The sequence below is a fragment of the Micromonospora chaiyaphumensis genome, assembly GCF_900091435.1.
Taxonomy (GTDB): Bacteria; Actinomycetota; Actinomycetes; order Mycobacteriales; family Micromonosporaceae; genus Micromonospora; species Micromonospora chaiyaphumensis.
Genome location: NZ_FMCS01000007.1, coordinates 113,654 through 225,680 on the forward strand (window position 1 = coordinate 113,654; position 112,027 = coordinate 225,680).

At 74.2% G+C, this 112,027-nt stretch carries 104 protein-coding genes and 1 pseudogene (2 of these 105 cut by a window edge); 47 read left to right on the forward strand and 58 right to left on the reverse strand.

Features of this window, described 5'->3' with window-relative positions; all coding sequences use genetic code 11:
* Both GA0070214_RS19850 and GA0070214_RS19855 read left to right on the forward strand, forming a co-directional pair.
* Window positions 1-731, forward strand: the end of a protein-coding gene (locus GA0070214_RS19850) for an ABC transporter permease (RefSeq protein ID WP_091265898.1). The gene continues 1,819 nt to the left of window position 1, outside the view; only the last 731 of its 2,550 coding nucleotides appear in the window; the start codon falls outside the window, past its left edge; it ends in the stop codon at window positions 729-731.
* 101 nt (window positions 732-832) lie between these two features.
* On the forward strand, window positions 833-1,207 hold the full coding sequence (locus GA0070214_RS19855; RefSeq protein WP_091265901.1) for a carboxymuconolactone decarboxylase family protein: 375 nt from the start codon (window positions 833-835) through the stop codon (window positions 1,205-1,207).
* Between the two features lie 4 nt (window positions 1,208-1,211).
* Here GA0070214_RS19855 and GA0070214_RS19860 read toward each other — a convergent pair whose 3' ends face one another.
* The 3 genes from GA0070214_RS19860 to GA0070214_RS19870 form a co-directional block, all read right to left on the reverse strand.
* Complete coding sequence (locus GA0070214_RS19860) at window positions 1,212-1,859, reverse strand: HAD family hydrolase (RefSeq protein WP_091265904.1); 648 nt, start codon at window positions 1,857-1,859, stop codon at window positions 1,212-1,214.
* 114 nt (window positions 1,860-1,973) lie between these two features.
* Entirely contained in the window at window positions 1,974-2,723 is a 750-nt protein-coding gene (locus GA0070214_RS19865) for a neutral zinc metallopeptidase (RefSeq protein WP_091265910.1), read from the reverse strand.
* A gap of 119 nt (window positions 2,724-2,842) precedes the next feature.
* Entirely contained in the window at window positions 2,843-3,058 is a 216-nt protein-coding gene (locus GA0070214_RS19870) for a hypothetical protein (protein WP_091265912.1), read from the reverse strand.
* Between the two features lie 149 nt (window positions 3,059-3,207).
* Between GA0070214_RS19870 and GA0070214_RS19875 the strand changes: the two genes are divergently transcribed.
* Together GA0070214_RS19875 and GA0070214_RS19880 are read left to right on the forward strand one after the other, a co-directional pair.
* Window positions 3,208-3,609 carry a YciI family protein gene (locus GA0070214_RS19875; protein WP_091265915.1) on the forward strand — a complete coding sequence of 134 codons (402 nt, stop codon included), beginning with the start codon at window positions 3,208-3,210 and terminating at the stop codon, window positions 3,607-3,609.
* 3 nt (window positions 3,610-3,612) lie between these two features.
* Complete coding sequence (locus GA0070214_RS19880) at window positions 3,613-4,848, forward strand: RNA polymerase sigma factor (protein WP_091265919.1); 1,236 nt, start codon at window positions 3,613-3,615, stop codon at window positions 4,846-4,848.
* A gap of 90 nt (window positions 4,849-4,938) precedes the next feature.
* On the opposite strand, the gene GA0070214_RS19885 is transcribed toward GA0070214_RS19880, so the two are convergent.
* Window positions 4,939-5,118, reverse strand: a complete 180-nt coding sequence (locus GA0070214_RS19885) for a hypothetical protein (protein ID WP_091265922.1) — start codon at window positions 5,116-5,118, stop codon at window positions 4,939-4,941.
* Window positions 5,119-5,308: 190 nt separating this feature from the next.
* Window positions 5,309-7,138, reverse strand: coding sequence for a glycoside hydrolase family 15 protein (locus GA0070214_RS19890; protein WP_091265927.1), 1,830 nt, complete (start codon window positions 7,136-7,138; stop codon window positions 5,309-5,311).
* Between the two features lie 213 nt (window positions 7,139-7,351).
* On the opposite strand from GA0070214_RS19890, the gene GA0070214_RS19895 reads away from it, so the two are divergent.
* The gene (locus GA0070214_RS19895) at window positions 7,352-8,011 is read left to right on the forward strand and encodes an HNH endonuclease family protein (protein ID WP_091265931.1); all 660 of its coding nucleotides are present in this window, start codon (window positions 7,352-7,354) and stop codon (window positions 8,009-8,011) included.
* 100 nt (window positions 8,012-8,111) lie between these two features.
* A complete protein-coding gene (locus GA0070214_RS19900; protein WP_208602832.1) occupies window positions 8,112-8,813 on the forward strand; it encodes a maleylpyruvate isomerase mycothiol-dependent enzyme family protein in 702 nt (233 codons plus the stop codon).
* Here the strand turns inward: GA0070214_RS19900 and GA0070214_RS19905 are convergent.
* From GA0070214_RS19905 to metH, 4 genes and pseudogenes are all read right to left on the reverse strand, one after another.
* Window positions 8,733-9,470 (reverse strand): annotated as a pseudogene (locus tag GA0070214_RS19905) (class I SAM-dependent methyltransferase); the annotation flags it as partial. The gene GA0070214_RS19900 and the pseudogene GA0070214_RS19905 sit on opposite strands and share 81 nt — an antisense overlap.
* A gap of 118 nt (window positions 9,471-9,588) precedes the next feature.
* Window positions 9,589-10,185 carry a hypothetical protein gene (locus tag GA0070214_RS19910; protein ID WP_091265934.1) on the reverse strand — a complete coding sequence of 199 codons (597 nt, stop codon included), beginning with the start codon at window positions 10,183-10,185 and terminating at the stop codon, window positions 9,589-9,591.
* Between the two features lie 207 nt (window positions 10,186-10,392).
* Window positions 10,393-10,956, reverse strand: coding sequence for a dihydrofolate reductase family protein (locus GA0070214_RS19915; RefSeq protein ID WP_091265938.1), 564 nt, complete (start codon window positions 10,954-10,956; stop codon window positions 10,393-10,395).
* A gap of 76 nt (window positions 10,957-11,032) precedes the next feature.
* Window positions 11,033-14,548, reverse strand: a complete 3,516-nt coding sequence (metH, locus tag GA0070214_RS19920) for a methionine synthase (protein WP_208602833.1) — start codon at window positions 14,546-14,548, stop codon at window positions 11,033-11,035.
* 297 nt (window positions 14,549-14,845) lie between these two features.
* Here metH and GA0070214_RS19925 point away from each other — a divergent pair, with 297 nt between their 5' ends.
* The 4 genes from GA0070214_RS19925 to GA0070214_RS19940 all read left to right on the forward strand — a co-directional run bounded on the left by GA0070214_RS19925 (window position 14,846) and on the right by GA0070214_RS19940 (window position 18,882).
* Window positions 14,846-15,715, forward strand: coding sequence for a PAC2 family protein (locus tag GA0070214_RS19925; protein ID WP_030504102.1), 870 nt, complete (start codon window positions 14,846-14,848; stop codon window positions 15,713-15,715).
* A gap of 114 nt (window positions 15,716-15,829) precedes the next feature.
* Entirely contained in the window at window positions 15,830-16,621 is a 792-nt protein-coding gene (locus GA0070214_RS19930; protein WP_091265943.1) for a GntR family transcriptional regulator, read from the forward strand.
* 66 nt (window positions 16,622-16,687) lie between these two features.
* Window positions 16,688-18,118 (forward strand): serine hydrolase domain-containing protein, encoded by a 1,431-nt coding sequence (locus GA0070214_RS19935; protein ID WP_091265946.1) that lies wholly within the window; start codon window positions 16,688-16,690, stop codon window positions 18,116-18,118.
* Between the two features lie 44 nt (window positions 18,119-18,162).
* A complete protein-coding gene (locus GA0070214_RS19940; RefSeq protein ID WP_167364298.1) occupies window positions 18,163-18,882 on the forward strand; it encodes a MerR family transcriptional regulator in 720 nt (239 codons plus the stop codon).
* A gap of 129 nt (window positions 18,883-19,011) precedes the next feature.
* Here the strand turns inward: GA0070214_RS19940 and mshC are convergent, their stop codons facing one another.
* The 4 genes from mshC to GA0070214_RS19960 form a co-directional block, all read right to left on the reverse strand.
* A complete protein-coding gene (mshC, locus tag GA0070214_RS19945) occupies window positions 19,012-20,250 on the reverse strand; it encodes a cysteine--1-D-myo-inosityl 2-amino-2-deoxy-alpha-D-glucopyranoside ligase (protein ID WP_091265953.1) in 1,239 nt (412 codons plus the stop codon).
* A 67-nt stretch (window positions 20,251-20,317) separates the two neighbouring features.
* A complete protein-coding gene (locus GA0070214_RS19950; protein ID WP_091265957.1) occupies window positions 20,318-21,136 on the reverse strand; it encodes an SCO1664 family protein in 819 nt (272 codons plus the stop codon).
* The gene (locus GA0070214_RS19955) at window positions 21,133-21,711 is read right to left on the reverse strand and encodes a DUF3090 domain-containing protein (RefSeq protein ID WP_091265960.1); all 579 of its coding nucleotides are present in this window, start codon (window positions 21,709-21,711) and stop codon (window positions 21,133-21,135) included. The genes GA0070214_RS19950 and GA0070214_RS19955 overlap by 4 nt, the downstream gene beginning before the upstream one ends.
* 112 nt (window positions 21,712-21,823) lie before the next feature.
* Window positions 21,824-22,537, reverse strand: coding sequence for a histidine phosphatase family protein (locus GA0070214_RS19960; protein WP_091265963.1), 714 nt, complete (start codon window positions 22,535-22,537; stop codon window positions 21,824-21,826).
* A gap of 1,039 nt (window positions 22,538-23,576) precedes the next feature.
* Between GA0070214_RS19960 and GA0070214_RS19965 the strand changes: the two genes are divergently transcribed.
* Window positions 23,577-24,125 (forward strand): hypothetical protein, encoded by a 549-nt coding sequence (locus GA0070214_RS19965; protein ID WP_091265966.1) that lies wholly within the window; start codon window positions 23,577-23,579, stop codon window positions 24,123-24,125.
* Window positions 24,126-24,195: 70 nt separating this feature from the next.
* On the opposite strand, the gene GA0070214_RS19970 is transcribed toward GA0070214_RS19965, so the two are convergent.
* Both GA0070214_RS19970 and GA0070214_RS19975 read right to left on the reverse strand, forming a co-directional pair.
* Window positions 24,196-25,032: an undecaprenyl-diphosphate phosphatase gene (locus tag GA0070214_RS19970; protein WP_091265969.1), complete on the reverse strand. Its 837-nt coding sequence runs from the start codon at window positions 25,030-25,032 to the stop codon at window positions 24,196-24,198.
* Window positions 25,029-26,081 (reverse strand): LLM class F420-dependent oxidoreductase, encoded by a 1,053-nt coding sequence (locus GA0070214_RS19975; protein WP_091265972.1) that lies wholly within the window; start codon window positions 26,079-26,081, stop codon window positions 25,029-25,031. The genes GA0070214_RS19970 and GA0070214_RS19975 overlap by 4 nt, the downstream gene beginning before the upstream one ends.
* Before the next feature lie 164 nt (window positions 26,082-26,245).
* On the opposite strand from GA0070214_RS19975, the gene GA0070214_RS19980 reads away from it, so the two are divergent.
* A complete protein-coding gene (locus tag GA0070214_RS19980) occupies window positions 26,246-27,217 on the forward strand; it encodes an aldo/keto reductase (protein ID WP_091265975.1) in 972 nt (323 codons plus the stop codon).
* A gap of 93 nt (window positions 27,218-27,310) precedes the next feature.
* Window positions 27,311-27,502: a DUF5703 family protein gene (locus GA0070214_RS19985; protein WP_091265978.1), complete on the forward strand. Its 192-nt coding sequence runs from the start codon at window positions 27,311-27,313 to the stop codon at window positions 27,500-27,502.
* Between the two features lie 62 nt (window positions 27,503-27,564).
* Here GA0070214_RS19985 and GA0070214_RS19990 read toward each other — a convergent pair whose 3' ends face one another.
* Both GA0070214_RS19990 and GA0070214_RS19995 read right to left on the reverse strand, forming a co-directional pair.
* Window positions 27,565-28,218: a hypothetical protein gene (locus GA0070214_RS19990; RefSeq protein WP_091265982.1), complete on the reverse strand. Its 654-nt coding sequence runs from the start codon at window positions 28,216-28,218 to the stop codon at window positions 27,565-27,567.
* Window positions 28,219-28,277: 59 nt separating this feature from the next.
* A complete protein-coding gene (locus tag GA0070214_RS19995; RefSeq protein ID WP_091265985.1) occupies window positions 28,278-29,606 on the reverse strand; it encodes a M20/M25/M40 family metallo-hydrolase in 1,329 nt (442 codons plus the stop codon).
* A 116-nt stretch (window positions 29,607-29,722) separates the two neighbouring features.
* On the opposite strand from GA0070214_RS19995, the gene GA0070214_RS20000 reads away from it, so the two are divergent.
* From GA0070214_RS20000 to GA0070214_RS20010, 3 genes are all read left to right on the forward strand, one after another.
* Window positions 29,723-30,340 (forward strand): hemerythrin domain-containing protein, encoded by a 618-nt coding sequence (locus tag GA0070214_RS20000; protein WP_091265988.1) that lies wholly within the window; start codon window positions 29,723-29,725, stop codon window positions 30,338-30,340.
* 74 nt (window positions 30,341-30,414) lie between these two features.
* The gene (locus GA0070214_RS20005; RefSeq protein WP_091265990.1) at window positions 30,415-31,401 is read left to right on the forward strand and encodes a LysR family transcriptional regulator; all 987 of its coding nucleotides are present in this window, start codon (window positions 30,415-30,417) and stop codon (window positions 31,399-31,401) included.
* Window positions 31,402-31,420: 19 nt separating this feature from the next.
* Window positions 31,421-31,657, forward strand: a complete 237-nt coding sequence (locus GA0070214_RS20010; protein ID WP_091265994.1) for a hypothetical protein — start codon at window positions 31,421-31,423, stop codon at window positions 31,655-31,657.
* 53 nt (window positions 31,658-31,710) lie between these two features.
* Here GA0070214_RS20010 and GA0070214_RS20015 read toward each other — a convergent pair whose 3' ends face one another.
* From GA0070214_RS20015 to GA0070214_RS20020, 3 genes are read right to left on the reverse strand one after another with little or no spacing between them, the layout of a single operon-like run.
* Window positions 31,711-32,061, reverse strand: a complete 351-nt coding sequence (locus tag GA0070214_RS20015; RefSeq protein ID WP_091265998.1) for a DUF3140 domain-containing protein — start codon at window positions 32,059-32,061, stop codon at window positions 31,711-31,713.
* Window positions 32,061-32,234, reverse strand: a complete 174-nt coding sequence (locus GA0070214_RS31900; RefSeq protein WP_167364299.1) for a hypothetical protein — start codon at window positions 32,232-32,234, stop codon at window positions 32,061-32,063. Before GA0070214_RS31900 ends, GA0070214_RS20015 begins: the two co-directional genes overlap by 1 nt.
* Window positions 32,235-32,272: 38 nt before the next feature.
* On the reverse strand, window positions 32,273-34,819 hold the full coding sequence (locus GA0070214_RS20020) for an ATP-dependent Clp protease ATP-binding subunit (protein WP_208602834.1): 2,547 nt from the start codon (window positions 34,817-34,819) through the stop codon (window positions 32,273-32,275).
* A 117-nt stretch (window positions 34,820-34,936) separates the two neighbouring features.
* Here GA0070214_RS20020 and GA0070214_RS20025 point away from each other — a divergent pair, with 117 nt between their 5' ends.
* From GA0070214_RS20025 to GA0070214_RS20045, 5 genes are all read left to right on the forward strand, one after another.
* Window positions 34,937-35,314 (forward strand): hypothetical protein, encoded by a 378-nt coding sequence (locus GA0070214_RS20025; protein WP_091266001.1) that lies wholly within the window; start codon window positions 34,937-34,939, stop codon window positions 35,312-35,314.
* 196 nt (window positions 35,315-35,510) lie between these two features.
* Window positions 35,511-35,771 carry a hypothetical protein gene (locus GA0070214_RS20030; RefSeq protein ID WP_091266635.1) on the forward strand — a complete coding sequence of 87 codons (261 nt, stop codon included), beginning with the start codon at window positions 35,511-35,513 and terminating at the stop codon, window positions 35,769-35,771.
* A 9-nt stretch (window positions 35,772-35,780) separates the two neighbouring features.
* A complete protein-coding gene (locus GA0070214_RS20035) occupies window positions 35,781-36,662 on the forward strand; it encodes a hypothetical protein (protein ID WP_091266004.1) in 882 nt (293 codons plus the stop codon).
* Window positions 36,655-39,327: an FtsK/SpoIIIE domain-containing protein gene (locus tag GA0070214_RS20040; protein WP_091266007.1), complete on the forward strand. Its 2,673-nt coding sequence runs from the start codon at window positions 36,655-36,657 to the stop codon at window positions 39,325-39,327. Before GA0070214_RS20035 ends, GA0070214_RS20040 begins: the two co-directional genes overlap by 8 nt.
* A complete protein-coding gene (locus GA0070214_RS20045) occupies window positions 39,324-39,995 on the forward strand; it encodes a hypothetical protein (RefSeq protein WP_091266010.1) in 672 nt (223 codons plus the stop codon). The genes GA0070214_RS20040 and GA0070214_RS20045 overlap by 4 nt, the downstream gene beginning before the upstream one ends.
* 138 nt (window positions 39,996-40,133) lie before the next feature.
* Here the strand turns inward: GA0070214_RS20045 and GA0070214_RS20050 are convergent, their stop codons facing one another.
* Entirely contained in the window at window positions 40,134-41,405 is a 1,272-nt protein-coding gene (locus tag GA0070214_RS20050; RefSeq protein WP_208602846.1) for a cupin domain-containing protein, read from the reverse strand.
* Window positions 41,406-41,414: 9 nt separating this feature from the next.
* Window positions 41,415-41,702, reverse strand: coding sequence for a hypothetical protein (locus GA0070214_RS20055; protein ID WP_091266016.1), 288 nt, complete (start codon window positions 41,700-41,702; stop codon window positions 41,415-41,417).
* Window positions 41,703-41,902: 200 nt separating this feature from the next.
* Between GA0070214_RS20055 and GA0070214_RS20060 the strand changes: the two genes are divergently transcribed.
* Both GA0070214_RS20060 and GA0070214_RS20065 read left to right on the forward strand, forming a co-directional pair.
* A complete protein-coding gene (locus GA0070214_RS20060) occupies window positions 41,903-42,646 on the forward strand; it encodes a PIG-L deacetylase family protein (RefSeq protein WP_091266638.1) in 744 nt (247 codons plus the stop codon).
* Window positions 42,647-42,655: 9 nt separating this feature from the next.
* Window positions 42,656-43,492, forward strand: coding sequence for a DUF72 domain-containing protein (locus GA0070214_RS20065; protein WP_091266019.1), 837 nt, complete (start codon window positions 42,656-42,658; stop codon window positions 43,490-43,492).
* Here GA0070214_RS20065 and GA0070214_RS20070 read toward each other — a convergent pair.
* The 9 genes from GA0070214_RS20070 to GA0070214_RS20115 all read right to left on the reverse strand — a co-directional run bounded on the left by GA0070214_RS20070 (window position 43,449) and on the right by GA0070214_RS20115 (window position 49,546).
* Complete coding sequence (locus GA0070214_RS20070; protein ID WP_091266023.1) at window positions 43,449-43,877, reverse strand: DUF2267 domain-containing protein; 429 nt, start codon at window positions 43,875-43,877, stop codon at window positions 43,449-43,451. The two genes, GA0070214_RS20065 and GA0070214_RS20070, sit on opposite strands and share 44 nt — an antisense overlap.
* A 297-nt stretch (window positions 43,878-44,174) precedes the next feature.
* Window positions 44,175-45,047 carry a DUF72 domain-containing protein gene (locus GA0070214_RS20080; RefSeq protein ID WP_091266029.1) on the reverse strand — a complete coding sequence of 291 codons (873 nt, stop codon included), beginning with the start codon at window positions 45,045-45,047 and terminating at the stop codon, window positions 44,175-44,177.
* A gap of 47 nt (window positions 45,048-45,094) precedes the next feature.
* Window positions 45,095-45,493 (reverse strand): TraR/DksA family transcriptional regulator, encoded by a 399-nt coding sequence (locus GA0070214_RS20085; protein WP_091266032.1) that lies wholly within the window; start codon window positions 45,491-45,493, stop codon window positions 45,095-45,097.
* A gap of 245 nt (window positions 45,494-45,738) precedes the next feature.
* A complete protein-coding gene (locus tag GA0070214_RS20090; RefSeq protein WP_091266034.1) occupies window positions 45,739-46,368 on the reverse strand; it encodes a nucleoside/nucleotide kinase family protein in 630 nt (209 codons plus the stop codon).
* A gap of 146 nt (window positions 46,369-46,514) precedes the next feature.
* The gene (locus GA0070214_RS20095; protein ID WP_091266036.1) at window positions 46,515-47,123 is read right to left on the reverse strand and encodes a winged helix-turn-helix domain-containing protein; all 609 of its coding nucleotides are present in this window, start codon (window positions 47,121-47,123) and stop codon (window positions 46,515-46,517) included.
* A 291-nt stretch (window positions 47,124-47,414) separates the two neighbouring features.
* Window positions 47,415-48,002, reverse strand: a complete 588-nt coding sequence (locus GA0070214_RS20100; RefSeq protein ID WP_091266039.1) for a winged helix-turn-helix domain-containing protein — start codon at window positions 48,000-48,002, stop codon at window positions 47,415-47,417.
* Window positions 48,003-48,057: 55 nt separating this feature from the next.
* Window positions 48,058-48,549, reverse strand: coding sequence for a rhodanese-like domain-containing protein (locus tag GA0070214_RS20105; RefSeq protein WP_091266042.1), 492 nt, complete (start codon window positions 48,547-48,549; stop codon window positions 48,058-48,060).
* Between the two features lie 50 nt (window positions 48,550-48,599).
* Window positions 48,600-49,052, reverse strand: a complete 453-nt coding sequence (locus GA0070214_RS20110) for a cysteine dioxygenase (RefSeq protein ID WP_091266044.1) — start codon at window positions 49,050-49,052, stop codon at window positions 48,600-48,602.
* Between the two features lie 116 nt (window positions 49,053-49,168).
* The gene (locus tag GA0070214_RS20115; RefSeq protein WP_091266047.1) at window positions 49,169-49,546 is read right to left on the reverse strand and encodes a cupin domain-containing protein; all 378 of its coding nucleotides are present in this window, start codon (window positions 49,544-49,546) and stop codon (window positions 49,169-49,171) included.
* A gap of 67 nt (window positions 49,547-49,613) precedes the next feature.
* On the opposite strand from GA0070214_RS20115, the gene GA0070214_RS20120 reads away from it, so the two are divergent.
* Together GA0070214_RS20120 and GA0070214_RS20125 are read left to right on the forward strand one after the other, a co-directional pair.
* A complete protein-coding gene (locus GA0070214_RS20120) occupies window positions 49,614-50,009 on the forward strand; it encodes an ankyrin repeat domain-containing protein (RefSeq protein WP_091266050.1) in 396 nt (131 codons plus the stop codon).
* A gap of 77 nt (window positions 50,010-50,086) precedes the next feature.
* On the forward strand, window positions 50,087-51,010 hold the full coding sequence (locus tag GA0070214_RS20125) for a DUF3500 domain-containing protein (RefSeq protein ID WP_091266054.1): 924 nt from the start codon (window positions 50,087-50,089) through the stop codon (window positions 51,008-51,010).
* A 12-nt stretch (window positions 51,011-51,022) separates the two neighbouring features.
* Here GA0070214_RS20125 and GA0070214_RS20130 read toward each other — a convergent pair whose 3' ends face one another.
* From GA0070214_RS20130 to GA0070214_RS20160, 7 genes are all read right to left on the reverse strand, one after another.
* Window positions 51,023-51,781, reverse strand: coding sequence for a class I SAM-dependent methyltransferase (locus GA0070214_RS20130; protein WP_091266057.1), 759 nt, complete (start codon window positions 51,779-51,781; stop codon window positions 51,023-51,025).
* A 43-nt stretch (window positions 51,782-51,824) separates the two neighbouring features.
* The gene (locus GA0070214_RS20135) at window positions 51,825-52,322 is read right to left on the reverse strand and encodes a DUF2231 domain-containing protein (protein ID WP_091266060.1); all 498 of its coding nucleotides are present in this window, start codon (window positions 52,320-52,322) and stop codon (window positions 51,825-51,827) included.
* 76 nt (window positions 52,323-52,398) lie between these two features.
* On the reverse strand, window positions 52,399-53,139 hold the full coding sequence (locus GA0070214_RS20140; RefSeq protein WP_091266064.1) for a GAF and ANTAR domain-containing protein: 741 nt from the start codon (window positions 53,137-53,139) through the stop codon (window positions 52,399-52,401).
* A gap of 190 nt (window positions 53,140-53,329) precedes the next feature.
* Window positions 53,330-55,624, reverse strand: a complete 2,295-nt coding sequence (gene secA2, locus GA0070214_RS20145; RefSeq protein WP_091266067.1) for an accessory Sec system translocase SecA2 — start codon at window positions 55,622-55,624, stop codon at window positions 53,330-53,332.
* 109 nt (window positions 55,625-55,733) lie between these two features.
* A complete protein-coding gene (locus GA0070214_RS20150; protein ID WP_091266070.1) occupies window positions 55,734-57,482 on the reverse strand; it encodes an ABC transporter ATP-binding protein in 1,749 nt (582 codons plus the stop codon).
* 29 nt (window positions 57,483-57,511) lie between these two features.
* Window positions 57,512-58,600, reverse strand: a complete 1,089-nt coding sequence (locus tag GA0070214_RS20155; protein ID WP_091266074.1) for a zinc-binding dehydrogenase — start codon at window positions 58,598-58,600, stop codon at window positions 57,512-57,514.
* Entirely contained in the window at window positions 58,593-59,633 is a 1,041-nt protein-coding gene (locus GA0070214_RS20160) for a Gfo/Idh/MocA family protein (protein WP_091266077.1), read from the reverse strand. Before GA0070214_RS20160 ends, GA0070214_RS20155 begins: the two co-directional genes overlap by 8 nt.
* A gap of 245 nt (window positions 59,634-59,878) precedes the next feature.
* On the opposite strand from GA0070214_RS20160, the gene GA0070214_RS20165 reads away from it, so the two are divergent.
* From GA0070214_RS20165 to ctaD, 5 genes are all read left to right on the forward strand, one after another.
* Entirely contained in the window at window positions 59,879-60,859 is a 981-nt protein-coding gene (locus GA0070214_RS20165; protein ID WP_244167789.1) for a glucosyl-3-phosphoglycerate synthase, read from the forward strand.
* Window positions 60,860-61,007: 148 nt separating this feature from the next.
* Complete coding sequence (locus GA0070214_RS20170; protein WP_091266084.1) at window positions 61,008-62,162, forward strand: glycosyltransferase; 1,155 nt, start codon at window positions 61,008-61,010, stop codon at window positions 62,160-62,162.
* An 83-nt stretch (window positions 62,163-62,245) separates the two neighbouring features.
* Window positions 62,246-62,710: a DUF4383 domain-containing protein gene (locus GA0070214_RS20175; RefSeq protein WP_091266088.1), complete on the forward strand. Its 465-nt coding sequence runs from the start codon at window positions 62,246-62,248 to the stop codon at window positions 62,708-62,710.
* 92 nt (window positions 62,711-62,802) lie between these two features.
* Window positions 62,803-63,534: an ATP-binding protein gene (locus GA0070214_RS20180; protein ID WP_091266092.1), complete on the forward strand. Its 732-nt coding sequence runs from the start codon at window positions 62,803-62,805 to the stop codon at window positions 63,532-63,534.
* An 87-nt stretch (window positions 63,535-63,621) separates the two neighbouring features.
* Window positions 63,622-65,625 carry an aa3-type cytochrome oxidase subunit I gene (gene ctaD / locus GA0070214_RS20185; RefSeq protein WP_091266095.1) on the forward strand — a complete coding sequence of 668 codons (2,004 nt, stop codon included), beginning with the start codon at window positions 63,622-63,624 and terminating at the stop codon, window positions 65,623-65,625.
* A 120-nt stretch (window positions 65,626-65,745) separates the two neighbouring features.
* Here the strand turns inward: ctaD and GA0070214_RS20190 are convergent, their stop codons facing one another.
* From GA0070214_RS20190 to GA0070214_RS20205, 4 genes are all read right to left on the reverse strand, one after another.
* Window positions 65,746-66,882, reverse strand: coding sequence for a SigB/SigF/SigG family RNA polymerase sigma factor (locus tag GA0070214_RS20190; protein ID WP_091266099.1), 1,137 nt, complete (start codon window positions 66,880-66,882; stop codon window positions 65,746-65,748).
* A 242-nt stretch (window positions 66,883-67,124) separates the two neighbouring features.
* Complete coding sequence (locus tag GA0070214_RS20195; RefSeq protein WP_091266103.1) at window positions 67,125-68,537, reverse strand: hypothetical protein; 1,413 nt, start codon at window positions 68,535-68,537, stop codon at window positions 67,125-67,127.
* Between the two features lie 267 nt (window positions 68,538-68,804).
* Window positions 68,805-70,565, reverse strand: a complete 1,761-nt coding sequence (locus GA0070214_RS20200; RefSeq protein ID WP_091266107.1) for a thiamine pyrophosphate-binding protein — start codon at window positions 70,563-70,565, stop codon at window positions 68,805-68,807.
* Window positions 70,558-71,685, reverse strand: coding sequence for a baeRF2 domain-containing protein (locus GA0070214_RS20205; protein WP_091266111.1), 1,128 nt, complete (start codon window positions 71,683-71,685; stop codon window positions 70,558-70,560). The genes GA0070214_RS20200 and GA0070214_RS20205 overlap by 8 nt, the downstream gene beginning before the upstream one ends.
* Before the next feature lie 140 nt (window positions 71,686-71,825).
* Between GA0070214_RS20205 and GA0070214_RS20210 the strand changes: the two genes are divergently transcribed.
* Both GA0070214_RS20210 and GA0070214_RS20215 read left to right on the forward strand, forming a co-directional pair.
* Window positions 71,826-72,374 (forward strand): hypothetical protein, encoded by a 549-nt coding sequence (locus GA0070214_RS20210; RefSeq protein WP_208602847.1) that lies wholly within the window; start codon window positions 71,826-71,828, stop codon window positions 72,372-72,374.
* Between the two features lie 37 nt (window positions 72,375-72,411).
* Complete coding sequence (locus GA0070214_RS20215; protein WP_091266115.1) at window positions 72,412-73,275, forward strand: alpha/beta fold hydrolase; 864 nt, start codon at window positions 72,412-72,414, stop codon at window positions 73,273-73,275.
* A gap of 10 nt (window positions 73,276-73,285) precedes the next feature.
* Here GA0070214_RS20215 and GA0070214_RS20220 read toward each other — a convergent pair whose 3' ends face one another.
* Window positions 73,286-73,624, reverse strand: a complete 339-nt coding sequence (locus GA0070214_RS20220) for a DUF3817 domain-containing protein (RefSeq protein WP_091266117.1) — start codon at window positions 73,622-73,624, stop codon at window positions 73,286-73,288.
* A gap of 165 nt (window positions 73,625-73,789) precedes the next feature.
* Between GA0070214_RS20220 and GA0070214_RS20225 the strand changes: the two genes are divergently transcribed.
* Entirely contained in the window at window positions 73,790-75,268 is a 1,479-nt protein-coding gene (locus GA0070214_RS20225) for a glutamate-cysteine ligase family protein (protein WP_091266644.1), read from the forward strand.
* Window positions 75,269-75,278: 10 nt separating this feature from the next.
* Here GA0070214_RS20225 and GA0070214_RS20230 read toward each other — a convergent pair whose 3' ends face one another.
* Entirely contained in the window at window positions 75,279-75,848 is a 570-nt protein-coding gene (locus tag GA0070214_RS20230; protein WP_091266121.1) for a GNAT family N-acetyltransferase, read from the reverse strand.
* A gap of 150 nt (window positions 75,849-75,998) precedes the next feature.
* Here GA0070214_RS20230 and GA0070214_RS20235 point away from each other — a divergent pair, with 150 nt between their 5' ends.
* Complete coding sequence (locus tag GA0070214_RS20235) at window positions 75,999-76,637, forward strand: calcium-binding protein (RefSeq protein WP_091266124.1); 639 nt, start codon at window positions 75,999-76,001, stop codon at window positions 76,635-76,637.
* A 119-nt stretch (window positions 76,638-76,756) separates the two neighbouring features.
* The gene (locus GA0070214_RS20240; RefSeq protein ID WP_091266127.1) at window positions 76,757-79,606 is read left to right on the forward strand and encodes an AfsR/SARP family transcriptional regulator; all 2,850 of its coding nucleotides are present in this window, start codon (window positions 76,757-76,759) and stop codon (window positions 79,604-79,606) included.
* A gap of 5 nt (window positions 79,607-79,611) precedes the next feature.
* Here GA0070214_RS20240 and treZ read toward each other — a convergent pair whose 3' ends face one another.
* The 3 genes from treZ to glgX are packed head-to-tail and all read right to left on the reverse strand — an operon-like array spanning window position 79,612 to window position 85,810.
* Complete coding sequence (gene treZ / locus GA0070214_RS20245; RefSeq protein ID WP_091266130.1) at window positions 79,612-81,345, reverse strand: malto-oligosyltrehalose trehalohydrolase; 1,734 nt, start codon at window positions 81,343-81,345, stop codon at window positions 79,612-79,614.
* Window positions 81,342-83,687 carry a malto-oligosyltrehalose synthase gene (gene treY, locus GA0070214_RS20250; RefSeq protein WP_091266132.1) on the reverse strand — a complete coding sequence of 782 codons (2,346 nt, stop codon included), beginning with the start codon at window positions 83,685-83,687 and terminating at the stop codon, window positions 81,342-81,344. The genes treZ and treY overlap by 4 nt, the downstream gene beginning before the upstream one ends.
* 2 nt (window positions 83,688-83,689) lie before the next feature.
* The gene (gene glgX, locus GA0070214_RS20255) at window positions 83,690-85,810 is read right to left on the reverse strand and encodes a glycogen debranching protein GlgX (protein WP_091266135.1); all 2,121 of its coding nucleotides are present in this window, start codon (window positions 85,808-85,810) and stop codon (window positions 83,690-83,692) included.
* Between the two features lie 319 nt (window positions 85,811-86,129).
* On the opposite strand from glgX, the gene GA0070214_RS20260 reads away from it, so the two are divergent.
* The 6 genes from GA0070214_RS20260 (at window position 86,130) to GA0070214_RS20285 (ending at window position 94,795) form a co-directional block, all read left to right on the forward strand.
* Complete coding sequence (locus GA0070214_RS20260; protein WP_091266138.1) at window positions 86,130-87,527, forward strand: glycosyltransferase family 4 protein; 1,398 nt, start codon at window positions 86,130-86,132, stop codon at window positions 87,525-87,527.
* A gap of 148 nt (window positions 87,528-87,675) precedes the next feature.
* Complete coding sequence (locus tag GA0070214_RS20265) at window positions 87,676-88,095, forward strand: NUDIX hydrolase (RefSeq protein WP_091266141.1); 420 nt, start codon at window positions 87,676-87,678, stop codon at window positions 88,093-88,095.
* Window positions 88,096-88,255: 160 nt separating this feature from the next.
* Window positions 88,256-88,912 carry a response regulator transcription factor gene (locus tag GA0070214_RS20270; RefSeq protein WP_091266144.1) on the forward strand — a complete coding sequence of 219 codons (657 nt, stop codon included), beginning with the start codon at window positions 88,256-88,258 and terminating at the stop codon, window positions 88,910-88,912.
* A 109-nt stretch (window positions 88,913-89,021) separates the two neighbouring features.
* Complete coding sequence (locus GA0070214_RS20275; protein WP_091266145.1) at window positions 89,022-91,124, forward strand: M14 family zinc carboxypeptidase; 2,103 nt, start codon at window positions 89,022-89,024, stop codon at window positions 91,122-91,124.
* A 260-nt stretch (window positions 91,125-91,384) separates the two neighbouring features.
* Complete coding sequence (locus GA0070214_RS20280; RefSeq protein WP_167364300.1) at window positions 91,385-91,900, forward strand: fasciclin domain-containing protein; 516 nt, start codon at window positions 91,385-91,387, stop codon at window positions 91,898-91,900.
* Between the two features lie 78 nt (window positions 91,901-91,978).
* On the forward strand, window positions 91,979-94,795 hold the full coding sequence (locus tag GA0070214_RS20285) for a M14 family zinc carboxypeptidase (protein WP_091266151.1): 2,817 nt from the start codon (window positions 91,979-91,981) through the stop codon (window positions 94,793-94,795).
* Between the two features lie 72 nt (window positions 94,796-94,867).
* On the opposite strand, the gene GA0070214_RS20290 is transcribed toward GA0070214_RS20285, so the two are convergent.
* The 4 genes from GA0070214_RS20290 to GA0070214_RS31905 all read right to left on the reverse strand — a co-directional run bounded on the left by GA0070214_RS20290 (window position 94,868) and on the right by GA0070214_RS31905 (window position 99,957).
* A complete protein-coding gene (locus GA0070214_RS20290; RefSeq protein ID WP_091266154.1) occupies window positions 94,868-96,151 on the reverse strand; it encodes a citrate synthase in 1,284 nt (427 codons plus the stop codon).
* A 194-nt stretch (window positions 96,152-96,345) separates the two neighbouring features.
* Window positions 96,346-98,391: a sulfatase-like hydrolase/transferase gene (locus tag GA0070214_RS20295; RefSeq protein WP_091266157.1), complete on the reverse strand. Its 2,046-nt coding sequence runs from the start codon at window positions 98,389-98,391 to the stop codon at window positions 96,346-96,348.
* Entirely contained in the window at window positions 98,384-99,802 is a 1,419-nt protein-coding gene (locus GA0070214_RS20300) for a class I SAM-dependent methyltransferase (protein ID WP_091266161.1), read from the reverse strand. The genes GA0070214_RS20295 and GA0070214_RS20300 overlap by 8 nt, the downstream gene beginning before the upstream one ends.
* Before the next feature lie 5 nt (window positions 99,803-99,807).
* Window positions 99,808-99,957 (reverse strand): hypothetical protein, encoded by a 150-nt coding sequence (locus GA0070214_RS31905; protein ID WP_167364301.1) that lies wholly within the window; start codon window positions 99,955-99,957, stop codon window positions 99,808-99,810.
* A 179-nt stretch (window positions 99,958-100,136) separates the two neighbouring features.
* Between GA0070214_RS31905 and GA0070214_RS20305 the strand changes: the two genes are divergently transcribed.
* A complete protein-coding gene (locus tag GA0070214_RS20305; RefSeq protein WP_091266164.1) occupies window positions 100,137-100,535 on the forward strand; it encodes a VOC family protein in 399 nt (132 codons plus the stop codon).
* An 18-nt stretch (window positions 100,536-100,553) separates the two neighbouring features.
* Here the strand turns inward: GA0070214_RS20305 and GA0070214_RS20310 are convergent, their stop codons facing one another.
* The 5 genes from GA0070214_RS20310 to GA0070214_RS20330 form a co-directional block, all read right to left on the reverse strand.
* A complete protein-coding gene (locus GA0070214_RS20310) occupies window positions 100,554-101,255 on the reverse strand; it encodes a helix-turn-helix domain-containing protein (protein WP_091266167.1) in 702 nt (233 codons plus the stop codon).
* Window positions 101,256-101,317: 62 nt separating this feature from the next.
* Window positions 101,318-102,544, reverse strand: coding sequence for a bifunctional glycosyltransferase family 2/GtrA family protein (locus GA0070214_RS20315; RefSeq protein WP_091266170.1), 1,227 nt, complete (start codon window positions 102,542-102,544; stop codon window positions 101,318-101,320).
* A 3-nt stretch (window positions 102,545-102,547) separates the two neighbouring features.
* On the reverse strand, window positions 102,548-104,749 hold the full coding sequence (locus GA0070214_RS20320) for a mannosyltransferase YkcB-related protein (RefSeq protein ID WP_091266175.1): 2,202 nt from the start codon (window positions 104,747-104,749) through the stop codon (window positions 102,548-102,550).
* A 45-nt stretch (window positions 104,750-104,794) separates the two neighbouring features.
* Window positions 104,795-106,303, reverse strand: a complete 1,509-nt coding sequence (locus tag GA0070214_RS20325; RefSeq protein WP_091266181.1) for a HAMP domain-containing sensor histidine kinase — start codon at window positions 106,301-106,303, stop codon at window positions 104,795-104,797.
* A complete protein-coding gene (locus tag GA0070214_RS20330; protein ID WP_091266647.1) occupies window positions 106,281-107,021 on the reverse strand; it encodes a response regulator transcription factor in 741 nt (246 codons plus the stop codon). Before GA0070214_RS20330 ends, GA0070214_RS20325 begins: the two co-directional genes overlap by 23 nt.
* Before the next feature lie 283 nt (window positions 107,022-107,304).
* Here GA0070214_RS20330 and GA0070214_RS20335 point away from each other — a divergent pair, with 283 nt between their 5' ends.
* Window positions 107,305-107,631, forward strand: coding sequence for a hypothetical protein (locus GA0070214_RS20335; protein ID WP_091266184.1), 327 nt, complete (start codon window positions 107,305-107,307; stop codon window positions 107,629-107,631).
* 94 nt (window positions 107,632-107,725) lie between these two features.
* Complete coding sequence (locus GA0070214_RS20340) at window positions 107,726-108,523, forward strand: alpha/beta fold hydrolase (protein WP_091266187.1); 798 nt, start codon at window positions 107,726-107,728, stop codon at window positions 108,521-108,523.
* A 7-nt stretch (window positions 108,524-108,530) separates the two neighbouring features.
* Here the strand turns inward: GA0070214_RS20340 and GA0070214_RS20345 are convergent, their stop codons facing one another.
* On the reverse strand, window positions 108,531-108,755 hold the full coding sequence (locus GA0070214_RS20345; RefSeq protein WP_091266651.1) for a hypothetical protein: 225 nt from the start codon (window positions 108,753-108,755) through the stop codon (window positions 108,531-108,533).
* Between the two features lie 139 nt (window positions 108,756-108,894).
* Between GA0070214_RS20345 and GA0070214_RS20350 the strand changes: the two genes are divergently transcribed.
* Both GA0070214_RS20350 and GA0070214_RS20355 read left to right on the forward strand, forming a co-directional pair.
* Window positions 108,895-109,842, forward strand: a complete 948-nt coding sequence (locus tag GA0070214_RS20350; RefSeq protein WP_091266189.1) for a serine/threonine-protein kinase — start codon at window positions 108,895-108,897, stop codon at window positions 109,840-109,842.
* A gap of 72 nt (window positions 109,843-109,914) precedes the next feature.
* A complete protein-coding gene (locus GA0070214_RS20355) occupies window positions 109,915-110,343 on the forward strand; it encodes an OsmC family protein (protein WP_091266193.1) in 429 nt (142 codons plus the stop codon).
* 4 nt (window positions 110,344-110,347) lie between these two features.
* Here GA0070214_RS20355 and GA0070214_RS20360 read toward each other — a convergent pair whose 3' ends face one another.
* On the reverse strand, window positions 110,348-111,298 hold the full coding sequence (locus tag GA0070214_RS20360) for an endonuclease/exonuclease/phosphatase family protein (RefSeq protein ID WP_244167775.1): 951 nt from the start codon (window positions 111,296-111,298) through the stop codon (window positions 110,348-110,350).
* A gap of 331 nt (window positions 111,299-111,629) precedes the next feature.
* On the opposite strand from GA0070214_RS20360, the gene GA0070214_RS20365 reads away from it, so the two are divergent.
* A protein-coding gene (locus tag GA0070214_RS20365) for a hypothetical protein (RefSeq protein WP_244167776.1) crosses the window boundary here: on the forward strand, window positions 111,630-112,027 show its 5' portion. Its footprint extends 439 nt past the window's final position; the window shows 398 of its 837 coding nt (coding positions 1-398); the start codon lies at window positions 111,630-111,632; the stop codon falls past the right edge of the window.

A 112,027-nucleotide genomic window follows, 5' to 3' on the forward strand; every position in this document is an offset into this window, starting at 1 on the left:
CGGACCAGATGCTGGTCAGCTCGGACACCGCGGAGTCCCGCAAGCTGTCGGTCGGCTCGACGGTCACCGTGCAGCTGTCCCGGGGCGAGGCCCACACCTACACGGTCAGCGGCATCTACGAGAGCTCGCAGCTGACCAACCCGGTGGTGCTGCCGCCGCAGGCGGCCGCCGACTTCGCCATCCCGCAGCCCATCCAGGGCTTCGTGCAGCTCGCCCCGGGCACCTCGGTCGCCGCGGTGCAGCCGCAGATCGAGCGGCTGCTCGCGGACAGCCCCGAGGTGTCGGTGGCCGACCGGGCCGCGTTCATCAAGCAGCAGACCAGCCAGCTGGACACCCCGCTGCGGATGATCCAGATCCTGCTGGCGCTGGCCATCGTGATCGCGGTACTGGGCATCATCAACACCCTGGCCCTGTCGGTGCTGGAGCGGACCCGGGAGCTGGGCCTGCTGCGGGCCATCGGCCTGCGCCGGGCCCAGACCATGCGGATGATCACCGTGGAGGCGGTGGTGATCTCGATCTTCGGCGCGCTGCTCGGCGTCGTGGTCGGCACCGGTCTCGGCGCGGCCGTGGTCCGGGCGCTCAAGGACGAGGGCATCACCGACCTGGTCCTGCCCTGGAGCCAGATGGTGACCTTCCTGGTCCTGGCGGCGATCATCGGCGTGGTCGCGGCGGTGCTGCCCGCGATCCGCGCCGCGCGGATCAACGTGCTGGGCGCCATCGCCCACGACTGACGCACGCGCAACGGCCCCCACCACCGGAGGGTGGCGGGGGCCGTTTCCGTTCCCGCCGGCATCCCATCCGCTGCCAGACTCGGGCCACGGGGGTGAGGGACGTGACGGATGACGCCTACGCGCGGGCGCTGGTGAACGCCGAGGGGCTGCTCGGCCAGCCGCTCACCCTGCCGCTCGGCCCCGGCGAACCGGCGGTCGGCGCGGACTTCCGCCGGCTGGCCACCCTGCACACCTTCGGCGACGTGTGGCCCCGCGAGGGCCTGGACCTGCGCTCCCGGTGCCTGGTGTCGGTGGCGGTCGCCGCGGCGCTGGGCACCCACGAGCCGCTGCGCGGGCAGCTGCGGATCGCCCTGCACTCCGGGGTGACCCGGGAGGAGATCGTCGAGCTGTTCATCCACCTGGCCGCCTACGCCGGCGCGGCCCGGGCGTTCGACAGCTACCAGATCGCCGTGGCGGTGTTCGGCGAGGCCCGCTGACCGGTCAGGCGGGGCGTTCGCCGAGCAGGGCGGACAGCAGCTCCAGGTCCGCCGCGGTCAGGCTCTCCAGCTGGTGTACGCCGTCGACCGGCGCCAGCGGCACCTCGGCGGGTACGGCCAGCACGGCGGCCCCGGCCGCGAGGGCGCTGGCCACCCCGGTCGGCGAGTCCTCGATGGCGACGCACCGCTCGATCGGCACACCGAGCAGCCGCGCCGCGGTCAGGTACGGCTCCGGGTGCGGCTTGGCCGCGCCCACCTCGTCGCCGCAGACCACCGCGTCGAAGCTGTCCCGGCCCAGGGTGTCGAGGGCGACCTCGACCAGCGGCCGGGTGCTGGAGGTGACCAGGGCGGTGGGAATGCCCGCGGCGCGAACCGCGCGCAGCAGGGCCAGCGCCCCCGGCCGCCAGCGCAGCCCGTCGCGGAACAGCTCCAGGATCCGGGCGTTGATCCAGTCGGCGCTGGCCTGCGGATCCCGCTCCGGCTGGCCCAGGTCCTCGTGCACGATCCGCATCGAGACGGCCATGCTGGTGCCGATGATCGCCCGGCGCGCGGCCTCGGAGAGGCTGCCGCCGTAGACCGCCGCGAGCTCCTGCAACGCGACGTCCCAGAGCTTCTCGCTGTCGACCAGGGTGCCGTCCATGTCGAAGAGCACGGCGGCGGGGTGTCTGCTGCTCAGCGGGGGCCTCCCTCGGTGCGGGTACCCACCGATCCTCTCAGCCGGGCCTCGCCGGGCGGCCACCGTCCCCGGCGAGGGTGACCTGCGGCATCACCCGAGCCCGCAGGCGTCCAGCGACTTCTCGTAGCCGCGGAAGAACGATTCGCTGCGCTGCTCGGCGGTGCCGTGCGAGCCCTCGGCGAACCAGGGCTGGTCCGGGTCGTCGCCGACCGCCAGCAGCCCCTCCCGGAATTCGTCCAGGTCGCCCTCGGCCAGGGTCAGCGTCCCCGAGCGCACGTTGTCACCGATGTACGCCCCGGCCATGCAGTCCGCCTGCAGCTCCTGCTGGATGGTGAAGTTGTAGCGGATGCCGAGGCGGACCTGGACGCCGTGGGCGTACTCGTGGCCGAGCAGGTAGAACAGGAAGGCGTCGCCGACCTGGCGGAAGGCCGCCACCGACCAGTTCACGTCGTAGGCGATGAAGTCGCCGGCCGAGCAGTAGACCGCGTTGTTGCGGGGCAGCCCCTCGCCGCCGCAGGACACCTCGCCGGACCTCGTGTACGGCACGACCCGCCGGATGGGCTGGAACTGCTCGCCGGAGCCGCGGAACTGCGCCGTCCAGTAGCTCTCGGCGATGCCGACGGCGTCGGAGAAGTCCTGCTTGAACTCGGCCACGCTGGTGGTGCCGTCGGCCCGGGTCGCGTCCGCGCCCGGGGAGGCCGGCTCGCCGCTCTGCCGGGGACGGGGCTGCTCCGGCTCGCCCTGGTCCAGCCCGCCACCCATGCAGCCGGCCGCCACGACCACGGCCACCAGCAGCCCGGCGAGTGGTCCCGGTCGCCGACGTACCGCCTTCTCCCCCACCGTTGCCTCCCGGCTGAGTCGCTGTGTGAGCGCAGTACCCCGACGGTGCGCCGTTGATGCCCACCGCAGATCACGTGTGCGCGCCGGCCTGCGTTCAGTCGGGGGCGGCGAACGGCGGATCAGAAGCCGCCGCTGCCGGGCTGCCCGCGCCGCACCGTGTCGGACTGCGAGGCGTGCCGCGACGCCTCGTAGCGGTGCCGCCGCGACTCCGCGTCGCGCTCCGCCCCCCGCTCCTCGTCCGGGGTGGACCGTCGCCGGTCCCGCCAGGAGACGAATCCCACCGCCACGGCCACGACCGCGGCCACCACCGCCAGCGTCACCAGCACCGTCGTCATGCCCGCCACGGTAGGACGTCCGCGCACCCCGGCCGGCGCCGACGGCGCGGGCCGCCGCCGATTCCCCCTAGGCTTTGTCCGGTGCGGCGCCGCGGCTCCGACGTCCCGGGTGAGCGGCGCCGCGGGGCGCCGGCCGAGAGGAGACACCCGTGAAGTACCTGATCATGCTCTACGGCAGCCAGCGGGACTACGACGTCATGGCCGGACGGCCCGGCGACCAGCCACCGATGAGCCCGGAGCAGCTCGCCGCCATGCACGCCCACATGGAGGCGATCCACAAGGAGCTGGCCGAGACCGGGGAACTCGTCGACGCGCAGGGCCTGTCCGCGCCGGTGCACGCCCGCCGGGTCCGGCTGCGCGGCGGCGCGCCCGTGGTCACCGACGGCCCGTACGCGGAGACGCAGGAGGTGCTGGCCGGCTACACGATGGTCGAGTGCGCCGGCTTCGACCGGGCCACCGAGATCGCCGCCCGGTTCGTCAACCCGGACGCCGAGGGCGAGTACGTCGACGTGCGACCGGTCGTGGACGGCATCGAGGAACTCCAGGGCTGACCGGTGCCCGCCGGGAGCGTCGAGGACCTGTTGCGCGCCCTGGCGCCGCAGGTCCTCGGCGCGCTCGTCCGCCGGTACGGGCACTTCGACACCGCCGAGGACGCCACCCAGGAGGCGCTGCTCACGGCGGCCACCCGCTGGCCCGCCGACGGGCTGCCGGACGACCCGAAGGCGTGGCTGATCACCGTGGCGTCCCGCCGGCTCACCGACCTGCTCCGCGCCGAGCAGGCCCGGCGCCGGCGGGAGGACGGCGTGGCCCGGGAGGCGCCGGCGGACCGCTGGGTGTCGCCGCCCGCGGACAGCGCGCCGGACGACGCCGACGACAGCCTCGTCCTGCTGTTCCTCTGCTGCCATCCGTCGCTGCCACCGGCCGGGCAGATCGCGCTGACCCTGCGCGCGGTCGGCGGGTTGGGCACCGCCGAGGTGGCCCGGGCGTTCCTCGTGCCGGAGGCCACCATGACGCGGCGGATCACCCGGGCCAAGCAGCGCATCCGCGCCAGCGCGCTGCCGTTCGCCCCGCCGGCCGGCCCGGAGCGGGCCGCCCGGCTCGACGCCGTCCTGCACGTGCTCTACCTGATCTTCAACGAGGGGTACGCGAGCACCGCCGGGGAGCGGCTGCACCGGCCCGACCTGTGCGCCGAGGCCATCCGGCTGGCCCGGTTGCTGCACCGGCTCACCGACGATGCGGAGGTCGCCGGGCTGCTGGCGCTGATGCTGCTGACCGACGCGCGTACCCCGGCGCGGACCGGTCCGGACGGGACGCTCGTGCCGATGGCGGAGCAGGATCGGCGGTGCTGGCGAGCCGACCGGATCGCCGAGGGGACGGCGCTGGTCGCCGCGACGCTGCCCCGGGGTTCGGTCGGGCCGTACCAGCTCCAGGCGGCGATCGCCGCGTTGCACGACGAGGCGCCCAGCGTCGAGGCGACGGACTGGCCGCAGATCGTCGCGCTCTACGAGATGCTGCTGGCCCTGCACGACAACCCGGTGGTCCGGCTGAACCACGCCGTGGCGGTGGCCATGACGCGCGGTCCGCGGGCCGGTCTGGCGCTGCTCGACGCGCTGGGCGCCGACCGCCGGGTCGCCGAGGACCACCGCCGCCACGCGGCCCGGGCGCACCTGCTGGAGCTGGCCGGAGAGCCGCACGCGGCCCGGCAGGCGTACCTGGCGGCGGCCCGCCGGTCGATGAACCTGGCCCAGCAGCGCTACCTGCACGCCCGGGCGGCCCGGCTGGGCGGCTGAAACGGGCGGCCGGTCCCGTCCACTGTCCGTCCCCCCGGGTCGCCGACGCACGGGCGCTCCGGGTGGGCCGCCCAGCGGTGTGGCGGGGCCTCAGTCCAGGCCGCGCATGATGTGCGGTTCGCCGTCGTCGTCGCCGAAGCAGCGGTGCAGCGTCTGCGCCCGGGCCCACAGGTCCAGGCTGCTCGGCGGGCCGACGGGCGGTGGACCGGCCGGCGTGTTCAGCACGGGGGCCGGGTCCGGCGGAACCTTCGAAGCGATGTCGTCGGTCATCTCCGCCCCTTTCGTCGTACCCCCATGCTCGTCCTCGGACGTCACAGCCGCATCTCCCGGGCTGCGCCGCCATGGACGGCGGCCGGGGTCGGCGCTGCTGGTCGGGGGCGCTTACCCGCCGGGGCCGGGCCGGTAACCCGTACTCCGGTCACCGTAGCGGGCGGGACCTCGCCGCACAGCGGGTTTCCGGTCAGCCCTGGGCGTCGAGGAGCCGGTCGAGGTTCGCCGCGGTGCTGATGAGGGAGAGGTGGCTGAACGCCTGCGGGAAGTTGCCGGCCTGTTCCCCGGCCGGGGTGATCTCCTCCGAGTAGAGGCCGAGCCGGCTGCTGTAGGTCAGCATCTTCTCGAAGGTGAGCTGCGCGTCGTCGAGCCGGCCGGCCTCCGCCAGGGCCTGGACGTACCAGAAGGTGCACATGGTGAACGTGCTCTCCCCGCCGGCGAGGCCGTCGGCGGTGGCGCCCGGGTCGTACCGGTAGACCAGGCTGTCGGAGACCAGCTCGCCGTCGATGGCCCGCAGCGTCGACTGCCACATCGGATCGGTGGGCGCCACGAAGCCGAGAGAGGGCATGGCGAGCAGCGACGCGTCGAGCGTGTCCGTGGCGTAGTGCTGCACGAAGGCCCGGCGTCCGGGGTGGTAGCCGCACGCCATGATCTGCTCGTAGATCCGGTCCCGGGCCTGCGTCCACCGGCCGACGTCGGCCGGCCGCCCGTGCCGGTGGGCCAGCCGGACGGCCCGGTCGAGGGCCACCCAGGACATCAGGCGCCCGTAGGTGAAGTCGCGGCGGCCGGCGCGGGTCTCCCAGATCCCGTCCTCGGGCTGGTCCCAGTGCGCGCAGAGCCAGTCCACCGTCCGGACGAGGTGCTGCCAGCCCTCGTGGGACCCCTTGAGGCCGTGGTCGTTGGCGAGGTGGAGGGCATTAAGCACCTCGCCGTAGATGTCGAGTTGCAGTTGCGTCGCCGCGGCGTTGCCGATCCGCACCGGCGCGGACCCGCGGTAGCCCTCGAGGTGGTCGAGCACCTCCTCGGTGATGTCCGGTGAGCCGTCCACCCGGTACATGATCTGCAGCGGCACGCCCCCCACCTCGGCTTCCCGGATCCGCTCGTCGACCCAGTGCTGGTACTGCCAGGCCTCGTCGGTGAAACCCAGGCTCAGCAGGGCGTGCACCGAGAAGGACGCGTCCCGGATCCAGGTGTAGCGGTAGTCCCAGTTGCGTTCGCCGCCCACCCGTTCGGGCAGCCCCGCGGTGGGGGCGGCGATCAGCGCGCCGGTCGGCGCGTAGGTCATGAGCTTGAGCGTCATGGCCGACCGCTCCACCATCTCCCGCCACCGTCCGGTGTAGCAGGAGCGGCCGAGCCAGCCCCGCCAGTAGTCGCGGGTCTGTTCGAGCAGCTCGCGCGTCTCCTCCGGCGAATAGGGACGCGGCCGCTCCGGGGACTCCGTCTCCAGGACCACGCCGCCGGCCTCGCCCTCGCGGAGGCTGGCGATGACGCAGATGCCCTCCTCGCTCTCGCGACGCTCGGGCATCTCGCCGAGCTGGTCGGCGTAGCGGACCGCGTTCACCGTGAGGGCGAGCCCGGGACTGCGGAAGACCATTCCGTCCGGGTGCACCTCCAGCTCGTGCCGGTCCCGCCCGTAGTTGAACCGGGGGCGGCAGTCCACCCGGAACCGCATGGCGCCGCGCACCACCCGCAGCATCCGGACCAGGCGGTGATGGTCGGTGGCCCGGTCGCCCGCGACCGGCATGAAGTCCACCAGTTCGCCCACCCCGTCCGCGCTGAGGAAACGGGTGATGAGGATCGGGGTTCCCGGCAGATAGAGCTGCTTGGTCGTGTAGTCGACGCCCTCCGGCGAGACCTGGAAGTAGCCGCCGCGACACCGGTCCAGCAGGCCCCCGAAGACGCTCGGCGAGTCGAACCGGGGTGCGCAGAACCAGTCCAGCGTGCCGTCCTTGCTGATCAGCGCCGCCGTCTGCAGGTCGCCGATCAGGCCGTGGTCCTCCACCGCGGGGTACGAGTCCACCGGACCTCCCACCTCGTCTCTCCGCTGCCCCCGGCGACTACCCCCGCCCTGGCGGCACACACCTGACGGGCCGCCTGTTCGCCCGGTTCGGCGTTCGTCGCGGTGTTCGTCCGTTCCGGTCATCCACTGTTCACGCAACTTGATCTAGACCGTTACTTCCATCTCTGTCTATATGGGTGCCAACACCTGGCAATCCCATCCGGATGGAGTCCCATGACCCGCACGCTGCGCGCCACGGCCATCAGCCTCGCCGCGATCCTGGCCGCCACCCTCGGCCTCACCCAGCCCGCCTCGGCCGCCGGCTACTCCGCCTCCCTCACCACCGCCGTCGCCGGCCTCCCCGTCGCCACCGAGGTCCGCACCGGCTACAGCCGCGACCTCTTCCCACACTGGATCGACGCCGACGGCGACGGCTGCAACACCCGCAACGAGGTCCTCTACGCCGAGGCCACCACCAAGCCCACGATCAGCGGCACCTGCACGCTCTCCGGCGGCCGCTGGTACTCCTACTACGACAACGCCTACTGGACGCTCACCGGCGACCTCGACATCGACCACATGGTCCCGCTCGCCGAGGCCTGGGACTCCGGCGCCCGCTCCTGGACCACCAGCCGCCGGCAGGCGTACGCCAACGACCTCGGTGACTCCCGCGCGCTGGCCGCGGTCACCGACAACGTCAACCAGGCCAAGGGCGACCAGGACCCGGCCACCTGGCTGCCGTCGTACGCCTCCGCCCGCTGCCGCTACGTCCGCGAGTGGGTCGCGGTGAAGGTGCGGTGGCGGCTCACCGTGGACAGCGCGGAGAAGAGCGCCCTGACCAGCTGGGCGAACAACTGCCCCGCCACCACCATCTCCGTGACGTACGCGTACTGATTCCCGGGTCCTGGCGGGTTGCCGTGCGCACCGGGACGGCAACTCGCCACGACCGCGGGCGGCGAGATCGTCATACCCGTCGGGCAGGGTGGTGGGGCCGGTGCGTGCCGGCCCCGCGAGCCTGGAGGAAACCGTGGCCGTCACCGCCGACGATCTCGACGCGGCACTGTCCGGTGTCGTCACCGCCCTACGACCGGCGACCGGCCTGGACTGGTCCGTGCGGGCGGGCAGCGTGGAGTGGGACTGCTGGCACACCGCCGAGCACGTCGGCGACTGCCTGCTGTCGTTCGCCGCCCAGCTCGTGGCCCGGCCCGACGAGCGGTACGTGCGCTTCATGGCGAGCGCCGACAAGGACGCGTCCGCCGCCGAGATACTGGAGTTCGCCGAGGCGGGCGGCCGCATCCTGGCCGCGACGGTCCGCACGTCCGGACCGGAGGTGCGGGCTTACCACCCCAGCGGCCGGGCCGACCCGGAGGGCTTCGCCGCGATGGGCTGCGCCGAGACCCTGCTGCACGGCGACGACATCGCCCAGGGCCTCGGTCTCGCCATCGATCCACCACGGGACGTGTGCAGCCGCGTGCTGGCCCGGCTGTTTCCCGAAGCGGCGCGCGACCTGGCCGGGGTGGACCCGTGGGCGGCACTGCGGTGGTCCACCGGCCGGATCGAGCTGCCCGGACGCCCCCGGCTGGACGAGTGGCACTGGCGCGGCGCCCCGCTCGGCTCAGACGATGAGCAGGCGAAGACCGAGCTCGGCCGCGTCGACACCGACGAGGTCGCGGTTGCGGTCCGCCCAGCGACCTGAAGCCAGGTCGTCCCGGAGGCTGTCCACCGCCCGCTGCTCGGCGTCCGGCCCGACCCGGGCCCACACCGACACCCCGCGACGCACGTTCTCGTCCAGGTACGCCTCGGGCCGGCGCCAGTAGGCCTCGAAGAAGCCGTCCACGCAGTCCCACGGAACGAGCACCGGCTCCACACGGCCACCGATCGCGCCGGCCAGCTCGCCCAGCGACGGCCGGCCGGCAACAAGATCCGCGGCCTCAGGAAGGTAGTCGCGGGTGAGCCAGAACCGGTGAAGCCAACCGGCGTCGCTGGTGTCGTGGGTGAACACCACCACCCGGCGGGCGACGCGCCGCATCTCGCGCAGACCCGCGATCGGGTCCCGCCAGTGATGGATGGTGGCGAACGCCATCGCCGCATCGAAGGACTGGTCCTCGAACGGGAGGCTCTCCGCAGCGGCAGCCACGCACGGCGCCGCGCCCGCGGGACGCTGCGCACGCATGAGCGCCGACGGCTCCACCGCGGTGACGTCACGGTCGGCGGGCTCGTAGGAGCCGGTGCCCGCCCCGACGTTCACCACGGTCCGCGCATCACCGAGCGCGGCCCAGAGCTGCTCCGCGATCCGCGGCTCGGTACGCCGCGTCACGGTGTAGTTGGCGCCGATGGTGTCGTACAACTGCGCGCTGGCCATGTCGCTGTCTCCCCGGGCTGTCGGACAGGGCGTGATCGTCCGTCAGCCTATGCGCCCGGCAGCCGAAGCCGATCGGCTCGGGCGCTGAATACACCTGGGGCCGGAGTCCTCATTGGTCGATGGCGGCCCAGCTCTGCCGGCGTGGCCACGCTCCTTCCGCGGTGGGCGCCTCCACCACTCCCGTCGCGGCCACGTATCCGGGAGATCGGACCGCCGGCCCGAGCCAGCCCCGGACGGTGGCCGCCACCGCGGCACGTGGCGGTCTGGCCGGCACCATGTGGCGGCCCTTCGACCAGACCAGCAGCATTCCTTCGGTGGTGCTGATCCTGGTGGTGACCATGGTGATCGGTCGACCCTTCCGGTCCCACGTGTGCCACAACGCCCACCCCTGCGGCCGTGCCGCAACGCCCAGCCGCTCGCAGATGTCGACGTACTCCTGCTCGCTCAGGACAGTCGTGGGACGCACCAGAAGGGCCCCGGCCAGGCCGACCAGCGGGGCGTCCGGATCGACGCAGCCGTCATCCTCGAAGTGGTAGTGCCGCAGCTGGCGCCCCAGCGCGTTGACGGCACGCTGGAGGGGCGTCGCCTCGTCAGGATCGGGATCGAAGCTCAGCCAGCCCTCATCCAGCGCCCGATCGACGACATCGTTGGCGAGCAGCTCTATCTCGCGGAGGTACTCCGCCTCGGTGGGATCGTCATCCGGCACGAACTCACCCTGCCAGGCAGGCCCACCGTCGTCCTCTCCATTAAGCGCACCTCAACGCGCTGGAGGCGCCGTGACGCGAGGACTGCCGGTTGACGGCTGTTTCCCCTGGACGCCGGGATGCGCGGTCTTCGAACGCGCGCCTCGCGCTGGTCGGGCGAGGAATGGGCATGCTGCCACTGCCTCCGACAAGCAGCACAGCAATCGCGCTCACCGCCTCGTCTCATACCTGGCCAGCACCACCCCGCCGGGAAACGTCCGCGTCTCCACCAGATTCAGGTTCACCCAGCTGTCCACCGCGGTGAAGAACCGTTTACCCCCGCCCACCAGCACCGGATGGGTCACGATCTCGTACTCGTCGACCAGCCCGGCCCGCATGGCCGCGCCGGCGAGCGCCGCGCCACCAACCCTCATCGGCTCGCCGTCCTCGGCCTTGAGCCGGGTGATCTCCTCGACCGCGTCGCCGGCGACCACACGGGTGTTCCAGTCAACCTTGTCGACCGTCGAAGAGAACACCACCTTCGGCGTATCCCGCCAGTTCCGCGCGAACTCGACCTGCGCCGGGGTGGCGCCCGGCTGCTGATCGCCGGTCGGCCAGTAGGAACTCATGGTCTCCCACAGCTTGCGCCCATACAGCAACAGACCAATAGCCCGCTCCTGGTCGAGCCACCACTGAAACAGCTCGTCGCTCGGTACGCCCCAGCCGATGTCGTCGCCCGGCGCGGCGACGAAGCCGTCCAGGGACAGGTTCATGCCGTAGACCAGCTTCCGCATGGCGCCATGCCTTTCTGTCAGTCGGTCTCGGGAGATGGTGACCAGACTCAGGAACCGAGCGGACCGCCTGCGGTGATCACTTGGCGTTGAAGTAGTTGGCCTCGGGGTGGTGGACGACGATCGCGTCGGTGGCCTGCTCGGGGACGAGCTGGAACTCCTCGGAGAGCTGGACACCGATCCGCTCGGCGCCGAGCAGCTCCACGATCTTCGCCCGGTCCTCCAGGTCCGGGCAGGCCGGGTAGCCGAACGCGTACCGGCAGCCCCGGTAGTCGGTGCGCAGCAGACCGGCCACGTCCGCCGGATCCTCGTCGGCGACCGTACGCCCGCCCGGCAGGACCAGCTCCGCGCGGATCCGCCGGTGCCAGTACTCGGCCAGCGCCTCGGTGAGCTGCACCGACAGGCCGTGCACCTCCAGGTAGTCGCGGTACTCGTTGCCGGCGAACATCTTCGCCGTGTACTCGCTGATCGGCTGCCCGACGGTGACCAGCTGCAACGCCACCACGTCCAGCTGCTCGCCCTTGGGACGGAAGAAGTCGGCCAGGCACAGCCGGCGCTCCTGCCGCTGCCGCGGGAACGAGAACCGGGCCCGCTCGGAGTGCCCGTTCTCGTCCAGCACCACCAGGTCGTTGCCCTCGGAGTAGGCCGGGAAGTAGCCGTAGACCACGGCGGCCTCGAGGATCTTGTCGGCGATCAGCCGGTCCAGCCAGTAGCGCAGCCGCGGCCGGCCCTCGGTCTCCACCAGCTCCTCGTAGGACGGACCCGTGCCGCCCCGGGCGCCGCGCAGCCCCCACTGGCCCAGGAAGGTGGCCCGCTCGTCGAGCAGCGCCGCGTAGTCGGCCAACGGCACGCCCTTGACCACCCGGGTGCCGAAGAACGGCGGCGTGGGCACCTCCACGTCGGCAGCCACGTCGGAGCGGACCGAGGCGTCGTCCAGCTCCGGCAGCGCCTCGCGGACCAGGGCCCGCTGCCGCTCGCGCCGCTCCCGACGGGCCGCCAGGGCGGCCTCGCGCTCCGGGTCGACCACCGGCGCGCCGCCCCGCTTCGCCGTCATCACCCGGTCCATGAGGGACAGACCCTCGAACGCGTCCCGGGCGTAGTGCACCTGCCCGGGGAACACCGAACGCAGGTCGTCCTCCACGTACGCCCGGGTGAGCGCCGCACCGCCCAGCAGCACCGGCCAGCGCTCGGCGACCCCGCGCGCGGCCATCTCGGCCAGGTTCTCCTTCATGATGACCGTGCTCTTGACCAGCAGGCCGGACATGCCGATCGCGTCGGCCCGGTGCTCCTCGGCGGCGTCGAGGATCGCGTTGATCGGCTGCTTGATGCCGATGTTGACGACGTCGTAGCCGTTGTTGGACAGGATGATGTCGACCAGGTTCTTGCCGATGTCGTGGACGTCGCCCTTGACGGTGGCGAGCACGATCCGCCCCTTGCCGTCGTCGTCGGTCTTCTCCATGTGCGGCTCCAGGTAGGCCACCGCGGTCTTCATCACCTCGGCGGACTGGAGCACGAACGGCAGCTGCATCTGGCCCGAGCCGAACAACTCGCCGACCACCTTCATGCCGTCGAGCAGCAGGTCGTTGATGATGGACAGCGGCGTGCGGCCCTCGGCCATCGCCGTGTCCAGGTCGGCCTCCAGGCCGTTGCGCTCGCCGTCGATGATCCGCCGCTTGAGCCGCTCGTCCAGCGGCAGCGCGGCCAGCTCCTCGGCCCGGGTGGCCCGCGCCGAGGCGGCGTCGACGCCCTCGAAGACCTCGATGAACCGCTGCACCGGGTCGTAGCCCTCGCGGCGCCGGTCGTAGACCAGGTCGAGTGCGATCTCGCGCTGCTCGTCGGGGATCTTCGACATCGGCAGGATCTTGCTGGCGTGCACGATGGCCGAGGTGAGGCCGGCCTGCGCGCACTCGTGCAGGAACACCGAGTTGAGCACCTGCCGGGCCGCCGGGTTCAGGCCGAAGGAGACGTTGGAGATGCCCAGGGTGAAGTTGACCCCCGGGTAACGGGCGGCGATCTCCCGGATCGCCTCGATCGTCTCGATCCCGTCGCGGCGGGTCTCCTCCTGCCCGGTGGCGATCGGGAAGGTCAGCGCGTCGATGAGGATGTCCTCCCGGCGCAGCCCCCACCGGCCGGTCAGGTCGTCGATGAGCCGGCACGCCACGCGTACCTTCCAGTCGCGGGTGCGGGCCTGGCCCTCCTCGTCGATGAGCAGCGCCACCACGGCGGCGCCGTGCTCCCGGACCACCGGCATGACCCGGGCGTAGCGGGACTCGGGGCCGTCGCCGTCCTCGAAGTTGACCGAGTTGACCACGCAGCGGCCGCCGAGCATCTCCAGCCCCGCCTCGACCACCGCCGGCTCCGTGGAGTCCAGCATGATCGGCAGGGTGGAGGCGGTGGCGAACCGGCCGGCCAGCTCGCGCATGTCCTGCGTGCCGTCCCGGCCCACGTAGTCGACGCAGAGATCCAGCAGGTGCGAACCGTCCCGGGCCTGGCCGCGGGCGATCTCGACGCAGGCCTGCCAGTCGGCCGCGAGCATCGCCTCACGGAACGCCTTGGAGCCGTTGGCGTTGGTCCGCTCCCCCACCATCAGGATGCTGGCGTCCTGGGCGAACGGCACGTGGTGGTAGATCGACGAGACACCCGCCTCGGGGCGCGGCTCCCGGGCCACCGGCCGCCGCCCGCCCAGCCGCTCGACCAGCACCCGGATGTGCTCCGGGGTGGTGCCGCAGCAGCCGCCGACCAGGGCCACGCCGTAGTCGGTCACGAACTGGTCCAGCGCGTCGGCCAGCTCGGCCGGGCTCAGCGGGAAGTAGGCGCCGTCGGCGGTCAGCACCGGCAGGCCGGCGTTCGGCATCACCGAGACCGGGATGCGCGAGTGCTGGGACAGGTAGCGCAGGTGCTCGCCCATCTCGGCCGGGCCGGTCGAACAGTTGAGGCCGATCAGGTCGACGCCGAGCGGCTCGATCGCGGTCAGCGCCGCGCCGATCTCGCTGCCCAGCAGCATGGTGCCGGTGGTCTCGACGGCCACCTGGCAGATGATCGGCACGTCCCGCCCGAGCTCCGTGCGGGCCCGCTTCGCGCCGACCACGGCGGCCTTGACCTGGAGCAGGTCCTGGCAGGTCTCGATGATCAGCGCGTCCGCCCCGCCGGCGATGAGACCCGCGGCGTTCTCCTGGTACGCGTCCCGCAGCGTCGCGTACGCGGCGTGCCCGAGGGTGGGCAGCTTCGTGCCGGGTCCCATCGAGCCGAGCACGAACCGCGGCTGCTCCGGCGTCGCGTGCGCGTCGGCGGCCTCCCGGGCGAGCCGCGCGCCGGCCTCGGACAGCTCGCGGATCCGCTCCGCGATGCCGTACTCGGCCAGGTTGGGCAGGTTGGCGCCGAAGGTGTTGGTCTCCACGCAGTCGGCGCCGGCCGCCAGGTAGGCCTCGTGCACGCCCCGGACCACGTCCGGCCGCGTGACGTTGAGGATCTCGTTGCAGCCCTCGAGGCCGTCGAAGTCGTCAAGGGTCAGGTCGGCCGCCTGCAGCATCGTCCCCATCGCCCCGTCGGCGATCAAAATCCGGTCCGCCAGCGCATCGAGCAACGAAGTCCGCACAGGGCCAGGTTAGTGCGGCGCGGCGCGGACGGGTCACCGCAACCGCGCCTTCCCACATACTGTCAGCGGGATCACCGCGTACCTTTCATCCGGTTCGCCCGACTGGTCGGGCCGGCCGACCGGCGCGGCCGACGGGCCGCGTCCCGCGGCGGCACGTAGGCTGGCGGACGTGAGGGACATCAGCGACGCGACCGTACGACGGCTTCAGGTCGCGGCGCGGCGCCAGACGCGCCGAGCTGGAGTGGTCGTAGGCCGGCGGCGCCCGGGTGCCGCCGGCGAGCAGGGTGAGGTGACGGCGTGACCGAGTTCGACGGACTGCCGGTGCTGCGGTCCCCGGTCGCCATCGCGGCCTTCGAGGGGTGGAACGACGCCGCCGACGCCTCGACCGCCGCCGTGGAGCACCTGGAGCAGGTCTGGCAGGCCCGGCAGGTGACCGAGCTGGACCCGGAGGACTTCTACGACTTCCAGGTGAGCCGGCCGACCATCACGATGGCCGACGGCGAGACGCGCCGGGTCGAGTGGCCGACCACCCGCTTCATGGTGGCCAGCCCCGAGGGCACCGAGCGGGACGTGGTGCTGATCCGGGGCATCGAGCCGAGCATGCGCTGGCGCACCTTCTGCGAGCAGGTGCTGGAGATCTGCCACAGCCTGGAGGTCGAGCGGGTCGTGCTGCTCGGCGCGCTGCTGGCCGACGTGCCCTACACCCGGCCCCTGCCGATCAGCGGCAGCGCCTCGGACGCCGACGCCGCCAAGCGCTACCAGCTCACCCCCACCCGCTACGACGGGCCGACCGGCATCGTCGGGGTGCTGCACGACGCGTGCACCCGCGCCGAGGTCGACGCCGTGTCGTTCTGGGTGCACGTGCCGCACTACGCCAACAACCCGCCCTGCCCCAAGGCCACCCTGGCGCTGCTGCACCGCGTCGAGGAGGTGCTCGACCTGCCGGTGCCGATGGCCGACCTGGCCGAGGAGGCCGCCGAGTGGGAGCAGCGGGTGCGCAGCGCCGCCGAGCAGGACGCGGAGCTCGGCGAATACGTCCGTGAGCTGGAGGAGCGGGTCGGCGACGCCGGCATCACCCCGCTGACCGGGGACGAGATCGCCCAGGAGTTCGAGAAGTACCTGCGCCGCCGGGGCGGTTCCGCCGGCCCCACCGCCGGCTCCTGGTAGCCGCACCTCTCCGAAGGCCGGGTCCCCCGAGGGCCCGGCCTTCGGCGTGTCCGGGGTGGCGAGGTCACCCCCGCTAGGGCATCCTAGGAACCTAGCTGTCAGGAGGAGGCGGGCATGCAGATCAATCCCGGCGCGGCCGAGTTCCCGCACCGGCAGATCGCCGCGCAGCTCAAGGCCCAGGTCCGCCGCGGCGACTGGGGGCCGGGCGAGCGGCTGCCGTCCATCCCCGCCATCGCCGAGATGTTCGGCGTCGCCAAGCAGACCGTGCAGCGCGCCGTCGACCAGCTGCGGGTCGAGGGCATCCTGATCACCAAGCCCGGCTCGGGTACGTACGTCCGGGGCACCCGGCGCCGGCTCAACCGGCTCTCCCGGGGCCGGTACGGCGGCTTCCGCGGCTACCACACCGACCTGGCCGCCCGGTATCGACAGCAGCTCGTCTCGGTGGGCCGCGCGCCCGCCCCGCCCGAGGTGGCCGACGCGTTCGGGGTGGCCGACGGCACCGAACTGCTCTGCCGGCGGCACCTGGTCCGCACCGAGGACTCACCCGTCGAGGTGGGCGCCTCCTGGTTCCTGCCCGCCGACACCGCCGGCACCTCGCTGGAACGGGCCGAGGCGTTCGGCCGCCCGCTCTACCAGGAGGCCGAGGAGGCCACCGGCCGCCGGTACGTCACCGCAACCGACACGATCAGTGCCCGCCAGCCCAGCCGGGAGGAGGCGGAGATCCTCCAGATCCGCCCGGACACCCCGGTGCTGCACCTGCTGCACGTCGCCTACGACGCCCAGCGCAAGCCGATCGAGGTCGCCCACGCCACCTGGCCCGGCCCGATGACCACGCTCACCGAGGAGTACCGGATTCCCGCCCCGCAGGCGGAGCCGGACCCGGACCCCGGCCTCGTCCTCGGCTGACCGGGGCCGATCTCCTGGCCGTCGGGCTTGACCCTGCCCCAGGGTCAGGGTTCGACGATCGTCGGCATGAACAACAACGACAGCGCCTTGCACGTCGTCGGAGCCCAGATCCGTGATCAGGCTGCCGCCTACTGCGAGTCCCAGAGCGTCCCCGGGGTCGTCGCCGGCGTCTACCACGCCGGCGAGCAGATCGTCGTCGCCCACGGCACCGCGAACGTCGCCACCGGCGCGCCGATGCGCGAGGACACCGGATTCCTCTTCGGCTCCGTCACCAAGGTTCTCACCACCACGCTGGTCCTGCAGCAGGTCGACCGGGGACTGCTGGACCTCGAGGCGCCGGTGGCGCACTACCTCCCCGAATTCGCCCTGACCGCACCGGGCGCGGCGGCGAAGATCCTCGTCCGTCACCTGGTCTCGCACACCAACGGCATCGACGCCGACCTGTTCTTTCCCGACGCCCGGGGCCGCGACGCCCTGAAGACCTACGTCGACGGCCTCGCCGGGAGCTGCGGCGCCCTGTTCGAGGCCGGTGAGCGGCTCAGCTACTCCAACGGCGGCATGATCGTCGCGGGCCGGCTGCTGGAGGTGGTGACCGGGCTGCCCTTCCCCGACCTGCTCGCGCGCGACGTCTTCGGACCGGTCGGCATGACCGACTCCAGCACCTCGGCCGAACAGGCCATCCTGCGCAGCACGGCCGTCGGCCACTTCCCCGACCCGGTGACCATGGCGGCCCGGCCCACCGGCATGTTCATGCTGCCCGACACCTGGGGGCCGGCCGGGGGCACGCCGATCGGCACCGTCGCCGACCTGCTCGCCTTCGGGCGCACTCACCTGGCCGGCGGAGTCTCCCCCGCCGGCACGCGGGTGCTGGCGCCCGCGTCGACCGCGCTGATGCAGCAGACCGCGTACGACATGGCGACCCCGAACGTCCCGCCGATGGGCCTGGGCTGGGTGCGGTACCCGTTCGGCGACACCACCGTCCTCGCCATGTCCGGTGCGTCGCCCGGCGGCGTCTCCATCCTCTGCGTCGTCCCCGAGCACGACCTGGTCTTCACCGCCTTCGGCAACACCCCGGGCGCGATCGTCCTGCACGACCAGCTCCTCCAGGGGCTCCTGCGGGACCTTCTCGGCGTCGAGATCCCCGCTCTCGTCACCGCGCCGGCGTCGGACGTGGACCTCAGCCCGTACGTGGGCACCTACCGCTCGAACCAGCTCCGCATCGACGTCAGCGCCGTCGACGGTCAGCTCGAGGAGCGGATGACCTACGAGCCGGCGGACGAATCGCAGGAGCGGATCTTCACCGCGTTCGCGGGCGGCGCGACCTCCGCCCCGCCGCAGCGCTACGTGCCGGTCGGACCGGGTCTCTTCGCCCCGGCTGGGTACCCGTGGGAGACGTTCGACGGGTACCTGCGACTCCTGCTCGTCTCGTACCACGACGGGGTCGACGGCCGCGCGCGCTTCCGCAACGGCGGCGGCCGGCTGGCCCGGCGGGCCTGACCGCCGCGTCCCCGACCGAACCTCCGGGTGGGAGGATGTCCGCCATGATCACGATTGGGCAGCTCGCGGAGTACGCCGGCGTGACCGTCAAGGCCGTCCGCCACTACCACCAGCGTGGTCTGCTCGCCGAGCCGGAGCGCGACTCGTCCGGCTACCGGCGATACACCGCGGAGGACGCCATCACCCTCGTCAAGATCAGGACCTTGGCCGAGGCCGGGGTGCCGCTGGCCCGCATCGCGGACCTGCTCGACGCCGACCCGGACGCGCTCACGGCGGCCATCGCCGAGATCGACCACGGCCTCCAGGAGCGCATGGCGCAGCTGCGGCGGACCCGCGACCACCTCGCCCAGCTGCGCGGCGGCGACCGGCTCTTCCTCTCCCCGGAGGCCGCCGACCTCCTCGGCGAGCTGCGCGAACTCGGCGTCAGCGAACGCCAGATCCGCCTGGAGCGCGATGGCTGGATCCTCATGCGGACCGCCTCGCCCGAGGACGCCTCCCGGTGGACCGCCGAGAAGCGCGAGCTGCTGACCGACCCGGATTTCCGCGCCCTCTACCTCGACCACGACGCCGCCTACGACTGGTCGCCCGACGACCCCCGTCTACCCGCCCTCGCGGAGCGGACGCGGACCTGGTTCAGCGACCATCACCCGCGATCGGAGACGCGTCCCGTCCACAACCCGACCATCGCCCGGCTGGCGGCGCGGTCCCAGCCCGAGGCCTCGTCCCCGGCGTGGGACCGCCTGGCCCGGCTCATGCGGGCCTGAGCGGCCACGTCCCGGCGCAGCACGGCGCACGGCCCGCTGCGGGGCTGAGCGGCCGACGGCCCGGCGTGGCACCGCCCTCGCTCGGCCCGCTGCACCGGCGCCGCCCGCCGGTGCGGAACGGAGCCCGCGTCAGAGGCGGATGCCGAGGAGGGCGTCGACCGTGTCGGCGAAGAGCTTCGGGGCCTCGGCGTCGTCGGCCACACCGGCGAGCGTCTGCCCCACCCAGTCGTCCACGAGCGCCAGGGCGCCGGGAGTGTCCAGGTCGTCGGCGAGGCGGGCGCGTACCCCGGCCAGGAGCTCGTGGCCGGACGGGCCGGCCGGCGCGGCGGCGGCCCGGCGCCAGCGGGCCAGCCGCTCCTGCGCCTCGGTGAGCAGTTCGTCGGTCCACGAGCGGTCGCTGCGGTAGTGGCCGCTGAGCAGGGCCAGCCGGACGGCCATCGGGTCGACCTGGTCGGCCCGCAGCCGGGAGACGAAGACCAGGTTGCCCCGGGACTTCGACATCTTCTCGCCGTCCAGGCCGATCATGCCGGCGTGCACGTAGTGGTCGGCGAACGGCGCCTGGCCGGTCAGCCGCTCGGCGTGCGCCGCCGAGCACTCGTGGTGCGGGAAGAGCAGGTCGTTGCCGCCGCCCTGCACGGCGATCCGGTCGCCGAGCAGGTTGAGCGCGATGACCGCGCACTCGATGTGCCAGCCGGGGCGGCCGGCGCCCAGCTCGCCACCCGGCCAGGACGGCTCGCCCTCGCGGGCGCCGCGCCACAGCAGCGGGTCGAGCGGGTCGCGCTTGCCGGCCCGGTCCGGGTCGCCGCCGCGCTCCGGGAAGATCTCCAGCATCTGCTCGCGGCTCAGGTTGGACTCGTAGCCGAACGCGGGGGCGGCGGCCACGTCGAAGTAGACGTCGCCGGTGCCGTCGTCGAGCCGGTAGGCCGCGCCGTCCTTGAGCAGGACGAGGACCTTCTCGGCGATGTCCGGGATCGACTCGACCGCGCCCACGTAGTGCGCCGGCGGGATGATCCGCAGCGCCTCCATGTCCTCGCGGAACAGCGCGGTCTCCCGCATGGCCAGGACCTTCCAGTCCTCGCCGTCGCGCTCGGCCCGCTCCAGCAGCGGGTCGTCGATGTCGGTGACGTTCTGCACGTAGCGCACGGTCAGGCCGGCGTCCCGCCACATCCGCTGCACCAGGTCGAACGTGATCATGGTGGCGGCGTGCCCCAGGTGGGTTGCGTCGTACGGGGTGATGCCGCAGACGTACATGCTGGCCGCGCCGTCGGGCTGACTGGGGTGGAGGCCTTGCCGCGCCGAGTCGTACAACCTCAGTGGCGTGCCCTCACCCGGCAGCCGTGGCACCTCGTGTCCCGCCCAAGACTCCATGATTGCCAGCCTAACGAGCCGTCAGGCGCTCAGGTGGCACGCCTCGGGTGATCAACGCGACAACGGCTCACATGGGCGGCCAGGGCATGGCCGGCCACTCCTCCGGGGGCAGCGGGAACCGCCCGGTCTCCCGCAGCCGGTCCACCCGGGCCGCCACCTCGGCGACCTCGCTGATGGTGAGATGGTCGGCCAGCTCGTCGCCGAGCGCCCCGGTGAGCTGCCCGGCCAGCCCGTCGAGCATCGCCACGGCGTCCGGCGGGAGCTGCCGGCCGGCCCAGCCCCAGAGCACGGTGCGCAGCTTCTCCTCGACGTGGAAGCAGACCCCGTGGTCCACCCCGTAGATCCGGTCGTCGGGGCCGACGAGCACGTGGCCGCCCTTGCGGTCGGCGTTGTTGATCACGGCGTCGAGGACCGCCAGCCGGGCCAGGCGGGGATCGTCGGCGTGCGCCAGCGCGTAGGCGGCCCCGTCGTCGTCGCGCGCCGCGGCGACCGGAAACCAGCGCGGCGGCACCGCCTCGGCCGGCACGAAGCCGACGAGCGGCTCGGCGTCCTCCGGCTCGTCGATCCAGAGCTGGCAGGAGCCGGGACCGAACGGCCCGTCCCGCAGCACGGTCGGCGGCACCAGGTCCCAGCCGGTGGCCCGGGAGACCAGGTAGGCCGAGACCTCGCGCCCGGCGAGCGTCCCGTCCGGGAAGTCCCAGAGCGGGCGCTCGCCGCGGACCGGCTTGTAGACGCAGCGCGCGCTCGCCCCGTCGAGGGTGAGGATGCCGCGCAGGGTGGCGTTGGAGGCGTCGACCAACCGCCCCTCCAGGGTGAGCTCACCGTCGCTGAGCAGTCGCAACGAGGCGGCGCCGTCCTGTCGGGGCTGAAGTTCGGACGAGGTCACCGGTGATAACCGTTGTGCCGGGGGCAGAGGTGACCGGCCGGGTCGAGCGGCTGGCCGCAGAGCGGGCAGGGCGGACGGCCCGCGTTGACCACCCGACGGGCCCGCTCGATGAACGCGCGGGTCGCCTCGGGGGTCAACCGGACCCGGAGCCGGTCGAGGTCGTCGTCCGGCTCGTCCGGGTCCTCGTCGGCGTCGTCGTCCGCGTCGCCCAGCTCGACCTCGACCTCCGCCTCACCGGCGGCGATCGCCTCGATCACCACCGTCGCGGAGTCGACGTCGAAGGCCAGGCCCAGGGTGCCGACCCGGAACTCCTCGTCGACCGGGGTGTCGAGCGGGTCGTTGTCGCCGGTCACCGGGGCCGCCTCGGGAAGCTCGACGCCGAACCGGCGCTGCGCCTCGGAGAGCAGCTCCTCCAGCTTCTCGGCGAGCAGGGACACCTGGACCTTCTCCAGCGCGACGCTGACCAGCCGGCCCCCGCCGCGCGCCTGGAGGAAGAACGTGCGCTCCCCCGGCGGGCCGACGGTTCCGGCGACGAACCGCTCCGGCGGCTCGAAGGCGTGCACCTGGTGGGTCATACCCACGACCCTATCCGGCGGGCGGAACCGTCGCGCAGCCCACCGACGCCGAATCCGCCCAGGGCGAAACGCCAGGGCCGACCCCCGTCGCTCCCGGGCGTGGCGCGACGGCTCACCGGGTCGCCCCCGCGCCGCCGCCCACCGCCGCGTCCGAGTCGGTCGCCCGGGTGGCCCGCCGGCGCCGCTTGCGCGGCGGCGGTACCAGCCCGGCGAGGTCGCCGCCGGTGTCGTTGAGCCGGACCAGGAAGGGCCGCAGCGGCGTGTAGCGGATCGCGGTCACCGACGCCGGGTCGGCCACGATCCGCTGGAAAAGATCCAGGTGTACGCCCAGCGCGTCGGCCACGATCGCCTTGATCACGTCGCCGTGGCTGCACGCCAGCCAGACCGCCTCGGGCCCGTGCTCGGCGCTGACCCGGGCGTCCCAGGCCCGCACGGCGGCGACCGCCCGCGCCGACATGGCCGCCATCGACTCGCCCTCGGGGAAGACGGCGGCGCTCGGGTGCTGCTGCACCACCGGCCAGAGCGGCTCCTTGGCCAGCTTCTTCAGCGGCTGCCCCTCCCAGGCGCCGTAGCCGCACTCGATCAGCCCCTCCTCGACCACCGGCTCGGCGGAGGGCAGGGCCAGCTCCAGGGTCTGCCGGCAGCGGATCAGCGGGCTGGTCACTACCGCCGCGAGAGGCAGCCCCTTGAGCCGGTCGCCGACCGCCGCGGCCTGGGCGCGCCCGGTCTCATCCAGCTCGACCGGTTGCCGGCCGGCGAGGCCACCGTCGGCGTTCGCGGTGGTCCGGCCGTGTCGCAGAAGCAGGAGGGTCGCCACGCAGACCACCCTAGGCGCTCCCCGCCCCTTGATCGACTGCACCACGGGATGTGGCGGTATCGGGGCAAGGTTGTGACGGCGGACACGCTTCCGCCCGGAACACCGGACCCGGTCGGGCCGTTGTGCAGAGCGTCGGTGTGTCCAGTGTCCCCGGGCCTCACCTCATTGCCTTCGCGGAATACCGTTCGGCTGGAGCCGCGTCGCGCCACTCGCCGAGAGGCGACCTGCACACCGACACCCACGGCGCCGTCCGTCCCTTTAGGGGCGGGCGGCGCTGTTTGTTCACCCTGCGCCCGTGTATCCCGGTGCGGTGGTGGTCGCCCGGCGTGGCTGCCCTGCTTGCTCATCCACCGCCTTGCTCTGCAGCCGCCCACGCAACGCCTGCGGCATGGGGGTGTTGCGTCCGTGGCTGCAGAGCAAGGGGCGAGGGGTGGGCGGGCGACGGGGCTGGGTGGGCGTTTCCTCTCCCGCGCTCGCCGGTGAGTCGTTCTCGACATCAGCTCGACAGGCACCGGCGAGGAGACCGTCCACGCCGCGCCGATCCGTTCGCGTCATCACGTTCGTAGCCGCCGGGCCGGGCCACCTCACGCCTGGGCCGGATGTCCGGTTCGCGCCAGGCGGCTTCCGGCCCGCTCGGCCGCGATCTTGGACAGTTGTTGTTCGCAGCGAACGGTAGTTGTCCAAGATCGGCGGCCGTGCGACGATCAACGCGCGGCTTGGGGTGAATGTCCGGATCGCGGCTGTGGTCGGCGGCATCCCGGCGGTGGAATGGCCGGTGGGCGGGGGTCGTTATACCCGGTGCACGGCCGAGGAAGGCGCCCCCGCGAGTCGGGGTGGCCGGCCCCCCGGGGCCGCCCGCCGAGGTGGGCGTGGCGATCCCGGAATGATGGTGGGCCGCCGGTCGTTGTACATGGTCCCGGCGCGACGAAGTGGCTCAGCCCCGCGCGCTGGATGATCCCCCAAGACTCTCTTTGAGCGCCTGACGTGGTGCTTGCGCACGGCCGACCCCCATCGGCGTGTGCGCCAACCCCCGAATGGAGCTATCCCCATGAACTCGATGCTGCGCAAGAGCGTGCTGGGTATTGCTGGTCTGGCTTTCACCGGTGGCGTGTTCGCCGGTCCGGTCGCCGCTCACGCCGACGCCCGTCCGGTCGAGGGCAAGCCGGTCGCGGTCGCGACGGTGCAGGGCGCCCAGTCGAAGATCGACCTGAACGGTGAGCAGACCGCGAACGCCAAGGCGATCATCGCGGCGACGAAGAAGGCCGGTCTCCCGGAGCGGGCCGCAGTGATCTCGATCGCCACGTCGTTGCAGGAGTCGAAGCTGGAGAACCTCGGCCACCTCGGCGACCGCAACGACCACGACTCGCTGGGCCTGTTCCAGCAGCGCCCGAGCTCGGGTTGGGGCACGCCGGAGCAGATCACCGACCCCGAGTACTCCACCCTCGCCTTCCTCAAGGGCCTGAAGCAGGTCGACGGCTGGCAGGACATGCCGCTGACCGAGGCCGCCCAGACCGTGCAGGTCTCGGCCTACCCCGACGCCTACGCCCACTGGGAGCAGCAGGCCACCGACATCGTCGCCCACAACTGGAACAGCTGACACACGCAACAAAACCGCTGGCCGGCACCCCGAACATAGGGGTGCCGGCCAGCGGCGTATCAGGACCAGCTCAGGTGGCGTCGATCGTGCCGGTGAGGAGCAGGCACAGGACCAGGGAACCGAGCGCCACCCGGTAGAGGACGAACAGGTACAGGGTGTGGTGCGCGACGTAGCGCAGCAGCCAGGCGATGGCCGCGTACCCGATGGCGAAGGCGATCGCCGTGGCGACGACCATCTGCGCGACGCTCGGCGCGGCGGTGCCCGGCGCGGACGGCTCGAACACGTCCGGGATGCTGAACACGCCGGAGATCACCACGGCCGGGATGGCCAGCAGGAACGAGTACCGGGCCGCCGTCTCGCGGGTGAGGTTGAGCAGCAGGCCGGCGGTGAGCGTGCCGCCGGAGCGGGAGACACCGGGGATGAGCGCCGCGGCCTGGGCGAAGCCCATGATGACGCCGTCGCGCATCCGGAAGTTCTCCAGCGTGCGGGTCTGCCGCCCCCAGTACTCGGCGAAGGCCAGCACCAGGCCGAAGAAGATCAGCGTGAAGGAGATCAGCCACAGGTTCCGGCCGGCGGTGCGGATCTGGTCCTTGAACAGCAGCCCGAAGATGCCGATCGGGATGGTGCCGACGATGACGTACCAGCCCATGCGGTAGTCGAGGCTCGATCGGACCGAGCGGTCGACCAGACCCAGGCACCAGGTGCGGATGATCCGCCAGATGTCCTTGAAGAAGAAGATGAGCACGGCCGCCTCGGTGCCCAGCTGGGTCACCGCGGTGAACGACGCCCCCGCGTCCCGGCCGAAGAAGATCGCCGAGGTGATCCGCAGGTGCCCGGAGGACGACACCGGCAGGAATTCCGTGAGCCCCTGGACGATGCCCAGGACGATGGCCTCGACCCAGGTCACTCGCCGACTCCGGAGAGGTCCAGCGCCTCGGCGACGGTCCGCAGGGTCTGCACGCCGCTGTCCCGGTCCGCCACGAACAGGGTCACCGACAGGGTGGTCACGCCCGCGGCCGCGTACTCCCGCATCCGCTCGGCGATGCGCTCCTTCGGGCCGAGCAGCGAGGTGCGGTCGATGAACTCCATGGGCACGGCGGCGGCCGCGTCGCGCTGCCGCTTGGCCAGGTAGAGATCCTGCACCTCGCGGGCGGCGTCGCCGTAGCCCATCCGGGTGGCGAGCTGGTTGTAGAAGTTCTGCTGCCGGCTGCCCATGCCGCCGACGTAGAGGGCGGCGTACCAGCGGACCAGCTCGGCGCAGGTCGCGATGTCGTCGCCGACCACCACCGGCACCGACGGGACGACGTCGAAGCCGGCCAGCTCCTTGCCGGCCTTCGCGCGACCGGCGCGGACCGAGGCGAGCTGCTCCTCGGCGAACTCGGGGGCGTAGAACACGGCGAGCCAGCCGTCGGCGATCTCGCCGGCCAGCTCCAGGTTCTTCGGGCCGACGGCGGCCAGGTAGATCGGGATGTGCTCGCGCGGCGGGTGGAAGCCCAGCCGCAGCGCCTTGCCGGGGCCGTCCGGCAGCGGCAGCGTGTAGTGCTCGCCGTCGTACGCGACCTCCTTGCGGGCCACGGCCAGCTTCACGATGTCGACGTACTCCCGGGTGCGGGCCAGGGGCTTGGCGAAGCGGACGCCGTGCCAGCCCTCGGAGACCTGCGGGCCGGAGACGCCCAGGCCGAGCCGGAACCGGCCGCCGGAGAGGGCGTCGATGGTCGCCGCGGTCATCGCGGTCATGGCCGGGGTGCGGGCGGGGATCTGCATCACCGCGGCGCCCACGTCGATCCGCTCGGTCTGGCCGGCCATCCAGGCCAGCATGCTCGGCGAGTCGGAGCCGTAGGCCTCCGCGGCCCACACCACCGAGTAGCCGAGCCGATCCGCCTCCTGGGCCAGCGCCAGGTGGTCGGCCGGCGTGCTCCACGCCGTCTGGTATCCGAGGCTGAGCCCGAGTCGCACTGGTCCTCCCACCATCCGCACCACAGGTCGCATCAGGTTACGCAATGGGGGTGGTGGCGCGGACCACCGGCTCACCTCGAACACGTCACACCCGCGGGAGGTCGCGCGGGAAGTTGACTGCGGCGAGGATATCCGTGAAGCCGGGTTCGAAATAAGGTTCACCCATGCAACAGCGACCGCTCGGCCGAAGCGGGCTGGCGGTTTCGCGGCTCGCGCTCGGCACCATGACCTGGGGACGGGACACCGATGCCGACGACGCGGCCGCCCAGCTGAAGAGTTACCTCGACGCGGGCGGCAACCTCGTGGACACCGCCGACGTGTACGCCGACGGCGACGCGGAGTCGGTGATCGGCTCCCTGCTGGGCAGCCTGGTGCCCCGCGACGACCTGCTCATCGCCACGAAGGCGGGGCTGCGGCCGGGCAGCGGCCGCCGCCGGGACGGCTCCCGGGGGCACCTGCTGCGCACCCTGGAGGCGTCGCTGCGCCGGCTCGGCACCGACCACGTCGACCTGTGGCAGGTGCACGGGTACGACCCGCACACCCCGCTGGAGGAGACGCTCTCCGCGCTCGACCACGCGGTGTCCAGCGGCAAGGCCCGGTACGTCGGGGTGTCGAACTTCTCCGGCTGGCAGACCGCCCGCGCCGCCGCCTGGCAGGCCGCCTGGCCGGGGCGGGCCCCCGTGGTGGCCGCCCAGGTCGAATACTCGCTGCTGGAGCGGGGCGTGGAGCGCGAGGTGCTGCCCGCGGCCGAGGCCATGGGGCTGGGCGTGCTGCCCTGGTCGCCGCTGGGTCGCGGGGTGCTCACCGGCAAGTACCGCAACGGCCGCCCGGCGGACTCCCGGGCCGTGTCGCCGCACTTCGAGCGCTTCGTCGCCACCTACCTGGAGCCGCGCTGCTCGAGCATCGTGGAGGCGGTGGCCATCGCGGCCGGCGGCCTGGGCGTGTCGCCGCTGGAGGTGGCGCTGGCCTGGATCCGGGACCGGCCCGGCGTGACCGCGCCGATCCTCGGCGCCCGCACCGTGGGGCAGCTCCTCGGCGCGCTCCAGGTGGAGCGGATGACCCTGCCGGAGGAGATCGTCACCGCGCTGGACGACGTCTCGGCGGTGCCGGTCGGCTACCCGGAACGGGACGGCTGAGCCCGACCGGCCGGGCGCCGGCCGGCGAACAGGGCGACGCGGGTCACCGTCAGGGGGTGGCGGCGGGCTGCCGGGCTGGGCAGCATAGAGGCCATGGACTACGAATACGCGCCGCTGCGGTTGCCCTCGAATGTCGATCGGTTGACCGCCGCGGCGCAGCTGGCGATCCAGGCGGAGTTCTCCGGCTGGGAGTTGGCCCGGGTGCGGCTGTACCGGGACGGCACGCGGCAGGTCATGCTGCGCCGTCGCCGGGTCAACCAGCCGCAGCCGGGCCTCTCGTACTGACGGCGGCCGGACGGAAACGTCCCGGGGCGCCACCGCACGGGTGGGCCCCGGGGCGTCACTGCCTAGTGGGCGTGGTCGTGCTCCTCGTCGAGCTCCAGGAACGGGTGCTCGTCGAGCCGGCCCACGAGCCGGTCGTCGGCGGCCGGTTGGAACGGCCCGACCGGGTCGTCGTCGTCGAAGGACTCCAGGTCGACCGGGGTGCCGACCTCGCTGACCATGACCACGCCGTCGAGCGGCTCCAGCTCCGGCACGTCCAGCGCGGAGAGCGAGCCGTCGCCGCTCTGCAGCAGCTCCAGCACGGCCTCGCCGACCCCCTCGACCGCGGCCGGCTCGTCCTCCTCCGGGGTGCCCTCGCGGCGGGCCGCCTCGGCCGCCCGGATCAGCGCGGAGACGCTGGGCACCCGGTAGTCCCGCCGCTGCCGCACCGAGATCACCCGCGGGTGCGGGTCGGTCGCCTCGACGCCCTCGGCCCCGCCGAAGCGCTCGTCGGCCTCGTCCGGGTCGATCGACTCGACGTCCCACGGCGTCACCTCGCCGAACGCGTCGAGCAGCTGCTCGTCGTAGGCGAACGAGGCGTTGTTCAAATTGACGTACGCCTGCCAGACGGCGTCGTCGTCGATCCGGCCCTGGGCGGCGCGGACGGCGGCCAGGTGCGCGCGGGCGGCGTCGATCACCCGCTCGAGGGCGGCGTCCAGCTCACCGTGCTGGTCGGTCATGTGAGGCAGTCCCTTCGCGATGGGGAGGTTCCGCGCCGGCGGCGGCGCGGCGGGCACCGTCAGCAGCTGCGGAGAAAGCGGTCGAGAACCCGCACGCCGAACTGTAGTCCGTCCACGGGAACCCGCTCGTCGATGCCATGGAACAGGCCGGAGAAATTGAGGTCGGCGGGCAGTCGCAGCGGCGCGAAGCCGAAGCACCGGATGCCGAGCTGGGAGAACGCCTTGGCGTCGGTGCCGCCGGAGAGCATGTAGGGCACCGGCCGGGCCCCCGGGTCCTCCGCGCGCAGCGCGGCGGACATGGCCTCGACGAGGTCGCCGTCGAAGGTGGTCTCCAGGGCGGGCTGGCGCTGGACGTACTCGATGGCGATGTCCGGCCCGACCAGCTCGCGCAGCTGCCGCTCCAGCACCTCGCTCTGCCCGGGCAGGCTCCGGCAGTCGATGGTGGCGGTGGCCCGGCCCGGGATGACGTTGTCCTTGTAGCCGGCGGTCAGCCGGGTCGGATTGGCGGTGTTGCGGATGGTCGCGCCGATGATGTTGGCGATCGGCCCGAGCTTGGCGATCGCGGTCTCCGGGTCGTCCGGGTCGATGTCGATGCCGAGGACGTCGGACACCTCGGCCAGGAACGCGCGCACGGTGTCGGTCATGACCACCGGGAAGCGGTGCCCGCCGATCCGGGCGACGGCCTCGGCGAGCGCGGTGACGGCGTTGTCGTCGTGCACCATCGAGCCGTGGCCGGGGCGGCCCTTGGCGTGCAGGCGCAGCCAGTCGATGCCCTTCTCGGCGGTCTCGATGAGGTAGAGCCGCCGGGACTCGTCGACCGAGTAGGAGAAGCCGCCGACCTCGCCGATCGCCTCGGTGCAGCCGTCGAAGAGGTGCCGGTGCCGCTGGGCGAGGAAGTGCGCGCCGTAGTCGCTGCCGGCCTCCTCGTCGGCGGTGAAGGCGAGCACCACGTCCCGGGTCGGGCGGATCCCGGCGCGCTGCCAGCCGCGGACCACGGCCAGCACCATGGCGTCGAAGTCCTTCATGTCGATGGCGCCGCGGCCCCACAGGTAGCCGTCGCGGATCTCGCCGGAGAACGGGTGCACCGACCACTCGTCGGGGTCGGCGGGCACCACGTCGAGGTGGCCGTGCACGAGCAGCGCGTCCCGGCCCGGGTCGGTGCCGGGGATCCGGGCGACCAGGTTGGCGCGGCCCGGCGCCGACTCGATGAGTTCCGCGTCGACGCCGACCTCGGCGAGCTTCTCCGCCACGTACTCGGCGGCCCGGCGCTCCCCCACGCTCGTGTCGTTGTCCCCGGTGTTGGTGGTGTCGATGCGCAGCAGGTCGCGGCAGAGGTCCACGACCTCGTCGGTGGGGTCGGGTCGGGCGGAGGCGGGGTCGCTCGTCATCGCTTCTTCATACCAGCCGGCCCGGGCGGCCGGTCGCCCCCGGTCGGGGTGCGGTTTCGCGGATCGCGCGCGCGGGTACCGCCGGACCGCCACACCCGTCGATCCCGGAGGGCACCATGACCGTCCCCCTGCCGCCGTTGCCGCCCACCGCCGACGACGCGTACCGGCCGGGCGGCCGGAGCCTGGCCGACCTCGTGGACCGGGAGCACCGGGCGCTGCTCGGGCTGGCCGCGCAGGTCACCGACGCGGGCCTGGAGCCGGCACGCCGCCGCGAAGTGCTGGACGTGCTGACGGCCGCGGTGTCCCGGCACCTCTCCGCCGAGGAGCAGTACCTCTTCCCGGCCGCCCGGGCCGCCGTCCCGGAGAGCGCCGAGCTGGTAGACCGGGAGATCGAGGCCGACGCGGCCCTGCTGACCGCGCTGAAGGGACTGTCCGGACCGGACGACCCGGGGCTGGCCGACGTCGCCGAACGGGTACGCCGGCACGTGGGCCGGGTCGCCGCGCTGGTGACCCCGCTGCGCGAGGTGGCCAGCGACGCCGAGCTGATCCGGCTGGGCAACCGCTGGGAGATCGCCGAGGAGGCCGCGCCCACCCGCCCGCACCCGGGCACTCCGGCCACCCCGCCCTGGAACAAGATCGTCGAGCCGGCGGTGGGTGTGCTGGACAAGGTGCGCGACGTGGTCACCGGCCGGCGGACCCGCCTGGCGGACCTGGAGCGCCCCCGCGACCTCTGACCGTTGCGCCATACAGATATACCGATGCCGTAAGACCCTTCCGCCCGGCCGCTGAGTGGTCCTACCGTCACCGTATGAATCTGGAGCTGCGACACCTGCGGGTGGTGTGCGCGATCGCGGAGACGGGAAGCGTCACCAAGGCGGCCTCGACGCTCGGCCTGGCCCAGCCGGCGCTGACCGCCCAGCTCCAGCGCATCGAGCGGGCCCTGGGCGGGCCGCTGTTCGAGCGGGACCGCCGGGGCGCCCGGCCCACCGCCCTCGGTGAGCTGGTGCTCGACCGGGCCCGGGTGCTGCTGCCCGCCATGAAAGGCCTGCAGGACGAGGCGGCCCGGCTGGCCGGTGCGGGCGACCCGCTGAGCCGCTACCGGTTCGGCGGGGTGAACAGCCCGATCCTCGGCCGGCTGGTGCACCGGCTCGCCGCCGAGCGCCCCGAGGTGCAGATCACCACGTACGCGTCGTGGTCGGTGGACGAACTGGCCCAGCTCGTGGCCGGCGGGCGGCTCGACTTCGCCCTCAGCGGGGTGTGCGGCGACGCCACCCCGTCGGCGGAGTCCGGGCTGAGCTGGCGGGAGGTGGCCGTCGACCCGGTCTTCGTGCTGCTGCCGCAGACCCACCCGATGGCCGGCCGGGACGAGGTGCGCCTCGTCGACCTGCGCCGCGAGCAGTGGGTGGCCGCACCCGGGGACGGCTGCTTCGGCGACTGCTTCGCGGCGGCCTGCGCCCGCGCCGGCTTCACCCCGCGCAAGCTCTACGAGGCCGACGTGCGGGGCTGCCTCGACCTCGTGGACGCGGGCGAGGCGGTGGCGCTGTGCCAGGCCACCTTCCGCCCGGTGGCCGGTCTGGTGACCCGCCGGCTCGCCGGGACGCCGCTGCGCTGGCGGCTGCTGCTCGGCTGGCACCCGGACGCCCCGGCGGCCCGGGTCGCCGAGCCGGTGCTGGAGACGGCGGTGGCGGCGTACACCGACGCGCTGGCGAACCACCCGGACTATCTGGCCTGGCTGCTGGCCCACCCCGACTTCGGCGCGCAGCCGACCACCGCGGGCGGGGTGCGAACCGCCTGAGCGCGGGTATCTGGGCGGCATGACTGATCTGTACCCGGCCGCCGACCAGCGGGAGCTGCTGCGCCAGGCGGCCGCCGCGCACACCGCCGCCTCCGCCGACCTGGAGGCGTTCCTGCGCCGGTTGCCGGAGGTGCCCGAGCCGGCCGACATCACCGAGTTCGCCAACCTGCTCAGCCGCGAGGAACGGGCCCGCGGCGAACGGCAGGACGCGGCCGACGCGGCCGGGCTGCAACTGCCCAGCATGGAATCGGAGTAGACCGACGGCGGCGGCACCCGGGACCGCGTCCCGGGTGCCGCCGTACCGGACCGTCAGCGTTCGATCAGGACGTCGTGGCCGAGGTCGAGCAGGGAGTGGCGCCACTCGTCGTCAGCGTTGCCCCGGCTCGGTTTCGCCGCGCTGAGCTCCCGGATCCGCTCGATGGCGTTCCGCATCACCTCGATGTCGTCCGGGGTCAGGTCCACCTTGCGCTTGGTGAGCACCTGGAGGATCCGCCGCCCCGGCTCGGGCAGGTCGAGGTCCGGGTTCGGGCCGAACGCCTCCTCGCCCGAGCCGCGGGTGAGCAGCCACCGTCGCAGCTGCTCGGAGGGGACGTTCACCTCGGCGTGGAAGTCGTCCCAGATCACCTCGACCTCCGGATCGAGTCGTGCCTCGCGTACCATCACGCCTCCTCTCCCGACGGCGACCCGGACGGCGTCGGGTCGCCCTCGCCCTTGTCGGTGTGCTGCTTCAAGCCCTCCGGCGGCACCTTGACCCGGGCCGGGTTGGCCGTCGGGGGCGCGACGATGGGTTCGGTGCGCTCGGTGTCCTCCCGGTTCTCCTCCGGTTCGGTCATGTCCGCCCTCCGATCCGTCGGGGCTGGGGCGTCTTCCCTCATCGCGGATGGGACGTCGCGGCGGCGCTGTAGCCGCGCTCGCCGGCGGCCACGTCGAAGGCGAGCTGGCCCTCCCGGGCGTCGACCGTGATCCTCTGGCCGGGCGAGATCTGGTTCTCCAGCAGCATCCGGGACAGCCGGTTGTCGACCTCGCGCTGGATGACCCGGCGCAGCGGCCGGGCGCCGAACTCGGGCTGGTAGCCGTGTTCGGCCAGCCAGTCCACGCCGGCGGTGGTGAAGTCGACCTGGATGTCCTGGGCGTGCAGCCGGCGGCGGGTCTCCTCCAGCAGCAGCCCGGTGATCTCGCGCAGCTGCTCGGCCTCCAGCCGCTGGAAGATGATCACCTCGTCGATGCGGTTGATGAACTCGGGCCGGAAGTTCTCCTGCAGGCGGCGCATCAGCCGCTCGCGCAGCTCGCTGGTCTGCTGCTCGCCCGGCTCGCCGGCCCCGAAGCCGACGGTGCGCTGGGTGCCGGTGATCAGCTCCGAACCGAGGTTGCTCGTCATGATCAGCACGGTGTTCTTGAAGTTCACCGTGCGCCCCTGGCTGTCGGTGAGCCGGCCGTCGTCCAGCACCTGGAGCAGGATGTTGAACACGTCCGGGTGGGCCTTCTCGATCTCGTCGAGCAGCACCACGGCGTACGGGCGGCGGCGCACCGCCTCGGTGAGCTGGCCGGCCTCCTCGTAGCCGACGTACCCGGGAGGCGCGCCGACCAGGCGGCTGACCGTGTGCCGCTCCTGGAACTCGCTCATGTCCACCCGGACCATCCGGTCGGCCTCGCCGAACAGCGCCTCGGCGAGCGCCCGGGCCAGCTCGGTCTTGCCGACGCCGGTGGGGCCGAGGAAGAGGAAACTGCCCATGGGCCGGTCGGGGTCGGCCAGCCCGGTACGCGAGCGGCGTACCGCCTCGGCCACCGCGCTGACCGCCTCGTCCTGGCCGACGACCTTCTCGTGCAGGTGCCCCTCCAGGCGCAGCAGCCGGTCCCGTTCCTCCTCGGTGAGCTGGTTGACCGGGATGCCGGTGGCCCGGGAGACCACCTCGGCGATCTCCCGCGGCCCGACCTCGGGCACGTGGTTGGGGCCCTCGTCGCCGCGGGCGCGGCGGACCTGGTCCTCCAGTTCGGCAATCCGGTCGCGCAGGGTGGACGCCCTCTCGTACTGCTCGTCGGAGACGGCCTGCTCCTTGTCCCGGCGTACCTCGTCGAGCTGCTGCTCCAGGTCCCGCACGTCGGCGGCGGGCGTGCGGGTGCGCAGCCGCACCCGGGCGCCGGCCTGGTCGATGAGGTCGATCGCCTTGTCCGGCAGATACCGGTCGGTGACGTACCGGTCGGAGAGCTCGGCCGCGGCGACGAGCGCCTCGTCGGTGAAGCGGACCTGGTGGTGGGCCTCGTACCGGTCACGGAGGCCGCGCAGGATGGCGACGGTGTCCTCGACGCTGGGCTCGGGAACCAGCACCGGCTGGAACCGGCGGGCCAGGGCGGCGTCCTTCTCGATGCTCTTGCGGTACTCGTCCAGCGTCGTCGCGCCGATCACCCGCAGCTCGCCGCGGGCCAGGGCGGGCTTGAGCATGTTGGACGCGTCCATGCCGCCCTCGCTGCCGGCGCCGCCCGCGCCGACCAGGGTGTGGATCTCGTCCAGGAAGATGATCAGCTCCTCGCGGTGCGCGCGGATCTCGTCGATCACCTTCTTGAGGCGTTCCTCGAAGTCGCCCCGGTAGCGGGTGCCGGCGACCAGGCCGGCCAGGTCGAGCTGGATGACCCGCTTGCCGATCAGGGTCTGCGGGACGTCGCCGTCGCAGATCCGCTCGGCGAGCCCCTCCACGATGGCGGTCTTGCCGACGCCGGCCTCGCCGATGAGCACCGGGTTGTTCTTGGTGCGCCGGGACAGGATCTCCACGGCCTGCTCGATCTCGTCGGCCCGGCCGATCACCGGGTCGATCTGGTCCATCCGCGCCAGGTCGGTGAGGTCCTGGCCGTACTGGTCGAGGGTGGGGGTGCCGCGGTCCGGCTTCGGGCCGGTCATGGGGCCGCGCTCGGCGCTGGCCGCCTGCAGCGACTCGGGCTGGATACGCCCGGCGGCGAGCATCCGGCCGGCCGGCGACTCCGGGTTGAGCGGCAGGGCCATGAGGATGTGCTCGGGACCGATGTAGTTGGCGCCCATGGCCCGGGAGAGCTGGTGCGCGTCGAGCAGCGCGCGCTTGGCCGCCGGGGTGAGCGACAGGTTGGGCGGGACCTCGCCCCGGGGAGCGCCGTCGCCGCGCCCGCCGAGGGCGTTGACCAGCGCGTCCGGGTCGGCACCGGCCCGCCGGACCAGGTCCCGCAGCGGCTCGCGCTGCAACGCCGCCCACAACAGGTGGTCGGTGTCCAGGTCGTTGCTGTGCTTCTGGGCCGCCCGCCGGGCGGCGTCGGCCAGCATCTCCCGCGCGTCGGCGGTCATCAGCCGGGTGATGTCGACCCGGTGCGCCGGCCGGCGTCCTCCCTCGCCCCGCCCGAAGTACCGGGCCAGGAACTCGTCCCACGGGTCGTTGCCGAAGTCACCGGGTCCCATCAGTTCTCCTCCGCAGTCGGTCGGCACGGCCGCCGGGGCGCGACGTGGCGCGGCACGGTCGGCGGTGGCTACCCGGCGGTCGGCGCGACAAACGCGGACGGGTGGCACGCTGGGGGCATGGAGACCATCCCGCTGCTGATCGTCGACGGCGCGAACGTGGTCGGTTCGCGGCCGGACGGCTGGTGGCGGGACCGGGCCGGGGCGGCCGCCCGGCTGCGCGACGCGCTGGTGCCCGTCGCCGCGGCGGGGGTGCCGCCGGAGCTGCCGCCGCCGGTGGAGGTGGTGCTCGTGGTGGAGGGCGCGGCCCGGGACGTCCCGGCGGTGCCCGGGGTCGCCGTGGTCTCCGCGCCGGGTTCCGGCGACGACACCATCGTCGCGCTGGTCGCGGCCGCGCCGGAGCGCCGCCGGGTGGTGGTCACCGCCGACCGGGAGCTACGGGCCCGGGTGGGCGCGCTCGGCGCCGAGGTGTACGGCCCGCGCCGCGTGCCCCGCTGAGGGGGCGACGAGGCTGCGTCCCGTGAACGGGACCGGAGCGTTCGCGGACGGGACCGACGGAACCCGCCGCAGAGCGCCTTTCCGCACGTCAGGGCCGTAATCGGACAGCCGGGCAGGAACGCCGCGAGGGCGGATGTTCGCCCACCCCTCGGGATGGGTTGTAATGGAGATCTCCCCCGCCCCCAGGAGGTCCCCCGTGGCGAGCGTCGCCGAGCTGAAGGCAGCGATCGATGTCGCTCTCCAGCAGATAGGAGACGGGCAGACAGCGGTGCAGGCGGCCGGCGAGAAGCTGGCCGAGGCGCAGCAGACCCTGGCCGGCGCGCTGGAGGGCAGCGGCCACGAGACCGTCGAGGCGGCCCAGGCCTCGCTGACCCAGGCCAGCCAGGAGCTGGAGGAGTGTCTCGCCGCCACGCTGGTGGCGGTCGAGCAGGCGCAGCTCTACGCCGCCGCCCTCTGAGGACCGGTCGTGTCCATCGTCGAGGACATCGGCGCGCAGGTCCGCGCCGCCGCCGAGGAACTGCCCCTGGCCCAGCTCGCCGCCGCGCTGGAGAAGTTCGGCCAGGCCACCGAGCGGCTGCGCTGGGTGCGCCAGGAGTCCGCCAACCCCATGGGGGTGCCGGAGCTCTCCGCCGCGACCGAGCACGCCGAGACCGCCGGGTACGCGCTGCGGGTGGCGCAGGAGCAGTTGTCGGCGTACCTGGCGGCGATCGGGCTGGCCGCCGACGGTGCGCCCGCACCGAAGGCCACGGACCGCCGGCCGCGCCACGACGGGCCCCGCGGCGAGGTCGCGCCGCCGGCGCCGGGCGCCGCTCCGGATCGCGACGAGCAGCCGGCCGTGCGGCGCTGGTGGGCGGTGCGGGTGGCGGAGCTGACCGGCGGCCGGGAGGGCGCGCCCGACGAGCCGGACGACCGGGTCGAGGACTCCCGGGAGCTGCTGCGCCGGGTGGTGACCGGGGTCCGCGCGGGCGACCGGGACCGGCTGCACCGCGAGCTGCGCCGCGCCCACGCCGACGTCGGGCTGGGGCTGGCCGCGATCGCCCCGCCGATGCTGCGCGGCCTGGCCGGCGAGCTGCTCGGCCACCCGCCGCGCGCCGACGACCTGGGCCGGCTGCGCCGGGAGCTGGACGGGCGGGTCCGCGACCTGCTGCCCGGCCTGCCGCCACCCGTGCTGGACACCCTGCTCACCCGGGTCTGCCGGATGCCCCCGCCGCGCCGCGGCGACGACCAGGAGCAGCCGCACGCCGCCGACCCGGCCGTCACCGCCGGCGTGGTCACCGGGGTGCTGCTCGACCGGCTCGGCCGCGACCTGCCCAAGGACACCGACGACCGGGAGCCGTCCCGTGGCTGACGTCCGCGCGCAACTGGTGACGCGGGTCCGGGGGATGCTCTCCGAGGCTCTGGGCGCCACCCGCAACCGCCTCGCCGACGCCGAAGCCGACCTGGCCGCCGGCCGTGACCGGCTGACCCGGGTACGGCGGGCCGCCGCGGCCGTACCCGAGCGGGTGGGCGCGCAGCGGGACCGCCGGCTGGCCGAGATCGACGCCCGGCACGCCGCCCGGATCGCCGAGCTGGCCCGCCGGGCCGCCGCCGCGGCCGGGCGGGAGGCGCCGGGCGCGGCGTCCGCGCCGTGGGACCGCTGGCAGGCCACCCCCGCCGGGCGGTCCGAGCCACCCGGCGCGGTCCGGATCGGCACGGTACGCATCACCGGCGCCGAGCCGGTCCCCGCCCTGGTCCCGCTGCTCGACGCCGGGCACGTGCACCTCGCCGGCAGCGACCGGGAGGGCGTCGCCGCGGTCGTACCCGCGCTGCTGCTGCGCTCGGTCGGCCGCGCCGACCCCGGCGCGGTCCGGCTCTTCGGGTACGACCCGGAGCACCTGGGCGGCGGGCTGGCCGGGTTCGCCCCGCTCGGCACCGCCGGGCTGCTCACCTTCGTCGGCCCCGGCGGCCTGGGCCGGCTGCTCGACGACCTGGTGGAGCAGATCCGCCGGATCAACGAGACCGTGCTGGCCGGCGAGTACGCGACGCTGCGCGAGCTGGCCGCCGCGACCGGCCGGCGCCCGGAGCCGTGGCGGGTGGCGGTGCTGCTCGGCGGCGACGAGCTGTCCCGGCACGAGCGCGGCCAACTGGACCGGGTCGTGCGCACCGGGGCGGCCTGCGGCGTGCACCTGGTGGTCCGCGGGATCGACCTGCCGGACGGGCCGACCGTCACCCGGGTGGTGGTCGACCCGGACGACGCCCGGATCGGCGGCCTGCCGGTGGCGCTCGACGCCCCGCCGCCGGCCGGGCTGGTCACCGAGACCTGCCGCGAGGTGGCCTCCCGGGTCAACGCCGGCCCGCCGCCGGCGCCCTTCACCGACCTGCTCCCCCCGGCCGGGGACTACTGGCGGGAGGACTCGGCGCACGGGCTCACGGCGCCGATCGGCGAGGGCCCGCACGGGCGGCCGGTGCTGCTCACCCTCGGCGACTACCCGCCGCACGCGCTGATCGGCGGCCCGTCCGGCACCGGCAAGACCAACCTGATCTTCGCGTGGATCGGCGCGCTCGCCGCCCGCTACTCCCCCACCGAGCTGGAGTTCTACCTGCTCGACTTCAAGGAGGGGGTGTCCTTCGCCCGGTTCGCCCAGGGCCGGCGGGACCCGAGCTGGCTGCCGCACATGCGGCTGGTCGGCATCAACGTCAACACCGACCGGGAGTTCGGGCTGGCGCTGCTGCGGTTCCTCGCCGAGGAGCTGCGCCGCCGGGCCGACGCGGCGAAGAAGCACGAGGTCACCAAGCTGGCCGAGCTGCGCGCCGTGGACCCGACCGGGCACTGGCCGCGGATCGTGGCGGTGGTCGACGAGTTCCAGGCGCTGCTCGCCGGCCGCGACGTGGTGGCCCGGGAGGCCGCCGACCTGCTGGAGGACCTGGCCCGGCGGGGCCGGTCGCAGGGCATCCACCTGGTGCTCGCCTCGCAGGACGTGCGCGGCATCGAGGCGCTGTGGGGGCGGCCCGCCCTGGTCGCCCAGTTCACCCTGCGCATCGCCCTGCCCAAGGCGCTGCGGATCCTGGCCGAACGCAACGACGCGGCGCAGTCGCTGCCCCGGCACCACGCCGTGGTCAACGCCGAGTCCGGGCTGACCGAGGGCAACGAGGTGGCCCGCATCCCCCTCGCCGGTGACTGGGAGACGTGGAGCCAGCTCCAGCACCGGCTGTGGCGCATGCGCCCGCAGGACGCCGCCCCGGCCCGGCTCTTCGACGGCGACGCGATCCCGAGGCTGGCCGAGGCGCCCGACTTCCGCGCGCTGGCCGCGCCCGAGCAGGGGGTGCCGCGCAGCCCGGTGGCGCTGCTCGGCGAGATCATCGACGTGCAGGCGCGCTCGGCGGCGCTGCGGCTGCCCCGGGCTCCCGGGCGCAACCTCGCCGTGCTCGGCACCCGTGTCGACGAGGCGTGCGCGGTGCTCGACGCCGCCGCACGCTCCCTCGCCCGGCAGTACCGCCCCGGCACCGCCCGGTTCTCCATCGCCTGCCTCGACCCCGACGCCGACCCGGCCGCCCGCGCCCTCTACGAGGACCTGGCCGACGACGCCGCCTGGTACGACGAGGAGACGGTGCCCGAGCTGATGGCCGAGGTGGGCGACGCCCTCGGCGCTCCGGGCACCCCGCAGACCCCGCACTTCCTGCTGCTGTACGCGGTGGACGCGGCGGCCGGGCAGCTCGCCGGGAAGGCGGGCCGGCGGACCGGGCTGGAGCAGCTGCGCCGGATCCTGCACGACGGACCGGAACGGCGTACCCACGTGCTGGCCTGGTGGCGCGGGGTGGCCCGGATGCGGGTGGACCTGGGCGGGCCGGCGGCGCGCACCGACCAGATCGGCGCCTGGGTGGCCCTCGACGTGCAAGGCGCCGAGCTGGGCTCCTCGCTCTATCCGGGCACCGGCGGGCCGGACTGGTACCCCCGCCCGTGGCGGGGCCTCTACTTCGACCGGGCGGTGCACCGCACGGGACAGGTGATCATCCCTTATGGTCCGTCCCGATGAACACACCGGTCGCCAGTGAGACGTACGCCGCCCAGGTCCGCCGGCTCGCCGACCTGACCGCCCGGGTGGCCGCCCAGCGTGCCGAGGCGAACGGCTGGTACGCGCAGCAGGTCGTCGCCGCCGACCGTGCCGTGGCCGAGGCTGCCGAGCAGGTGCGCCGGGCCGAGGCGGAGGTGGCCGAGGCGCAGCGGATGGTGGAACGCGTCGACGCCGAGGCCGCCCACCTGTGGGGGCAGCTCCGGGCCCGCATCGGCACCGGCGGCCGGCGACTGGGTGATCCGCCCGGGCCGGCCCGCGACGCCACGGGCGACCCGGTGCCGCTGCTGCGCGGGGTGCGGGAGCTGCTGGACCGCACCCGCCAGCCGGGCGAGCTGCCGGGCTCGGCGAACCCGCTGCTGGTCGGCTGCGGCATCGGCGGCGCGCTGGTGGCGTACGCCCTGGGCGCGGGGGCGCGGGCACTGGGCGCCGGCTCCGGCGGGGACCTGGCGGTCGGCATGCCGGTGCTGGCGTTGGTGGTGACGCTGCTCGGCCCGCTGGTCGGCCTGGCGCCGGCCCGGCTGCTGGCGGACCGCCGCCACGCCGTGCTGACCCCCCGCCCGATCCTCCTGGTGGCCGCCACCGGCCTGGCCACGACCGCCCTCCTGCTGACCCTGACCGCCACCCGCTGACCCGGCGCCCGGCCCGGCCGCGGCCGGCCCGGAGCGCGGTTGATCATGAAGTTGGCGGCACCGGCGACGGCGTGTCGCGCCGCCAACTTCATGATCAACGGGACGTGGGGCGGCGGGGGCGCGGGCCGGGTGGGACGGTCAGGCCGGGGTCAGGACGGCTTCCTTCAGGAGGCGGCGGGTCAGGACCACGCGGTCGGCGTCGTCGTCGAGGCCGGGCAGGTCGCCGACCCGGGTCACCTCGCCGGCCAGCAGCGCGCGCAGCGCCGGCTCGCAGGTGCCGGGCAGAGTGATGGTGCGGTCGAACAGGCGCAGCGCCACCGTGCCGTCGCCGGTCGGGGTGAGCTGCCAGCGCAGCCCGGCGCGGGGCGCGACCTGGCTGTCCGCGTCCAGGGTGGCCAGGGCGGCGGCCTGGGCGAGGGGCCGGATGGGCGCCGGGCGGGCAGCCGGCCAGGCCCGGGCGCGCAGCCGCGCGGCCACCGCCGCGGGGTCGGCCCGCAGGAGCCAGTCGCGCAGCGCCTCGACCGTCTCGGTCAGCTCCGGCTCGATGGCGTCCGGGTCGGCCACGTCGACGCCGAACGGCAGCCCGGCGCGCAGCCGGGCGTCCTCGGCGGCGAGCGCCAGCAGCTCCTCGACCAGGGCGTACCGGGTCAGCGCGCGGATGCCGACGGTCAGGTGCAGCGAGCTGCACTCCTGCGCCTGCGCGCTGTGCAGCCAGCCGCGGGGCAGGTAGAGCGCGTCGCCGGGTTCGAGCACCACGTCCAGCGCGGGGCGGCCCTCGGCCACGGCGGAGACCTCGTCGGCCCGGCCGCCCCAGGGCTGCCTCTCCAGCGGGTCGGGCAGCACCGGCGGGTGGATCCGCCAGTGCTTGCGGCCGTCCACCTGGAGCACGAACACGTCGTGGGTGTCGTAGTGGGTGGCGAAGCCCTGGTTGCCCGCCGGGGTCAGGTAGGCGTTGACCTGCAGCGGCTGGGCCAGCGCGGTGCCCAGGTCGCGGGCGAAGTCGACCAGCGCGGGCCAGGTGCGGTGCAGGCCCTGGAGGACCAGGGTGGCGCCGTCGGCGTACAGGGCCAGGATCTTCTCGTCGAGAACCTGGTCGCCAATCTCGGCGCCCGCGCCGCCGCCGCCGGTCCAGCGCGCCGCCGGCACGAGCTCGCCCTCCTTGGCGACCCGCAGGAACGGGGTACGCAGGCCGCGCCGGCTCAGCAGCTCGTCGGCGTCGGCGGGGCTGAGCAGGTCGGTGAAGCCGGCCGGGTTGGGCAGCTCGGCGGCCCGGGACAGCAGCGGGCTGCGCCCCCAGTGGTCGGCGGCGAACTTGGCCGGCTCGACCGCCACGCAGCGCGCGAGGGCGTCGGCGGCGGAAGACGGAACCGCCGGGCGGCCGTGGCCGCCCGGCGGGTCGAGGTGCGTCACGGTCATCCGTCAGGCGCTGCCGTCGGCGCCGCCGTCGCGCTGACCGGGGGTCGCGCCGCCGTCGGCCGGGCCCTCGGCGCTGCCGTCCGCGCCACCGTCGTGCTGGCCCGGGGTCGCACCGCCGTCGGCCGGGCCCTCCGCGCCGGCGTCGGCACCCTGGTCCCGGCCGCGCTCCGCGCCGCGGTCCGCGCCGCCGTCGGCGCCGCCGTCCTGCTGACCCGGGGTCGCGCCACCGTCGGCCGGGCCCTCGGCACCGCCGCCGCCGGTGGTCTGCATGTCGTCGTCGTTGAGTGCCATGGGTCTCCCTCGGTGTGCCGCCCCGTCGCCGGGGTCCGTGTGCAGCGGGTGGTACCCCACGCCCGATCTTCTCTAACCACACCGTAGACGCCCGGGAGGTGCCGTACGGACGGTTCGCCGGGCCCCGCCGCCGCTCGCCGGGCGGCGGGGCGCGTCCGGTGCCAGGATGGCGGGAAGGGGGCGGGCGGAAGGGGGTGGCCGTGGGGCAGCCGGAGCCGTTGGCGCCGCTGGCCGAGGACTGGCAGCGGGCGCTCGCCGTGGTGGCCCACCCGGACGACCTGGAGTTCGGCGCGGCCGCCGCGGTGGCCCGCTGGACCGGGCAGGGCAAGCAGGTCGTCTACTGTCTGCTCACCAGCGGCGAGGCGGGCATCGACGGGATGCCGCCGGAGCGCAGCCGGGTGCTGCGCGAGGAGGAGCAGCGGGCCTCCGCCGCCGTGGTCGGCGTGGACACCGTGGAGTTCCTCGGCCTCCCCGACGGGCTGCTGGAGTACGGCGTGGCGCTGCGCCGCGAGATCGCCGCGGCGGTGCGCCGGCACCGCCCGGACATCGTGGTCACGAACAACTTCCGGGACACCTGGGACGGGGCGTACGCGCTCAACCAGGCCGACCACATCGCCTGTGGCCGGGCCACGCTGGACGCGGTCCGCGACGCCGGCAACCGGTGGATCTTCCCGGAGCAGCTCACCGACGGGGTGCAGGCGTGGTCCCGGGTCCGCGAGGTGTGGGCGGCCGGCTCCCCGGAGGCCCGGCACGGGGTGGACGTCACGGCCAGCTTCGACCGCGGGGTGGCGTCGCTGCGGGCGCACGGGGCGTACCTGAGCGGGCTCGGCGACGGCGGTTTCGACGCCGAGGAGTTCCTCGAGGGGCTGGCCCGGCCGGCCGGCGCCCGGCTGGGCGTCCGGTACGGGGCCGCCTTCGAGGTGTTCCGGATCGACCTCGCGTAGGCGGCCGGGATGATCCTGATCGGCACGTCGGGCTGGCAGTACCGGGACTGGCGTGAGCGCTTCTACCCGGCGAAGCTGCCGCAGCGGCTCTGGCTGGAGCATTTCGCCGCGCGGTTCGCCACGGTCGAGGTCAACAACGCCTTCTACCGGCTGCCCGAGCGGGACACCTTCGTGGCCTGGCGGAACCGCACGCCGGACGACTTCTGCGTGGCGGTGAAGATGAGCCGCTACCTCACCCACATCAAGCGGTTGCGGGAGCCGGCCGAGCCGGTGGCCCGCTTCCTGGACCGGGCCACCGGGCTGGGCGACCGGCTCGGCCCGGTGCTGGTGCAGCTCCCACCCACCATGCGGGCCGACCCGGCCGCCCTGGAGGCGACGCTGCGGCTGTTCCCCGCCGAGGTGCGGGTGGCCGTGGAGCCCCGGCACCCGTCCTGGTGGACCGACGACACCCGGCGCGTCCTGGAACGCCACCGGGCGGCGCTGGTCTGGGCGGACCGGCTGAGCCGGCCGATCGCGCCGCTGTGGCGTACCACCGACTTCGGCTACCTGCGGCTGCACGAGGGGCGGGCCAGGCCGTGGCCCCGCTACGGTCGCGCCGCGCTGGCCACCTGGGTGCGCCGGCTGGCCACCGCCTTTCCGGCCGGCGAACCGGCGTACGTCTACTTCAACAACGACCCCGGGGGCGCGGCGATCGTCGACGCGGTGGCCTTCGCGGGACTGGCCCGGCGGGCCGGGCTGCCGGTCACCCGCACGCCGCCGGCCCGCCCCACCGAGGCGGTGGCGCGGGCCGGGACGGTGTCGGTCACGGCATCATCCGCACCAGGTCCCGGGGCATCGCGGACTTGACGTCCTCCCACTCGCCCTGGGTCACGTGCTTGCGCAGGGTGTCCAGCACCACCTGCACCACCCGCTCCGTACCGCCCTCCACGTCGTACGGAAAGCCCTGGCGGACCTCGTAGAGGAAGTCGTCGCGGTTCAGCTTGATCGGCACGTTCTCGGGCTGCCAGCCGTCGAAGTAGACGCCCCGCAGCAGCACCGGCAACTGCTGGGCGAACTCGACACTCTGCCCCACCGGCATCCGGTCCCGCAGCAGGTGCAGCACGGTGCGCATCGCCGCGTAGGACTGGTTGCGCTGCTCCTTCGGCCAGCCGTACGCCGACTCGATCTCCTTGAGCATCACGTTGGTCTTGTCCAGCGAGGACTCGAACGCGGAAATCATCTGCTCAGCCATCTGCCCACCCCCGTGCGTCGGTTTCCCAGCGTCGGTCGTCGGTGCGTCGCGGCGGCCCGCTGGGCCCCCGCCACAGCCGGGTCGGGCTGAACCGACCGGGCCGGCCGCCCCGCCGGGGTGCGTCGGAGTTACCCACCACGTGCAGCACCCCACCGCGACGGCGATCCGCTACGACCCGCACCGTCATGACCCCACCTCCTCCTCGGCCGCGCGGTCGCGCCGGTGGACGGACCGCGCACACCGTCCATGCTGCTGGCGCTCCGGGTGAGGCGCCCTCACCCGCGTCGGGTGAACTCCTCAGCCGGCGTCGAGCAGGCCCGCCAGGGTGGTGGCGTTGCGCTGGGCGTAGTCGCGGTAGCAGTTGTTCATGAGCACGTGCGTGTGCTCGGCCTCGCCGGCCAGCTCCCGCAGCTTCGGCGCCCAGTCGCGCAGCTCCCGCGTGGAGTAGTCGTAGCCGAACTTCTCGTGGATGTCCTTGCTGGTCCACTTGTCGCTGTGCCCGTGGAAGCGGACCACCGCGAGGTCCGCGGTGGCCGCCAGCACCGGGGGTACGGACGACTTGTGCCCCTGCGGCATGTCCACGCAGACGAACGGCAGCTCGTGTTCCTGCAGGAAGCCCAGCGTCTCCTCGGCGTTGTCGCCGTCGAACCAGGAGGCGTGCCGGAACTCGAAGACCGGCCGCAGCGGCGCGCACCGCCGCGCCACCTCGATCAGGTACTGCTTGTTGTCCCGCCGGATGGTGAACCAGGGCGGGAACTGGAACAGGACGGCGCCCAGCTTGCCGGCCTCGACCAGCGGGTCCAGGGCGGACAGGAACCGGGTCCAGACCTCCTCGTACGCCTGCGGCGGCAGGTCGTCCGGGTAGAGGTTCTTCTTCTCCGTGTCGGGACGCAGATCCTTGTACAGCGCCGAGACCCGGGTCGGGTGCCCGGTCAGCATGCTGAACGCCTTGACGTTGAACGTGAAGCCGGGCGGGGTGCGTTCCGCCCAGAGCCGCGCGGTCCGCTCGGCCGGCGGCGAGTAGTAGGTGGCGTCCACCTCGACCAGCGGGAACTGCCGCGCGTAGTAGGAGAGCCTTTTCTCCGGGGTGTCGGCGCTCGCCGGGTACCAGCCGGAGTCGAGCAGGGTCCGGTCGGTCCAGGAGGCGGTGCCCACCTTGATGTCACCCATCTGGTGAGTCCACCGCTACCGGGACCGGCCGGCAACCCGGGCGGCGCTCAGGCCGCCCGCCGCTCCCGGGTCTGCTTGCAGGACACGCAGGACGTGGCGGACGGGAAGATCTCCAGCCGCTCCACCGGGATCGGTGCGGAGCAGCCCTCGCAGAAGCCGTAGGTGCCCTCGTCGAGGCGGGCGAGCGCGTGCTCGAACTGGGCGCGCCGGTCGAGGATCGTGCGCAGCAGGGACTGCGCGGTGTCCCGCTCGGCGGTCTTGGTGCCGCTGTCGGCCTGGTCGTCACCGGCGGTGTCGCCGACCTCGACCAGCCGGAGCACCTGGCTCTGCAGCACGGCCTGCTCGTACTCCGCGGTCAGCTCGTCGTACCGCGACGTCAGGGACTGCCGGATCTGGTCGACCTCCGCCTGGGAGCGGCCCGTGGCTGTCGTGTCGTGGACGAGCATCGCTGCCTGCCTTTCCTGGGGCCTCATAACGTCACCGGGGCGCGAGCGCCCCGGAACGTGGTCCGATGGATGCACGGGTGCGATCACCCGTGCTCTGTGAGCCGGGCGATTACCCGTCCGCTCCGCCGATCAAACCGGGGATTTCCGCGTTCTTCATCGCCGTTCGTGCGCAGTTGCGCCGCCCGGACCGTCCCGGTCCCGGCCGCTCCGGGGCCGGACGCCCGGATTCCGGCCGTCCGCCCAGGTCAGGCGGCCTCGACGAGGGCGGGGTGCCGCGGGTCGTCGGCGCGGACGACCACGTCGGCGAACGAGGCCGGGTCGACCTCGTCGGCGTAGCGGGCGAAGGCCGGCAGGGTCCAGCGCAGCTCCGGGTCGGTCCGCCGGTCCAGCGCCGCCGGGGAGAGCACCAGGTGGACGGTGAGGTCGAACGGCAGGCCGCCGCCGAGCAGCAGGGCGCCGCTGACCAGGACCACCCCGCCGGGCGGCAGGTCGACGTACGGGGCGCGGCTGGCCCGGTCGGCGGCGGCGTCCCAGAGCGACGGGAGCAGCCGGCCCGAGCCGTCCGGGCCGGCCGGGTCGAGCACCTCCCGGCGCAGGCCGGCCTCGTCGACCCAGCCCTCGTAGTAGGCGTCCGGGTTGGTCCGCCCGTGCTCCAGGCGGGTCGAGGCGGGCCGGAGGAAGTCGGCGGCCCGGACGTGCAGCACCGGGCGGCCGGCGGCCCGCAGCGGGTCGACCAGGGCGGCGGCGAGGGCGTCCGGCTCGGCGGCCGGCGGGCCGTCCACGGCCACCCGCAGCCGGCCGGGCACGGCGGCGCCGGCGAGGCGGTCGGCCAGCTCGGCGACGAGCAGCTCCGGCGTGATGGGACGGACGCGCATCCGACCATCCTGCCCGGCACGACGGCGCTGGGTGCGATCGGCCGGGCGGTCGGGGCTGCGTCCCTTCGAGCGGGTCACGGTGCGATCGGCCGGGCGGTCGGGGCTCCGTCCGGAAGGCGATCGGCACGTGGCGGCCGGCCCGCGCGTCAGCCGGTGCGGTCGATGGTGACCCGGGCGTCGTCGGCGAGCCGGTAGCCGACGCCGTAGACGGTGGTGACCAGCGGGACGTCCACCCCGACCTTGCCGCGCAGCCGGCGCACGTGCACGTCGACGGTGCGGACGCCGGCGTGCTCGTACCCCCAGACGGCATTGAGAAGTTGCAGGCGGGTGAACACCCGGCGGGGATGGGCGACGAGATGCAGCAGCAGGTCGAACTCCAGCCGGGTCAGCGGCAGCGGCTCGCCGTCGCGGAGCACGGACCGGGACGCGGCCAGGATGTGCAGGGTCGGGATGGTCGGCGCGAGGGGGCGCCCCGGTGCGCGGCCGGCCGGCACCGGATCGGGGCGGCGCTCGGCCGGCGCGGCGCCGGTGCTGATCACGGCGTCGCCGCGTTCGAGCAGCTCACGGGCCGCGTCGAGCAGCCGGCGGGCGGCCGGGGTGAGCGACTCCTCGCCGGCCAGCGGGATGTTCAAGGTCACCGTGAGCACGGGTGCCGGGGTGCTGGCGGGGCGACGCTGGCCGCCGGGGGGACGACCCGGAACCGCGGGTTGGGACGTATGCCATCCGGCGCGCGACGAGGCGGGGCTGACCGACATGGTCCTCCTTGGCTGGTCCGGGTATCTCCCCACGGCCCGGGACGCCGCTTCATCGATGCTTCCCGGCGCCTGCGCGAGGGTCAAGGGTCGGCTGCGTTGCATGAATGTGACAATTGACGAACACATCGGAGCCGGATGCTCGCTCTGCGTACGAGGCCCGTTGATTACAGCAGAGCGACGAGTTGACCCGTTACGGGGGGTCCCTGCCCGGTTCACAATGGTCGGTGCGGGCGCAAACGTGAACGCGGCGCACCCGGGCTCCGGGTACGCCGCGCACCGTCGGGCGGGGCCTCAGCGCTCGCGGTCCACCACGATCCGGGCCTCGTCGGCGAGCCGGTAGCCGATGCCGTACACGGTGGTCACCAGGGGTGTGTCGACGCCGAGCTTGGCCCGCAGCCGGCGCACGTGGACGTCGACGGTGCGGGCCACCGCGTGCTCGTAGCCCCAGACGTTGGCGAGCAGTTGCAACCGCGTGAACACCCGCCGGGGATGTTCGGCGAGGAAGAGCAGCAGGTCGTACTCGATCCGGGTGAGGGTCACCTCGACGCCGTCGTGGCGGACCCGGCGGGTGCCGGTCAGGATGCGTACCGTGCCGGGCTCCTCGGCCCCGGTGGGCGGCGCGGGCGGCTCCGGCGGCGCGGCCGCGCGGCGGAGGTCGAGCACGGCGCGGGCGGCCTGGTGCTCCTCGGGCCGGAGCAGGCCCTCGCCGGAGGCGGCGAGTTCGTCCAGCAGGTCGACCAGACGGGCCAGGCCGGGCGTCAGCGCGCCCGCGCCCAGGTCGAGGGTGATGGTGAGGGTCGGTGCGGTACGCGGCCGGTGCGGCGCGCGGTCGGGGCGGCCCGGCCGGGCCGGACGGGAGGAGATGGCGACGACGGACATGGGAGCCTCCTGTGCGGGCGGTCGCCCCGCCCCACCGGGGATGCGGCGGGGCGGTTCAGCGGGGCGCCCGGCCGGCGGTGACCGGGGGCGCGGTGGACGAGGGTCGGAGCGGCGGAGTGGGGCCGAGGGTGGGCAGGCCGGCGATGCGCCAGGCAGCGAAGCCGCCCGCCACGTCGGTGGCCCGGTGCAGGCCGAGGTCCTGGAGGGCGGCGGCGGCCAGCGAGGAGGTGTAGCCCTCCTGGCAGAGGACGATCACCGGCACGTCGTAGTCGACGGCCTGCGGCAGCCGGGCCGCGCAGCGCGGGTCGAAGCGCCACTCGAGGACGTTGCGCTCGACGGCGAGCGCACCCGGCACCGTGCCGTGGGCGGCACGCTGGCCGGCCGGCCGGATGTCCACCAGCAGCGCCCCGCCCCGGACCGCCAGGTGGGCCTGCTCGGGGTCGAGCCGGCGCAGCCGCGCGCGGGCGGCGGCGAGGATCTCGTCGATGCCCCGGGAGCCGGGTGGTGGGACCGGACAGCTCTCGGTGCGGGTGGGGGTCTGCGCCATCGTGGCGTCCTTTCCGGGTGCGGAGGTCGGGGGTGGGAGTGCGGGCCGGTTCACCAGGCGACCCCGGCCTCGGCCACCTCGGCGACGAGGAGCCGCCCGGCGTCGAGGCGGTAGCGGGTCATCCGGCGCAGCGCGGGCCGGTAGACGTGCACGCTGACCGCCGGCTCGTCATCCCGGTTGGTGACCACGTGGACGTGCCGGGGGCCGAAGCGCCGGCCGGCTCCGGGGGCGAGCCGGTGCGGGCGCAGCCGGCCGCCGCTGACCGTCTCCTCGGTGAGGGTGCCGGCGACGACCAGGAAGGCGCCCGAGGAGCCGCCGTGGTCGTGCAGGTCGGTGCCCTGCCCGGGCAGCCAGCTCAGCGCCCAGACCTCGTGCTCGGCGTCGGCGGCGAGCCGCGCGTACCACCGCTCGGCGCGGTCGAAGCGCAGCGGCACCGGCCAGCGGGTCGGGTCGGCCCAGCGGGCCGCGACGGCGAGCAGGTCGGACGGGTCGGAGCTGGTCATCGGCGGGGCGTCCTCACGGTACGGGGGCGACGTGCCGCCTCAGCATAGTCTTTAAACCCTATGGGTTTAGTAGGTAATACCGGATGCTGGGACGGTACGGCCCGCGGATCGGGAGGTCAGCGGAGGATCGGCGGGTCCACCCGGTAGCCGGGAACCGACGGCCAGCGCACGGTGAGCACCACCGACTCGCGCTCGGCGTACCAGGAGTGGTCCACGCCCCGGCCCCAGACCACGTAGTCGCCGGGCGCGCGCAGCACCACGGTGCGGTCCGCCAGCTCGACCCGGAAGGCTCCGCTGATCAGCACCAGCAGGGCGGTGCGCCGCTCGCCGGTGGCCCACCGCGAGCGGGTCTCCCCCGCCGGGTGCACGCCCCACTTCACCTCGACCTCGGTGCTGTGCCGGACGTCGCCCGGCGGCTTGAAGTGACCCAGCAACCAGCCCGCGTCGGTCGCCCCGTCCACCGCCGCGTTGCCGACGTACACCCGATCGTCCATTCGCGCCCCCCGTGCCGGCTCGGCAAGCTACCAGGCGGGACCGGTGGGAGCCCACTAGCCTGGACGGATGTCCCAGGAACTCGACGCCGAGACGCTCGCCTTCGCCCACCGGATGTTCGACCTGGCGCGCGCCGGGGCGACCGACGAGCTGGCGGCGAACGTGGACGCGGGACTGCCGGTCAACCTCACCAACGGCAAGGGCGACACGCTGCTCATCCTTGCCGCCTACCACGCCCACGCGGATACCGTGGGCGCGCTGCTCGCCCGGGGCGCCGATCCCGCCCGCACCAACGACCGGGGGCAGACCGCGCTCGCCGCGGCCGTGTTCCGCCGTGACGCCGAGGCGGTCCGGGCGCTGCTGGACGCCGGCGCCGATCCCGCCCACGGCGACCCGTCCGCGGTCGAGACGGCCCGCTTCTTCGACCTGCCCGAGATGCTCGCCCTCCTCGGCGGCCGGAGCTGACCGGTCCCCGAGGTGGCGGCGCGCGGCCGGCGGCGGGGCGGTATACAGGGGCGGTGGAGGATCCCGTACCCGAGCAGATGCGCGCGGCGGCCGGCGCGCTGCTGACCGCGCTCGACGAGCCGGCCCGGCAGCGGGCCCGGCACGACTTCGACGACGAGCCGGCGCGCCGGTGGCTGGAGTACCGGCCCCGCCCCCGCCCCGGCATCAGCCTCGCCGACCTGGACGGCGCCGCCCGCAAGGCGGCCCACCGGCTGCTCGCCACCGCGCTCAGCCCTGCCGCGTACGCCCAGGCCATGGCCGTGGTGGCGCTGGAGGAGGTGCTGGACCGGGCGGAGGGCTGGCGGCGCGGCCGGCACAGCGGCGACTACTGGGTGGCCGTCTTCGGCGACCCGGTGCGCGACGACCGGTGGGCGTGGCGGTTCGAGGGGCACCACCTGTCGGTCAGCATGACCGTGGTGGACGACCAGGTCTCCCCGGCCCCGATCTTCCTCGGCGCCAACCCGGCCACCGTCCGGCACGCCGGCCGGCCGGTCTCCCGGCCGCTCGGCCCGGAGGAGGACCTGGCCCGGGAGCTGCTCGACGCGCTGGGGCCGGCCGGCCGCACCGCCGCGGTCGTCGCCGACGACGCGCCGGCCGACATCATCAGCGCCACCCGGCCCACCGCGCCGGGGCGGCTGGACCCGCTCGGCGTGCCCCGGGGCCGGCTCACCCCGACCGGCCGGGCGCTGCTCGACCGGCTCGTGGCGCTCTACCTCGACCGGCTCCCGCCCGAGCTGGCGGCCCGGGAGGCGGGGCGGCTGGCCGGCGGCGAGCTGCACTTCGCCTGGGCCGGCCCGGCCGGGCCGGGGCAGCGGCACTACTACCGGATCCAGGGCGACGACCTGCTGATCGAATACGACAACACCACCGACGACGGCAACCACGCGCACACCGTGCTGCGCCGCCCGGCCAGCGATTTCGGCGCCGACGTGCTGGCCGCCCACCGCGCCGCCGCGCACTGACGCCGGGCGGGGTCAGGGGCGGCGGGCCTCGATGAGGAAGCGCTGCGCGTGCGCCACGAACGGGCCCTCGGCGCGGATGCGCTCGTGCAGGCGGCGCAGCTCGGCGCGGTAGCGGTCGACGGTGAAGCCGGGCACGGTCCAGACCACCTTGCGCAGGAACCAGACCACCGCGCCGACGTCGTGGAAGACGGTCCGCAGGGTGGCCGTGCGCAGGTCCACCACGGTCAGCCCGGCCGCCTCGGCGGCGGCGACCGCCTGTTCGGGGCGGCGGCTGGCCGGCGGCGGCAGCGGCCCGAGGACGGCCTCGCTCAGCTCGCGCACGGTGCCGGCGCCGATCTGCTGGGACAGGTAGCTGCCGCCGGGGCGCAGCACCCGGGCGATCTCGTCCCACCAGGTGTCCACCGGATGCCGGCTGACCACGAGGTCGAACGTGGCGTCGCGGAACGGCAGCGGCGGCCGGTCGGCCACCTGCACCACGGCGGCCCCGATCCGGCGCAGGTTGCGCCGGGCGACCGGCACGTTCGGCGGCCACGCCTCGGTGGCGACGAGCAGCGGCGGCGGGGCCGGGACCTCCGCCAGCACCTCTCCCCCACCCGTGTCGATGTCCAGCGCGGCGCGCACGGTGGCCATCCGGGCGCCGACCAGGCGCGAGTAGCCCCAGGGCGGTCGTTCCTCGGTGGCCCGCCCGGCCAGCCAGGAGAAGTCCCAGCCCTCGACCGGCGCCGCCGCGCCCTCGGCGAGCAGCTCGTCGGCGTCCCGTTCGGTGTCCACCCGCCGAGCCTGGCCATCGGGGGCCGTCGGCCGCAAGGCGTTTTCAGACCTTCGGGATCTCCACGGTGGCGCCGGGGATGTCGCGCAGCGCCTCGAAGCCGCTCGGCTCGGCGGCCCGGGCCCGGTCGAACTGGCGCATCAGCCGGGCGCCCAGCCACACCCCCACCGATCCCACGGCCAGCGCGAGCAGTTCGGTGGCCACCTGGACGCCGGTGGCGCCGCGCTGCGGCGCGTGGGCCCGGATGAGGCAGGTCAGCAGGAACAGCGCCGCCATGGCGGCGTTGACCAGGTTGAACGTGATGGCGGTCCGGTGGGTCCGGCCGGCCCGCACGTCCCAGAGGTCGACCATCCCGGCGACCGTCGCGAGCGCGGCCGCGACCAGGGCGGCCACGGCCGTCCAGTAACCCACCTCGCCCAGGAAGGCCGGGCCGCCGGCGACGTCGGCCAGGTCGAAGACCGTGGCGCTGACGAACAGTCCGAACGGGAACGTCACCAGCATCGGTTGGATCGGGTGTCCCTGCACCCGCAGCCGGCTCTCCATCGGTCCCTCCCCAGGTCGGAGCAGCTCACCAGTCCAGGGTGCTACCCGAGGCCCACCGGGACGAAACGAATGTCGCTCAACTGTCCCGGGGCCGGGAGACGGTGAGCACGAGCCGCTCGGCCACCTCGCGCAGCGGAATGTCCAACGAGGAAGCCGCGCTGCGGAGCACGTCCAGCGCCTCCGGGGCCGGGCAGCCGCGCTGCGTCATGATCACGCCGACGGCCTGCCCGACGACCCCGTCGGCCAGCGACGCGGTGTCGACCTGGTCGGCCCGGGCCGCCTGCCGCTCCCGGTCCCGGGTGGCGGCCAGCAGCAGCCCGGCGTGCTCGGCGAGGAGCATGGCGGTGAGCTGGTGCCGGGGGGTGAGCGCCGCGGCGGACTCGGCGTAGAGGTTGATGGCGCCGATCACCTGCTCGTCCACGTCCACCGGCGCCGAGATCACCCCGTGCACGCCCAGCCCGCGTGCCCGCTCCGCCCAGGCCGGCCAGCGCGTCTCCCCGGCCAGGTCGGCCGCGGTGATCATCTCGCGCCGCGGGATGGCGGTCATGGCGGGCGTGTCGGGGCCGTGCCGCAGGTCGTCCAGCCCGGCCCGCTCCGGGTCGGAGGCGGCCACCCCGGCGGGCTCACCGGCGCGCAGCGCCGTGAACCCGCAGCAGTCCACCCCGGGTACGGCGTCCCGGGCGATCCGGACCAGCCGGGCCAGCGCCTCGTCGAAGTCGGCGACCGTGATCAGGCCGGCGGTCAGCTCGCGCAGCAGCGCGGCGGTCTCCAGCACCCCCAGCGAGTCGGTCAGGGGGTCCCGCGTGTCGAGGTTCACCGGGCCACGGCCTCCGCCACCTCCGCGTCCGTCCACGCGGTGTACCCGTCCGGCGCCGTTGCCTGTCCCATGGTCGCTACTCTCCCTGACTCGAAGCCCCGCCCTACTACCCTCCCAGACCGGGATCGAAACCGCGCAAAAGGGGTCCCTTCCGGCGCGGTCAACGCCGGAAGGGACCCCTTTCGGACGGTCAGCGGGACCCGGAGATGAGCCGGCGCCCCACCGAGGCGATCAGCCGGTCCAGCTCCGAGCCGAACGGGTTGTCGTGGACCAGGTACGTCCAGGTGGCGGTCGGCCGCACCAGCTTCGAGGCGTCCGGCTCCCACCCGTCGGCGAACTCGGTCTCCTCGAAGGTGGCGATGGTCCGCGTCTCGATCTCGGGGACCAGCGCGTTGAACGCCGGGACCGCGCTGCGGTGGAACTCGTCGAGCGGGTCGAGCCGGCCCAGCGCCCGCAGGTGCACGCCCTCGCGCACCTCGGACAACTCGGCCAGGTGGTCGGCCCAGAGCCGGTCCAGGTGGTAGAGGGCGATCGTGCGGGCCACCTCGGCGAGCAGGTCCTCGTCCATCTCGCCGGCCTTCTCCGGCACCCGCTCCAGCAGCATGAGGGCCGCGATGTCGCTGGTCAGCAGCCGCTCGCGGCGCTCGGCGAGCGCCTTGCGCTGCTGCTCGATCACCACGCTGTAGCGCCAGGTGTTGCGGTGGATCTCGTGGTTGACGCCCTCGGCGACGCGCTGGGCGTGCTCCACGGCGTAGTCGACCTGCGGGTCGGTGACGAGGCCGTCGGCGTTCATCCGGGGCGACGCCGGGACGGTGTCGCCGGCGTGCCGCACGACCAAGTCGTCCTCCAGGCTCACGAAGAAGACCGACCCGCCGGGGTCGCCCTGGCGGCCGGCCCGGCCACGGAGCTGGTCGTCGACCCGGCGGCTGTCGTGCCGGCCGCTGCCGATCACGTAGAGGCCGCCCAGCTCGGCGACGCGATCCCGGTCGGCCTGGTCGCTGCCGCCGAGCCGGATGTCCACGCCCCGGCCGGCCATCTGGGTGGAGACCGTCACCGCGCCGTACGCGCCGGCCTCGGCGATGATCCCCGCCTCCTCGTCGTCGTTCTTGGCGTTGAGCACCACGCAGGAGACCCCGGCCGCGTGCAGGCCGGCGGCGAGGCCCTCGGACTCCTTCACGTCGAGGGTGCCGACCAGCACCGGGCGGCCGGCCTCGTGGCAGCGCCGGATCTCGTCGATCAGCGCCTCCTCCTTCTCGGCCCGGGTGGCGTAGATCCGGTCCGTCTCGTCCTCGCGGACGCACGGGGTGTTCGGCGGGATCACCGCCACCTCGAGGCCGAAGAACTCGCGGAGCTGGTCGCCGACGAGGACCGCGGTCGCGGTCATCCCGCAGACCTTCGGGTAGAGCGCGATGTAGGCCTGGACGGTGATGGTGCCCAGCACCTCGCCCTCGGCGGTGGCGTCCAGGCCCTCCTTGGCCTCGACCGCCGCCTGGAGCCCGTCCGGCCAGCGGCGGCGCTGGGCCACCCGGCCGCGCATCTCGTCGATCAGCTCGACCGAGGACTCCCGCACGATGTAGTCGACGTCGCGGTGCAGCAGGGCGTGGGCGTGCAGCGCCACGTTGACCGCGGAGAGCTGCCCGACGTGTTCCTCGTCGTAGAGGTCGATGCCGCCCATCTTGGCCTCGACGGTGGCCAGGCCGGCCGAGGTGAAGGCGACGCTGCGGCCGTCCTCGGCGATCGTGTAGTGCTTGCCCTTGCGCAGGCCGCGCACCAGCGCGGCGGCGGCGTGCACCGGGTCCTGCTCGCCGGGGACCGCACCGGCGAGAACCATCGGCACCCGGGCCTCGTCGATCAGGATGGAGTCGGCCTCGTCGACGATCGCGGTCCCCATGGCCGGCTGGACCCGGTCGGCCAGGTCGGTGACGAGCTGGTCGCGGAGGAAGTCGAAGCCGGCCTCGCTGACCGCCACGTAGGTGACGTCGCAGGCGTAGGCGGCGCGCCGCTCCTCGGGGGTGGACGCCTCGTTGACCCAGCCGACACGGAGCCCGAGCAGGGCGTAGACCGGACCCATCCACTCGGCGTCGCGGCGGGCCAGGTAGTCGTTGACGGTGAGCACGTGCACCGGGCCGTTGCCCATCCGGACGTGCCCGTAGGCGGCGATGGTCGCGGTCAGCGTCTTGCCCTCACCGGTGGCCATCTCGGCGACCTTGCCGGAGAGCAGCGCCATGGCGCCGAGCAGCTGGACGTCGTACGGCCGCTGGTCGAGGCCGCGGCGGGCCGCCTCGCGGCCGATCGCGCAGATCTCCTCGTAGCCCGTGGCCTGCCCGGCCGCCTCGGTCAGCTCCGCGTCGGAGAGCTTCTCCAGCTCCGCCTCGCGAGCCTCGATCGCCGGCAGCAGCTTCTCGAGCGGGGCCAGGTCGACGGTCGTTCCCGGGCGCTGGAGGAACCGCCGGAACCTGGTCTTCAGACGTTGCGACACACCCATGAGCGGCAACGGTACGCGAATCGGAGCCGATTGTGACACCCATGCCGGGCCACCGCCGGGCGGTGTCCGAATTTCGGCCTGTTTCCGCAGGTCACGGCGTTTTCGGCGGTCAGCCGACGAGGAGCTGGTGGGTGGCCAGCTCGCGGTAGAGCGGGCTGGTCGAGGTCAGCTCGTCGTGGGTGCCGACGGCGACCACCCGGCCGGCGTCCAGCACCACGATCTGGTCGGCGTCGACCACCGTGGAGAGGCGGTGCGCCACGATCAGCAGGGTGCGGCGCACCGCGACGGCGTCGATGGCCCGGCGCAGCGCGGCCTCGTTGCGGGCGTCGAGGTTGCTGGTCGGCTCGTCGAGCAGCAGCACCGGCGGCCCGGCCAGCAGCGCCCGGGCGATCGCGAGGCGCTGCCGCTCCCCGCCGGAGAGCAGCACGCCGCCCTCGCCGACCTGCACGTCCAGCCCGTCGGCCGTCCGCTCCGCCAGGTGCCCGAGGTTGACCTCGTCGAGCACCGCGCGCAGCCGGTCGTCGGTGGCGTCCGGGGCGGAGATCAGCAGGTTGTCCCGGAGCGTGCCGGCGAGCACCGGGGCCTCCTGCTCGACGTAGCCCAGCCGGGCCCGCAGCGCGTCCCGGGGCAGGTCGCGCACGTCGACCCCGTCCAGGCGCAGCGCGCCCTCGGTCACCTCGTAGAAGCGCTCGACCAGCGCCAGCAGGGTGGACTTGCCGGCGCCCGACGGGCCGACCAGGGCGGTGCGGGTGCCGGCCGGCACGGTGAAGCTCACCTCGTGCAGCACCGGCGGGCCGCCCGGGTAGCCGAAGCCGACCTTGTCGAAGTCGAGCGCCGCGGGCCCGGTCGCGCCGGGCCGGGCGGTGACCCGCGCCGGCCCTTCGTCCGCCCCCTCCCCCGGGACGGCGAGGATCTCCTCGATCCGGGCCAGCGCGCCGAGCCCGCTCTGCAGCTGCGTGTACGCGTGCACGGCCTGCCCGAGCGGCAGCACCAGGAAGAACAGGAACATCACGAAGGCCACGAGGTCGCCCACGCCGATCGCGCCGGCCGCCACCCGGGCCCCGCCCACGGCCAGCACCAGCAGGAACGCGCCCTGGACGGTGACCGTGCTGGCCGGACCCACCACAGCCTGCGCCCGGGCCACCCGCAGCCCCGCCGCGTACGCGTCGGTCGCGCTCGCCACCACCGTCTCCGTCTCCCGCCGCTCGGCCCGGCTGGCCCGGATGGTCCGCGCCGCGGAGATGGCCCGCTCGACGGCGGAGGTCATCTCGCCGACCCGTTCCTGGGCCTGGCGGGCCAGCCCGCGGACCCGCCGGGCGACGGTGAGGGCGAAGCCGACGCCGACCGCGACGGCGGCGAGGGTCACGCCGAACAGCAGCGGGTCCAGCAGCAGCATGGCGGTGCCGGCGCCGAGCACCATGACCGCTCCGGTGACGGTCTCGAAGAGGCCGGAGGTGACGACCGCCCGCAGCAGCGTGGTGTCCGCGCCGACCCGGGAGAGCAGGTCGCCGGTGCGGCGCCGGTCGTACTCGGCGATCGGCAGCCGCAGCACGTGCCCGGCGAGCCGCCGCCGGGTGCCCAGCACGAGCCCCTCGGCGGTGCGCTGGAGCAGGTAGTCGCGGAGCCCGCCGAGCAGTGCGCCGACCACGACCAGGGCCACCAGCACGGCCACCAGGGTGAGCGCCGGGCGGCCGGCGGTGATCCGGTCCAGCACGGCCCGGGTCAGCAGGGGCTGGGCCAGCGCCGCCGCCGCGCCGGTGAACGACAGCGCGCCCACCGCCACGAGGGTGCCCCGGTGGGCGCGCAGGTACGGCAGCAGGGCGGCGAACCCGGGCGGGCGGCCGGCGTCGGTGCTCATGGCAGCACGGTAGCCGGGCCGGCCCAGGCTCAGCCGGTGAGCACCACCTGCAGCTCCGAGCGGCGCCGCTCGGCCAGGTCGGTGAGCACCGCCGGCGCCTCCTCCAGCGGCACCACGGCGGAGACGAGGTGCTTGCGGATCAGGTCGCCGTACTGGCGCAGCAGGTCGACGGTCTCGGCGGAGAGCCGCTCCCGGTCCCAGGTGGGGGTCAGCCCGCGCGGCACCCGGCCGATCTGGGCGCAGCGCAGCGACAGGCCGTTGTGGTGGAACTCCTCGCCCAACCGGACGGCGTCCGCGCCGGCCTGGTAGAACGCCAGGTCGATCACCGTGCCCTGGGGGCGCAGCAGGCGCAGCGCGAGGTGGAGCGCCCAGTCCTGGCCGCGGCACTGGAAGACCACGTCCGCGCCCCGGTCGCCGGCGGCGTGGTTCCAGCGGGTCTTCAACACGACGGCCGGGTCGTCCGCCCCTGGGTCGAGCGTCTCCAGGCCGAGTGACTCGGCCGCCTCCCGGCGGGCCGGGGTGGGGTCCAGGACCACCACGGAGGCGGCACCGTGCCGCCTGGCGAACAGCGCGGTGAGCAGCGCCACAACGCCGCTGCCGACCACCGCCACCCGCCTCCCGCGCACCCCGTCGCCGAGCGAGCGGACGTCGGTGCCGCACAGGTCGGCGGCGGCGTGCAGCAGGCCGTTGGCGCAGATCGGGCCCATGTGCGCGACGTAGACGCCGAGCAGCGGGTCGAGATCGTCGGGCAGCGGCACGAACCGCTCGGCGACCGGGTCGGCGACGTAGCCGCTGCGGTGGCCGTAGGTCATGGCGCCGACCGAGCCCACGGCGACCGCCGGGGTGCGGCTCTCCACCACCCGGCCGACCTGCATGTAGCCGAGCCGGGTGACCGGGTACGGCGTCCCGGCGCCGCCGGGCTCGAACAGCCCGAGGTCGGCGTTCCAGGTGACGTGCAGGTAGGGGTTCGTGCCCTTGACGTAACTCAGCTCGGTGCCGGCCGAGACCCCGCTGAACAGGGTCTCCACCCGGAAGGTGCCCTCGCGCAGCTCGGCCGCGTCCTGCTCGACCAGCTCGACCCGGCCGGGCCCGCTGACCACCACCACCCGGTCACGCATCGACGGTCACCCCCGTCGGCCCGGCCGGCGTGGCATCCGCGACCGCGGCGGTGAGCCGCGCGGCCGGCCCGGTGGGCAGCGCCACCGACCGCCCGGTCCGCGCCGACTCGGCCAGCGCCACGGCGAGCCGATGGGTGCGCAGCGCCTCGGCGTACGGGACCCGGACGTCGTCGCCGACCCCCCGCACCGCGTCGACGAAGGCCCGGTCGACGGCCACCCGGGCGCCGTCCGGGTCGGCGGGCAGGTGCCGCTCGCCGTCTCCGTCGCAGACGGTCAGGCCGTCCTCGGCCAGCGACAGCGCCAGCCCGTCGGCGAGGATCTCCAGGCCGGCCCGGTGCTTCCAGCCGAGCACGCAGGCCGCCGCGAGCGTGCCGACCGCGCCCGAGGCGAAGCGCAGGGTGGCCGCCGTGACGGAGTCGATGTCGGCGCCCTCGACCGGCGGCGGGCTTCCGTCCCCGTAGGCGGTCACCTCGGTCACCTCGCCCACCAGCAGCCGCACCAGGTCCAGCACGTGCGCGGCCTGCTCGACGACCGGCCCGCCGGACCGGTCCCGCCGGGTCCACCAGGCGACCGGTGGCACCTTGTCCAACCAGGCCCCGTTGACCATCCGCACCGGACGGTCGGCCAGCAGCCGCCGGGCCTCCTCGACCACGTGCAGGTAACGCCAGTGGTGGCCGACCGCGGTGCGCAGGCCCCGTCCCTCGACCAGCGCGGCGACCCGCTCCGCGGTCTCCAGGTCCAGCGCCACCGGCTTCTCCACGAACATCGGGACACCGGCGGCGATCACCGCCTCCTCGACCGGGCCGTGCGCGAACGGCGGCACGCAGACGTACACGGCGTCCGGGCCGGCGGCGAGCAGGTCGTCCACGTCGCGGAAGGCCCGGGCGCCGTGCGTGCCGGCGAGCGCCTCCGCCGCGTCCGGGGCGACATCGGTCACCCCGAGCAGTTCCACGTCCTCGAAGCCGGTCAACACGCGGGCGTGGCGCTGCGCCACCCCGCCGGCTCCGACCAGTCCCACCCGGCACACGCGCATACTCCCGACCCTTCCCCGACGACAGACTGCCGACAGCACTCCCCGGGCGGCCGCATCGCCAAACGCGGACGGGCGCGCAATCAGACGTTCACCGCGCGGGAACCGGCCGGTACCGGACTGGTGATCAGGTGTTCGGCATGATCCGGTTAGCACGGGCGGTCAACTGGGCAAACCAGAAGCCCGTGGTACCGCCACAACCAGGGAGTGTGCCTGTGCGGGATACAGAGTCGATCGTCTCACCGGTGGTGGAGGCCTGGGCCACGTACCGCACCACGTCCGCCGACGACTGGCCGGCGCGGCGCCTCGTGCGGGCCAAGGGTGCCAGCCGGGTCAGCGTGGTGCTGCCGGCGCGCAACGAGGAAGCGACCGTCGGCGCGATCGTGTCGACGATCCGCCAGCACCTGATGGACCGGGTGCCGCTGGTGGACGAGCTGATCGTGGTGGACTCGCGGTCCACCGACCGGACCGCGCAGGTGGCGCGGGCGGCCGGCGCCGAGGTGGTCAGCCAGGACGCGATGACGCGCGGGCTGCCCCGGCTCACCGGCAAGGGGGACGCGCTCTGGGCCGGGCTCGCGGCCGCGGAGGGCGACGTGGTCGCGTTCGTCGACGCCGACCTGCGGGAGTTCCGGCCGCACTTCGTCACCGGGCTGGTCGGGCCGCTGCTCACCGACCCGTCGGTCGACTTCGTGAAGGGCTTCTACCACCGGCCGCTGGTCGGCGCCACCGGCGTGGAGTCCGACGGCGGCGGCCGGGTGACCGAGCTGATGGCCCGCCCGCTGCTGAACCTGTTCTGGCCGGAGCTGGCCGGCTTCGTGCAGCCGCTCGCCGGCGAGTACGCGGGCCGCCGCGACGTGCTGGCGCAGGTCCCGTTCGTCTCCGGCTACGGCGTCGAGACGGCCATGCTCATCGACCTGCTGGACCTGGTGGGGCTGGACTCGCTGGCCCAGGTCGACCTGGGCGAGCGCAAGCACCGGCACCAGGACACCGCGGCGCTGGGCCGGATGTCCGCGCAGATCCTCCTGACCGTCTGGTCGCGGCTGCAGCGGCGCGGCTGGGCGGCGCCGGGTGTGGAGCCGACCGCCCTGCTCACCCAGTTCCGGCGGGGCGGCTCGGACGCCCTGCCCAACCTGGACCGCGAGATCGTCGTCAGCGACGTCTCGATCGAGGAACGGCCGCCGCTGGCGCAGCTACGGCACCGGGTGCCGCGGCGCCGGGTCGCGGCGTGAGCGCGAGGAGTGAGCCGGGCTTGCGAGCCCCGCAGTCGCGAACCGAGACCGACGGCGTGAGCGCGAGGAGTGAGCCGGGTCTGCGAGCCCCGCAGTCGCGAACCGGGACGAACGGCGTGCGGGCCACCCGAGGAAGGGACCACGCACGATGACACTCACCGTCCTGATGAACGCCGGTCCCTGGTTGTCCGTGCCGCCACCCGGCTACGGCGGGATCGAGAACGTGATCGCCACCCTGGTGCCGGAGCTGCGCCGGCTCGGCGTGCGGGTGGTGCTCGCCTCCGTGGAGAGCAGCACCCTGCCGGTCGACGACCGGATCTCGGTCTTTCCCGACGGGCAGTTCCACTCGCTGCAACGGCCGTACAACCAGGTCTGCGGGGTGGCCCAGGCGCACCTGCACGGGGTGGTCCGCGCGCTGCACGGTCGCGACGACATCGACCTGGTGCACGACCACGTGGAGGCCGCCGGGCTCGCCACCCTGGCCGCGATGGGTCCGGACGCCCCGCCCGCGCTGCACACCCTGCACTGGGATCTCGCCAAGCACCCCGAGCTGTACGGCAACCTGGACGGCGGCGACCGGGTGCGGGTCAACGGCGTCTCCGCCGCGCAGCTCGCCCGGGCCCCGCGGGCCCTCCAGGAGCACTCGGTCGGGCACGTGCACCTGTCCACCCCCCTCGCGGTCGGCGCGGACCGCCGGCCGCCGGTGGCCAAGGGCGAGCACGTCGTCATCCTGGGCCGGATCAACCCGGGCAAGGGGCAGGACCTGGGCGCTCGGCTGGCCCGGCAGGTCGGCTTCCCGCTGGTGCTGGCCGGCCCGGTCGGCCCGTACCACCGGCCCGAGGACCTGGCCGCGGCGGGCGACGAGGCCCGGCAGAACCCGGACGTGCGGTTCTTCTACGACCACGTGGCCCCGCACGTCGACGGGGACCTGGTGCGCTGGGTCGGCACCGTCGCCGGGCAGGAACGCGACGACCTGGTGGCCGGCGCGCGGGCCTCGCTGTTCCCGCTGCGCTGGGAGGAGCCCGGCGGCACCGCCGTGGTGGAGTCCCTCGCGCTCGGCACGCCGGTGGTGGCCACCGCCCGCGGCTGCCTGCCGGAACTCATCGAGCACGGCCGCACCGGGCTGCTCACCGGCGACGAGGAGGAGCTGGGCGAGCTGGTGCTGGCCGCCGGCCTGCTCGAGGAGGACGAGTGCCGGCGGGAGGCGGCCGCCCGGTTCACCCCGGAGCTGATGGCCCAGCGGTACGTGGAGCTGTACGAGCGGGTCCGCCGGCTCACCGCCCGGTCGTTGCAGCCAGCCTGAGCCGGGCGGTTCGCGGGGGCGGCGTTTGCCCCCGAGGTGTCCGGGAAAGCCGCCCGGTCCCTTGTCTGGCGAGGAGGCCCGGCATGACGAACTCGATGGCCCACTCCCGTGGGCGACGCAACCCGGCCGACGGCCGGGCGCCGGTACGCCGGGCCGCGGCGACCGTCGGCGTGCTCTTCCTGGTGATCGGCGTGCTGGGGTTCATCCCCGGCATCACGACCCACTACAGCGACCTGAAGTTCGCCGGGCACGACTCCGACGCGAAGCTGCTCGGCCTGTTCCAGACCTCGGTGCTGCACAACATCGTGCACCTGGCGTTCGGCGTCGCCGGCCTGCTGCTGGCCCGGACGGTCTCCGGGGCCCGGACGTTCCTGATCGGCGGCGGCGCGATCTACCTCGTGCTCTGGCTCTACGGCCTGGTCGTCGACCACAACAGCGGCGCGAACTTCGTCCCGTTCAACGGCGCGGACAACTGGCTGCACTTCTTCCTCGGTGTCGGCATGATCGCTCTGGGGCTGCTCACCACCCGGGGTGGGAACCGCCGCTGAGCAGGCGCGCCCAGGGGCGGATGTCCGGTTTCACCCGCCCCGGGCGCGGGTATCTCCCAGGTCCTCCGACGAGATGGGAAACGAGGGCCTGGATGTCGACCCGGATCAGGTGCGAGGTCCGCGACGAGACGCCGGTCACCGTCGTACGGCTGGCCGGCGTGCTCGACCTGGGCACGATGCGCTCGGTGCACACGGTCCTGGACCGGTGCCTCGCCGCGCAGCCGGACGCTCTCGTCGTCGACCTGGAGAAGCTCGACGTGACCGACCCGCTCGCCCTCTCCGTCTTCGCCGCCGCGGCCCGCCGGGCCGCGGACTGGCCGGCCGTACCGATGGTGCTGTCCGCCCCGCCCCGGGAGGCGGCGACCTGGCTCGCCGAGACCACCGCCTGCCGGGTGGTGCCCGTGCGCCGCGACTGCGCGGAGGCGGCGGCGCTGGCCGGCGCGGTGGCCGCCCCGCGGCTGCGGGCCCGGCTGGAGCCGGTGGCCGGCGCCTGCCGGCGAGCCCGCGAGCTGGTCACTGACGCGTGCGGCCGGTGGAACATCCCGGAGCTGGCCGGCCCGGCCTCGCTGGTCCTCAGCGAGCTGGTCGGCAACGTCGTCCGGCACGCCGGCACCCCGATGCAGGTGACGCTGACCCTGCGCCGGCCGTACCTGCGGGTGGCCGTCATGGACGGCAGCCCGGCCGATCCGCGGGCGGCGACCGACCGCGACCTGCGGGCCGAGGGCGGGCGCGGGCTCATGCTCGTCCGCGAGCTGACCCAGCGCTGGGGCAGCACCCCGGCGGGCGCGGGCAAGGTGGTCTGGGCCATGCTGCCCGCCAACTGACCGAATTCTCCGCTCTCGCCTGGTTTGATGGGCAGAGGGTCGGGTACGCGTGCCCGTCCTGTCTGTCGTCACACGGGGTGAGAAGCCATGCCTAAGCGGGTAGTCACGGAGCCACGAGACCGGGGGCCGGCGATCCTCGCGCCGGCCCGGTTCGGCGGCTATCCCGGCCCGGTCCGGGGGGCGGTCAAGGGCGACTCGCTGTGGCGGCTGCTGCGCACCACCGACGCGAAGCTCATCGGCCTGCTCTACCTGGGCACAGCCTTCGCGTGGTTCGTCATCGGCGGGTTCATGGCGATGCTCATGCGGGCGGAGCTGGGCCAGCCCGGGATGCAGTTCCTGTCCCCGGAGCAGTACAACCAGCTGTTCACCATGCACGGCACGATCATGCTGCTGCTGTTCGCGACGCCCATGGTGTTCGGGTTCGGCAACTACATCGTGCCGTTGCAGATCGGCGCGCCGGACGTGGCCTTTCCCCGGCTCAACGCCTTCGCGTACTGGCTCTACTTCTTCGGAGGCCTCATCGTCCTCGGCGGGTTCGTCACCCCGCAGGGCGCGGCGGACTTCGGCTGGACCGCGTACACGCCGTTGAGCGAGTCGCAGCACAGCCCCGGTGTCGGCGGGAACATGTGGGTGGTGGGCCTGGCCGTCTCCGGGCTGGGCACCATCCTCGGCGCGGTCAACCTGATCACCACGATCATCACCCTGCGCGCGCCCGGCATGACGCTGTTCCGGATGCCGATCTTCACCTGGAACCTGCTGCTCACCAGCGTCCTGGTGATCCTGGTCTTCCCGCTGCTGGCCGCCGCGCTGTTCGCGCTCGCCTCGGACCGGATCCTGCACTCGCACGTCTTCGACCCGACCACCGGCGGGCCGATGCTCTGGCAGCACCTGTTCTGGTTCTTCGGACATCCCGAGGTCTACATCGTGGCGCTGCCGTTCTTCGGGATCATCACCGAGATCATCCCCGTCTTCGCGCGGAAGCCGATCTTCGGCTACACCGGTCTGGTGCTCGCCACCATCGCGATCACCGTGCTGTCGATGACCGTCTGGGCGCACCACATGTTCGCCACCGGCCAGGTGCTGCTGCCGTTCTTCAGCATCCTCAGCTATCTCATCGCGGTGCCGACCGGCGTGAAGTTCTTCAACTGGATCGGCACCATGTGGAAAGGGCAGATCACCTTCGAGACGCCGATGCTGTTCGCCATCGGCTTCCTGGTCACCTTCCTGTTCGGTGGCCTCACCGGGGTGCTGCTGGCCAGCCCGCCGGCCGACTTCCACCTGCACGACACCTACTTCGTGGTGGCCCACTTCCACTACGTGCTCTTCGGCACCATCGTCTTCGCCGCGTTCGGCGGGCTCTACTTCTGGTTCCCCAAGATGACCGGGCGGCTGCTCGACGAGCGCCTGGGCAAGATGCACTTCTGGACCATGTTCATCGGGTTCCACGCCACCTTCCTCGTGCAGCACTGGCTCGGCGCCGAGGGCATGCCCCGCCGGTACGCCGACTACCTGCCCAGCGACGGTTTCACCCCGTTGAACGTGATCTCCACCCTCGGCTCCTTCCTGCTCGGCGCGTCCACCCTGTTCGTCATCTACAACATCTGGAAGTCCTGGCGCTACGGCGCCATGGTGACCGTGGACGACCCCTGGGGCTTCGGCAACTCGCTCGAGTGGGCCACCACCTGCCCGCCGCCGCTGCGCAACTTCGACCGGATGCCGCGGATCCGCTCCGAGCGGCCGGCCTTCGACGCCAAGTACGGCCCGCTCGTCTCCGACCTGGGCCGTGACCTGCCGCAGCGCACCACCAAGTCGCCGCAGCACTTCACCGAGGAGTTGCGCCACGTGCCGTACACACCGGAGTCGCCGGCCGCCGAGGGCGCGCACGGCGCGCGCGAGGCCGTCGAGTACCAGCCCGCGCCGCAGTCCGGCGCCCGGCCGGTCGACGTGCCCGAGCCGGAGGAGGTGCTGCGGCCCAGCTTCGAGGGGACCGACCAGCCGGAGGAGACCCAGCTGGGTCCGCAGCGGAACACGCGGTCGGACAACCCCCGCTGGGAACACCCCCGCGAGCACCGGGACAACCCGGAGAGTTGAGGGGCAGCAGGAAGGGCCGGCGCCGTCGGGCGCCGGCCCTTTCGCTCGGGTACGCACCCCACCCGGCCCGCGCGCAACGAAGGGCCCCTGGCAACGCCAGGGGCCCTTCCTCACCTTCGGTCAGTCGGCGGCGGGCGGCAGGCCGGCCGCGGCCAGCGAGCGGCGCACCGCGGGCTGCACCCGGGTCAGCCGCAGCGGCACCCCGGTGCGGGCGGCGGCGTCGCGGCCGGCCATCAGCGCGGCGATCCCGCCCGCGTCGAAGCCGCCCGCGCCCACCAGGTCGACGACCACCTCGCGGGGCTGCCCGGTGACCGCCTCCAGCATGGCCTTGCGGAGCTGGTCCGCGCCGTCGCGGTCGACCTCTCCCCCGACCTCGACGACCACCCGGTCACCGTTCTGCTTCACGGAGATCCGCGCCCGGGCCGGCTCGGACTCGGCCGCGCCGTTCTGCCACGGTGGCGGCGCGTCGGCGAGCATCGCCTGGCGCAGCCAGGTCAGCGCCCGGGAGAGCAGCCGCGACACGTGCATCTGCGAGATGCCGAACCGCGCCGCGATCTCCGCCTGGGTCTGGTTGCCGTAGAAGCGCATGGCGAGGATCCGCCGCTCGCGCCAGGGCAGCCGGTGCAGCAGGCCGCTCACCGTGACCCGGTCGTCGACGGACTCCAGGGCGTTGTCCGACTCACCCACCAGGTCGCCGAACTCGGCGGAACTCTCCCCACCGACCGGCGCGTTGAGCGAGGCCGGGCTGTAGCCGGCGGCCGACTCCAGCGCGGCGAGGATCTCCTCCTCCGGCGTCTCCAGCCGCTCGGCCAGCTCGGCCACCGTGGGCGCCCGGGACAGCTCGCTGGTCAGCGCCGCCGTCGCCTGCCCCACCTCCAGGATCAGGTCACGCAGCCGGCGCGGCACGTGCACCCCCCAGGTGCGGTCCCGGAAGTGCCGTTTGATCTCGCCGACGATGGTGATCGCCGCGTACGCGGTGAACGAGCCCCGCTCCGGGTCGTACCGGTCGACGGCGTTCACCAGGCCGAGGCGCGCCACCTGCTCCAGATCCTCGAGCGGTTCCCCGCGACCGCGGTAGCGGCGGGCCAGCCGCCCGGCGAAGGGCAGCGCGAAGCGGACCAGATCGTCCCGTGCCTCCTGCCGCCGCTCGGGTGGCAGGCCGGCGATGCGTGCCGCGTACGCGAGCGCCGCCGCGTCGAGGTCCTCCAGGCCCCGTTCGGTGGGTGGTGGTGTGGGTGTGGTGGTCTGTCCGAACATCCGCGCCTCCCTCAGGAAGGTCCCCCGCCCGGATCGGAACCGGTCGTGCGCGTGGTCGGGCCACGCACCGGGCCGGAAGTTGGGTTACGTGACGGAACGCCGGAAGCGGCGGCCGCCCGCCGCACGGCGTCGTGGGCCGTTCCGCGGCGAGCGGTGTTCCCGCTCCGTAGGTACTCAATCACGGACCGCAGGATCGCGAGGATGTTTCGCCAGGTTGGTCGGCGACCCGCCGACCACCGGCCTCAGGAGACCAGCAACCCCTGGTGGGCGCCCGCGTCGCGCAACGCGGCGAGGGCCTCGGCCATCCGCAGGGGCGGCGGCACGGGCAGGTCGTACGGCTGGTTGCGCAACACCTCCGTGGCACGCCGGGTCGGGACGGTGGTGACCGGGTAGCCGCGCGCCGAGCCCCGGTCCAGGGCGCGCCGGCGGCGCCCGAACCCGGCCACCGCGAGCCACTGGGGCAACCCCGCGAGGGCGGGCGAGCGGACCCCGGGCGGCTCCGGGAGCACGTCCACCGAGCTGAACGGCTCGCTGCCGGCGAGCCACCACTCGGCCCCCTGCACCCGGCGGCGGGTCGCGTTCTCGCACCAGTAGGGCACCAGGCCCGCCCGCAGCACCTGCCACGGGTCGAGCAGCCGGCCGCACTCGACCACCAGCCGGTCGCCGGTCTTGCCGGCCCGCCGCAGCCAGCGCCGGTACAGGTCGGCGGTGGCCCCGCTCAGCGCATCCGGCTGCGGGACGACGACGCGGTGCAGCGGGTGCCCGTGCCGGCCGCCCCACTCCCGGGCGTCGTGTTCGAAACCGGACTCCACGCCGTTCTCGGCGAACGCCGCCGGGGAGGTGACGTCCGGCGGCGCCCAGCGCGCCCCGTCCCCACCGGCCGAGCGGAGCACCTGGCGCAGCGCGTGCGCGTCCGGGTGGAAGTCGACCGGGTCGAGCCCGCTGGCCGGGCAGCCGACCTGGAAGCTGTGCCCGCTCCCCTCGTCCCGCACCGGCCAGGTGCGCGCGTCGTGCAGCAGCAGCACCGGCGCCCCGGGCTCCAGCCCCTCCGCCAGGAACCGGGCGTACGCGCCGGGCAGCGCCCGCCAGCGCACGGCGAGCGAGACGGTGGCGGCCGCCGAGGCACCCCGGCTGGCCGGGCAGTGCACCTGCCGGACGTGCACGCGTGCGTTGCCGGCGAGCAGCCGGCCGGTGAGGGCGGCGCCGTGGTCGAGCGCGGCGTCCGGGCGGTCCACCGCGCCCCGGGCCCAGTGCGCGGCCACCTCGAAACCGGCGGGCAGCCAGGGCACCCCGAGCGCCACCGCCAGGTGCGCTGCCGCGCCGTGCGGCGAGCCGAGCACCGCGCCGGGCCAGCGGCGGGTGGGGTACTGGTCGACGAACCAGCCGGCGACCCTCTCGGCGTCCACGTCGGCGACCTGGCCGGGACTGAGCGCCGCCCGCCCGGCGGCCCGCGCCGCGGCGGCCCGGCGCACCGGCTCCGGGGCCCCGGTGAAGCGCGACAGCGGCCCCGGATGGCCGAGGTCGCCGCAGTCGTCGCCGCGCAGCGCCCGGGCCGTCACCGCGACCAGGAGGCGGGCGGCGCTGCCCGCCGCCACCACCCGGTCGCCGGTCAGCCCGGCGCCGGCCGCCGCCGGCCCCACCGGCACCTTCCGCACCGGCCCCACCTTGCCTCGATCGCTCACCACGCGGCCCGGCTTCCCGTCCCTCTGGGGTCTAAACGGGGCATCCCCCCACGGGTCGGACCAATCAGCGGGCGGGCACCGGCACCGCGCGCGGCACGCACCGGCGCCGTTCCGCCGTGCCCGGCCGTCGCGGGCGGAACGGGGGCGAAAGCAGCGTGGCCCCCGCCAGCCGGGCGACCACGACGGCCGGCACCGCCCTCGACTGAGGGCGGTGCCGGCCGCACGGGTGGTTCCCGTCCGCTACACGAGGTCCTCCGCCTCCACGGCCGTCCCGGTCTCCAGCACCCGCTCCCGCACCCGCCGGGCGGCGTCCCCGTCGGCGAACAGGCCACGCAGGTCGGCCAGGGCCGGCTCGGGCGGGTCCAGCGCCACCGCCGGGTCGACCACGGCCTCGAGCACGCTGGGCCGGTCCGCCGCGAGCACCTCGTCCCAGGCCGGGCCTACCAGGTCGGGGCGGTCCACCCGCACCCCGTGCAGGCCGAGCAACCGGGCCCAGCCGGCGTACGGCACGTCGGGTCGCCGGGCGGCGAACGCGCCGGGCGGGCGGCCGTCGCCCATCCCGGACTGGTCGCGGTTGTTCAGCACCAGGACCACGAGCCGCGGATCCCGCCACTCCTGCCAGTGGTGCGCCACGGTGATCAGCTCGGCGAGCCCGTTGAGCTGCATGGCGCCGTCGCCGAGCAGCGCGACCACCGGCTCGTCGGGGCGGGCCAGCTTGGCCGCGACCGCGTACGGCAGGGCACAGCCCATCGAGCCGAGCGTGCCGCAGAGCTGGGCGCGGACGCCCGGGGGCAGTTCCAGGTGGCGGGCGTACCAGTAGATGACCGAGCCGACGTCCACCGCGACGGAGCCGCGGCGCGGCAGCCGGGCGGACAGCTCCTGGAGCACGAGCTGCGGGTTGACCGGCTCGGCCGGGGCGGCGGCCCGCTCGGCGGCGGCCGCCCGCCACCGGTCGACCGAAGTCTGCACCACGTCCCGCCACTGGGTGTTGGGCCGGTCGGGCACCCTTGCCAGCAGCGCGCGCAGCGTGTCGGCAGCATCGCCGACCAGCGGCACCTCCACGGGGTAGCGGCCGCCGATGCGCCGGCCGTCGATGTCGATCTGGATGGTGCGGACCTGGCCCGGCATCGGGAACCAGTCGGTCCACGGGTCGTTGGTGCCGACCAGCAGCAGGGTGTCGCACCCCCCCATGAGCTGGGCGGCGGCGGTCGTGCCGACCTCGCCCAGCACGCCGGTGTGGAAGGGTAGCCGCTCGTCCAGGACGGGCTTGCCCAGCAGCGAGGTGGCCACGCCCGCGCCGAGCCGGTCGGCGAGGGCGACCACCTCGTCGGCCGCGCCGTGGGCGCCCTGGCCGACCAGGATCGCCACCCGCTGGCCGACGCGGAGCAGCGAGGCGGCAGCCTCCAGGTCGGCGTCGTGCGGCAGCACCCGGGCCAGCGGCTCGCCCGGCGTCGCCGACACCACGCCGGCGGTCTGTGGCTGCAGATCGGGAACGGCGGCGAGCTGCAACGCGTGCGGCAGCACCACGCAGGTCGGGCTGCGGGTGGCCGCCGCGGTGCGGAACGCCTGGTCCAGCAGGGCCGGCACCTGGTCGGGCGTGCGGCCGTAGCGGACGAACTGGTTGCAGACGTCGCCGAAGAGCCGGCTCAGCCCGATCTCCTCGTGCGCCCCGCCGAGCGGTCCCGTGACGTCCTCGCCCACGATCGCGACCACCGGCTTGCTGTCCAGCTTGGCGTCGTAGAGGCCGTTGAGCAGATGCACCGCGGCCGGCCCCTGGGTGGCCAGGCACACCCCGATCTCGCCGGTGAACTTGGCGTGCCCGGTCGCCATGAACGCGGCGGTCTCCTCGTGCCGGGCCGGGATGAAGTCGGGGTCCCCGCCCGCCGCGTCCAGCGCGCTGACCAGGGGGGCGATCGCCGCCCCCGGGTAGCCGAACGCCCGGGGCACCCGCCAGGCCCGCAGCCGTTCGACGACCAGGTCGGCCACCGTACGGTCAGCCATTGCCGCGCCCGGGTGTGCCGGCGTCGACGTAGCGCAGGACGGCGCCGACCCCGTCGGTGAGTTCCGGCGCCTCCTCCGGCGCGAGCACGGTGAGCTCGGCGTCGGTGCCGATGAGGGCGCGCAGCAGCGCGGCGTCGGCGCGTACCTTCTGCGGGTCGGCCACGGACATGTCCCGCAGCTGCCGCGGGTCGGTGGCGATCTCGGTCGGTTCCGGTCCGACCCACAGCTCGCCGTCGGCGGACGGGTCGTCGACGATCAGCATGGTGTCGACCTGGTTGCGTTGCAGGGCGGAGACCACCGCGTCCAGGCCGGCGCCGACGTCCTCCTGCACGCCGAAGCGGTCCAGCGCGGTGGCGATCCGCTGGTCGGCGACCTCGGCGATGGTCTGCACGGTGATGTCGTCCATGAGGGTGTCGTCGGCGCCGATGGGGTCGCGGGCGCCGGCGTCGGTGCGCACGAGCACGTCCTGCCAGCGCTCCGGCAGCTGGGCCGCGATCATTCCGGTGGCCCGGATGTCCCCGGCCACCACCACCACGTCCGCGCCGACCCGGTCGGCCAGCTCGGCGGTGGCCGCGGCGGCGTCACCGGCGTTGTGGTGCCACGCCTCCATGGCGGCCCGCTGGTAGCGGGACTGCGACCAGCCGCCCGGCTGCACCCGCCGCAGCTGCCAGCTCTCCCGCCCCTTGATGGTGGCCCGGCGGGGCACCCCGCCGGCGCTGACCGCGACGGCGTCCGCGCCGGTGCGGTCGGCCAGCACCCGCACCCAGGCGATCTGCTCGCCGCGCTGGGCGACCAGCGGCATGGTGTGCGGCAGCACGGACCAGGTGGCCAGGTCCCGCAGTGGCGGCGCGGAGAGGTACTCGGTGAGCACCACCCTGCCCCGGTTGGCGAAGACCGCGATGCCGTAGTCGCCGGGCATCGGGTCGTGCCGGCGGACCACCTCCTCGACCGCCTCGACGGTCGCCTGGTCGGCGCCCTGCCCGATCAGGTCCCCCTTGAGCGCGCGCCAGCGCAGGTCGACCTGCGGGCGTGCGTCGTGGGTGTCCCGGGAGGCGTCCAGGTAGACCGAGCACCAGGGCCCGGGACGGTCGTAGAGCGGGCGCAGGAAGGACAGCTGCATGCTCGACCCCTTTCCAGCTCGGCCGCACGCATACCCGCGCGGCCCGGGATGTCACCTTCGGGCGGGGTCCGTGACCGGCGTTCATTCACGTCGTTCAACCCGGGGGATCGATACCATGAGTGAACACAACGGGACTCTCGGTGGTGAACATGAACACGGAGCTGCACATCCGCCGCGCCGTCCACCCGACGGAACGGATCGTCACCGGCCGGCTGGTCCGTCTCCTGGAGGGCTACGCCCGCGAGGTGCGGGTGGGCCAGCCGGTGCTGGTCGGGGTGCTGACCGCGGCGGGCGTGGTGGGGCTGCTGCTGCGGGTGGTCCGGGCGCTGCTCAGCAGCGGCGGCGGGGGCGCGCGGCGCAGCTTCAAGGAGTTGAAGAAGGGACCGGAGTTCCTGGTCACCCCGGTCCGGGTGCGCGACGCCGCCGACCGGCTCGTGGAGGTCGAGCTGCACGGCCACCTGCCGCAGAGTGCCCTGCACCCCGGCGACCACGTGCAGCTGACCCTGCGTCCGCAGCGCGACCCCGAGCTGCCGCCCAAGATCGAGCGCATCGTCAACCTGACCACCGGCCAGTTGCTGACGCCGCGCACCGCGACGGTCTGGTCGCACCTGGGGCCGGCGCTGCTGCTCCAGGCGGTGCTCGGCGTGCTGCTGGTGGCCGGCCTCGCCGCCTGCTCGGCGCTCGGCTGAGGTTTCCGCGCGCCCCGGCCGGGGCACCGGCTCGCTCATGTTTCCCGGTTTCACCCTGGAGCAGATCGACGTCGGCCCGGTCCGCCTACGGGTCCGGCACGGCGGGTCCGGACCCCCGGTGGTGCTGCTGCACGGGCACCCGCGCACCCACGCCACCTGGCACCGGGTCGCCCCGCTGCTGGTCGCCGCCGGGCACACCGTCATCTGCCCGGACCTGCGCGGGTACGGCGGCTCGTCGAAACCGCCGAGCGACCCCGCGCACACGGTCTACTCGAAGCGGGCGATGGCCGGCGACGTGGTGGCGCTGCTCGACGCGCTCGGGCATCCCCGCGCAGCGGTCGTCGGCCACGACCGGGGCTGCTACGTGGCGATGCGGACCGCGCTGGACCACCCGGACCGGGTGACCCGGCTCGGCGTGCTGGACGGGGTGCCGATCGGCGAGGCGCTGGCCCGCTGCGACGCCCGGTTCGCGGCCCGCTGGTGGCACTGGTTCTTCCTGGGCCAGCTCGCCAAGCCTGCCGAGCGGGTGATCAACGCCGACCCGGACGCCTGGTACGGCGGCTCACCGGAGGCGATGGGCGCGGCGGCGTACGCCGACTACCGCCGGGCCATCCACGACCCGGCCACCGTGCACGCCATGTGTGAGGACTACCGGGCGGGGCTCGGCCCGGACCGGGCGGCGGACGATGCGGACCGGGCCGCCGGCCGGCGGATCGGCTGCCCGGTGCTCTTCGCCTGGTCCGAGCGCGACGACATGGTCGACCTGTACGGCGACCCGGCGGCGATCTGGCGGGACTGGGCCGACGACGTGCGCGCGGCGTCGATCCCGTCCGGGCACCACATGGCCGAGGAGGCCCCGGCGGAGCTGGCCGCCCTGCTCGCCGACTTCCTGGCCGCGTGAGCCGCGGCGGTCAGCCGACCGGGGTGAGCGGGCGCTCGGTGGCGGCCGGGGTGGCGAGGAGGCCGCGGCGGCGGGCCCAGCGCTCGAAGAGCACCGTGGCGAACGGCGGCACGGCGCAGGCCAGCGCGATCCCGGTGTGCCACAGCGACCAGCGCCGCCGGCGGGCCACCACGAGCACGAGCAGCCCGTACGCCACGAAGAGCGCGCCGTGCACCGGGCCGAACACGTGCACGCCGACCTCGTTGCGCGGCGGCCCGTACTTGACGGCCATGCCGGCCAGCAGGGCGGCCCACGAGCAGGCCTCGGCGATCGCCGCCGCCACGAACAGCCGGATGGTCATCTCGCGCATCGGGCCATGCTAGCCAGCCGGGCCGGCAGGACCGGCCCCCGACACTGTGCGACGCGACAGGGATCACCGGCGCGGCAGCTGGGTAGTAATGGGTCCCCCGGGCTCTTTCCCGCCGCCGCCGTGGCGTGCGAGGTTAGAGGGACCAACGGTGACAGGGTGGTGACCATGGGCGAGGACGTCGGCGTTCGCACCTTCAGCCGGGAGGACCGGGCCCGCTACCGCGACAAGGTGCGGCGTTGCCTGGACGTGTTCGCCGAGATGCTGCGCGAGTCCCGCTTCGACGTGGAGCGGCCGATGACCGGCCTGGAGATCGAGCTGAACCTGGTCGACGAGGCCTCCGAGCCGGCCATGCGCAACGCCGACGTGCTGGAGGCGATCGCGGATCCCAGCTTCCAGACCGAGCTGGGCCAGTTCAACGTGGAGATCAACGTCGCGCCGCGCCGGCTGACCGGCACCGGCACGGCCCAATTCGAGGAGCATGTCCGGGCGAGCCTCAACGCCGCCGAGGAGAAGGCCCGCGCGGTCGGCGCCCACATGGTGATGATCGGCATCCTGCCGACCCTGCGCCCGGAGCACCTGACCGCCGAGACCCTCTCGGCCAACCCCCGCTACGCCCTGCTCAACGAGCAGATCTTCGCGGCCCGCGGCGAGGACCTGCGGATCTCGATCAGCGGGGTGGAGCGGCTGGCCACCACGGCGGACACCATCACCCCGGAGGCCGCCTGCACGAGCACCCAGTTCCACCTGCAGGTCAGCCCGGCCCAGTTCGCCGACTACTGGAACGCCGCCCAGGCGATCGCCGGCGTCCAGGTCGCGCTCGGCGCGAACTCGCCGCTGCTGTTCGGCCGGGAGTTGTGGCGGGAGACCCGGGTGCCGCTGTTCCAGCAGGCCACCGACACGCGCGCCGAGGAGATCAAGGCCCAGGGGGTACGCCCGCGGGTGTGGTTCGGGGAACGCTGGATCACCAGCGTGTTCGACCTCTTCGAGGAGAACGTGCGCTACTTCCCGGCGCTGCTGCCGGTGTGCGACCCCGAGGACCCGGCGGAGACCCTGGCCGGCGGTGGGGTGCCGAAGCTCGCCGAGCTGCGGCTGCACAACGGCACGATCTACCGGTGGAACCGCCCGGTCTACGACGTGCTGAAGGGGCGCCCGCACCTGCGGGTGGAGAACCGCGTGCTGCCCGCCGGGCCGACCGTGCTGGACACCGTCGCCAACGGCGCCTTCTACTTCGGCCTGGTCCGCGCCCTCGCCGAGTCCGACCGGCCACTCTGGTCGCAGATGTCGTTCAGCGCGGCCGAGGAGAACTTCACCAACTGTTCCCGGCACGGCATCGACGCGCAGGTGTTCTGGCCGGGGCTCGGCTACCTGCCGGTGACCGAGCTGGTGCTGCGCCGCCTGCTGCCGCTGGCCCACCACGGGCTGGACCGGTGGGGGCTCGACCCGGCCGAGCGGGACCGGCTGCTCGGCATCATCGAGCAGCGCTGCCTGACCGGGCGCAACGGCGCGACCTGGCAGGTGGAGACGCTGCACCGGCTGGAGTCCGCCGACCACCTTGATCGGCCGGAGGCGCTGCGCGAGGTGGTCCGCCACTACGTCGACCTCATGCACAGCAACCGCCCCGTGCACGAGTGGCCGATCCCCTGACCGCCCTCGGTCAGAACGGAGACGGGTCGTCGCGCAGCCGGCTGTAGAGCCAGCCGTCGCGCCAGGCGCCGGCCCGGAACTCGCAGGCGCGGACGACCCCTTCCAGTTGGAAGCCGGCCTTTTCCAGCGACCGCTGCTCGGCGACGTTCTCCGCGTGGGTGCCGGCCTGGATCCGCTGCGCCGGGGTGTGCGCGAAGAGGTAGTCGCAGAGCAGCGCCTGGGCCCGCCAGCCGATGCCGCGGCCGCGCCACTCGGGCAGCAGGGCGATGCCGATCTCCCAGTAGGGAGCGCGTCCGCCGTAGATGCCCCACTGGTAGCTCACGAGCCCGGCTGCGGCCTCCTCGGGCTCGACCTGGACGATGAGCCGGCCGTCCCGCTCGCCCAGGTAGCCGTCCTCGGCGTGCCGGCGGGCGGGCCCGCCCGGATCCCGAAAGCCGGCCCAGTCCAGCCCGATCAGGCCCGGCTCGGTGAGGAAGCGGCGGAACATGGCCAGGTCCGGCTCGGCCACCGGACGTAGCCGGATCGTGCCGCCGCCCGCCTCGTGCGCGATGCCCGCGAGCCTCGGTCCGGCCTCGTCCATGCCCGGAAGGCTAGCGGCCGGCGTCCCGCGTCGCTGCCCCATGAGCGCACGCCGGGTAGGGCACCGTCGAAGGCTCAACGTTTGCTGCACGTCCGTTCCACGCCGGGTGGCGACGCTTCTCGCACATCCAAGCAGCAAGGGAGAAGCGTCATGACACACCGTTTCCTCGCCACATCGGGTACCGGTCGCCGGGCCCTCTCGGTGGTCGGGGCACTCGTCCTGGCCACCGCGGGGCTGGCCGGCGCGACCGCCGCGCCGGCGTCCGCGGCCGTCGTGGTGGTCCCCGCCGACTGCGGCCCGTACTCCGGGGCGCCGGTGCCGGCCGGATACGCCACGCAGTTCGTTCCCGCCGGCGGGCTCTACACCAGCACCAACAACAATGGCCCGGAGTTCATCATCGGCACGACCGGTCGCGACGTCATCGTCGGAAGCGTCGACGACGACGTCATCTGCGGACTCGACGGGAACGACGACATCCAGGCCAACAGCGGCGACGACATCGTCTACGGCGGGGCGGTCGGCGACAGCATCTGGGGCGACCTGGGTAACGACAACCTCCACGGTGACGGCGGCGCCGACACCATCCACGGGGACCGTTTCATCGGGCCCAGCGCCCTGGACGGCAACGACCGCGTGGACGGCGGGAGCAACGACGATCACCTCTTCGGCGACCAGGGCAGGGACACCCTGGTCGGCGGCCCCGGCCTCAATGACGACGGTGACGGCGGCCCGGACCTCGTGTTCGACGACTGCCGGCCCACCGTCGACAACCCCACCAACTGCCCCTGATTCGATCGCCACGGCGGTCCGCGGATCGGACACTGCACCCGCGGGCCGCCGCGGCGCCGCCTGTCGGATCCTCGTCACGCCGCGCCGGCCACTGTCGACGGCGGCTAGCGTGACAGTCCGTGGCGGTGGAGTTCCGGGTACTCGGCGACCTGGACGTCCGGATCGACGGCCGGGCGGTCGGGATCGGTCACGCCCGTCAGCAGTGCGTCCTCGCCGCCCTGCTGGTCGAGCCCCACCGTGCGGTCGCGACCGGACAGCTCATCAGCCGGGTCTGGGGCGACGAGGTTCCGGACGGAGCCGCGGTCACCCTGCGCGGCTACCTGTCCCGGCTCCGCCAGGCGCTGGCCGGCGCGGAGGACGTCCGCATCGTCCGGCGCCATCCCGGCTACCTGCTCGCCGTCGACCCGGACCGCGTCGACCTGCACCGATTCCGCGAGCTGACGGAGAAGGCCCGGCGCACCGACGACGACGCGACCGCGATCAGCTGCCTGGAGCAGGCGCTGGGGCTCTGGCGCGGCGAAGCGTTCGACGGGCTGGCCACACCGTGGTTGGTGGCCTACCGGCAGACCCTCGACCGGCAGCGACTCGCGGCCGCGCTGGACCGCAACGACCTGGCCCTGCGCCACGGCCAGCACGGGCGCCTGCTCCCCGACGTCCTGGCGCTGAGCAGCCGGTACCCGTGGGACGAGCGCCTCGCGGCGCAGGCGATGCTCGCCCTGTACCGGTGCGGGCGGCAGGCCGACGCGCTCGAGCAGTTCCACCAGATGCGCCGCCGGCTGGCTGCCGAGGTCGGCACGGATCCCAGCCCGCCCCTGGCACTGCTCTACCAGCAGATCCTCACCGCCGACCCGGTGCTCGCGGCGCCGGACATCCCCGTGGCGGGCGGCACCGAACCGGCCGCGGCTACCGGCCCGCCGCCTGGCCGGCCCAGCGCGGCACAGCATGCGGGCACGGTGCCCCGGCAGCTACCGGCATCGCCCGGGGTCTTCGCCGGCCGGACCGCCCAGCTCGCGCGCCTCGACGAACAACTCGGCGACGCGGCGCACCCGGACGGCGGGTCACCGGTGGTGATCTCGTCCATCGGTGGCGGCGGCGGGGTCGGCAAGACCTGGCTCGCCCTGCGGTGGGCGCACGCCAACGCCGACCGCTTTCCCGACGGGCAGCTCTACGCCAACCTGCGCGGCTTCGACCCGACCGCCCACCCCGTGGAATGGCCGGCGGTGGTGCGCGGCTTCCTCGAAGCGCTCGGTGTCGAACCGGCACGCGTCCCGGCCGAGCCGGAGGCCCAGGCGTCGCTGTACCGCACGCTCGTCGCCGGCCGCCGGATGCTCGTCGTCCTCGACGACGCCCGCGACGCCGCCACCGTGATCCCGCTGCTGCCCGGCACCCCCACGAGCGCGGTCCTGGTGACCAGCCGCCGGCAGCTGGCCAGCCTCGTCACCACCCACGGCGCACGACCGCTGCCGCTGGACGTGCTGCCCGACGGCGAGGCACACGAGCTGATCGTCCGGCAGGTGGGTGCCGCGCGGGTGGCGGGGCAGCCGGACGCCGTCGCCGACATCCTGCGGTTCTGCGGCGGCCTGCCGCTGGCTCTCGGGATCGTGGCGGCCCGCGCCACGCTCCGCCCCGACCTCGCCCTGTCCTCGATCGCGGCGGAGCTGACCACCGGAGCCAGCCCGCTGGACGTCCTCGACGGCGACGAGGTGACGACGAACCTGCGGGTGGTGCTGTCCAGCTCGGTGCGGGCGCTGACACCCGCGGCGGCGGAGGTCTTCACGCTGCTCGGCCTGGCACCGGGCCCCGACATCAGCCGCGCCGCGGCGGCCAGCCTGACCGCCCGTACCCCCGACGAGCTGGGCCCGCTGCTGCGCGAACTCGCCGACGCACACCTCGTTCAGGAGCACCTCGCGGGCCGGTACCGCATGCACGACCTGGTCCGGGTGTTCGCGGTCGAGCGGGCAGCCGGGGACCCGGCCGGTGCCCGGTCCGCGCTGTGCCGGCTGGTCGATCACCACCTGCACACCGCTCATGCGGCCGCGCTGCTGCTGTCCCCGCAGCGCGATCCGCTGACCCTGACCCCCGCGTCATCCGGAGTCACCGCCGAGCCGCTCGGCGACCTCGAGGCGGCGCTGGCCTGGTTCACCCGCGAGCATCAGGTGCTCCTGGCGACCATCGAATACGCCGGCGACAACGGTCTCGACGCCCCGGCCGGGCAGCTCTCGTGGACCCTGGCCACCTACTTCGACCGGCAGGGCCACTGGCACGACTGGGCCACGGTGGCCCGCAGGGCGGTCGAGTCGACCCGGCGGCTGGATGACCGCTCGGCGCAGGCCCAGGCCCATCGGCTCCTGGCCGGGGCCTGCTCCAACCTCGGCCGGTACGAGGAGGCGCAGTCCAACCTGCTCGCGGCGCGGGACCTGTTCGCCGCGCTCGGTGACGACGAGGGGCGGGCGCACACCCACTTCGACCTCAGCATGCTCCACGACCGGCAGCGGCGGCCCCGCCAGGCCCTGCCGCACGCACGGCAGAGTCTCGCCCTCTACGAACGGGTCGGGAGCCCGCTCAAGCAGGCGGTCGCGCTCAACGCGATCGGCTGGTACCACTCCCAGATGGGCGAGCACCAGGAGGCGATCACCTACTGCCGGCGGGCGCTGGCCCTCTCGCAGCAGGTCGGCAGCGCGTACGGGCAGGCGAACACCTGGGACAGCATCGGCTTCGCCCACCACCACCTCGGCGAGTACGAGCAGGCCGTCGGCTGCTACCAGCAGGCGCTCACCCTCTTCGCCGAGATGGGTGACCGGCATGCCGAAGGCATCGTGCTGGATCATCTCGGTGACACGTGGGCCGCTGCGGGCCGACCGGCCGCCGCCCGGGACGCCTGGCAGCGTTCACTCGCGCTGTTCGAGGAGCTCGGCCACGCCGATTCCGACTCGGTACGGCACAAGCTGACCGCGTGCCCGGACCGATGAGGCGGTCAGAGCGCGACGATCGCGGCGGACTCGGGCGGCAGCTCGATCCCGTCGCGCATCACGGTGACCCCCTCGGAGGTGGCGAGCAGCACCCGGCGCACCACGCCCGGCAGGTTGATCCGCTGGGGCTTGCCGGCCAGGTTCGCCACCACGAGGCAGCCGCCGCGCCGCATCAGCAGGAACTGGTCGCCGTGGCGGACGTCGACGTGGTGGAGGCGGGGGTCGGAGAGGTCGGGACGGCGCTTGCGCAGCGCGATGAGCCGCCGGTAGAAGTCGTACATTTCCCGGTGCTCCGGCTTGTCCAGCTCGGCCCAGTCGAGCCGGGACCGCACGAAGGTCTGCGGGTCCTGCGGGTCGGGCACGTCACCCGGCGGCCAGCCGTGCGCGGCGAACTCCCGCCGGCGCCCGGCCGCCACGGCGGTGGCCAGCTCCGGCTCGGGGTGGCTGGTGAAGAACTGCCACGGCGTGCTGGCCGCCCACTCCTCCCCCATGAACAGCATCGGGGTGAAGGGCGCGGTCATCAGGAGGGTGGCGCCGACGCGCTGCAGCCCGGCGGAGAGGGTCTGGGAGATCCGGTCGCCGGTGGCCCGGTTGCCGATCTGGTCGTGGTTCTGCAGGTACGCCACGAACCGGTGCCCGGGCGTGCGCTGCCGGTCGACGGGCCGGCCGTGGCTGCGGTTGCGGAAGCTGGACCAGGTGCCGGCGTGGAAGAACGCGCCGGTCAGCACGTCGGTGAGGCATTCGAGGGAGCCGAAGTCGCCGTAGTAGCCCTGCCGTTCCCCGGTGAGCAGGGTGTGCAGCGCGTGGTGGGCGTCGTCGTTCCACTGGGCGTGCAGCCCGTAGCCGCCGCCCTCCCGCGGGGTGATCAGCTTCGGGTCGTTGAGGTCGCTCTCGGCGATCAGCGACAGCGGCCGGCCCAGGTGGGTGGAGAGGGCCTCCACCTCGGTCGCCAGCTCCTCGAGGAGGTGGGTGGCCCGCGAATCGGGCATGGCGTGCACGGCGTCCAGCCGCAGCCCGTCGACGTGGTAGTCGCGCAGCCACATGAGCACGCTGTCGGCGATGTAGCGGCGCACCCCGTCGGAGTGCGGCCCGTCCAGGTTGACCGTGCGGCCCCAGGTGTTGCTCTGCTCGGTGAGGTACGGCGCGAAGCGCGGCGCGTAGGCCCCGGAGGGCCCGAAATGGTTGTAGACGACGTCGAGGATCACCCCCAGCCCCTTCGCGTGCGCCGCGTCGACGAAGCGCTTGAGCCCGTCCGGCCCGCCGTAGGGCTCGTGCGGCGCATACCAGCAGACGCCGTCGTAGCCCCAGTTGTGCTCGCCGTTGAAGGCGTTGACCGGCAGCAGCTCGACGAGGTCGACGCCGAGGTCGACCAGGTGGTCGAGGCGGCCGATCGCCGCGTCGAAGGTGCCCTCGGGAGTGAAGGTGCCGATGTGCAGCTCGTAGAGGACGCTGCCGGGCAGCTGCCGGCCGGTCCAGCCCTGGTCGGTCCAGCCGAACGCCGCGTGGTCGTAGCGGCGGCTCGGCCCGTGGACGCCCTGCGGCTGCCAGGCCGACCGGGGGTCGGGCAGCGCCTGGTCGTCGTCGTCCAGCAGGAAGGCGTAGTCGGTGCCCGGCCCGGCGCCGGGCACCTCGACCCGCCACCAGCCGCGCGGCCCGGGACGCATGTCGTGGTCGGCCACGCCGGGCAGCCGCAGCCGCACCCGGGCGGCTGCGGGCGCCCACACCGTGAACTCGGTCATGCGGCAGCCTCCACGGAGTCGGTGGGAGCGAGGAGGGCGACGGGATAGGTGCTCAGCAGATCGTGCATCAGCAGCTCAGACCCACTGTAGACCCGACCGGTGAACACGTCGGTAACACTGTTGCCGGAAATCGCGAGCGTCGTGTCGCGCCAGCCGCCGTCGCGGGCCAGGCGCAGCGGCAGGCGGGTGGCCACCGCCACGGCGCCGCCCCGGTCGAAGGCCACGGCGTGCGCGCCGGCCGGCCCGTGCGCCGGCACCGGCCGGTAGCCGGTGAACAGCTCCGGGTGGGACCGGCGCAGCCGCAGGGTCCGCGAGACCACGAGCAGCTTGGCCGCGCCGTCGGCGGCCACCGCCGGCTGCCAGCCGGCGTCGAGCCGGGCCAGCAGCTCCCGGCGTACGGCGAAGTCGACCGGGCGGCGGTTGTCGGGATCGACCAGGGAGTTCTCCCACAGCTCGGTGCCCTGGTAGGTGTCCGGCACCCCGGGCATGGCGAGCTGGACCAGCTTCTGCCCGAGCGAGTTGGACCAGCCGGCCGGGGTGATCTCGCCGGCGAACGCGGTGAGCTGGGCGTGCAGTTCCGGGTCGTCGTACATCCGGTCGACCAGGGCGTGCAGCTCGTGCTCGAACGCCGGGTCGGGGTCGGCCCAGCTGGTCGACACGGACGCCTCCCGGGCGGCCTTCTCCGCGTACCCGTGCAGGCGCTCGCGCTCGACGGGCCAGGCCCCGACGGCCGTCTGCCACAGCAGGTGGGCGAGGGCGGGGTCGGCCAGCGGGGCCCGGGACATCCAGTCGGTGACCCGCTCGGCCCAGCGCCCGGGCAGCTCGGACAGGACCGCGAGCCGGGCCCGGACGTCCTCGCCGCGCTTGGTGTCGTGGGTGGAGAGCGCGGTCATGCTCGCCGGCCACCGCACCTGGCGGGCGGCGGCGAAGCGGTGGAACTCCGCCGGCGGCACGCCGAAGTGGGCGGGGCTGCCGCCGACCTCGTTGAGGGCGACGAACCGGCTCCACCGGTAGTAGGCGGTGTCCTCCACCCCCTTGGCCATGACCGCGCCGGACAGCTGCGGGAAGCGGGCGGCCAGCTCGTGGTCGGGGTCGCGGAGCCGGGCGGTGACCGCGTCCAGCACGGTGGTCAGGTCGGGTCGGCGGCGGCCCGCCTCGGCGCGGGCGGCAGCCAGGTGCCGGGCGCCCTCCGGCGGGTAGCCGCGGTAGACCGGGAAGCAGGCGGCCAGCTCGGCGAGGGCCGCCCGGGCCTGCTCGGCGGGCAGCTCGGGGACGAGGGCGGCCAGCCGGCTCAGCTCGGCGGCGAGCAGCCGGGTGGCGGCCGCCAGCTTGGTGTCGTGGGTGAGGTCCTGCCACGAGGTGTGCCGGCCGGTGAGCCGGCCGTCCAGCGCCGTGAAGTCCGCCTCGGCGTCCGGGTCGACGAAGAGCCCGCCCGCCGCGGCCAGGGCGTCGTAGCCGGTGGTGCCGTCGACCGGCCAGTCGGGCAGCTCCTCGCCGTACTCCAGGATCTTCTCCACGACCAGCCACGCGCCGGGCGCGGCGGCGCGCAGCCGGGCCAGGTAGCCGGCAGGGTCGCGCAGCCCGTCCGGGTGGTCGACCCGGATGCCGTCGAGGTCGCCGGCGGCGGCCCAGCGCAGGATCTCGGCGTGGGTGGCGCGGAAGACCTCCGGGTCCTCCACCCGCAGTCCGGCCAGGTCGGACACGGCGAAGAACCGGCGGTACGTCAGCTCGCTGTCGCCGCGCCGCCAGTCGACCAGCTCGTAGTGCTGCCGGTCGTGCACGGCGCGCGGGGTCCCGTCGCCGGTGCCGTCGGCGATCGGGAAGCGGTGCTCGTGGTAGCGCAGCTCGCCGTCGACCACCTTGAGGTCGTCGAGCGCGTCCGGGGTGTCGGCGAGCACCGGCAGCAGCAGCCGGCCGCGGTCCCAGTCGATGTCGAACCAGTCCGCGTAGGCCGAGGCCCGGCCCCGGCGCAGCACGTCCCACCAGGCCGGGTTGGCCGCCGGCCGGGCCACCCCGGCGTGGTTGGGCACGATGTCCACGACCAGGCCGAGCCCGGCCGCACGGAGCGCCCGGACGAGGCGCTGCCGGCCGCCCTCGCCGCCGAGCTCCGGGTTGACGGCGCGGTGGTCGACCACGTCGTAGCCGTGCTGCGAGCCGGGGGTGGCGGTGAGCAGGGGCGCGCTGTAGAGGTGGGTGACGCCGAGGTCGGCCAGGTAGCCGGCGAGGCCGGCGGTGGCGTCGAGGTCGAAGCCGGGGCGCACCTGGACGCGGTAGGTCGACCCCACCCGCGCCGTCGTCGCCGTCGTCGCCGTCGTGTCGTCGGGGTGGGGGGTGTCGGGCATGGTCAGGCCGTCCTCTCCAGGACCAGCAGCGAGCGGTCGGGGACGCAGACGCTTCCGCCTGCCTCGACCGCGAGGGTCTTCTCCGGATCCGGGTCCGCGGTGCTGATGACCAGCTCCCACCGCTGCCCGAACTCGACCGGTGGCAGGGTGAAGTCCAGCGGGGCGTCGTGCGCGTTGAACAGCAGCAGGAAGGAGTCGTCCCGGTGGCGCTGGCCGTACTGGCCGCGTTCGGGGATGCCGTCGCCGTTGACGAACAGGGCCACCGAGCGGCCGAAGTCGTTGCCCCAGTCCTCGCCGCTCATCTCCCGGCCGTCGGGCGTGTACCAGGCCAGGTCGGGCAGGGCGGTGCCGGCGGCCCGGCCGCCGACCGGCAGGCCGGTGAAGAACCGCCGGCGGCGGAACACCTGGTGCCGGTTGCGGAACTCGGTGAGCCGCCGGACGAAGGCGAGGAGGTCCTCGTCGGCCCGCGTCCAGTCGACCCAGGCCAGCTCGCTGTCCTGGCAGTAGGCGTTGTTGTTGCCGCGCTGGGTGCGGCCCAGCTCGTCGCCGTGGCCGAGCATCGGCACGCCCTGGGAGAGGATGAGGGTGGCCAGGAAGTTGCGCCGCTGCCGGGCGCGCAGGGTGCGCACGCCGGGGTCGTCGGTCTCCCCCTCGACGCCGCAGTTCCAGGAGCGGTTGTGGCTCTCCCCGTCCCGGTTCTCCTCGCCGTTGGCCTCGTTGTGCTTGTCGTTGTAGGAGACCAGGTCGTTGAGCGTGAACCCGTCGTGGCAGGTGACGAAGTTGATGCTGTGGAACGGGCGGCGCCCGTCGTCCTGGTAGAGGTCGGCGGAGCCGGAGATCCGGGAGGCGAACTCGGCAAGGGTGTTCGGCTCGCCGCGCCAGAAGTCCCGCACGGTGTCCCGGTACTTGCCGTTCCACTCGGTCCACTGCGGCGGGAAGTTGCCCACCTGGTAGCCGCCCGGGCCGACGTCCCACGGCTCGGCGATCAGCTTGACCCGGCCGACCACCGGGTCCTGCTGCACCACCTCGAAGAAGGTGGAGAGGCGGTCCACCTCGTAGAACTCCCGGGCCAGGGTGGCCGCCAGGTCGAAGCGGAAGCCGTCGACGTGCATCTCGGTCACCCAGTAGCGCAACGAGTCCATGATCAGCTGGAGCGAGTGCGGGCTGCGCACGTTGAGGCTGTTGCCGGTGCCCGTGTAGTCGACGAAGTACCGGCGATCCTCCTCCGAGAGCCGGTAGTAGCTCGGGGTGTCGATGCCCTTGAAGCTCAGCGACGGCCCGAGGTGGTTCCCCTCGGCGGTGTGGTTGTAGACCACGTCGAGGATGACCTCGATGCCGGCCGCGTGCAGCGCCTTGACCATGCCGCGGAACTCCTGCACCTGCTGGCCGAGCCGGCCGAGCGCCGAGTAGCCGTGGTGCGGCGCGAAGAAGCCGATGGTGTTGTAGCCCCAGTAGTTGCGCAGCCCGAGGTCGGCCAGCCGGTGGTCGTGCACGAACTCGTGCACCGGCATCAGCTCGACCGCGGTCACCCCGAGCCGCTGAAAGTAGTCGATCATCACGGGCGAGGCGATCGCCGCGTACGTGCCGCGCAGCTCCTCGGGGATGTCCGGGTGGCGCATGGTCAGGCCGCGCACGTGGGCCTCGTAGATCACCGAGTGGTGGTAAGGCGTGCGCGGCGGCCGGTCGTTGCCCCAGTCGAAGTACGGGTTCACCACCACCGACTTCGGCATGAAGGGGGCCGAGTCGGTCTCGTTGCGCCGGTCCGGGTCGCCGCCCACCTCGTAGTCGTAGACGGCCGGGTCCCAGGTGATCTCGCCGTCGACCGCCTTGGCGTACGGGTCCAGGAGCAGCTTGTGCGGGTTGCACCGCAGCCCGTTGGCCGGGTCCCACGGCCCGTGCACCCGGTAGCCGTACCGCTGGCCGGGCTCGACGCCCGGCAGGTAGGCGTGCCAGACGTAGGCGTCGACCTCGCGCAGCTCGACCCGGCGCTCGGCGCCGGTGTCCCACTCGTCGAACAGGCAGAGCTCGATCCTCTCCGCCACCTCCGAGAAGATCGCGAAGTTGGTTCCCATCCCGTCGTAGGTGGCACCGAGGGGGTAGCTCTCGCCCGGCCAGACCTGCATGTCGCTCCTTCGGCCCTGATCATGAGCGCACCGGACGGGCGGGCCGCCGGTGCGCACGCCGCTAATGCCCCGCCGCACGCTCCGCCAATCCACCCGTTCGGACGGTAACCGAAATCCGCCCACCTGGGACCGGCTGGACCTTCAGGTGTCTTCCGTCACGATCGCCCATTTCGAGGTGCGGGTTCACGCGGGATGGCTTTTCCTGGACAACGGACGTGCGCGCCCGCGCGGGTCCACCCCGGCCGTTCGGCCGACCCACCACGCTCCCCACGCCGCCACTGACGTCGGCGCGTACCAGCATGCATGGACGGAGATCGATGTGACCACCCTGCGGGTCGGCGCGCAGCCCGCCACCGCGACGGACCGGACCCACCGGCCCACCCTCACCTCCCGCCCCACCATCCCGCCGCAGCCCGGCGTGCCGCCCCGCACCCGGCGCATCCTCATGCTGTCGTGGGAGTACCCGCCGGTGCTCGTCGGTGGCCTCGGCCGCCACGTGCACGCGCTCTCCGTCGCCCTGGCCGCCGCCGGCCACGAGGTCACCGTCGTCACCCGGCACGCCGAGGGCGCGCCCCTGGAGGAGTACGCCGACGGCGTGCGGATCGTCCGCGCCGCCGAGGACCCGGTCACCTTCCCACTCGCCACCGACTCGCTGCTGGCCTGGACCATGGCCTTCAACCACACCCTCACCCGGGCCGCCCTGCGCGCCGCCGAGGCCGGCGCGTACGACGTCATCCACGCCCACGACTGGCTGGTCGCGCACACCGCCATGACCCTGCGCGAGCACCTCGACGTGCCGCTGGTCAGCACCATCCACGCCACCGAGGCGGGCCGGCACCAGGGCTGGCTGCCCGAGGAGATGAACCGCACCATCCACGGCGTCGAGCACTGGCTGGCCACCGAGTCGGGCCGGGTCATCGTCTGCTCCGGCTACATGCGCGACGAGGTGGGCGCGCTGTTCGGGGTGGACCCCGCCCGGGTCGACGTGGTCCCCAACGGGGTGGAGCCGCACCGCTGGCGGGTGCCCGGCTCGGCGGTCGCCGCCGCCCGGGCCCGGTTCGCCGGGGACGGGCCGCTGGTCACCTTCGCCGGCCGGCTCGTCTACGAGAAGGGCGTGCAGCACCTGCTCGCCGGGCTCCCCCGGCTGCGCGACCGGCACCCCGGGCTGCGCGCCGTGATCGTCGGCGACGGGCCCTACCGGGCGACCCTGGAGGCCGAGGTGCACCGGCTCGGACTCGGCGGCACGGTGAGCATGCCGGGCTTCCTCGGCGGCACCGACCTGCCCGCCGTGATGGCCGCCTCGGACTGCTTCGCGGTGCCCAGCATCTACGAGCCGTTCGGCATGGTGGCCCTGGAGGGCGCGGCCGCCGGCGCGCCGCTCGCCGTGGCTCGCACCGGCGGGCTGGCCGAGATCGTCGAGCCGGGCGTGACCGGGCTGACCTTCGCCCCACATGACCCGGACGGGCTCGCCGAGGCGGTGCACACGCTGCTGTCCGACCGGGACCGGGCGCGGCTGCTCGCCCGGCGCGCGCGCACCATGGTCCACGAGCAGTACGGCTGGTCGGCCATCGCGTCCCGCACCGCCGCCGCGTACGCCGCGGCCATCGCCGGCGACCCGGCGTTCACGGCCGCCCGCGCCGAGCAGCGGATGACCGCGGGCCGGACCCTGCCCGCTCTGCCCGAGGGCAACCTTCTGGCCGCCGCCGGCCTCCGCTGACCCCGCCGGCCTGCCGGGCCGGGATGATCGGCTCCAGCTCGCCGAGGTGGCGGTGTCCGACACGATCGGATGCCGCCACCACGGCGGTCTGGAGTGGATCAAGAGCGGGCGTACGCGAATGGGCCGATCCTCGTGGCATGATCCGCGGATGGCCAGCTATGAAGTGGCGATTGTCCTGCTCGTCAACGCCTCCGGTGCGATCCTTCTGCAGCACCGGGACGAGCACGCGCCCGTCTCCCCGAACCAGTGGGCCCTGCCCGGCGGCCGCATCGAACCCGGCGAGACGCCGGAGCAGGCCGCCCGCCGGGAACTGCTGGAGGAGACCGGGCTGACCGCGGGAGAGCTGCACCCTCTGTGGAGCGGCCCGCGCCCGTACGAGGAGAACTTCCCGCACACGGTCACCATGCACGCCTTCCACGGCACCACCGACGCGACCCAGGAGGACGTGGTGCTCGGCGAGGGCCGGGCGATGGTCTTCGTCCCCCGTGCCGAGGTGCTCGACCGGGAACTGGCGGTCTCCGCCGCGTTCCTCCTACCCCTCCACCTCACGGCACCGAGCAACTCCTGAGGCGGGCGCGGCCGGATCTCGGCGCGACGGCCCACCGGGTCGGCCCGACGGGTCGACCTGCGTGATCTTCTGGTCGTGATCTTCAGTTTGGACTGGTCGCGGCCGGTGCGGATCGGACAGACTCGCGTGAACCTGTGACGACGAGGTCCGAGGAGACGCGGTGCGGGTGCTTCTGGTGGAGGACGACCTGCGAGTCGCGTCCGCGCTCGCCGCCGCGCTGCGCCGCCGGGGCAACTCGGTCATCACGGCCACCACCGCGTCGGAGGCGGTCGAGGCCGGGCCCGTGGACCTCATGCTGCTCGACCTCAACCTCCCCGACCGGGACGGCCTGGCGCTGTGCCGGGAGATCCGCCGGCACAACGAGGACATCGCGATCATCGCGGTGACCGCCCGCGCTGACGAGCGGGACCGGGTGGCGGGGCTGCGGGCCGGCGCCGACGACTACGTGGTGAAGCCGTTCTCGATGGCGGAGTTGCAGGCCCGGATCGAGGCGGTGATGCGCCGCGCCGCGCGTACCTCCCGGATGGAGGCCCTGCTGGAGGTCGGCGACCTGCGGTTGGACCTCAACGCCCGGCGGGTCTGGCTCGGTGACCGGGAGGTGATCCTGACCCGCAAGGAGTTCGCCCTGCTGATGGCGCTGGCCCGGCAGGCCGGGACGGTGGTGCCCCGGGAGCGGCTGCTCATGGACGTCTGGCAGACGACCTGGGGCGGCGGCCACACCCTCGACGTCCACGTCGCGGCCCTGCGCGGCAAGCTCGACGAGGCCGGCCTGGTGGAGACCGTACGCGGGGTGGGCTATCGGCTCCGGTCGGCCTGAGCCGTCGATCCTCAGATCAATCTCAAGAAATCGTCGACCGTCGACCAGGGACGGTCTGACTCGCGTGTGCTGTCCGGACCGAAGTCATCCCACCTGTTCTGGAGCTTCCATGAGAGACAGACGGACGACGGCCATCCTCTCCGCACTGCTCGCCGCCAGCCTGGCGGCGTTCGCCGGGCCGGTGCCCGCACAGGCCGATCCGACCGAGCCGAACCAGGTCCAGGGTCTGACGGTCGCGCAGGGCGACGGCTACGCCACCCTCGCCTGGACGCCGGTCGACGGCGCCACCGACTACCAGATCGAGCGCACCCCGGTCGCCGCCGACGACACGGCGACCGGACCGGCGGTGATCACCGGCGTGTGGCGGCCGAACCGCCAGATCAACAACTCCTCGCCCACCTTCGCCGACGCCGGGTTCAACCCGGGCGCCCGGTTCCAGTGGCGGGTCCGGGCCCGCTTCGGCACCACCGCCGAGGCGTACTCGGCGCCGGTGGCCGGCACCACCCGGGCGCCCTGGGGCGACCCGGCCGTGCCGGGTGAGAACCTCCGCACCCAGTGGGAGACCACCCTCGCGGCGCAGTACACCAGCGACGTCAACGAGTACGCGTACACGGCGGCGGTCGACGAGCTGAGCGACCGTGTCCGGGTGACCGAGATCGGCCGGACAGCGCTGGGCCGCCCGATCAACATGTTCGTCATCGGCTACCCCACCCCGCCGGCCACCCCGGCGGCGGTGGCCGCGACCTCGCCGCTGATGGTCAACTGCAACGTGCACGGCAACGAGCCCGGTGACCGGGAAGCCTGCCTGATCATGGCGCGTCAGCTGGCCTTCAGCAACGACCCGCGGACGCTGGACCTGCTGTCGCACACCACCGTGCTGATCGTGCCCACCATCAACGGTGACGGCCGGGCGGCCAACACCCGCGGCAACTCCACCGGCCAGGACCTCAACCGGGACTACTCGCTGATCCGCCAGCCGGAGACCTTCGCGCTGGTGCGGATGCTGCGGGACTACCGCCCGGTGGCCGGCTACGACGGGCACGAGTTCGGCAACTCCAGCGCCGGCGACCTGCCGATGCTGCCGCCGCGGCACCAGAACGTCGCGCAGTCGATCTTCGACGAGTCGCAGCACATGATCGAGGGGCACATGTACAGCCAGGGCGCCAAGGACGGCTGGTGGCCCTGCCCGTACGGCTGCAACGGCGGCGGGAACGTGGGGCTGAGCGAGGAGACGATCCTGCGCAACACGCTGGGCCTCAAGAACGTGGTGAACTCCCTCCTGGAGCTGCGCAGCTCCGGCGGCACGACCCGGCCGGACGAGGGCAACACGGCGAACAACCGGCGGCGCAAGACGTTCTCGGCGCTCTGGACGTTCCAGCAGTTCCTCGACTACCACCGGGCGAACCTCAAGGAGATCACCTCGGCGCGGGCCGACGCGATCACCTTCCAGGTGTCGAACACCGGTCGGATCGTCTTCCGCGGCTCCCGGCCGATCCCGGCGTACCCGTCGCCGCACCCGGGCGAGGCCCCGCCGCCGCTGGACGCCCCGCGCGACGGCCAGGTCCTCGACCAGGCGCCGTGCGCGTACAAGCTCACCGAGGAGCAGTACAACGGGGAGCGCACCGACGGCCCGGCCGGTCAGCGCACCACCGTGGCCCAGCGCCTCGCCGCGCACGGTCACAAGGTGGTCAAGGTCGCCGACGGGTACGTGGTGCCGCTGGCCCAGCCGGAGCGGGGCCTGATCCCGCTGCTGCTGGACGGGCAGGCGGTGGAGAAGCTGGTCGACGCCGAGCGGGTGTACCCGACCGTCACCGGCGAGCGCAGCGGTCAGCTCGTGGTTTCCGGGGTGACCTGCCTGCGCGACGCCACCGTGACCGGCCCGGTCCGGGTCCGGGCCGGCGGCACGCTGATCGCCACCGGCTCGTCGATCACCGGCCCGGTGGACGCCGGCGGCGCGGCCGGGGTCTTCCTGACCGACACCGCGGTCGAGGGCCCGGTGCGGGTCGCGCAGTCCAGCGGCCCCGTGGTGATCGTCGACGCGACGGTCACCGGCCCGGTCGACGTGTCGGGCAACCGGGGTGACGCGCCGCTGGTGGCGGCCAACACCGTGACCGGCCCGCTGAGCTGCGGCGGCAACACCCAGGCACCGGACAACCTCGGGCTGAGCAACTCGGTGGAGGGCCCGAAGAGCGGCCAGTGCGCGAGCCTCTGACCCGTTGATCGTCGTACCGGCAGGTCCGGCCTCCCCGGGCCTGCCGGTACGACCCGACCCGACCGGAGAACGCCGTGGAACCGCCCGTCATCCCCCCGCGATCTCGATCCCTCCCCCGGCTCCGGTGGCCGGCCGGCCGGCGACGGACCGCTGCGCTCGCCGCTGCCGCGCTGTCCCTGGTGCTCACCGGCACGGGCTGCTCCGGCGCCGGCACCACGTCGCCGGCTGCGGCGGGCGCCGCACCGAAGGCGGCACCCGTCGTGAGCGGCCCGCTGTGCGACCTGCTGCCCTCCGGCAGCGACCCGGGCAACCCGGCGGCCCTGGCCGGTCAGCCGGCCGAGGCGGCCCTGCAGTGGCTGCCCGTCCTCACCACGTTCGAGGCGGCGGTGCGGGCGTCCGGAATGTCCGCCGACCTGCACGACGGCTCGGGGGTGACCATCCTGGCGCCGACCGACGACGCCTTCGCCGCCAAGTTCTCGGAGGACGACCTGGACCACCTGTTGGTGGCCGACAAGGACAAGCTCCGCGGGCTGCTCCGCGAACACCTCGTCGCCGGGTCGCTGTCGCTGGCCGACCTGGTGGCCGCCGGCACGGTCACCACGCTCGCCGGCACCACGGTGACGGTCACCGGGGGCGGGGCGACTGCCCGCCTGGCCGACCAGGCCGACACCGTGTGCGCCGACTACCAGGTCGCCGGCGCGCGGATCCACATCATCAACCACGTGCTCGGCAGCCTGCCCACCACCGGCGGCGAGGGCGGGCACCGCGCCCACTGAGTCTTGCTCCAGGAAACCGCAGCTCATACGTTCGATCCAGCTCGCTCGATCTGCCCCAGAGTGAAACGAGGCATCCCGATGCGCCTGTCGAAACGTCCGCACAGGGCGGTCCCCACGAGAAGAACGGCCGGCGTCGCCGCGCTGCTCCTGCTGACCGGCCTGACGCCGTTGCTCGGAGGCGCGCCGGCCGGCGCCGCCCCCACGCCCCCCACCTGCAGCAACGACCCTGCCGCCCGGCTGTCCACCGTGCCCAGCCCCGAGTCGGCGCTGGGCTTCCCACTCGGCACGGGCCAGGAGCGGGTCGTCACCAACGACGAGGTCCGTGGCTACCTGACGGCCGTCGACGCCGCCTCCGACCGCGTGGTCACGGGCGTGATGGCGACCAGCGTGCTCGGCCAGCCGCTGCCGTACGCCATCGTCTCCAACGAGCGGCACGTCCGGCCGGCCGCGCTGCGGCAGATCGCCGACGACATCCGCGACCTGCGGGACCCGCGCCGGACGAAGCCGAAGGAGGCCGCCGAGACCGCGGCCGACCGCCCCGCCATCGTCTGGGTGGCCGCCAACGTGCACGGCGGGGAGAAGAGCGGCACGGACGCCGCGCTCAAGACCCTGTACGAGCTCGCGTCCGGGCTGTCCTGCGCGGTCGCGGAGCGGAACGACAACCTGGTGACCGTCATCGTGCCGACCCAGAACCCCGACGGTCGCGACGCCAGCCGGCGGCAGAACGAGTACGGCTTCGACATGAACCGGGACTGGTTCGCGCGCACCCAGCAGGAGACCGACGGCAAGATCGAACTGCTGCGGCAGTACCCGCCGCAGGTCTTCATCGACGCGCACGAGATGACCGGCCGGCAGTACTTCTTCCCGCCCAACGCCGACCCGATCCACCACGAGATCTCCAGCGAGAACGTCGACTGGATCAACCGGATCGGCGAGGCCAACAAGGCCGGCTTCGGCTTCAACGGCGCCTGCGGCGGCGCCGTCACCACCGAGTGCTACTTCAACTACGCGACGTACGACCTGTTCTTCATGGGCTACGGCGACACCGTCCCGGCCGCCGGCTTCGGCTCCGCCGGCATGACCTTCGAGAAGGGCAGCGCGTCGGCGGTGGCCGACCGGGTCCAGCAGCAGTTCCACACCCAGTGGTCCACCCTCGGGTGGGCCGCCGCGAACAAGCACGAGGTGCTGACCAGCTACTTCAAGATCTGGACGGACGCGCTCGCCGAGGGCCGGGCCGGGACGCTGGAGCCGAACGAGGTGGTCCAGCCGACCAACACCGTCCAGTTCCCGGTGCCGGACGTCCGGATCCGCTCGTACTTCCTGCTCCCCGACCGGCAGCTCGCCGACGTGCGCCAGCTGGTCGAGCGGCTGCGCGGCATGGACGTCGAGGTCTACGAGGTGACCAGGCCGACGAAGGTGCCCACCGCCCGGATCTTCGGCGGGCGCACCGCGACCGACGTCACGGTGCCGGCCGGCGCGTACTGGATCCCGATGGACCAGCCGCAGAAGCACTGGATCCAGGCGATCATGGGCGAGGACCCGTACGTCCCGTTCCCCTACTTCTACGACGTGTCGTCCTGGAGCAACCCGCTGCTCATGGGCGTGGACACCATCTACACCGGCGACGACGTCCGGCCGCACGCCCGACTGGTCCGGCAGATCAGCGGTGGCAGGGCCTCGGCGGCCGGGGCCAAGGGGTCGTACGCGTACCCGCTGGACTCGGCGGCGGCGGCCGAACTCACCTTCCGGCTGCTCGGCCAGGGCGTGCCGGTCGTCCGTGACCTCGACACCAGCGTGGTCGGCTTCCCCGCGAAGAGCCTGACCCGGGAGATCGACCAGCTGGCCCGGTCGCTCGGGGTGACCCTGAGCCCGAGCGGCGCGGCGGCCGGCGGGAGCCCGGTGGACCTGCCGGATGTCGGGCTGTTCCAGGGCACCGGCATCTCCACCACCTCCGGCTCCCACGGCGAGGCCCGGTACGTGCTCGGCAAGCGGTGGGGGCTGGACCTCACGCCGGTGACCACCGCCGACATCAACGACAACACCCCGGCGTTCACCGAGCGCACCGTGCTGCTCGTGCCGGACGGCAGCAGCGCGACCGGCGGGCTCACCGCCGCCGGGCAGGCCAACCTGCGGAACTGGATCGCCCAGGGCCACACCTACCTCGGCCTGCGCAACGAGGGCACCCGGATGGCCCGGGCCGCCGGCCTCACCTCCACCACCGAGAAGACGAAGCCGGCGGACTACCGGATGATCGGCTCGCACCTGCGGGTCGACGTCGACCGCGGCAGCCCGGTCGCGCTGGGCCGCCCGGCCGAGGACTTCGAGTTCAACAACAGCGACTCGATCCTGACCCCGAGCAGCACCGGCACCAACGTCCTCACCTACCCGTCCGACGACACCTTCTGGGCGAACGGCTACACCGTGCGCAGCGAGGTGTTGAAGGGCACCGTCGCACTGGTGGACGAGCCCACCGGCGCCGGCCGGGCCGTGCTGTTCGCGTTCAACCCGCTCTTCCGGGCGTACAACGAGAACGGGCTGCACCTGGTGGCCAACGCCCTGCTCTATCCGTCGGGCGCGGCGGCGGACGGCGGCGCCGCGCGACGCACGACCGGTGTCGATCCCGCCCGGGCGGCTGCGGCGGCCCGGCCGGTGGCGGACGACCTGGGCGGCGAGTGGCGGCCGATCACCGTCGAGGTGGCGGCCGGTGACCGCGGCAGCGCCGAGGCGGTCGTCGCCCGGTACACCGACACCGCACGGGTCTCCGAGGCGGGAGGGTCGGCCTATCTGGTGATCCCGAACCCGGCCGGCCTGCAGGCCGACGAGCACCCGTTCCTGCGGGACCTGGTGGGCGCCCTCCGGGAGGCGCGGATCCCGCTCCGTTCCGTGGTGGGCTGACGCACCGTCCCGTACCGACACGAAGGCCGCCGACCCCGAGCGGGGTCGGCGGCCTTCGCCGTCAGGACCGGGTCAGCGCTGCTCGGCGGGGACGTAGTCCCGCTCGGCGTAGCCGGTGTAGATCTGCCGCGGGCGGCCGATCTTGGTCTCCGGGTCGTTGATCATCTCGCGCCACTGCGCGATCCAGCCGGGGAGCCGGCCCAGGGCGAACAGCACCGTGAACATCTTGGTCGGGAAGCCCATGGCCTTGTAGATGAGGCCGGTGTAGAAGTCCACGTTCGGGTAGAGCCGGCGGGAGACGAAGAAGTCGTCGGCGAGGGCGATCTCCTCGAGCTGCATGGCGAGGTCCAGCAGCGGGTCCGGCTTGGCCATCCGGCCGAGCACGTCCTGGGCGGCCTTCTTCACGATCGCGGCGCGCGGGTCGTAGTTCTTGTAGACCCGGTGGCCGAAGCCCATGAGCTTGACGCCGTCCTGCTTGTCCTTGACCTTCTGCACGAAGGTACGGACGTCGCCGCCGTCGGCCTGGATCTTCTGGAGCATCTCCAGCACGGCCTGGTTGGCGCCGCCGTGCAGCGGGCCGAACAGGGCGTTCACGCCGGCCGAGACCGAGGCGAACAGGTTGGCGTTGCTGGAGCCGACCAGCCGGACGGTCGAGGTGGAACAGTTCTGCTCGTGGTCGGCGTGCAGGATGAACAGCATGTCCAGCACGCGGGCCATCACCGGGTCGACCTCGTACGGCTCGGCCGGCACGCCGAAGGTCATCCGCAGGAAGTTCTCGACGTAGCCCAGCGAGTTGTCCGGGTAGAGCAGCGGCTGGCCGATTGACTTCTTGTACGCGTACGAGGCGATGGTGGGGACCTTCGCCATCAGCCGCACCGTGGACATCTCCACGTGGTCGGAGTCGAACGGGTCCAGGCTGTCCTGGTAGAAGGTCGAGATCGCGCTCACGGCCGAGGAGAGCACGGCCATCGGGTGCGCGTCGCGCGGGAAGCCGTCGAAGAAGCGGCGCATCTCCTCGTGCAGCAGCGAGTGCCGGCGGACCCGCTCGCTGAACTCGGTGAGCTGCGTCTGGCTCGGCAGCTCGCCGTAGATCAGCAGGTAGGAGACCTCCAGGAAGGAGGACTTCTCGGCCAGCTGCTCGATGGGGTAGCCGCGGTACCGCAGGATGCCCGCGTCACCGTCGATGTAGGTGATCGCGGACGAGCAGGACGCCGTGTTCACGAAACCGGGGTCGTACGTGGTCATCCCGGTTTCCTTGAGCAGCTTGCCCACCCCGATACCGGCGGGCCCCTCGACCGCGGACTGCACCGGCATCGACAGTTGCCCACCGGGGTGGTCGAGCTTGACTTCCGTCATCTGTTCCTCGCTTCGCCGGCAAGATCTTCGTTGAATTGCCTTCGCTTTTACCGTAATCACGGTGGGGAGGACACCGCTCGTCATGGTTCCGTGGTGAGGTATGCGTCACCCGATTCCCGACTTGCCGACTCGGAAACCCGGTGGAAGCGCGACCACCCCGGGCTGGGAAGGCTACCCGGCGATCCGGCGGATGATCACGAGAGGGTGAGCCTGGTCAGCGTCCCGTCGGCACCCACCCGGTAGAGGTCCAGGCGGTTGGCCCCGGCGGCGAACAGCCGGTCGTCGGGCAGGAGGGCGGCGAACCGCCGCCCGGCCGGGTCCGGCGCGACCACCGGGACGACCGCGCCGACCGTGCCGTTCACCGCCACGGCGAGCCGCGTCCCGTCCGGCACCGAGGCGGGCACGGTCCCCCAGACCAGCGCGGGCAGTTCGCCGTGCGCGGCGTCGACGTCGCGGAACGCGGCGAGGTTGGCCACGGTGGCCGTACCCCCGGGTGGTGTCTCCCCGACGTGGGTGCCGACCAGCGGGTCGGGCGGGGGTGTGGCGGGCGGGGACGGCACCCCGCCGGTGATCGTCAGCGGCTGGCCCGGGGTGTCGTAGAAGCGCTTGTCGGCCCGCTCGCGGGGGGACTGACCGGCCGGGCGGCCGTCCATCCGCCACGGGATCCGCACGTGCGTCTCGTCGGCGATCGTCGGCAGCAGGTCCACGTGTTCCCAGTTCCGGTCGTCGATCCGGCCGGCCCGCTGCCCCGGCTCCTTGACGAACAGCGGTACCCAGGAGACCTGATCGGGCGCGTGGGTGATGGCGTCCAGCCCGCGGCCCTGCCAGTCCTTCCGGAAGCTCACCCCGTGATCGGCGGTGACCAGCACGAGCGCCTGGTCGTAGAGGCCGGTGGCGCGCAGCGTGCGCAGCGTCTCGCCGATCAGCCGGTCGGTGTAGCCGAGCTGGGCCAGGTGCCGGGCCCGGGCCAGGTCCACCCACCCGGTCCCGTCGCTGCGCAGGTCCTCGGGAGCGGTGTAGTGCGCCCCGGACGGCAGGTAGACCCAGGGCGAATGGGGCATCAGCAGGTGCAGGAAGTGCAGGGTGGGCCGGCTCGCGGGGCGCAGCCCGGCCAGGAACGTGGTGAACCGGGCCGGCTGGTTGTCGTCGAGGGTGTCCCAGCGGAACTTCGGGTCGTCCGGCACGGGCTCGGCGGCGTCCAGCCCCGCCTCGGCCCGGGTCTGCTCCCGGTAGGAGTCCTCCGGGTCGATCCGGCTGTCCACCGGGGCGGTGACCTGGCGCAGCAGCTTCCCGCTCTCCCGGGCCAGCACGCCGAGCCCCTGCTCCGGGCTGGCCGGCTGCTCACAGCGGCTGGGCGGGCAGAGCCGGGTGATGCTCTCCTCGGCCTTGATGTCGTAGAGGCCGCCGAGAGCGGTGAACAGGTTGTCCGGGTACCGCGAGTAGTGCGGCGCGACCGGCTCCGCCGGGTAGCGGCCGGTGAGCATGGCCGGCAGCGCGTAGGGGGTCCAGCCGCTGACACCGGTGGCGTTGCGGTACCAGGTCGAGCCGCCGGCCAGCTCGGCGAAGTGCGGATACCGGGTCGCGTCGATCTTGCGGTCCGGGCCGAGCAGCGAGACCAGCGGCAGCTCGTCCAGGACGATCATGACGACCGGCGGGTGGGCGCCCGCGCCGGCCACCCCGGCGGCGCCGCCGTTCCCGCGGGGCAGCACCACCGCCGAGGCCGGCGAGGCGAAGACGAACAGGCCGACGAAGACCAGCGGACCCACCGCGGCCACCCGCAGCACCCGGGCCAGGGCCCGCCACCGCCGGTGGGCGGCCGCCGCGGCGGCGCCGACCACGCCCGCCACGAGCAGCAGGGGTACGCCCCGCAGCGGCGTGCCGTGCCGGCCGACCTGGACCGCGAGCGCGGCCAGCAGCAGCCCGACGATCAGCGTGTGCAGGGCCGCCCGGACCGGTCGGCCGGCGACCAGGCCGGCCGCGCCGAGCAGGGCGAACGGCACGGTCGGCGCGATCGCGATCAGGGCCACCAGGAGCAGTACGTCGGCCCGGGAGGCGCGGTGGAACAGGAAGAAGTCCGGGCTGCGGCCGAGCACGTCCAGCAGCGGCTGGGTGACCACCAGCCCGACCAGCGCCACGACCTCCAGCAGCCGGCCCACCTCGCCGCGCCAGCCGCCCCGGCGCCGGGGCCCTTCGGAGGGTGCCGGCGGTGCCTGCGGCGGTGCGAGCGTGCCCTCAGCCACCCACCACCACCTGGTAGAGGGTGCGGGTGCCCGACGGCAGATCGGTGCGGCCGACGACCCGCCCGCGCGCCGCGAGCAGCGACTCGAACACCTCCCGGCGGTAGTCCGGGAACAGCCCGTCCGGCTTGTTGGCCAGCAGCCGGCGGGCCATCGGGTCCTCGGGATGCACGAACTCGACCACGAGGCTGCCGCCGGCCACGGTCAGCGTGACGAGCTGGTCCAGCACCTCGGGCAGCGGCACGTTCCGGCCGATCGCCAGGTGGTGCACCACGGCCAGGGCGAGCACCGCGTCGGCCCGGGCCCGGTCGGCGAAGGCCGCCCGCTCGACGCCCCGCCAGCCACCGCCGGGCGACGGGTCGGCCAGGTCCATCACCAGCGGCAGGATCCGCTCCTCCCCCTCGTCGCGCAGCGCGCGGTAGAGGGCGTCGACCACCGCCGGGTCCTGCTCGACGGCGACCACGTGATCGGCGTGCCGGGCGGCGATCCGGGCGTAGCGGCCGTCGTTGGCGCCCAGGTCGAGCGCCCGGCCCGGCCCGGTGGCGGCCATCGCCCGGTCGACGAAGTGCTCCTTGGCCTGCCGGTCCGGCACCGAGTACGCGCACGTGCGCTGGTAGTCCGACCAGTGGCTGTCCCCCGGCCGGTGGTGCAGCCGGCGGACCAGCTTCGTCAGCCCGCGCACCGCGGCCAGGGCCAGTTCGCGCGAGTAGCCGGCGGCCCGCAACTGGGCGCGGACCGTGCTGGTGCTGTCCCCGGCGTTGCGGTCCTGCATGGCGCCGTGCAGGTGCACATGGGTGAGCACGCCGGCCCGCCAGCGCCGGGCCCCGCCGAAGAGCCGGCGCATCTGGTCCGGCTCGATGCCGTCGACGCGGGCCCGCAGGAAGGGCTGGAAGTCCAGCCCGAGGTGGGCCTGGACCAGCAGCGGATACAGCAGGGTCTGGCAGAACTGCCGGTAGCCGGCCCAGGGCTCGCCGTCGCGGGCCGCCTCGAACGAACCGACGTCGATGAAGACCGGCCGGGCGCCCCGCCACTGCACGTTGTAGGCCGAACCGTCCTTGGTGGTGAAACCGGCGGCCAGCGCGGCGCGCAGCACCTCCAGGTGCAGCAGCGCCGCGTCCCGCAGCATCCCGTACGACCACTCGTAGGGGTGCGAGACGAACGGGATCCGCTCGTGGCGCAGCACCGCGGCCCAGGGCACGTCGACCGGGGTGGGGAACAGTTCCTCGGTGCCGCACACCTGCCGGGTGGCGAGCAGGTCGCGGAAGAAGTCGCTGGCGGCCAGCGCGCGCCAGTCGCGCGCCGACCGCTCGTCCAGCCCGCGCAACACCTCCCCGGCGCGGTGGAACACCCGGTTGCCGGGGTCGCGGAAGGAGCCGGGGTCGGCGCGCAGGCCGGTGGTGTCGGGGAACGCCACGCCGGTCAGCCCTGGTCGGTGGGCTGCCGGCGGAACCGGGCCACCAGCCGTCGCCAGTAGAGCTTGGCGGCCACCGCCACGCCGGCCACCCCGCCGACCACCGCCTGCACGATGAGGCTGCCGGATCCCGCGTCCAGGTAGGCCAGGTGCGTCACGGCTGCTTCCTTCCCCTCGCCAGTCATCGGAGTCCGGCCCGATATGAGAGCTTTACCGCTCTAAGCCGGACTTGCCCCACCGTACGCCTCTAGTCCCGATCGTGCGGGCCACACCGGCCACTCGTCCCCCGTCCGATCCGTTCAAGACGGGCGGCCCCACCGGCCCCTACCGTGGCCGCATGACACCGCAGTTCGATCTCATCGGGATGGTCGTCACCGACATGGGACGCACCCTGGACTTCTACCGCCGGCTCGGGCTGCCGGTCCCGCCCGGCGCCGAACACGAGCCGCACGTCGAGGTCACGCTCGACAACGGCGTCCGGCTGGCCTGGGACACGGTCGAGACGATCCGCAGCTTCGACCCCGGCCACACCCCGGCGAGCGGCAGCCCGCGCGCCAACCTGGCCTTCCGCTGCGCCGATCCGGCCGAGGTGGACCGCTGGTACGCCGACCTGACCGCCGCCGGCCACCACGGCCACCTGGCGCCGTGGGACGCCTTCTGGGGCCAGCGGTACGCCGTCCTGCACGACCCGGACGGCAACGGGGTCGACCTGTTCGCCCCGCTCAAGACCGACTGAGCGCCGGCCGGCGGCCGGTCAGGAGCCGGCGGGCGGCAGCAGGCGGGTCGGCGGGACGCCGGCCAGTTCCCGCACCTCACGGGTGAGATGGGCCTGGTCGGCGTACCCGGCCAGGACGGCCACCTCCGCCAGCGGCGTCCCGGCGCCGGCCAGGTCGAGGGCGCGGCGCATCCGCAGGATGCGGGCGAGGGTCTTCGGGCCGTACCCGAAGAGGAGTTGGCTGCGCCGGTGCAGGGCCCGCGCGCCGAGGCCGACCTCGGCGGCGGTCGCGGCGACGGTGGCGCCGGCCGCCAGCCGGGCGGCGACCCGCGCCCCGAGCGGGTCCGGGCCACCGGCGGCCCGCAACCGGCCCCGCGCGACCTCCTCCAGCACGGCGGCGACCGGTGCGCCGGCTGCCGCGACACGGTCGGCGAGGTGGGCGGCGGCGCGTCCCCACAGGTCGGCGAGGGGCACCCGCTGGTCCCGCAGCTCGTCGGCGGGAACGCCGAACACGGCGGGGCCGGTGCCGGGCGGCAGGCGCAGCCCGACCCACCGCTCCCCCGGCACGCTCACGGACAGGTGCGCGGTGCGGTCCGGACCGGCGACGAGCAGCCCCGAGCGGCTGGACCAGAGCAGGTCCAGGCACCCGTCCGGCAGCACCCGCACGGGCCCGTCGCCCCGCGAGACGCTGGTCCACCGCACGGCTCCGGGGATTCCCAGCGCCGGTCCCTCCCGGTACATGCCCCCACCCTGCCACGCCGCGGTCCGGCCACCACTCCGGATCTCGGCGAGATCTCCTGCGGTCAGGGGCGGTGGTGCATGGCGAGGCGGAGCAGGGTGAAGCGGAGGGCGGTCGCCGCGAGGTTGGCGGCGACCAGGACGGTCAGCTCCAGGGCGCGGGGCGGGGTGCCGGCGGTCGCGTGCAGGACTGCCAGAGACCCGCTGGTCAGCGCCAGGCCGAGTGCGAAGGCGAGCAGGCCCTGGAGGTGGTGCCGGCCGGCGTGCCGGCGGCCGGTGACACCGAAGGTGAGCCGCCGGTTGGCCGCCGTGTTGGCCACCGCGGTGACCAGCAGCGCCAGCAGGTTCGCCGGTTGCGCCCCGAGCGGGCCGCGGGCCAGCACGAACAACACGAGGTACGCCAGCGTGCTGGCCACCCCGACCAGGGCGAACCGGGCGAGCTGCCGGGGCAGCCCGACGGGCACCTGGGTCGGCGGTGCGTGCAGCGGCGCCCGGCCGAGCTGCGCGCGCAGGTCGGCCAGGGGCAGCGCCCCGGTGACCAGCCCCCGGCCGAGCCGCCAGATGCCGCGCAGGTCGGCCAGGGCGGTGGCCACGATGTCCACGCGGCTGTCCGGGTCGTCCACCCAGTCCACCGGCACCTCGTGGATCCGCAGGCCGGCCCGCTGGGCCAGCACCAGCAGCTCGGTGTCGAAGAACCAGCCGGTGTCCTGCACGAGCGGCAGCAGTCCGGCCGCCACGTCGGCGCGGATCGCCTTGAACCCGCACTGCGCGTCGGAGAACCGCACCGCGAGCGTGCCGCGCAGCAGCAGGTTGTAGCCGCGCGAGATCACCTCCCGCTTGGCGCCCCGGACCACCCGGCTGGTCCGCGCCAGCCGGGTGCCGATGGCCAGGTCCGAGTGACCGGAGATGAGCGGGGCGACCAGCGGCAGCAGCGCCGCCAGGTCGGTGGAGAGGTCGACGTCCATGTAGGCGAGCACCGGCGCCGGTGAGGCCGACCAGGCGGCCCGCAGCGCCCGGCCCCGCCCCTTGGCCGCCAGGTGCAGCACCCCGACCTCGGGCAGCTCGGCGGCGAGCGCCTCGGCCACCGCGAGCGTGCCGTCCACGCTGGCGTTGTCCGCCACGGTGATCCGGAACGGGTACGGGAAGTGCGCCGTGAGGTGCGCGTGCAGCCGCCGGACGCAGGGGCCCAGGTCGACCTCCTCGTTGTGGACGGGCACCACCACGTCGAGCACCGCCGTGGGCGTCGTGGGCCGGGCCTGCACGGCGGCCCGGGGTTCGCTCGTGTTCGTCATCGCTCAGCCCTGCTCTCCGCTGCTCAGGTCGTACACGGTCACCCCGTCGACGGTCTGCGCCGTGAAGTTCTCGGCCACCCAGGCGGCGATCTCGGCGGAGGCGTTGCTGCCGCCGTTGGCCCGGAACCCGCCGCCACCGACGAAGTAGTGGATCTCGCCGTCGGCGACGTACCGCTGGAACTGGGCGAGGGTCGGTGACGGGTCGCTGCCGTTGAAGCCGCCGATCGGCATCACCGGCTCGCGGGTGGCGAGCTGGTAGCCGGAGGCGTTGTTGGAGCCGACCGTGGCGGCGACCCAGGTGTAGTCGTCCGCGTCGGCCTCCAGCAGCGCCTTCAGCTCGGCGCTCGGCTCGCGGGCGTCGAGCAGCCCGCCCATGCCGCCACCGCGCTGCGACCGGCCGTCGCCGCCGGGCAGCTGACCGGTGCCGCCGCCCGGGAAGCCCGGGAACTGCCCGTTCTGGCCGGTGCCGTTCTGCGCGGTGCCCCCGTTCGGTGCAGTGCCGCCGTTCGGTGCGGTGCCCCCGTTCTGGGCGCCCGGGAAGCCGGGGAACTGGCCGCCGGGTGCCGGCATGCGGCCGCCGCCCGGGAAGCCACCGCGGCCACCGGGGCCGAAGCCGCCCTGCACGACCGGGCCGGCGCTGGGGATCGAGCCGGTGTGCGGGGTGGTTGCGGTCTGGAGGGAGTACGCCACCGGGCCGGCGAGCGCGGCCGCCGCACCGAGGGCCAGCAGCACCGGTGCGACCCGGCGGGGCAGCCGGTCGACGAGGAGCAGCAGCGCGGCGACGGCCAGGCCGCCGACGAGCACGGCCGTGCGCAGCCACGGGTACCAGTCGGCACTGCGGCCGAGCAGGCGCCAGGACCACCAGGCGGTGACGCCGAGCGTGACCGCCAGGATCGCGGTCGCGACGAACCCGCGCCGCCTCCGGGCCGGCGAGCCGGGGGCCGCCGGGGTCGTGCGGGCCCGCCAGAGCAGGGTCACCCCGATGCCGACCAGCGCGCCGACCGCCGGGGCCAGGGCAACGGTGTAGTACGCGTGGAAGATCCCGGACATGAAGCTGAAGATCAGCCCGGTGACCAGCAGCCAGCCGCCCCAGAGCAGCAGCCCGGCTCGCGTCCGGTCGGTACGCGCCGCCCGCCCGGCCAGCCACAGCCCGGCGACCAGCAGGATCAGCGCGGCCGGCAGCAGCCAGGAGATCTGGCCGCCGACCTCGGTGCCGAACATCCGCAGCAGGCCGGACTGACCGGAGAACGGGCCCCCGCCCCCGCCGCCCATCCGGCCGGCGCCACCGACGCTGCCCTCCTCGTCGCCGGTGATCCGGCCGAGGCCGTTGTAGCCGAGGGTCAGCTCCAGGATGCTGTTGTGCTGCGAGCCCCCGATGTACGGGCGGGCGCTCGCCGGGACCAGCTCCACGACCGCCACCCACCAGCCGGCGGCGACCACCACGGCCAGCCCGGAGATCAGCAGCTGGCGGATCCGCCGCCAGAAGCCGGTCGGCGCGGCCAGCAGGTAGACCCCGGCGAAGACCGGGATCACCAGGAACGCCTGGAGCATCTTGGTGAGGAAGCCGAGGCCGACCAGCGCGCCGGTCAGCGTGATCCACCGGGTGCTCGCCGTCTCGACCGCGCGCACCGTCGCGTACGCGGCGGCGACCAGCAGGAACACCAGCAGCGCGTCGGGGTTGTTGAACCGGAACATGAGCGCGGCCACCGGGGTGAGCGCGAGCACCGCGCCGGCCAGCAGGCCGGCGACCGGCCCGTACCAGCGGCGCACGGCGGCGTGCAGGACGCCGACCGAGGCGACGCCCAGCAACGCCTGCGGCACCAGGATCGACCAGCTGCTCAGCCCGAAGAGGCGGACCGACAGGGCCATGAGCCACAGCGAGGCCGGGGTCTTGTCGACGGTGATCGAGTTGGCCGCGTCCGAGGAGCCGTAGAAGAAGGCCTTCCAGCTCTCCGAGCCGGCCTGCACGGCCGCCGAGTAGAACGCGTTGCCCCACCCCGAGGCGCCCAGGCCCCAGAGGTAGAGCACCGCGGTGGCCAGGAGCAGCCCGAGCAGGGCCGGTCGCGTCCAGCGCGGGTCGCGACGGGGCGGCTCGGCCGGCGGCTGCGCCGGGGTCAGGGCCGGTTCCGGGGCGGGCGCGGGGTCCGGGTCGGTCGCGGGCGACCCGGCCGCGGGCGCGGTCAGCAGGCTCTCTGTTCTGTCCATGCCGGCAAGCCTCGGGCGACCCGCTGACCCGCCCCCGTGAGCGGCCTATGCGTCGGCTGTGGATCCGGGCAGCCGCACCGTGAAGACGGTCGCACCGGGCCGGCTCGCCACCGCGACCTCGCCGTGGTGGGCCTCCACCACCGCGGCGACGATGGCCAGGCCGAGGCCGGTGCTGCCGTGCGCCCGGGAGCGGGAGCTGTCGCCGCGGGCGAACCGCTCGAAGACCTCCGCTTGCAGCTCCTCGGGGATGCCGGGGCCGTCGTCGGTGACGCTCAGCTCGACGCCGCCGGGCACCGGCGCGAGCCGGGTGGTCACCGTGGTGCCGGGCGGGGTGTGCACGCGCGCGTTGGCGAGCAGGTTGGCCAGCACCTGGTGCATGCGGTGGGCGTCGCCGGTGACGCTCACCGGCTCGTCGGGCAGGTCGAGCTGCCAGCGGTGCTCGGGGCCGGCCACGTGCGCGTCGCTGACCGCGTTGACCACCATGGCGGTGAGGTCGACCGGCTCGGCCGCGAGCGGGCGGCCGGAGTCGAGGCGGGCGAGCAGCAGCAGGTCGTCGACGAGGCTGGTCATCCGCGTGCTCTCCGACTCCACCCGGCGCAGGGCGTGCGCCACGTCGGGCGGCACCTCGTCCCGGCCTCGCCGGGCCACCTCGGCGTAACCGCGGATGGCGGCGAGGGGGGTGCGCAGCTCGTGGCTGGCGTCGGCGACGAACTGGCGTACCCGCGTCTCGCTGGCCTGCCGGGCGGCGAGCGCGGCGGCGACGTGGCCGAGCATCCGGTTGAGCGCGCCGCCGACCTGCCCGACCTCGGTACGTGGGTCGGTGTCCACCTCCGGCACCCGCACTGACAGGGCCACCTCGCCCCGGTCCAGCGGCAGCTCGGTGACGCGAGCGGCGGTGGCGGCGACCCGGTTCAGCGGGCGCAGCGCGGCCCGCACGATCAGCGCGCCGAGCCCGCCGGCGATGATCAACCCGGCGGTGACCAGCCCAGCCTGGGCGACCAGCACCCACATGACGGTGTCCTGGACCCCGGCGAGCGGGATGGCGTAGATCGTCACGTCGCCGTCGGGCATCTGCCGGGCGAACGCCCGGTAGTCGCCCCGGGCACCGACGTCCACGCTGTGCGGTCGGCCGTCGGTGGGCACGTCGGCCAGCTCGCCGACATCGGCCGCCGACAGCGCCTCGGCGATCCCGCTCTCCGCCCGGATTCCGGCGGTGGTCGCTCCGGTCTCGGGAACCCGGACCGCGATCGAGCCCGGTGGGAATCCGCGCGGCGGTTCCGGCACGGCCGAGCCGTCGCCCGGCTGATTCAGCCACGGCGGGTCCCCGCCGCCGCGGAAGGGCGGCCCATTGTCGGGCCGGCGGTCGCCGCCGAGCTGGTTGTCGACCTGGCCGACGAGGAAGTGCTGCAGGGCGATCGTGGTCAGGCCGCCGATGCCGACGCTGACCAGGGCCAGCAGCGCCACCACGGAGAGCACCAGGCGGCGGCGCAGCGACCACCCGGCCAGCCGCCGCTGCAGTCGCCCGCCCCGGTCACTCCGCGGGCTTGAGGACATAGCCCGCCCCGCGCAGGGTGTGGATCATGGGCTCCCGGCCCGCGTCGATCTTCTTGCGCAGGTACGAGATGTACAGCTCGACCACGTTGGCCTGGCCGCCGAAGTCGTAGTTCCAGACCCGGTCGAGGATCTGCGCCTTGCTGAGCACCCGGCGCGGGTTGCGCATCAGGTAGCGCAGCAGCTCGAACTCGGTGGCGGTGAGGTTGATCAGGTCACCGCCGCGGCGTACCTCGTGGCTGTCCTCGTCGAGGCTGAGGTCGCCGACGGTGAGCACGGCCTCCTCGCGGGCGGCGACCGCGAACCCGGAGCGGCGCAGCAGGGCGCGCAGCCGGGCGATCACCTCCTCGAGGCTGAACGGCTTGGTGACGTAGTCGTCGCCGCCGACGGTGAGCCCGGCGATCCGCTCCTCGACCGCGTCCCGGGCGGTCAGGAAGAGCACCGGCACGGTGGGCGCCTGCTCGCGCAGCCGGCGCAGCACCTGGAAGCCGTCCAGGTCCGGGAGCATCACGTCGAGCACCACGGCGTCGGGCTTGACCTGCCGGGCGGCGCTGATCGCCGCCATCCCGCTGCCGGCGGTGGTCACCTGCCAGCCCTCGTAGCGCAGCGCCATCGAGAGCAGGTCGGTGAGTGTCGGCTCGTCGTCCACCACCAGCACCCGCACCGGTTCGCCGTCCGGTCGCCGCAGCTCGATGCGGCCCTGCGCGGCCTGCCCGTTCATGACCATGCTCCCATCGTGGGCGCACCCGCTGTGCCGGTCCTGTCCCGGTCCTGTGTACCAGCTGTGCGGGCCGGGCGCCGGGATCCCGCGCGGACCGGGCGCCGGAGGGCGGACGCACAGCCGGACCACAGGCGCGGCCCACGTCCCCTCCAGCCGGGGCGGGCACGCTCACCGCATGAGCGTGGACGGGTTCTTCGAGGTCCGCTGGTGGTGGAGAGCGACGGCTCCAGGTCGGGGCGCGGCGTCAGACGCGCCGAGCTGGAGTCGTCGCAGGGCGGTCCGCGTGGCGGTCTCCGATCGTACGGCGCTTCCGGCGGCCCGCCGCGCGGTGGCGCGCCGCCTGGCCGGGCTGCGCACGGTCGACCTGGAGCTGGCGCGGGCGCACCGGGCCGCCGGCCGGCCGGTGCCGGTGGGTCCACTCCTGCGCGACCTGGTGGCGGTGTCGCTGGGCGCGGCCGAGGCGACCGGCGGGCTCGTGGACCCGACGGTCGGTGCGGCCCGGCTGCGCCGGTCGGTGATCCCCTTCCCCAGCCGGCTACCCGGTGGTAACTTGCCGGCATGTCCATCGACGGTCGTCCCGCCGGCCGGCTGGCCGGCAAGGTGGTGCTGATGACCGGGGCGGCCCGGGGCATCGGCGAGCACACCGCCCGGCTCGCCGCCGCCCGGCGCGCGCGGCTGGCGCTGGTCGGGCTGGAGACGCCGCGATGACCGTTCCCGTGGAGGTGGTCTTCGAGCGGCGCGGGGCCGGGACGCCCCTGGTGCTGCTGCACGGCATCGGGCACCACTGGGCCGCCTGGTCACCGGTGCTCGACCGGCTCGCCGAGGCACACGACGTGATCGCCGTCGACCTGCCCGGGTTCGGCCGCTCGCCGGTGCCCGCCGCCGGCCTGCCCGCCGACATGCCGGGTCTGGTGACCGGGATCGTCGAGCTGTTCGCCGCGCTCGGCCTGGAGCGCCCGCACGTGGCGGGCAACAGCCTCGGCGGCGCCATCGCCCTCGAACTGGCCGCTTCCGGCGCGGTCTCCTCCGCCACCGCCCTCTCCCCCGCCGGTTTCTGCACCCCGCGGGAGCTGCGCTGGGCGCTCACCGTGCTCAGCCTGCACCGCAACGCCGCGCGGCTGCCCGAGCCCGTGCTGCGCACGCTGTTCGCCAACCCGGCGCTGCGGACCCTCGCGCTGGGCATGATCCTGGCCCGGCCGAACCGGATGGCGCTGGCCGAGGCGCTGGCGGACGCGCGGGCGCTGCGCGACGCGCAGGCCTTCCGCGCGGTGGCCCGGGCCGGCCGGCGTTACGCGTTCGCCGGCGCGCCGGCCGTGCCGGTGACGGTCGCCTGGGGCACCCGGGACCGGATCCTGCCCTACCGGCAGGCGGCGCTGGCGCGCACGCGGCTGCCGGCGGCCCGGCACCTGGACCTGGCCGGCTGCGGGCACGTGCCGATGCACGACGACCCGGAGCTGGTCGCCTCGGTCATCCTCGGCACCACCGGCGCGCGGGAGACCTGACCGGGGCTCACTCGGTGTCGCCGAACGGGTAGGTGCGCACGTACCGCATCGTCCAGTCGCTCCCGTCGTGGTGGCGGTCGCGCTCGTAGAGGTGATCGGCCTCGCCGCCGGGCGGCCGGTCCGGGTGGCGCAGGATCCACCGCGGCGGGGGCGCCCCGTCCGGCTCGGCGGGCAGTTCCCGGACCAGGTCGTCGGCCGGTCCGCCGACGAACCGCACGCGCACCAGAGCCACGGTCACCCTCCGTCTCGCCGCCGACACGTTCCCCTGTTCGCGAAGCTACCCCGCCCGAGGGTGGGAACCCCTGCGGTTTGCCCTGCTCGGGGGGCGGGTAGCGAGACCGGAGGGACCGGACGAGGGCGAGGAGTGGTCGATGAGGACGCTGGGCGGGCGGTACGAGCTCGAACGGCGCGTCGGCATCGGCGGGATGTCCGAGGTGTGGCGGGCTCACGACCTCGTGCTCGACCGGACCGTCGCGGTGAAGCTGATCTCGCCGGGCCTGGACGGGGAGGCCACCTCGGTGGAGCGGATCCGGGGCGAGGCCCGCTCGGCGGCCCGGCTCGTGCACCCGAACGTGGCCAGCGTGCACGACTTCGGCACCGCCGCGCTGCCCGACGGGCGCGCGGTGCCGTACATCGTCATGGAGCTGGCCGAGGGCGAGACCCTCGCCGCCCACCTGCGCCGCGGCCGGCTGGACTGGCGGATCGCGGTGCGGGTCTGCGCCGAGGTGAGCGCCGCGCTGGCCGCCGCGCACGCGCACGGCATCGTGCACCGGGACGTGAAGCCGGCGAACGTGATCCTCACCCCGGCCGGGGTGAAGGTGCTCGACTTCGGAATCGCCACCCCGGCCGGCGCACCCGACCACACCCCGGACGGGATCGTGGTGGGCACGCCCGCGTACCTGGCGCCGGAGCAGCTCGACCGGCAGCCGGCCACCCCGGCGGCCGACATGTACGCCCTCGGCGTGCTCCTCTACTACTGCCTGACCGGCCGGCTCCCGTACGCGGCCGACAGCACCACCCAGCTGCTCGGCTCGGGGCGGCGCCGGCCACCCGAGCCGCTGCCCGACATCGACGGGTTGCCGGGCGAGGTGGCCGACCTGTGCCGGCGCTGCCTCGCCACCGATCCGGCCGCCCGGCCGAGCAGCCTGATGGCCGCGCTGCTGCTCGCCGAGGTGGTCGACGCCAGGGTCTACGTGCCGATGGTCGCGACGCTGCCCCGCCAGCGCGACGCCGCCGTGTCGGCGTGGACCGACCGGGCGGCCGCCGAGGCGACCGAGGCGTTCGCCGTCGAGGCGCAGCCGACCGGCCCGGCCCGCTGACGCGCCTGCTCACGCACGGTTTCGCCGGCCGGGGGCCGGGTAGCCGGGCGGGTGAGTGACGGGAGGAACGCGATGCCGGATCCGAGTTCCTGGCTGGCCGAGACGGCCACGGCGACCGCCGCGGGCGGTCACGTACGCACCGACGACGGCGGTCTCTCCTCCGCCCTGGCGTCCCCGTTGGCGCCGCACTGCACCGGACTGACGCCCGAGCAGCTCCTGGCCGCCGCGTTCGCCTCCTGCCTGCACCACGCGGCGGTGGAGGCGGCCGGCGAGATCACCGACGAGGCGCACACCGTCGAGGTGACCGCGGCGGCGAAGCTGGGCCGCGACGACGACGGCCGGTACCGCGCCGACGTGCACGCCGAGATCTCCTCGGCCGGTCTCACCCGGGACCAGTTGGCCGACCTGGTCGCGCACGCCGACCGGCTCTGGCCGTTCTCCAGCGGCGACAACAGCCGGCACCGGCTGACCGTCACCCCGGCGGAGAACGGCCGGCACTGACCGCTCACCAGCGGAAACCGGCGGTCACCGCGCGGTGGTCGCTGTCCGGGGTGTGCACGACCCCGGCCGTGGTGGGGGTGAGCCCGCGGTAGAGGACGTGGTCCGGGCGGGTCACCGGAAGCTCCGCGGGCCAGGTGAAGCCGAAGCCCTGCCCGGCCTCGGCCTGGGCGTCGCCGAGCAGGCGGGTGAGCGGCCCGAAGACCCGGTCGGTGGTGGCGGTGTTCAGATCGCCGAGCACCACCAGCCGTGGCGCGTCGTCGGCCCGGACGGTCGCGGCGAGGGCGGTGAGGGTCTCGTCCCGGGTGGCGGTGTGCCCGGCCCGGGCCGAGCCGAGGTGGACCACGTACACCACCAGGTCGCCCTGCGGGGTGACGACCACGGCCCGCAGCGCCCGCTCCCAACCGAGGCCGGTGTCCACGCCGTGCGCCTCGCGGATCGGCCAGCGGCTCCACAGCGCGACGGTGGAGACCGCGGCCCGGTGCCGGTAGCGCCCGCCCAGAGCGGCGGCGACGCGCTCGCCGTCGTCGACCTCCTGGAGCCCGATGAGATCCGGGGCGGCGTCGGCGAGGGCGCCGACCGTGGCGGCCGGGTCGGGATTGCCGGAGCGCAGGTTCTGGCTGGCCACCCGCAGTGACGTGGCGCCCGCGCCCGATGCCGGGCGCAGCCAGGCGCCGCCGTAGAGCACCGCCCAGACCAGCGCCGGCAGCAGGACCACGAGCAGGGCCCGGCGGGACCGGCGCAGCAGCGCCGCGAGCGCGAGCAGGGGTACGCCGAGCCCGAGCAGTGGGGTGGCGCTGTCGACGAGGCTGCCCAGGCCGTGCACGTTGGGCACCGCCCGGTGGCCGACCATCAGCACGGCGAGCAGAATCGCGCACACGCCGACGACCAGCCCGCGCCGGCCCGCGCGGCCGGCGGGTTCTCCGGCGGCCCGCTCATCGACCATCTGCTCCGTCACCGTCCGCATCGTATCGAGCGCCGGAGGCTCCGGTGACGGTGATCCGGGTACGTCCGCTCGTTCGCCGCGTGGCCCCTCCGGGCGACGAGTGGACGCCCAGGTGACGGGCCCGCCCCTCGGCCGAACGGAGGAGGTGGGGCGGAACCGCCGAGAAGAGGATCACGCGCGTGTTCTGGGACGGACTTTCCGACATGAACGGAAAATGCGAATCGCGCGGATGATCGAATTCGTGTTGTACCGAGCGTAATGTGCGGGCGGATCATGGCAAATTGTGGCGCATGCCACCAACCACCCCGATGGCAAGCGCCGGGAAGCTTTCTAGCCTCGGCGGGTGCATGCCGATCACCCCGACACGCAGCAGCCGAGCGACACGCCACGCGTTCGCCGTACGATCGACCCGGCCTCGGCCGAACGGACGATCGGGCGGCACCGGGCCCCGGAGCCGGCCCGGCGCGGACCGGTCCGCTCCACTCCCGCCCGCATCGCCGTCGCCACCGGCGTGACCTGCTGCCTCGGCCTGATCGGCGTGGTCGGCGCACGGGAGACCGGCCAGCACCACGAACCGGTCCGTGAGGTGCTCGCCGACCGGGCGGCCACCGAGCAGCGGGCCTCCCGGGACTTCGAGCGGGCCGCCCCGCCGGTCGCCGTGCCGGTCACCCCCATCCCCGCCGCCACGCCGAGCCCGACGCCCACGAAGAAGAAGGCGCCCAAGAAGCCCGTCCGGCCGAA

Coding starts and splice junctions, on each gene's coding strand:
- GA0070214_RS19870 (WP_091265912.1), bottom strand. CDS start 3,058: ATGACGACGGTGCTGGTGACGCTGGCGGTGGTGGCCGCGGTCGTGGCC.
- GA0070214_RS19885 (WP_091265922.1), bottom strand. CDS start 5,118: ATGACCGACGACATCGCTTCGAAGGTTCCGCCGGACCCGGCCCCCGTG.
- GA0070214_RS19895 (WP_091265931.1), top strand. CDS start 7,352: ATGACCCGCACGCTGCGCGCCACGGCCATCAGCCTCGCCGCGATCCTG.
- GA0070214_RS19915 (WP_091265938.1), bottom strand. CDS start 10,956: ATGCGGAAGCTGGTCTACGGCATGAACCTGTCCCTGGACGGCTTCGTC.
- GA0070214_RS19930 (WP_091265943.1), top strand. CDS start 15,830: ATGCAGATCAATCCCGGCGCGGCCGAGTTCCCGCACCGGCAGATCGCC.
- GA0070214_RS19935 (WP_091265946.1), top strand. CDS start 16,688: ATGAACAACAACGACAGCGCCTTGCACGTCGTCGGAGCCCAGATCCGT.
- GA0070214_RS19940 (WP_167364298.1), top strand. CDS start 18,163: ATGATCACGATTGGGCAGCTCGCGGAGTACGCCGGCGTGACCGTCAAG.
- mshC (WP_091265953.1), bottom strand. CDS start 20,250: ATGGAGTCTTGGGCGGGACACGAGGTGCCACGGCTGCCGGGTGAGGGC.
- GA0070214_RS19955 (WP_091265960.1), bottom strand. CDS start 21,711: ATGACCCACCAGGTGCACGCCTTCGAGCCGCCGGAGCGGTTCGTCGCC.
- GA0070214_RS19965 (WP_091265966.1), top strand. CDS start 23,577: ATGAACTCGATGCTGCGCAAGAGCGTGCTGGGTATTGCTGGTCTGGCT.
- GA0070214_RS19980 (WP_091265975.1), top strand. CDS start 26,246: ATGCAACAGCGACCGCTCGGCCGAAGCGGGCTGGCGGTTTCGCGGCTC.
- GA0070214_RS19985 (WP_091265978.1), top strand. CDS start 27,311: ATGGACTACGAATACGCGCCGCTGCGGTTGCCCTCGAATGTCGATCGG.
- GA0070214_RS19990 (WP_091265982.1), bottom strand. CDS start 28,218: ATGACCGACCAGCACGGTGAGCTGGACGCCGCCCTCGAGCGGGTGATC.
- GA0070214_RS19995 (WP_091265985.1), bottom strand. CDS start 29,606: ATGACGAGCGACCCCGCCTCCGCCCGACCCGACCCCACCGACGAGGTC.
- GA0070214_RS20000 (WP_091265988.1), top strand. CDS start 29,723: ATGACCGTCCCCCTGCCGCCGTTGCCGCCCACCGCCGACGACGCGTAC.
- GA0070214_RS20005 (WP_091265990.1), top strand. CDS start 30,415: ATGAATCTGGAGCTGCGACACCTGCGGGTGGTGTGCGCGATCGCGGAG.
- GA0070214_RS20010 (WP_091265994.1), top strand. CDS start 31,421: ATGACTGATCTGTACCCGGCCGCCGACCAGCGGGAGCTGCTGCGCCAG.
- GA0070214_RS20015 (WP_091265998.1), bottom strand. CDS start 32,061: ATGGTACGCGAGGCACGACTCGATCCGGAGGTCGAGGTGATCTGGGAC.
- GA0070214_RS31900 (WP_167364299.1), bottom strand. CDS start 32,234: ATGACCGAACCGGAGGAGAACCGGGAGGACACCGAGCGCACCGAACCC.
- GA0070214_RS20020 (WP_208602834.1), bottom strand. CDS start 34,819: ATGGGACCCGGTGACTTCGGCAACGACCCGTGGGACGAGTTCCTGGCC.
- GA0070214_RS20025 (WP_091266001.1), top strand. CDS start 34,937: ATGGAGACCATCCCGCTGCTGATCGTCGACGGCGCGAACGTGGTCGGT.
- GA0070214_RS20045 (WP_091266010.1), top strand. CDS start 39,324: ATGAACACACCGGTCGCCAGTGAGACGTACGCCGCCCAGGTCCGCCGG.
- GA0070214_RS20055 (WP_091266016.1), bottom strand. CDS start 41,702: ATGGCACTCAACGACGACGACATGCAGACCACCGGCGGCGGCGGTGCC.
- GA0070214_RS20065 (WP_091266019.1), top strand. CDS start 42,656: ATGATCCTGATCGGCACGTCGGGCTGGCAGTACCGGGACTGGCGTGAG.
- GA0070214_RS20070 (WP_091266023.1), bottom strand. CDS start 43,877: ATGGCTGAGCAGATGATTTCCGCGTTCGAGTCCTCGCTGGACAAGACC.
- GA0070214_RS20080 (WP_091266029.1), bottom strand. CDS start 45,047: ATGGGTGACATCAAGGTGGGCACCGCCTCCTGGACCGACCGGACCCTG.
- GA0070214_RS20085 (WP_091266032.1), bottom strand. CDS start 45,493: ATGCTCGTCCACGACACGACAGCCACGGGCCGCTCCCAGGCGGAGGTC.
- GA0070214_RS20090 (WP_091266034.1), bottom strand. CDS start 46,368: ATGCGCGTCCGTCCCATCACGCCGGAGCTGCTCGTCGCCGAGCTGGCC.
- GA0070214_RS20095 (WP_091266036.1), bottom strand. CDS start 47,123: ATGTCGGTCAGCCCCGCCTCGTCGCGCGCCGGATGGCATACGTCCCAA.
- GA0070214_RS20100 (WP_091266039.1), bottom strand. CDS start 48,002: ATGTCCGTCGTCGCCATCTCCTCCCGTCCGGCCCGGCCGGGCCGCCCC.
- GA0070214_RS20105 (WP_091266042.1), bottom strand. CDS start 48,549: ATGGCGCAGACCCCCACCCGCACCGAGAGCTGTCCGGTCCCACCACCC.
- GA0070214_RS20110 (WP_091266044.1), bottom strand. CDS start 49,052: ATGACCAGCTCCGACCCGTCCGACCTGCTCGCCGTCGCGGCCCGCTGG.
- GA0070214_RS20115 (WP_091266047.1), bottom strand. CDS start 49,546: ATGGACGATCGGGTGTACGTCGGCAACGCGGCGGTGGACGGGGCGACC.
- GA0070214_RS20120 (WP_091266050.1), top strand. CDS start 49,614: ATGTCCCAGGAACTCGACGCCGAGACGCTCGCCTTCGCCCACCGGATG.
- GA0070214_RS20125 (WP_091266054.1), top strand. CDS start 50,087: ATGCGCGCGGCGGCCGGCGCGCTGCTGACCGCGCTCGACGAGCCGGCC.
- GA0070214_RS20135 (WP_091266060.1), bottom strand. CDS start 52,322: ATGGAGAGCCGGCTGCGGGTGCAGGGACACCCGATCCAACCGATGCTG.
- secA2 (WP_091266067.1), bottom strand. CDS start 55,624: ATGGGTGTGTCGCAACGTCTGAAGACCAGGTTCCGGCGGTTCCTCCAG.
- GA0070214_RS20150 (WP_091266070.1), bottom strand. CDS start 57,482: ATGAGCACCGACGCCGGCCGCCCGCCCGGGTTCGCCGCCCTGCTGCCG.
- GA0070214_RS20155 (WP_091266074.1), bottom strand. CDS start 58,600: ATGCGTGACCGGGTGGTGGTGGTCAGCGGGCCCGGCCGGGTCGAGCTG.
- GA0070214_RS20160 (WP_091266077.1), bottom strand. CDS start 59,633: ATGCGCGTGTGCCGGGTGGGACTGGTCGGAGCCGGCGGGGTGGCGCAG.
- GA0070214_RS20170 (WP_091266084.1), top strand. CDS start 61,008: ATGACACTCACCGTCCTGATGAACGCCGGTCCCTGGTTGTCCGTGCCG.
- GA0070214_RS20175 (WP_091266088.1), top strand. CDS start 62,246: ATGACGAACTCGATGGCCCACTCCCGTGGGCGACGCAACCCGGCCGAC.
- GA0070214_RS20180 (WP_091266092.1), top strand. CDS start 62,803: ATGTCGACCCGGATCAGGTGCGAGGTCCGCGACGAGACGCCGGTCACC.
- ctaD (WP_091266095.1), top strand. CDS start 63,622: ATGCCTAAGCGGGTAGTCACGGAGCCACGAGACCGGGGGCCGGCGATC.
- GA0070214_RS20190 (WP_091266099.1), bottom strand. CDS start 66,882: ATGTTCGGACAGACCACCACACCCACACCACCACCCACCGAACGGGGC.
- GA0070214_RS20200 (WP_091266107.1), bottom strand. CDS start 70,565: ATGGCTGACCGTACGGTGGCCGACCTGGTCGTCGAACGGCTGCGGGCC.
- GA0070214_RS20205 (WP_091266111.1), bottom strand. CDS start 71,685: ATGCAGCTGTCCTTCCTGCGCCCGCTCTACGACCGTCCCGGGCCCTGG.
- GA0070214_RS20215 (WP_091266115.1), top strand. CDS start 72,412: ATGTTTCCCGGTTTCACCCTGGAGCAGATCGACGTCGGCCCGGTCCGC.
- GA0070214_RS20220 (WP_091266117.1), bottom strand. CDS start 73,624: ATGCGCGAGATGACCATCCGGCTGTTCGTGGCGGCGGCGATCGCCGAG.
- GA0070214_RS20225 (WP_091266644.1), top strand. CDS start 73,790: ATGGGCGAGGACGTCGGCGTTCGCACCTTCAGCCGGGAGGACCGGGCC.
- GA0070214_RS20230 (WP_091266121.1), bottom strand. CDS start 75,848: ATGGACGAGGCCGGACCGAGGCTCGCGGGCATCGCGCACGAGGCGGGC.
- GA0070214_RS20235 (WP_091266124.1), top strand. CDS start 75,999: ATGACACACCGTTTCCTCGCCACATCGGGTACCGGTCGCCGGGCCCTC.
- treZ (WP_091266130.1), bottom strand. CDS start 81,345: ATGACCGAGTTCACGGTGTGGGCGCCCGCAGCCGCCCGGGTGCGGCTG.
- treY (WP_091266132.1), bottom strand. CDS start 83,687: ATGCCCGACACCCCCCACCCCGACGACACGACGGCGACGACGGCGACG.
- glgX (WP_091266135.1), bottom strand. CDS start 85,810: ATGCAGGTCTGGCCGGGCGAGAGCTACCCCCTCGGTGCCACCTACGAC.
- GA0070214_RS20265 (WP_091266141.1), top strand. CDS start 87,676: ATGGCCAGCTATGAAGTGGCGATTGTCCTGCTCGTCAACGCCTCCGGT.
- GA0070214_RS20275 (WP_091266145.1), top strand. CDS start 89,022: ATGAGAGACAGACGGACGACGGCCATCCTCTCCGCACTGCTCGCCGCC.
- GA0070214_RS20285 (WP_091266151.1), top strand. CDS start 91,979: ATGCGCCTGTCGAAACGTCCGCACAGGGCGGTCCCCACGAGAAGAACG.
- GA0070214_RS20290 (WP_091266154.1), bottom strand. CDS start 96,151: ATGACGGAAGTCAAGCTCGACCACCCCGGTGGGCAACTGTCGATGCCG.
- GA0070214_RS20305 (WP_091266164.1), top strand. CDS start 100,137: ATGACACCGCAGTTCGATCTCATCGGGATGGTCGTCACCGACATGGGA.
- GA0070214_RS20310 (WP_091266167.1), bottom strand. CDS start 101,255: ATGTACCGGGAGGGACCGGCGCTGGGAATCCCCGGAGCCGTGCGGTGG.
- GA0070214_RS20315 (WP_091266170.1), bottom strand. CDS start 102,544: ATGACGAACACGAGCGAACCCCGGGCCGCCGTGCAGGCCCGGCCCACG.
- GA0070214_RS20320 (WP_091266175.1), bottom strand. CDS start 104,749: ATGGACAGAACAGAGAGCCTGCTGACCGCGCCCGCGGCCGGGTCGCCC.
- GA0070214_RS20325 (WP_091266181.1), bottom strand. CDS start 106,303: ATGTCCTCAAGCCCGCGGAGTGACCGGGGCGGGCGACTGCAGCGGCGG.
- GA0070214_RS20330 (WP_091266647.1), bottom strand. CDS start 107,021: ATGAACGGGCAGGCCGCGCAGGGCCGCATCGAGCTGCGGCGACCGGAC.
- GA0070214_RS20340 (WP_091266187.1), top strand. CDS start 107,726: ATGACCGTTCCCGTGGAGGTGGTCTTCGAGCGGCGCGGGGCCGGGACG.
- GA0070214_RS20350 (WP_091266189.1), top strand. CDS start 108,895: ATGAGGACGCTGGGCGGGCGGTACGAGCTCGAACGGCGCGTCGGCATC.
- GA0070214_RS20355 (WP_091266193.1), top strand. CDS start 109,915: ATGCCGGATCCGAGTTCCTGGCTGGCCGAGACGGCCACGGCGACCGCC.